At 64.4% G+C, this 86,603-nt stretch carries 86 protein-coding genes and 8 tRNA genes (1 of these 94 only partly in view); 50 read left to right on the forward strand and 44 right to left on the reverse strand.

What is annotated here, in order from left to right:
• The 3 genes in view from ACT6Q8_RS14750 to ACT6Q8_RS14760 are tightly spaced (at most 40 nt apart) and all read right to left on the reverse strand, a layout consistent with a single transcriptional unit that may run on beyond the window.
• Positions 1 to 198, reverse strand: partial view of a hypothetical protein gene (locus tag ACT6Q8_RS14750; protein WP_054170254.1) — the 5' portion only. The gene continues 264 nt to the left of window position 1, outside the view; the window shows 198 of its 462 coding nt (coding positions 1-198); it begins with the start codon at positions 196 to 198; its stop codon lies beyond the left edge, outside the window.
• Positions 199 to 238: 40 nt separating this feature from the next.
• On the reverse strand, positions 239 to 889 hold the full coding sequence (locus ACT6Q8_RS14755; protein ID WP_444733413.1) for an RNA polymerase sigma factor: 651 nt from the start codon (positions 887 to 889) through the stop codon (positions 239 to 241).
• A 14-nt stretch (positions 890 to 903) separates the two neighbouring features.
• Positions 904 to 1,314: an EF-hand domain-containing protein gene (locus tag ACT6Q8_RS14760; RefSeq protein ID WP_444739396.1), complete on the reverse strand. Its 411-nt coding sequence runs from the start codon at positions 1,312 to 1,314 to the stop codon at positions 904 to 906.
• A 273-nt stretch (positions 1,315 to 1,587) separates the two neighbouring features.
• Here ACT6Q8_RS14760 and ACT6Q8_RS14765 point away from each other — a divergent pair, with 273 nt between their 5' ends.
• From ACT6Q8_RS14765 to ACT6Q8_RS14775, 3 genes are all read left to right on the forward strand, one after another.
• Entirely contained in the window at positions 1,588 to 2,409 is an 822-nt protein-coding gene (locus ACT6Q8_RS14765) for a hypothetical protein (protein ID WP_156344871.1), read from the forward strand.
• Positions 2,410 to 2,505: 96 nt separating this feature from the next.
• A complete protein-coding gene (locus ACT6Q8_RS14770) occupies positions 2,506 to 3,246 on the forward strand; it encodes a metallophosphoesterase family protein (RefSeq protein WP_054170251.1) in 741 nt (246 codons plus the stop codon).
• A 68-nt stretch (positions 3,247 to 3,314) separates the two neighbouring features.
• The gene (locus ACT6Q8_RS14775) at positions 3,315 to 4,166 is read left to right on the forward strand and encodes a class I SAM-dependent methyltransferase (protein ID WP_444733415.1); all 852 of its coding nucleotides are present in this window, start codon (positions 3,315 to 3,317) and stop codon (positions 4,164 to 4,166) included.
• 1 nt (position 4,167) lies between these two features.
• On the opposite strand, the gene ACT6Q8_RS14780 is transcribed toward ACT6Q8_RS14775, so the two are convergent.
• Positions 4,168 to 6,684 (reverse strand): cation:proton antiporter, encoded by a 2,517-nt coding sequence (locus ACT6Q8_RS14780; protein ID WP_444733416.1) that lies wholly within the window; start codon positions 6,682 to 6,684, stop codon positions 4,168 to 4,170.
• A 254-nt stretch (positions 6,685 to 6,938) separates the two neighbouring features.
• Between ACT6Q8_RS14780 and ACT6Q8_RS14785 the strand changes: the two genes are divergently transcribed.
• Positions 6,939 to 9,185 carry a GGDEF/EAL domain-containing response regulator gene (locus ACT6Q8_RS14785; protein WP_444733417.1) on the forward strand — a complete coding sequence of 749 codons (2,247 nt, stop codon included), beginning with the start codon at positions 6,939 to 6,941 and terminating at the stop codon, positions 9,183 to 9,185.
• A 1-nt stretch (position 9,186) separates the two neighbouring features.
• Here the strand turns inward: ACT6Q8_RS14785 and ACT6Q8_RS14790 are convergent, their stop codons facing one another.
• The 7 genes from ACT6Q8_RS14790 to ACT6Q8_RS14820 form a co-directional block, all read right to left on the reverse strand.
• On the reverse strand, positions 9,187 to 10,815 hold the full coding sequence (locus ACT6Q8_RS14790) for a GGDEF domain-containing protein (protein ID WP_054170247.1): 1,629 nt from the start codon (positions 10,813 to 10,815) through the stop codon (positions 9,187 to 9,189).
• A 60-nt stretch (positions 10,816 to 10,875) separates the two neighbouring features.
• Complete coding sequence (locus ACT6Q8_RS14795; RefSeq protein ID WP_054170246.1) at positions 10,876 to 11,388, reverse strand: hypothetical protein; 513 nt, start codon at positions 11,386 to 11,388, stop codon at positions 10,876 to 10,878.
• A complete protein-coding gene (locus ACT6Q8_RS14800) occupies positions 11,385 to 13,457 on the reverse strand; it encodes a serine/threonine protein kinase (RefSeq protein ID WP_444733418.1) in 2,073 nt (690 codons plus the stop codon). Before ACT6Q8_RS14800 ends, ACT6Q8_RS14795 begins: the two co-directional genes overlap by 4 nt.
• Before the next feature lie 166 nt (positions 13,458 to 13,623).
• Positions 13,624 to 14,955: a putative bifunctional diguanylate cyclase/phosphodiesterase gene (locus ACT6Q8_RS14805; RefSeq protein WP_444733419.1), complete on the reverse strand. Its 1,332-nt coding sequence runs from the start codon at positions 14,953 to 14,955 to the stop codon at positions 13,624 to 13,626.
• Between the two features lie 111 nt (positions 14,956 to 15,066).
• Positions 15,067 to 16,416, reverse strand: a complete 1,350-nt coding sequence (locus ACT6Q8_RS14810) for a putative bifunctional diguanylate cyclase/phosphodiesterase (protein ID WP_444733420.1) — start codon at positions 16,414 to 16,416, stop codon at positions 15,067 to 15,069.
• A 262-nt stretch (positions 16,417 to 16,678) separates the two neighbouring features.
• Positions 16,679 to 17,119 (reverse strand): NfeD family protein, encoded by a 441-nt coding sequence (locus ACT6Q8_RS14815; RefSeq protein ID WP_054170243.1) that lies wholly within the window; start codon positions 17,117 to 17,119, stop codon positions 16,679 to 16,681.
• Positions 17,120 to 17,149: 30 nt separating this feature from the next.
• On the reverse strand, positions 17,150 to 18,220 hold the full coding sequence (locus ACT6Q8_RS14820; RefSeq protein WP_444733421.1) for an SPFH domain-containing protein: 1,071 nt from the start codon (positions 18,218 to 18,220) through the stop codon (positions 17,150 to 17,152).
• Positions 18,221 to 18,414: 194 nt separating this feature from the next.
• Between ACT6Q8_RS14820 and ACT6Q8_RS14825 the strand changes: the two genes are divergently transcribed.
• Together ACT6Q8_RS14825 and ACT6Q8_RS14830 are read left to right on the forward strand one after the other, a co-directional pair.
• On the forward strand, positions 18,415 to 18,900 hold the full coding sequence (locus ACT6Q8_RS14825) for a CreA family protein (protein ID WP_054170242.1): 486 nt from the start codon (positions 18,415 to 18,417) through the stop codon (positions 18,898 to 18,900).
• A 158-nt stretch (positions 18,901 to 19,058) separates the two neighbouring features.
• Positions 19,059 to 20,801: a hypothetical protein gene (locus ACT6Q8_RS14830; RefSeq protein WP_444733422.1), complete on the forward strand. Its 1,743-nt coding sequence runs from the start codon at positions 19,059 to 19,061 to the stop codon at positions 20,799 to 20,801.
• Between the two features lie 8 nt (positions 20,802 to 20,809).
• Here the strand turns inward: ACT6Q8_RS14830 and ACT6Q8_RS14835 are convergent, their stop codons facing one another.
• Entirely contained in the window at positions 20,810 to 21,937 is a 1,128-nt protein-coding gene (locus ACT6Q8_RS14835) for an AbrB family transcriptional regulator (protein ID WP_082372687.1), read from the reverse strand.
• Positions 21,934 to 22,893 (reverse strand): succinylglutamate desuccinylase, encoded by a 960-nt coding sequence (locus tag ACT6Q8_RS14840; protein WP_444733423.1) that lies wholly within the window; start codon positions 22,891 to 22,893, stop codon positions 21,934 to 21,936. The genes ACT6Q8_RS14835 and ACT6Q8_RS14840 overlap by 4 nt, the downstream gene beginning before the upstream one ends.
• A 195-nt stretch (positions 22,894 to 23,088) precedes the next feature.
• Between ACT6Q8_RS14840 and ACT6Q8_RS14845 the strand changes: the two genes are divergently transcribed.
• A complete protein-coding gene (locus ACT6Q8_RS14845; RefSeq protein ID WP_054170240.1) occupies positions 23,089 to 23,949 on the forward strand; it encodes an N-formylglutamate amidohydrolase in 861 nt (286 codons plus the stop codon).
• A gap of 5 nt (positions 23,950 to 23,954) precedes the next feature.
• Here ACT6Q8_RS14845 and ACT6Q8_RS14850 read toward each other — a convergent pair whose 3' ends face one another.
• Together ACT6Q8_RS14850 and moaA are read right to left on the reverse strand one after the other, a co-directional pair.
• Positions 23,955 to 24,728 (reverse strand): NAD kinase, encoded by a 774-nt coding sequence (locus ACT6Q8_RS14850; protein WP_444733424.1) that lies wholly within the window; start codon positions 24,726 to 24,728, stop codon positions 23,955 to 23,957.
• A 57-nt stretch (positions 24,729 to 24,785) separates the two neighbouring features.
• Complete coding sequence (moaA, locus tag ACT6Q8_RS14855; protein WP_444733425.1) at positions 24,786 to 25,808, reverse strand: GTP 3',8-cyclase MoaA; 1,023 nt, start codon at positions 25,806 to 25,808, stop codon at positions 24,786 to 24,788.
• A 144-nt stretch (positions 25,809 to 25,952) separates the two neighbouring features.
• Between moaA and ACT6Q8_RS14860 the strand changes: the two genes are divergently transcribed.
• Positions 25,953 to 27,869 (forward strand): AsmA family protein, encoded by a 1,917-nt coding sequence (locus ACT6Q8_RS14860; protein ID WP_444733426.1) that lies wholly within the window; start codon positions 25,953 to 25,955, stop codon positions 27,867 to 27,869.
• A 47-nt stretch (positions 27,870 to 27,916) separates the two neighbouring features.
• On the opposite strand, the gene ACT6Q8_RS14865 is transcribed toward ACT6Q8_RS14860, so the two are convergent.
• Positions 27,917 to 28,969, reverse strand: a complete 1,053-nt coding sequence (locus ACT6Q8_RS14865; protein ID WP_444733427.1) for an aspartate-semialdehyde dehydrogenase — start codon at positions 28,967 to 28,969, stop codon at positions 27,917 to 27,919.
• Positions 28,970 to 29,320: 351 nt separating this feature from the next.
• Between ACT6Q8_RS14865 and ACT6Q8_RS14870 the strand changes: the two genes are divergently transcribed.
• Both ACT6Q8_RS14870 and ACT6Q8_RS14875 read left to right on the forward strand, forming a co-directional pair.
• Complete coding sequence (locus ACT6Q8_RS14870; RefSeq protein WP_054170236.1) at positions 29,321 to 29,680, forward strand: hypothetical protein; 360 nt, start codon at positions 29,321 to 29,323, stop codon at positions 29,678 to 29,680.
• 117 nt (positions 29,681 to 29,797) lie between these two features.
• Entirely contained in the window at positions 29,798 to 30,304 is a 507-nt protein-coding gene (locus tag ACT6Q8_RS14875) for a cupin domain-containing protein (protein ID WP_054170235.1), read from the forward strand.
• Positions 30,305 to 30,307: 3 nt separating this feature from the next.
• On the opposite strand, the gene ACT6Q8_RS14880 is transcribed toward ACT6Q8_RS14875, so the two are convergent.
• The gene (locus ACT6Q8_RS14880) at positions 30,308 to 30,490 is read right to left on the reverse strand and encodes a DUF3553 domain-containing protein (RefSeq protein ID WP_054170234.1); all 183 of its coding nucleotides are present in this window, start codon (positions 30,488 to 30,490) and stop codon (positions 30,308 to 30,310) included.
• Between the two features lie 104 nt (positions 30,491 to 30,594).
• Between ACT6Q8_RS14880 and ACT6Q8_RS14885 the strand changes: the two genes are divergently transcribed.
• The 8 genes from ACT6Q8_RS14885 (at position 30,595) to ACT6Q8_RS14920 (ending at position 38,381) form a co-directional block, all read left to right on the forward strand.
• The gene (locus tag ACT6Q8_RS14885; protein ID WP_444733428.1) at positions 30,595 to 31,224 is read left to right on the forward strand and encodes a histidine phosphotransferase family protein; all 630 of its coding nucleotides are present in this window, start codon (positions 30,595 to 30,597) and stop codon (positions 31,222 to 31,224) included.
• 309 nt (positions 31,225 to 31,533) lie between these two features.
• Positions 31,534 to 34,245: a hybrid sensor histidine kinase/response regulator gene (locus ACT6Q8_RS14890; protein WP_444733429.1), complete on the forward strand. Its 2,712-nt coding sequence runs from the start codon at positions 31,534 to 31,536 to the stop codon at positions 34,243 to 34,245.
• Positions 34,242 to 34,739, forward strand: coding sequence for a chemotaxis protein CheW (locus ACT6Q8_RS14895; protein ID WP_054170231.1), 498 nt, complete (start codon positions 34,242 to 34,244; stop codon positions 34,737 to 34,739). The genes ACT6Q8_RS14890 and ACT6Q8_RS14895 overlap by 4 nt, the downstream gene beginning before the upstream one ends.
• Positions 34,740 to 34,766: 27 nt before the next feature.
• A complete protein-coding gene (locus ACT6Q8_RS14900; protein WP_054170230.1) occupies positions 34,767 to 35,132 on the forward strand; it encodes a response regulator in 366 nt (121 codons plus the stop codon).
• A 21-nt stretch (positions 35,133 to 35,153) separates the two neighbouring features.
• A complete protein-coding gene (locus ACT6Q8_RS14905) occupies positions 35,154 to 36,368 on the forward strand; it encodes a protein-glutamate methylesterase/protein-glutamine glutaminase (RefSeq protein ID WP_444733430.1) in 1,215 nt (404 codons plus the stop codon).
• Complete coding sequence (locus ACT6Q8_RS14910) at positions 36,365 to 37,177, forward strand: CheR family methyltransferase (protein ID WP_054170228.1); 813 nt, start codon at positions 36,365 to 36,367, stop codon at positions 37,175 to 37,177. The genes ACT6Q8_RS14905 and ACT6Q8_RS14910 overlap by 4 nt, the downstream gene beginning before the upstream one ends.
• 1 nt (position 37,178) lies before the next feature.
• Positions 37,179 to 37,529, forward strand: coding sequence for a DUF3703 domain-containing protein (locus ACT6Q8_RS14915; protein WP_444733431.1), 351 nt, complete (start codon positions 37,179 to 37,181; stop codon positions 37,527 to 37,529).
• 96 nt (positions 37,530 to 37,625) lie between these two features.
• The gene (locus ACT6Q8_RS14920) at positions 37,626 to 38,381 is read left to right on the forward strand and encodes a transporter substrate-binding domain-containing protein (protein WP_082372683.1); all 756 of its coding nucleotides are present in this window, start codon (positions 37,626 to 37,628) and stop codon (positions 38,379 to 38,381) included.
• Here ACT6Q8_RS14920 and ACT6Q8_RS14925 read toward each other — a convergent pair.
• Both ACT6Q8_RS14925 and ACT6Q8_RS14930 read right to left on the reverse strand, forming a co-directional pair.
• Positions 38,363 to 39,160 carry a hypothetical protein gene (locus ACT6Q8_RS14925; protein WP_054170225.1) on the reverse strand — a complete coding sequence of 266 codons (798 nt, stop codon included), beginning with the start codon at positions 39,158 to 39,160 and terminating at the stop codon, positions 38,363 to 38,365. The two genes, ACT6Q8_RS14920 and ACT6Q8_RS14925, sit on opposite strands and share 19 nt — an antisense overlap.
• 87 nt (positions 39,161 to 39,247) lie before the next feature.
• A complete protein-coding gene (locus tag ACT6Q8_RS14930) occupies positions 39,248 to 39,907 on the reverse strand; it encodes an MlaC/ttg2D family ABC transporter substrate-binding protein (protein ID WP_054170224.1) in 660 nt (219 codons plus the stop codon).
• 287 nt (positions 39,908 to 40,194) lie between these two features.
• Between ACT6Q8_RS14930 and ACT6Q8_RS14935 the strand changes: the two genes are divergently transcribed.
• On the forward strand, positions 40,195 to 41,160 hold the full coding sequence (locus tag ACT6Q8_RS14935; RefSeq protein ID WP_444733432.1) for an ArsR/SmtB family transcription factor: 966 nt from the start codon (positions 40,195 to 40,197) through the stop codon (positions 41,158 to 41,160).
• Positions 41,161 to 41,171: 11 nt separating this feature from the next.
• Positions 41,172 to 42,107: a methylenetetrahydrofolate reductase gene (metF, locus tag ACT6Q8_RS14940; protein WP_082372682.1), complete on the forward strand. Its 936-nt coding sequence runs from the start codon at positions 41,172 to 41,174 to the stop codon at positions 42,105 to 42,107.
• 12 nt (positions 42,108 to 42,119) lie between these two features.
• Here the strand turns inward: metF and ACT6Q8_RS14945 are convergent, their stop codons facing one another.
• The 5 genes from ACT6Q8_RS14945 to ACT6Q8_RS14965 form a co-directional block, all read right to left on the reverse strand.
• Positions 42,120 to 42,725: a hypothetical protein gene (locus ACT6Q8_RS14945; protein ID WP_054170222.1), complete on the reverse strand. Its 606-nt coding sequence runs from the start codon at positions 42,723 to 42,725 to the stop codon at positions 42,120 to 42,122.
• A 12-nt stretch (positions 42,726 to 42,737) separates the two neighbouring features.
• Positions 42,738 to 43,481 carry a HupE/UreJ family protein gene (locus ACT6Q8_RS14950; protein WP_082372681.1) on the reverse strand — a complete coding sequence of 248 codons (744 nt, stop codon included), beginning with the start codon at positions 43,479 to 43,481 and terminating at the stop codon, positions 42,738 to 42,740.
• Positions 43,482 to 43,492: 11 nt separating this feature from the next.
• Positions 43,493 to 43,873 (reverse strand): hypothetical protein, encoded by a 381-nt coding sequence (locus ACT6Q8_RS14955; protein ID WP_156344870.1) that lies wholly within the window; start codon positions 43,871 to 43,873, stop codon positions 43,493 to 43,495.
• Positions 43,874 to 43,883: 10 nt separating this feature from the next.
• A complete protein-coding gene (locus ACT6Q8_RS14960; protein WP_054170299.1) occupies positions 43,884 to 44,627 on the reverse strand; it encodes a DUF4198 domain-containing protein in 744 nt (247 codons plus the stop codon).
• Between the two features lie 208 nt (positions 44,628 to 44,835).
• A complete protein-coding gene (locus ACT6Q8_RS14965; protein WP_444733433.1) occupies positions 44,836 to 45,348 on the reverse strand; it encodes a PRC-barrel domain-containing protein in 513 nt (170 codons plus the stop codon).
• Between the two features lie 166 nt (positions 45,349 to 45,514).
• Here ACT6Q8_RS14965 and ACT6Q8_RS14970 point away from each other — a divergent pair, with 166 nt between their 5' ends.
• Positions 45,515 to 46,591 carry a hypothetical protein gene (locus ACT6Q8_RS14970; RefSeq protein ID WP_444733434.1) on the forward strand — a complete coding sequence of 359 codons (1,077 nt, stop codon included), beginning with the start codon at positions 45,515 to 45,517 and terminating at the stop codon, positions 46,589 to 46,591.
• Between the two features lie 83 nt (positions 46,592 to 46,674).
• On the opposite strand, the gene ACT6Q8_RS14975 is transcribed toward ACT6Q8_RS14970, so the two are convergent.
• Together ACT6Q8_RS14975 and ygfZ are read right to left on the reverse strand one after the other, a co-directional pair.
• Positions 46,675 to 49,359, reverse strand: coding sequence for a HAMP domain-containing protein (locus tag ACT6Q8_RS14975; protein WP_444733435.1), 2,685 nt, complete (start codon positions 49,357 to 49,359; stop codon positions 46,675 to 46,677).
• Positions 49,360 to 49,424: 65 nt separating this feature from the next.
• On the reverse strand, positions 49,425 to 50,294 hold the full coding sequence (gene ygfZ / locus ACT6Q8_RS14980) for a CAF17-like 4Fe-4S cluster assembly/insertion protein YgfZ (protein WP_444733436.1): 870 nt from the start codon (positions 50,292 to 50,294) through the stop codon (positions 49,425 to 49,427).
• Positions 50,295 to 50,400: 106 nt separating this feature from the next.
• On the opposite strand from ygfZ, the gene ACT6Q8_RS14985 reads away from it, so the two are divergent.
• A complete protein-coding gene (locus tag ACT6Q8_RS14985) occupies positions 50,401 to 51,657 on the forward strand; it encodes an O-antigen ligase family protein (protein WP_444733437.1) in 1,257 nt (418 codons plus the stop codon).
• Here ACT6Q8_RS14985 and ACT6Q8_RS14990 read toward each other — a convergent pair.
• Entirely contained in the window at positions 51,641 to 52,855 is a 1,215-nt protein-coding gene (locus ACT6Q8_RS14990) for an SPOR domain-containing protein (RefSeq protein ID WP_444733438.1), read from the reverse strand. The two genes, ACT6Q8_RS14985 and ACT6Q8_RS14990, sit on opposite strands and share 17 nt — an antisense overlap.
• Positions 52,856 to 52,974: 119 nt before the next feature.
• Here ACT6Q8_RS14990 and ACT6Q8_RS14995 point away from each other — a divergent pair, with 119 nt between their 5' ends.
• Positions 52,975 to 53,319, forward strand: a complete 345-nt coding sequence (locus ACT6Q8_RS14995; RefSeq protein WP_054170298.1) for a hypothetical protein — start codon at positions 52,975 to 52,977, stop codon at positions 53,317 to 53,319.
• Positions 53,320 to 53,492: 173 nt separating this feature from the next.
• Here ACT6Q8_RS14995 and ACT6Q8_RS15000 read toward each other — a convergent pair.
• Positions 53,493 to 53,568: transfer RNA gene (locus ACT6Q8_RS15000), tRNA-Thr, on the reverse strand.
• Positions 53,569 to 53,743: 175 nt separating this feature from the next.
• Between ACT6Q8_RS15000 and ACT6Q8_RS15005 the strand changes: the two genes are divergently transcribed.
• The 3 genes from ACT6Q8_RS15005 (at position 53,744) to murA (ending at position 55,927) form a co-directional block, all read left to right on the forward strand.
• Positions 53,744 to 53,917, forward strand: coding sequence for a hypothetical protein (locus ACT6Q8_RS15005; protein WP_188595103.1), 174 nt, complete (start codon positions 53,744 to 53,746; stop codon positions 53,915 to 53,917).
• An 84-nt stretch (positions 53,918 to 54,001) separates the two neighbouring features.
• Positions 54,002 to 54,556, forward strand: a complete 555-nt coding sequence (dcd, locus tag ACT6Q8_RS15010) for a dCTP deaminase (RefSeq protein ID WP_054170214.1) — start codon at positions 54,002 to 54,004, stop codon at positions 54,554 to 54,556.
• An 81-nt stretch (positions 54,557 to 54,637) separates the two neighbouring features.
• Positions 54,638 to 55,927 (forward strand): UDP-N-acetylglucosamine 1-carboxyvinyltransferase, encoded by a 1,290-nt coding sequence (gene murA, locus ACT6Q8_RS15015; protein WP_054170213.1) that lies wholly within the window; start codon positions 54,638 to 54,640, stop codon positions 55,925 to 55,927.
• A gap of 80 nt (positions 55,928 to 56,007) precedes the next feature.
• On the opposite strand, the gene ACT6Q8_RS15020 is transcribed toward murA, so the two are convergent.
• Together ACT6Q8_RS15020 and ACT6Q8_RS15025 are read right to left on the reverse strand one after the other, a co-directional pair.
• Positions 56,008 to 57,036, reverse strand: a complete 1,029-nt coding sequence (locus ACT6Q8_RS15020; protein ID WP_054170212.1) for a glycosyltransferase family 4 protein — start codon at positions 57,034 to 57,036, stop codon at positions 56,008 to 56,010.
• The gene (locus ACT6Q8_RS15025; protein WP_444733439.1) at positions 57,033 to 57,818 is read right to left on the reverse strand and encodes a UDP-2,3-diacylglucosamine diphosphatase; all 786 of its coding nucleotides are present in this window, start codon (positions 57,816 to 57,818) and stop codon (positions 57,033 to 57,035) included. The genes ACT6Q8_RS15020 and ACT6Q8_RS15025 overlap by 4 nt, the downstream gene beginning before the upstream one ends.
• 209 nt (positions 57,819 to 58,027) lie before the next feature.
• On the opposite strand from ACT6Q8_RS15025, the gene ACT6Q8_RS15030 reads away from it, so the two are divergent.
• Positions 58,028 to 58,945 carry a diacylglycerol/lipid kinase family protein gene (locus ACT6Q8_RS15030; RefSeq protein WP_444733440.1) on the forward strand — a complete coding sequence of 306 codons (918 nt, stop codon included), beginning with the start codon at positions 58,028 to 58,030 and terminating at the stop codon, positions 58,943 to 58,945.
• On the opposite strand, the gene ACT6Q8_RS15035 is transcribed toward ACT6Q8_RS15030, so the two are convergent.
• The gene (locus tag ACT6Q8_RS15035; RefSeq protein WP_054170209.1) at positions 58,942 to 59,271 is read right to left on the reverse strand and encodes a hypothetical protein; all 330 of its coding nucleotides are present in this window, start codon (positions 59,269 to 59,271) and stop codon (positions 58,942 to 58,944) included. The genes ACT6Q8_RS15030 and ACT6Q8_RS15035 overlap by 4 nt on opposite strands.
• A gap of 386 nt (positions 59,272 to 59,657) precedes the next feature.
• On the opposite strand from ACT6Q8_RS15035, the gene ACT6Q8_RS15040 reads away from it, so the two are divergent.
• The 6 genes from ACT6Q8_RS15040 (at position 59,658) to ACT6Q8_RS15065 (ending at position 65,672) form a co-directional block, all read left to right on the forward strand.
• The gene (locus ACT6Q8_RS15040) at positions 59,658 to 60,218 is read left to right on the forward strand and encodes a F0F1 ATP synthase subunit delta (RefSeq protein WP_444733441.1); all 561 of its coding nucleotides are present in this window, start codon (positions 59,658 to 59,660) and stop codon (positions 60,216 to 60,218) included.
• Positions 60,218 to 61,747, forward strand: a complete 1,530-nt coding sequence (atpA, locus tag ACT6Q8_RS15045; RefSeq protein ID WP_054170207.1) for a F0F1 ATP synthase subunit alpha — start codon at positions 60,218 to 60,220, stop codon at positions 61,745 to 61,747. Before ACT6Q8_RS15040 ends, atpA begins: the two co-directional genes overlap by 1 nt.
• A gap of 37 nt (positions 61,748 to 61,784) precedes the next feature.
• Positions 61,785 to 62,669 carry a F0F1 ATP synthase subunit gamma gene (locus ACT6Q8_RS15050; RefSeq protein ID WP_444733442.1) on the forward strand — a complete coding sequence of 295 codons (885 nt, stop codon included), beginning with the start codon at positions 61,785 to 61,787 and terminating at the stop codon, positions 62,667 to 62,669.
• Positions 62,670 to 62,717: 48 nt separating this feature from the next.
• The gene (gene atpD, locus ACT6Q8_RS15055; RefSeq protein WP_054170205.1) at positions 62,718 to 64,145 is read left to right on the forward strand and encodes a F0F1 ATP synthase subunit beta; all 1,428 of its coding nucleotides are present in this window, start codon (positions 62,718 to 62,720) and stop codon (positions 64,143 to 64,145) included.
• Positions 64,146 to 64,244: 99 nt separating this feature from the next.
• Positions 64,245 to 64,673, forward strand: a complete 429-nt coding sequence (gene atpC, locus ACT6Q8_RS15060) for an ATP synthase F1 subunit epsilon (protein WP_054170204.1) — start codon at positions 64,245 to 64,247, stop codon at positions 64,671 to 64,673.
• A gap of 180 nt (positions 64,674 to 64,853) precedes the next feature.
• A complete protein-coding gene (locus ACT6Q8_RS15065; RefSeq protein WP_054170297.1) occupies positions 64,854 to 65,672 on the forward strand; it encodes an acyl-ACP desaturase in 819 nt (272 codons plus the stop codon).
• Between the two features lie 31 nt (positions 65,673 to 65,703).
• Here ACT6Q8_RS15065 and ACT6Q8_RS15070 read toward each other — a convergent pair whose 3' ends face one another.
• A complete protein-coding gene (locus ACT6Q8_RS15070) occupies positions 65,704 to 66,246 on the reverse strand; it encodes a hypothetical protein (RefSeq protein WP_444733443.1) in 543 nt (180 codons plus the stop codon).
• A 179-nt stretch (positions 66,247 to 66,425) separates the two neighbouring features.
• Between ACT6Q8_RS15070 and ACT6Q8_RS15075 the strand changes: the two genes are divergently transcribed.
• Complete coding sequence (locus tag ACT6Q8_RS15075) at positions 66,426 to 67,433, forward strand: patatin-like phospholipase family protein (RefSeq protein WP_444733444.1); 1,008 nt, start codon at positions 66,426 to 66,428, stop codon at positions 67,431 to 67,433.
• On the opposite strand, the gene ACT6Q8_RS15080 is transcribed toward ACT6Q8_RS15075, so the two are convergent.
• The 4 genes from ACT6Q8_RS15080 to ACT6Q8_RS15095 form a co-directional block, all read right to left on the reverse strand.
• Positions 67,405 to 67,914 carry a hypothetical protein gene (locus ACT6Q8_RS15080; protein ID WP_054170201.1) on the reverse strand — a complete coding sequence of 170 codons (510 nt, stop codon included), beginning with the start codon at positions 67,912 to 67,914 and terminating at the stop codon, positions 67,405 to 67,407. The two genes, ACT6Q8_RS15075 and ACT6Q8_RS15080, sit on opposite strands and share 29 nt — an antisense overlap.
• Positions 67,911 to 69,329, reverse strand: coding sequence for an FAD-binding oxidoreductase (locus ACT6Q8_RS15085; protein ID WP_054170200.1), 1,419 nt, complete (start codon positions 69,327 to 69,329; stop codon positions 67,911 to 67,913). Before ACT6Q8_RS15085 ends, ACT6Q8_RS15080 begins: the two co-directional genes overlap by 4 nt.
• A gap of 1 nt (position 69,330) precedes the next feature.
• Positions 69,331 to 70,290, reverse strand: coding sequence for an L-threonylcarbamoyladenylate synthase (locus ACT6Q8_RS15090; RefSeq protein WP_054170199.1), 960 nt, complete (start codon positions 70,288 to 70,290; stop codon positions 69,331 to 69,333).
• A 178-nt stretch (positions 70,291 to 70,468) separates the two neighbouring features.
• A complete protein-coding gene (locus ACT6Q8_RS15095) occupies positions 70,469 to 70,897 on the reverse strand; it encodes a VOC family protein (protein ID WP_054170198.1) in 429 nt (142 codons plus the stop codon).
• A 91-nt stretch (positions 70,898 to 70,988) separates the two neighbouring features.
• Here ACT6Q8_RS15095 and parA point away from each other — a divergent pair, with 91 nt between their 5' ends.
• Positions 70,989 to 71,627 carry a ParA family partition ATPase gene (gene parA / locus ACT6Q8_RS15100; RefSeq protein ID WP_054170296.1) on the forward strand — a complete coding sequence of 213 codons (639 nt, stop codon included), beginning with the start codon at positions 70,989 to 70,991 and terminating at the stop codon, positions 71,625 to 71,627.
• A 42-nt stretch (positions 71,628 to 71,669) separates the two neighbouring features.
• Here parA and ACT6Q8_RS15105 read toward each other — a convergent pair whose 3' ends face one another.
• A complete protein-coding gene (locus ACT6Q8_RS15105) occupies positions 71,670 to 72,890 on the reverse strand; it encodes a GAF domain-containing sensor histidine kinase (RefSeq protein WP_444733445.1) in 1,221 nt (406 codons plus the stop codon).
• Positions 72,891 to 72,969: 79 nt separating this feature from the next.
• Positions 72,970 to 73,434: a peroxiredoxin gene (locus tag ACT6Q8_RS15110; RefSeq protein WP_444733446.1), complete on the reverse strand. Its 465-nt coding sequence runs from the start codon at positions 73,432 to 73,434 to the stop codon at positions 72,970 to 72,972.
• A 93-nt stretch (positions 73,435 to 73,527) separates the two neighbouring features.
• Here ACT6Q8_RS15110 and ACT6Q8_RS15115 point away from each other — a divergent pair, with 93 nt between their 5' ends.
• Positions 73,528 to 74,067, forward strand: coding sequence for a DinB family protein (locus ACT6Q8_RS15115; RefSeq protein ID WP_054170195.1), 540 nt, complete (start codon positions 73,528 to 73,530; stop codon positions 74,065 to 74,067).
• A 62-nt stretch (positions 74,068 to 74,129) separates the two neighbouring features.
• Here ACT6Q8_RS15115 and ACT6Q8_RS15120 read toward each other — a convergent pair whose 3' ends face one another.
• The 4 genes from ACT6Q8_RS15120 to ACT6Q8_RS15135 all read right to left on the reverse strand — a co-directional run bounded on the left by ACT6Q8_RS15120 (position 74,130) and on the right by ACT6Q8_RS15135 (position 77,928).
• On the reverse strand, positions 74,130 to 74,855 hold the full coding sequence (locus tag ACT6Q8_RS15120; protein WP_082372678.1) for an HdaA/DnaA family protein: 726 nt from the start codon (positions 74,853 to 74,855) through the stop codon (positions 74,130 to 74,132).
• 46 nt (positions 74,856 to 74,901) lie between these two features.
• Entirely contained in the window at positions 74,902 to 76,071 is a 1,170-nt protein-coding gene (locus tag ACT6Q8_RS15125) for an AI-2E family transporter (protein WP_444733447.1), read from the reverse strand.
• On the reverse strand, positions 76,068 to 76,685 hold the full coding sequence (locus ACT6Q8_RS15130) for a CDP-alcohol phosphatidyltransferase family protein (RefSeq protein WP_054170193.1): 618 nt from the start codon (positions 76,683 to 76,685) through the stop codon (positions 76,068 to 76,070). Before ACT6Q8_RS15130 ends, ACT6Q8_RS15125 begins: the two co-directional genes overlap by 4 nt.
• 136 nt (positions 76,686 to 76,821) lie before the next feature.
• Positions 76,822 to 77,928, reverse strand: coding sequence for a DUF2066 domain-containing protein (locus ACT6Q8_RS15135; RefSeq protein ID WP_054170192.1), 1,107 nt, complete (start codon positions 77,926 to 77,928; stop codon positions 76,822 to 76,824).
• A gap of 111 nt (positions 77,929 to 78,039) precedes the next feature.
• On the opposite strand from ACT6Q8_RS15135, the gene purM reads away from it, so the two are divergent.
• Together purM and purN are read left to right on the forward strand one after the other, a co-directional pair.
• Positions 78,040 to 79,098, forward strand: a complete 1,059-nt coding sequence (gene purM / locus ACT6Q8_RS15140; RefSeq protein WP_444733448.1) for a phosphoribosylformylglycinamidine cyclo-ligase — start codon at positions 78,040 to 78,042, stop codon at positions 79,096 to 79,098.
• Positions 79,095 to 79,727, forward strand: coding sequence for a phosphoribosylglycinamide formyltransferase (gene purN / locus ACT6Q8_RS15145; RefSeq protein ID WP_444733449.1), 633 nt, complete (start codon positions 79,095 to 79,097; stop codon positions 79,725 to 79,727). The genes purM and purN overlap by 4 nt, the downstream gene beginning before the upstream one ends.
• Positions 79,728 to 79,786: 59 nt before the next feature.
• On the opposite strand, the gene ACT6Q8_RS15150 is transcribed toward purN, so the two are convergent.
• Positions 79,787 to 80,797 (reverse strand): hypothetical protein, encoded by a 1,011-nt coding sequence (locus ACT6Q8_RS15150; protein ID WP_156344865.1) that lies wholly within the window; start codon positions 80,795 to 80,797, stop codon positions 79,787 to 79,789.
• A 41-nt stretch (positions 80,798 to 80,838) separates the two neighbouring features.
• Entirely contained in the window at positions 80,839 to 81,204 is a 366-nt protein-coding gene (locus ACT6Q8_RS15155) for a PadR family transcriptional regulator (RefSeq protein WP_054170294.1), read from the reverse strand.
• Between the two features lie 125 nt (positions 81,205 to 81,329).
• Between ACT6Q8_RS15155 and ACT6Q8_RS15160 the strand changes: the two genes are divergently transcribed.
• The 12 genes from ACT6Q8_RS15160 to ACT6Q8_RS15215 all read left to right on the forward strand — a co-directional run bounded on the left by ACT6Q8_RS15160 (position 81,330) and on the right by ACT6Q8_RS15215 (position 86,601).
• A complete protein-coding gene (locus tag ACT6Q8_RS15160; protein WP_156344864.1) occupies positions 81,330 to 81,800 on the forward strand; it encodes a GNAT family N-acetyltransferase in 471 nt (156 codons plus the stop codon).
• Positions 81,801 to 81,892: 92 nt separating this feature from the next.
• Positions 81,893 to 82,117 carry a hypothetical protein gene (locus ACT6Q8_RS15165; RefSeq protein ID WP_054170187.1) on the forward strand — a complete coding sequence of 75 codons (225 nt, stop codon included), beginning with the start codon at positions 81,893 to 81,895 and terminating at the stop codon, positions 82,115 to 82,117.
• A gap of 245 nt (positions 82,118 to 82,362) precedes the next feature.
• A complete protein-coding gene (gene lon / locus ACT6Q8_RS15170; RefSeq protein ID WP_054170186.1) occupies positions 82,363 to 84,771 on the forward strand; it encodes an endopeptidase La in 2,409 nt (802 codons plus the stop codon).
• 143 nt (positions 84,772 to 84,914) lie between these two features.
• Entirely contained in the window at positions 84,915 to 85,187 is a 273-nt protein-coding gene (locus ACT6Q8_RS15175; RefSeq protein ID WP_054170185.1) for an HU family DNA-binding protein, read from the forward strand.
• 175 nt (positions 85,188 to 85,362) lie between these two features.
• Positions 85,363 to 85,437, forward strand: a tRNA-Val gene (locus ACT6Q8_RS15180).
• Positions 85,438 to 85,556: 119 nt separating this feature from the next.
• Complete coding sequence (locus ACT6Q8_RS15185) at positions 85,557 to 85,781, forward strand: hypothetical protein (protein ID WP_156344863.1); 225 nt, start codon at positions 85,557 to 85,559, stop codon at positions 85,779 to 85,781.
• 113 nt (positions 85,782 to 85,894) lie between these two features.
• Positions 85,895 to 85,971 (forward strand) — tRNA-Asp (locus tag ACT6Q8_RS15190).
• A 49-nt stretch (positions 85,972 to 86,020) separates the two neighbouring features.
• A tRNA-Asp gene (locus tag ACT6Q8_RS15195) sits at positions 86,021 to 86,097 on the forward strand.
• A gap of 49 nt (positions 86,098 to 86,146) precedes the next feature.
• A tRNA-Asp gene (locus tag ACT6Q8_RS15200) sits at positions 86,147 to 86,223 on the forward strand.
• 49 nt (positions 86,224 to 86,272) lie between these two features.
• A tRNA-Asp gene (locus ACT6Q8_RS15205) sits at positions 86,273 to 86,349 on the forward strand.
• Between the two features lie 49 nt (positions 86,350 to 86,398).
• Positions 86,399 to 86,475 (forward strand) — tRNA-Asp (locus tag ACT6Q8_RS15210).
• A gap of 49 nt (positions 86,476 to 86,524) precedes the next feature.
• Positions 86,525 to 86,601: transfer RNA gene (locus ACT6Q8_RS15215), tRNA-Asp, on the forward strand.
• Positions 86,602 to 86,603 lie beyond the last annotated feature (2 nt).

An 86,603-nucleotide genomic window follows, 5' to 3' on the forward strand; every position in this document is an offset into this window, starting at 1 on the left:
CCGGCGCAGGTCGGGGCTGGCGCCTGTGGCCGGCAGATCGGCCAGCGCCGCCTCCAGAACCTGTTCTGCGGCCAGCAGGTCGCGCAGGTCCGCATCCGCCGCCAGCGCCCGGTCGGCGGCAAGGCGTAGGGGGGCGGGCCAGCGTGACGGGTCGGCCCCGTACCGATCCAGAAGATCAAGGAATTCGCGTTTCGTCATGGCAGCCACCTTTGGCCGGTCCGTTCATAACAGATATTCATCATGTGCCCCATCCTGCCAGCTTTTCCCGCAACGCGCGGCGCGCGCGGACCAGCAGGCTTTCCAGGGCCTTGACGCTGACATCCAGCGCCTTGGCGGCTTCCGCATTCGACAGACCGCCATCATAGGTCAGCGTCACGGCGGCCCGCAGCCGGTCGGGCAGATCGGCGACGGCGGCGGCCACAGCCTGCCTTGTGCGCTGGTCCGACAGGGACCGTTCCTGGTCCATGCCGGGATCGACGGGATCGCCCGCCACCTCCAGCGGTGCCATGGGCGTCCGGCGCGTCCGGTCCAGGCAGAGGTTGGTGGTGATCCGGTAGAACCAAGTGCCGAACCGCGCCGCCGCCGGATCGAACCGGTCGGCATGGCGCCAAAGCCGCAGGAAAGCCTCCTGCGCCACATCTTCGGCATCGGCCTGATTGTTCAGGATACGGCGGGCGATGGTGACGGTGCGGTCCAGATGGCGGTCGACCAGCAGACCATAGGCCCGCCGGTCGCCTGCCGCGACCTTCGTCACCAACGCCTCGTCCGTTTCACCCGCATCGTCCAAAATAACGTCCTGCCTGCCGCGCGCCCATGCGCCGGTCCCATCGGGGGGCGGCGCATCCGTCCCCACCACTCTACGTCCCGACAGGCTGGCCGTCATCGTCATCGCGGGACTTGCCGTTACTTGCCGTCGCGCTTGTGGCCGCGATGATCACCATCACGGGCCGGCTTGAAGGCCGCGAATTCGGCAGAGGTCACGGTGCCGTCCTTGTCGGTGTCCATCTTATCGAACATCGCCAGTTCATGGTCCTGGCGGGCCTTTTCCCGGGCGGCTTCGACTGCGGCGGGGAAGTCAGCCCGCTTCACCTTGCCGTCGCCATCCTTGTCCAGCGCCTTGAAACGGTCAGCCTTGATGGCGGCGCGTTCGGTATCGTCCAGCTTGCCATCCTTGTTGGTGTCATACTTGGCCAGCATCTCTGCCCGGCCCGGTCCACGAGGGCCGTCGGCGGGGCCCATCGGCTGGGCAAAGGCGGCCAGCGGGGTGGCCAGCAGGGCCGAAACAGCCAGGGCAGCAAGGGTGCGGTGGGTCATGGTCATATCCTGAAACTCCGTTTGGGAATGGGGCCGCCGCGATTTCCTGCGGCGGGGAACAGGGGCGTTTCAGGCGCCATGTCGCCCTTGTTCAATCCTGATACGGACGGTGGCGGGGAACCCTGCATTCTGACTTTTAGGAAAAAGATGTATTGCTAACGGATTAGTGATAATAACCGTATGTTAATGTTGTCGGTGACGCGGGTCAGGGCAAGGACCCGCTCACCTTCGATCGGGGCAACCAAGGCGATGGCGCCGGCACAGGAGAGCAAGTTGAGGGGGGTCGTCTACGGGCGCAGCCTTGATTTCAGGCCGCAGCCGCCCGACCCGGATGTGCTGGGTTCGCCGCTTAAACTGACGGATGTCGAGATTGTCAGGTTGCCGCAGAAGGGCTGGCGCGATCATCTGCGCCTGTTTCTGCAATCATCCGGCCTGACCTCTGTTCCCACCGTCGTCCGCTTGCGCTGGCAGGCGCATGAGGTGATCGACTGGCTGCAATCCTCGCTTCTGTCCAAGGGCCGGGGCAAGCGGGCCTCCGTCTCCCATCCGTTGCAGATGATGTCCGCCATCGAGTTCCTGATGGCGATGCCCGGCGAGTTGGAGGCGGAGCGGCGGATCATGCATACGCTGATCGGTCGCGCCCTGCTGGAATATCGCAAGCGGGTCAGCGCCAACCGCGAACGGCCCATGAGCTTCACCAAGGAAGCGACCACGCATTTCTTCGCGGGCTTCAAGGAACAGCAGATGCTGGCCAAAACCAGCACGCCGGGGGAGCAGTTCGCGACCGTCCAGCGCATCTACAACAGCTACTATTTTTTCCGCGCCTACTACATCTTCGCGATCATGGCGCGCGAGCCGGGGGATAGTGGCAGCAAGCTGTTTTCCAAATTCATGCGTGCCTGCTTCTTCATGTCCACCATCCAGGACGATGGGACCGTCGCGCCGAAACCCTCCTATCGACAGTTGCCGCCCAAGGAACATGTGGTGTTCCTGGCCAAGCGTGATGTCGCCCTGCAATCGCGCCTGCGCGAGGATGAGGCGCTGCGCAGCGAGTTGCAGAACATGTTGCGTTTCTTCCGGCCCTTGCGCGGCTGAAGCGGCTCTCTTGTCCTCCTGACAAAGCCTTGCTTTGCGGCGTCTGACGTCGCTGTCACCATGCCGCCTGACTACCCGGGGGGGAGGAAGAACAGCATGCGTATCGCCGTCATTTCCGATGTTCACGGCAACCTGGGTGCCCTGACCGCCGTTCTGGCCGATATCGACCGGCGGGGCGTGGATCAGGTGGTGGATCTGGGCGACAAGCTGTCAGGCCCCCTGTACCCCGCCGAAACCGCCGATCTGATGAGGGGCCGCGACATCCTGCATATCGCCGGCAACCATGAACGCCAGTTGCTGGAACTGCCTGTTGCGAAGATGGGCATGTCGGACCGGCTGGCGCATGAGGCGCTGACGCCGGCGCACCTTGACTGGCTGTCCACCTTGCCTGCACAGGCGGAGATGGCGGGGGGAGAGGTCTGGCTTTGTCATGGCACGCCCAATTCCGACCTGATCTATTTCCTGGAAGAGCTGGGCGACTGGGGAAGCCGTCCGGCGTCGGTCGCCCTGGTTGCGGAGCGGGCCGGGGATATCCAGGCGCCGGTAATCCTTTGCGGCCATTCCCATGTGCAGCGGGTGGTGCGCCTGCCCGACGGGCGGATGGTGGTCAATCCCGGCTCGGTGGGCTTGCAGGCCTATCGCGATGATTTCCGGTTCCCCCACCGCAACGAAATGGGCAGCCCGCATGCCCGCTACTGCCTGCTGGACCGGGCGCGCGGCAGCTGGGCGGTGACCATGGTGGAGGTCGCTTATGACTGGTATGCCGCCGCCGATCTGGCGGCTGCCCGTGGTGCCGATGGCTGGGCCTTTTCCCTGCGTACCGGTCGGGCGGGGTGATCTCTTCCGGTGCGGCGGGTGATCGGATAGGCTGTGACGCCCATTCGACAGCAAGGACACGCCGCCGCATGAACCCGCACGTGCCAGAGAGCGACGGCAGCTATCTCTATTACGACAGCGACTATCCCTGGCCGGAGGATCTGGCGACCGACCCGTCGCTGCATGCCTCAGCCCTGCGGCAGGGTATTTTGCATGACGTGCCGCATTATGTTGGTCTGGCCAATGAACTGGCCGCTCTGCTGGGCCGGGCGCCGAAGCTGCTGGAACTGGCCTGCGGTACCGGGCGGCTGTTGATACCGCTGGCGCGGGAAGGTTTCGCGGTCACAGGTCTGGACGCGTCGGCCACTATGCTGGCGGGTCTTGTCCGCCGGCTGGAACGGGAAGGACCGGAGGTTGGGGCACGGGTGACGGCGGCGCAGGGTGACCTGCTGCAACTGGATGTACCGGTGAAGGACCATGATCTGGTGATCATGGGCTTCAATATCCTGATGTTGCTGGCCGATTTCGAGGCCCAGATCATCGCCCTGGAGAAGGTGCGTGATCATCTGGCGCCCGGCGGCATCCTGGCACTGGATGTCGTGAACCCCCTGGTCATGCCGCTGGGTGCGACGCAGGCAGCGGAAGTCGCCTATAGCCGCGTCAACCGCCGCACTGGCAATCTCTACACGAAATTCGCCCTAGTCGGGACGCTGAATGACCAGCAGCAGCAGCGCAATTACGGCTGGTATGATGAGGTGGTGCCCGGCGGCGCCGTCCGCCGCACCCATTACCATTTCGACTGGCGCCCCATCTTCCGGTTCGAACTGGAACTGATGCTGCGACAGACGGGCTTTAGCCTTGTCCGGGTGGATGGGGATTTCCAGGGATCGCCATTCGACGCGGGATCGCCCAAGATCGTGGTGGTGGCGCGGCGGGTGTGATTTACGCCGACAGCCGCTTTTCAATCGCCTGATCGATATGGGTCTTCATGTCCGGGTCGCTGCTGTACAGGCGGTTGAATTCCCGCTTGTCCAGTAGCAGCAGCTGGCAATAGGCGATGGCGGTGACATCGGCATTGCGCGGCTGGTCCAGGACCAGGGCGATCTCCCCGAAGAAATCGCCGCTGCCCAGACGGATGGGCGCATCCAGCCCCGGCACATGCACCGCCACGGCCCCCGACGACACGAAATAGACCGTGTCGCCGCGTTCGCCCTTGCGAACAATGGTTTCCCCCGGAAAATACAGGCGCGGGCGCAGCAGCCGTTCGATCCGCAGCAGCCGGTCCGGCGGCAGGCCGGTAAACAGCGGCACACGGCTGATCAGCTCATGCGTGGCCAGCCCCAGGTCAAGCTTGGGCGGGCTGCTGACCTCCTGCCAGCGTTCCCGCAGGTCACGTTCCAGATCGTTCAGGATTTCCCGGCTGATCAGCGCTTCCTCGAAAAGCGACTGGGTCGACCGCTCCTCCATGCGCAGGCCGGCGCGGATCAGGTACTGCGACTGCACCGCGTCCAGATAGGCCGGGTATTGCAGACGGATGCTGTCCAGCGCTTCTTCCACCACCTTCAACCGGGTGGTCAGGCGGGTGCGCACGGCTTCTGCCGCCTGTTTGCCCAGCATGGGAACAAGGCGGTCGCCCGTGAACTGGTTCAGTTCGCGCAGGCAGAAGCGCAGCGCCGTCAGCATGGCATAGCGTTCGGCCAGCCGCGCCGATACCGGTCGTTCCCAGCCGAAGCGGCGATGCAGCCACAGGGCGGTGCGCAGGGCGCGGCCCGGCTTCAGCTGCTTGGCCGCCGCCTTTTCATAGGCGGGTGCGCCACCGGTCTTCAGCGCATCCTGCAACCGCCCCGCGACGGCGGTCAGCGTCTGTACCGACAGGCGGGAGATCACACCGTCACGGAAATAGGCGAGATAGCGCTGTTCCTCATACCGGGCCAAGGTGGACAGGCCGATAAACACCCGGTCATCCAGCGACAGCGGGCCATAGCGGCTTTCCAGGTCCAATTGTTCCTGCGCCAGTTCGGCGCCCCGTTCCAGCAGGGGATCGACGGCATGGGCGATGTCCAACCCGAACCGCCCGGCCACGTCCTCCAGATCACGGCGCACATTGGACAGGGACAGGCCCACTGCCCGGTTGCGCAACGCCAGCTCCACAGGCGTCAGCCGGTCCAGGCGCAGCACCCGGATCAGGGGGCGCAGGGTGGTGCCCTGCACGAATAGGGTGAACAGCACGAAACCCGTCACCACGACGGCCACATGTTCCTGGATATAGTCGGGCAGCGACTGATGCTCCGTCACGGCCAGGGCCAGGGCCAGCGATACCGCCCCTCGCAATCCGCCCCAGGTCATGACCAGACGGAAGCGGTTGCTGATATGGTCGGACGCGCCGACCCAGGACAGGACCGGCAGGATGCCGAAGATCACCAGGGCGCGTGCCACCAGGGCGGCCACGATCAGGGCGGCCAGCAGGGCGATATGGCTCCATTTCGCCTCCATCATGGTGGGCGGCACCAGCATGGAGGCGAACAGGAAGATCAGGGAATTGGCCCAGAAGCCCAGCTGGCTCCATACCTGTTCCAGGCCGGACCAGCTTTCGGGGCTGATGCGGGTGCGCCCGGCGGACGCCATGACCAGCCCCGCCACAACCACGGCCACCACGCCCGATACATGCAGATAATGTTCGCCCAGGATGAAGGAGAGATAGGCCAAAGCCACCGTCAGCGTGATCTCCGACAGGGTCTGGTTGCGCAGTGGCGTGACGACCAGCGCCGTCAGCCAGCCCAGCAGCCAGCCCACGGCCACCCCGCCCACGAACTTGAACACGAAGTCCGACGCGGCAGCCACCAGATCGGGTTCACCGCCCTGGGTCAGGATGCCGAGCAGCAGGGTGAACAAAACGATGGCGGCGGCATCATTGAACAGGCTTTCACCCTCAACCAGGATGGTCAGGCGGCGCGGCGCACCCAGATCGCGAAAGATGCTGACGACGGCGGCGGGATCGGTGGTGGCGATGATGCTGGCCAGCAGCAGACAGACGATCAGCGCCTTTTGCGTCGGCATGCCGTGCCAGACGCCCCAGACCCACCACATGGCAAGCCCGGCCACCAATGTACAGACCAGCACCGCCACGATGGCCAGCAGCAGGATCGGCCCCAGATCGTCCAGCATGCGCCGGACATCCACGCCCAAGGCCGTTTCGAACAGGAGTACTGGCAGGAAGATATAAAGGAACGCGGCGGAGGTCAGCTCCACCTCGCCCACGGCATTGATGAAGGCCGTGATGGGGCCGGTCACCCCCTGTTCCATCCCGCCGCCCAGATGTAGCAGCAGCCCGATCCCCACACCCAGGGCGGCCAGCACGACCGTGTAGGGCAGGCCCAGGCGCTTGGCCAGCGGCGGCAGCAGGCTGACCAGCCCCAGCAGGCCGGCAACAGCCAAAAGCGTGTTGATCAAGGTTTCCATGGATGCGGCACACGCGGCAGGGCGGGCAGGAATTGGGGTGCAGAATGGCACGGATGGAACGCCTTCCGCCAGCCTTGGCACCCGGCGTTGGCGGAAGGTCGCCCCTGCGCCATGCTTGCCGCTGCATGATGGTTAGCGTAAGTTAATTGCATTGATTCAATGATCTTGATGAAAAGAAGGCAGCCACTCCGGGGCGGAATCAGGCGGCCGAAGAGGACAGGGACGGTCGTCAGGCCGATCGGGGGGCGAGCGTAATGGCGGATGACCTGCTGGACTTTGCGGCGGAACCGGCACCGGTGCCGGTAACCCCGTCGCTGCCGCCATGGCTGGTCCTGATTGTGGATGACGATCCGTCGGTCCATTCTGTCACGCGCCTTGCCCTGCGTGACATGGCCCATGCGGGCCGCAAGCTGCTGTTCCTGTCGGCCTATTCGGCGGCGGATGCGCGCCAGATGCTGGCGGTCTATCCCGACATCGCCCTGATCCTGCTGGATGTGGTGATGGAGGCGGAGGATTCGGGCCTGCGCCTGGTCCGCACCGTGAGGGAGGAGATGGGAAACCACGATGTCCGCATCATTCTGCGCACCGGCCAGCCGGGACAGGCGCCGGAGCGCGACGTGGTGGAGCGGTATGACATCAATGATTACCGCGCCAAGGATGAACTGACGGCACGGCGCCTCTGGACCTCCGTCTATACGGCCTTGCGCGCCTATGAACAGATCCGCGAACTGGATGACCACCGGGCCAGCCTGACCCATGTGCTGGATGCCACGGCCCGGCTGTTTGGCGAACATGACCCGGAACGGCTGGCCCATGCCGCCGTGGAGGCGCTGGCCGGGGTCGCGGGACCGGGGGCGGGCGTGCTTCTGGTCCGCTGCAACCGGCTGCCCGACGGTACGGCGGGTGAGCCGCGTCTGCTGGCCGGGATCGGGGAGGGCGGGCTGGCCATGACGCCCGGCTCCCTTTCGCATCTGGTGCCAGCGGAGATCGGGCAGCAGGTGGCGGCGGCGCTTGCCTCCGGCGCGCCAGAGCGGGGGAGCGGCTGGTTCGCGCTGTCCAGCACCCTGTCTGGGGAGGCCGCTATTGTCCTGCACCTGTCGCGTCTGTCGCCGGGCCGGCACCCTGATGTGGGGACCCTGTCGCTGTTCGCACGCACCGTCGCCGTCAGTCTGGAAAATGCCCGGCTGGTGGCGCAACTGTCCCAGGACCGCACCCATGACCGCGCCACGGGCCTTCTGAACCGCCTTGGCTTCATCCAGGCCATTGAAGGGCGGTTGGGGCAGATACAGGCGGGCAAGGCCGACACCGTGGCCGTCGGCATCATCGACCTGCGCCATTTCCGCGATATCAACCAGGAACTGGGTGTGGCGGCGGGTGACCGGTTGCTGGTCAAGACCGCCAATCGTATTACCGCTGCCGCTGGCCCTGGCGCCATCTGCGGGCGCACGGGCGCGGATCAGTTTGCCCTGCTGCTGCCCGGCGCGCCCGCTCTCTCCGCCGCCCGTGACATGGTGCAGGCCGTGGTGACGGCGGTCAGCGAGCCGGCGATACTGGCGGGCCGGGAGGTGCATCCCATGTCCTCCCCCGGCCTTGCCTGGTGCAATTGCGGCGGGCGGCATGGGGAAGAGCTGCTGGCCCGTGCGGAGGAGAGCATGCAGGCCTCCAAACGCGCCTATGGCCGCCTGCAGGAGGTGGTGATCGGCGCCGACCGGGCCGAAGGCGGGCGTCTGGGCCTGACCATGGAACTGGGCACCGCCCTGAAGCAGGGGCAGTTCGAGCTTTATTACCAGCCCATCGTCGATGCCGCGACGCGGGAGGTGGTGGCCTTTGAAGCGCTGGTGCGCTGGAACCACCCATCGCGCGGGATCGTCATCCCCGCCGCCTTCATCCCGACGGCGGAAGAGACGGGCCTGATCGTGCCCATCGGTACCTGGGTGATGCGGGAGGCGGCGGTGCAGACGGCGGAATGGACCCGGCGCGCGGGCCGCCCCGTCTGGGTCTCCGTCAATATCTCCGCCGCTCAATTGTCGGAGCCGGGGTTCCTGGACAATGTGCGCAAGGTGATCGCTGACAGTGGCGTCGATCCGACCCTGCTAAAACTGGAGGTCACGGAAAGCACCATCATCGGCGATCCGGCGCATGCGGCGGAAATCCTGACGGGCCTGCGTGACCTGGGCATCCGGCTCTGCATGGATGATTTTGGCACCGGCTATTCCAACCTGTCCTATTTGCAGACCTTGCCGTTCGATTTCCTGAAGGTGGACCGGGCCTTCGTGTCCAGCATGATCGACCGCTTCGAAAGCCGGACCATCCTGCGCACCATGCTCGCCCTGGCGCAGCAATTGGCGCTGGAGGTGGTGGCCGAAGGGGTGGAGACGGATGAACAGGCGGACGAACTGTCACGCCTGGGCTGCGGTTTCCTGCAGGGCTATCTCTATGGCCGGCCTATGCCGGCACTGGATGCGGGCAGGTATATCGGGGTGGCGCCGGTGGGGGTGTGAGTTACCCCATAACCACGCGGTTGCGGCCTTCCATCTTGGCGGTGTAGAGGGCGCGGTCGGCACGGTTGAGCAACTGATCCAGTTCTTCGCCCTCGGCCAGCATGGCGACGCCGACGCTGACGGTCAGCAGGCAGGGGTCCACCACGTCCGTTCCCATCCCCTCAACCGAGGCGCGCAGCCGTTCTGCGGCGGCCAGGGCGCCCGCGATTCCCGTATCGCCCAGCAGGACAGCAAACTCCTCCCCGCCGATACGGCCCATCACATCCTGATCGCGCAATGCCTGCCGGCAGGCGCTGCGGAAGGCGATCAGGCTGGCATCGCCGGCGGCGTGGCCGTACCGGTCATTGATCGATTTGAAATGGTCGATATCCAGCATCAGCAGCGACAAGGGCGTGCCGGTCAGCCGGGAGCGGGCCAGTTCGGCCTGTGCCTTGTCCAGAAAGGCGCGGCGGTTGGGCAGGCCGGTCAGGGCATCCACGGTGGCCAGTTCGCGGAAATGTGCCTCCAGCCGCGCCCGTTCCGCCACCTCCGCCTGCAGGCGCTGGTTCAGGTTCCGGAAACGCGCGGTGACCAGACTGACGGCCAGGGTGATACAGGCCAGCGCGGCAAAGGCCGCATAGAACCATGTCAGGTCGGGCTGATGATCGGGGATATAGAGAAAACCGCGTAGATCGACATCGCCGGGCACCAGTCCCGCCGCCGCGAAACCCTGCGCGATATGCCGCCAGCGCCCCTCATGCATGTAGCCGACCTCCACCATGTCGGCCATCATCAGGCGCGCCATCTCATCCGCTTCGAACAGCAGGCGTGGCCGTTCCAGGCCGGGCGCATAGGTGCGCAGGATCAGGTCGATGGCGGCCTCCGGGTTTGACAGAGCGTCCCGCCAGCCGCGCAGGCTGGCCCGGCGGAAGGCCTCCACCACGGCGGGGTTCTCCCGCACCATGCGTTCGGAGGTGAAGATGGTATCGCCATAGAAATCGATGCCCGCCGCGCGCGGGGAAAATACCTGATAGGGGATGCCCGCCACACGCAGGTCATAGGGTTCGCTGGTCGTGTAGGCCGTAATGGCATCGACCTCCCCCTTGATCAGCGCCTCCACCGACCCGCTATGCGGCAGTACCGTCAGCTTGTCCTCTGGCACGCGTTCGACCGCCAGATAGGCCAGCAGCTCCTCCGCATGGGTTTCCAGCATCAGCCGGTGGCCGGGCAGGGCATGGACATGCGGCGGGCCGGTGTCCGTGCGGGTCAGCAGGACGAAGGGCGAATGCTGTAACAGGACTGCCATGGCCACTACGGGCCGGCCCTTCACCCTTTCCACTAGCAGGCCGGCGCTGCCCACGCCGAAATCCGCCTCGCCATCGGTGACGCGCTGGGCCGCGTCCATCGTGGGCCCACCCTCCAGGATGCGGACATCCAGGCCGGCCTCTCGGTAATATCCCTTCTCCAGCGCGATATAGAATCCCGCCCCCTGGAACTGGTGCGTCCATTTCAGCTGTAGCCGCACCGGGGTCAGCAGGCCTTCGCCTGCCGCTTGGGCCAGAACCGGCGATACCCAGAAATGGGTGCAGACCAGCAGGGCCAGAATCCAGCCCGTGACCGTCAGAAGGAAGGCATGCTTTGGTATGGGCATTGCCGCGATCTTATGGGGATTACTTGGGCCAGATTACACCAAATCAGGTGCCCGGCATGGTCAATCTTGCGGGTCGTCGATCAGGCCTGCCGGTTCCGGCTTGTCATCGCCCTTGCCCATGATTTCCGTTCCCCAATCGGCAATCAGCAGGCTGCGCCGTTCCTCCAGCTCCTTGATCTTGGCCTGGCTGCGCAGGCTCATGATCGCGGCGACGATCTGGGGGATGAAGAAATACATCAGCCAGCCGATGGCCGCCGCGCCGAACATGATCAGCCAGGTGCCCGGATCGGCCAGCATGCGCAGCGTGATGGACATTTCATGCCCGCGCTGCCACAGCCGGACGATAAAGGGCGCCACCCCGCACAGGTTCATGGCTCCGACCGTCATGGCCGCCGATTTCTCCGGATCACGGTCGATCAGGTAGGCGACGAAGGTGGGCGCCAGACCGGCCAGGAGCAGCACGCTGGTCGGCATCATCATCAGGCCCGCCGGGGCCAGCAGCAGCAACAGCAGCAGCGCACTGCCGCCGCCGCTGCGCCGCTTGGGCGGGCGTTTACCAAGCGACGCGCTCATGCCAGCCTCAGCATGTAAAGGACGGTGCCGATCATGGTCATGCCGGCGATGATGGCGGTGACCACGGCGGCGATCTGTCGCCCGGTGCCATCGGCCAGGGCCGTCCTATCATTGGCCGTGGATTTCAGTTTCTCGATCTGCCGTGTCAGGCCTTCATATTGGCGCATCGCGGCCAGGAAGCCCTTGTCGTCGGCGCGGATGACATCGACATTGTCGACGATGCGGACGATGGCATCCAGAACCCCATCGCGCGCCACATTGCTCACTTCCGCCTTCATGCGGTCGCGCGTCTCCCGGTTCTTGAAGCGCTTGAAGACCGGGTCCATCAGCGCGACCAGCCAGCCGCACAGGTTGGGCAGGCGGGCGGGACCGAACCGGTTCTGCACATCGGCCAGGACCGTGATCATGGCGATCATTCGCCGCGCCGGATCATGCGGATTCGACAAAGGCACCAGCAGCCGGTCATTCAGCTTCTTGTGATGCGTGGTGATATAGCCCAGCACATGCCGGTCCACCGGGTCGCGCCCCCGGTTCGGCTTCAAGGCGATCTGGTCCAGTGCGGACAAAAGCTCTGCTGGACTCAACACATAATGGTCGCGCAGCTGCGGTGACAGGCAGGGACAGGAGGGGCACAGTTCATAGACGATGCGTTCGATCCCGAACCCCATGCCGACATGTTCCAGCAGAGCGCGGTAGCCGTCATAGGCCTGCACCATGGGCACATATTCGGGCCGGAAATCGGTCTGGCAGTTGACCCAGAAATGCGGGAACTGCGCCAGGACGAATTCCGCAAAGGGCTGCACGCCGCTATTCTGCCAGATGGCCTCTGCCAGCGCCGTGCCCAGACCGTCGGGCAGCACCGAGATGCCGCGATAGCGGATGGGTGACGGCGGGTCCAGCGCGATGGAGACGCGGGTAACCAGCTTGTCCTCTTGGCTGGCACCGCGTCCGCCGGCCCCGGCAGAGGCGATGGCGGTCTGCATGGCCTCTGCCCGTGCCTCATCCCCCACCGACCGGCGCACCCATTTCTCCACATCGCCCCGTTCGATCAGGGCAGCGGCGGCGGCACTGTGCCGGGTCAGCGACCGGGCCAGCGCCCGGCAATGCATCAAATCCTCGCCCTGGAACTCAAACGGGCGGGCACCACGGCGCGGCACCTGCGGCTGCTTGGGCGACATCCGCCGGCCCTGCAGCCACAGATCCAGGTCGGAGACGGACCAGCGCTGCTTGGGATCATCGATCATCAGGCCGCGCAGCGGCTCCACCAGGCTTTGTGGCAGGCGCACCTGGCTGGTCAGGGCCGGATAGGTGCCCTTGTCCATCTTCAGCTTCAGGATGCTTTCATCATCCAGATCGGCCAGCGGATTGCGGCCCAGATAGAGCACCAGCAGCGTGACGCCCAGCGCGTAAAGGTCATCGGCAACGGTGCCGGGGCCGCGCCCCGCCGGCTGCGCCATCCCGCGCTCTATGGTCTCCACAAGCAAGGGCTGACCATAGCCGACCGGTGTCGACAGGCAGTCGCCGATGGTGACGGTGGGGGAGGCGGGGTCCTTCTGGAACAGGTTGGTGGGCCGGATAGCGCCACAGGTCATGCCCCGCGCATTCATTTCCCGCAGTGCGAACAGCAGCGTCGGCATCAGTGAACGGCTGATCGTATCGTCCGACATGGGCTCGCGCGTCTCGCCCATGTCCTGCATGACCCGGCGCCCGCCGGGCCGTTCATAGATCAGGACGAAACGCTTCTTGCCCTCCGGCGTCCAATCCACCGTGCCCCAGTCCATCAGGCGCAATACCGCCGGATTCTCGATGGCGCGGTAGGTGGCCATCATGTCGATGCGGGCCGGGACCGACCGGTCGGTGACGATGGCGAAGACTTCCGTCTTGCGGTCCCGGCTCATCCGCGCCGCAAAGGCGGGGCCGCCTGCCGAATCCAGGGCAGGCAGGGCCGTGCCGGGCATGATCTCGCACCGCCCGCCCAGATCGACGGGCGAGGAGGGGGCCATCATCTCCGCCCCACGGCGGGGCGGCGGCGGGGCGGGCTTCTCGTCAAGGTCGGCGCTGCTGGCCATGATCGAAAGTGACGCTCCGGTCGGATGATCGTGATGGCGGGGCAATGGTTCCGCGCGATCATCGCAAACCATGTGCGAATGCACAATGGCACGCGGTTGCATGCAGCCGAAAGAAACAGACACCTGAACTTTGGCCTAATACGTCTATCCCCTGCCGATCCATCCATCAATGCTTGTGTCGGAGGTCCAGGACCTGCTGGGCTGTCAGGGGGCGGTAGTAGAAATATCCCTGGCCGTAATCGCATCCGGCATCGGCCAGCGCCACCAGCTGCGTCAGGTGTTCCACCCCCTCCACCACGGTCTGCATGCCCAGACGGCGGGCCAGGGTGACGATGAACTGGATCACGGCCAGCTGGCGTTCATTCTCCACGACATTATCGACGAAACTCTTGTCGATCTTCAGGGTCGTGGCCGGACAATTAACCAGCAATGAGAGGGCCGAATGGTCGCGGCCGAAATCGTCGACGGCGATGCCGAACCCCTCCTTGGCGATGGCTTTCACCTGGGTCATCACCTCTTCATTGCTCAACAGTCCCTCTGTGATCTCCAACTCCAGCTTGTCCCGGTCAAGGCCCAGGCGCCGGCATTCCTCCGTCAGAATTTCCAGCACGGAGGGCGCGCAATTGTCCGGTTGAAGCTGCATGGGGGAGACGTTGATGGACAGATGGATGCTGCGGCCCTGCTGCCGCCAGATTTGCTTCTGGCGTAACGCTTCCCGCATCAGCCATTCGCCGATTGGAACGATGGTCTGGTTACGTTCGGCCAGCGGGATAAATTCCGCAGGCGACACGGAGCCGAACTCGGGGTGGCGCCAGCGCAGCAGCGCCTCCACCCCGAACACCTGCCCGGCCCGGATATCGATCTTCGGTTGATACAGAAGCGACATGCCGGCCCCGCTACGGGCAAACCAGAGGCCGTCCTCCAAGGCCCGCTGCCGGGCCAGTTTGCGCCGGAGATCGTCGGCAAACCAGCCGATCTGTCGGCTGCTGCGCCGTGCCTCCTGCCGGGCGGACCGGGCGGCCATGACCAGCATGTCCATATTGTCGGCGGCGTCGATGAAGCTGGCCACGCCACAGGACAGGGACAGGTGGCAGGTGGTGTTGTCCACCCGCAGCGGCGCCTCCAGCAGACGGATGATACCCTCCACGTCCGCATTGGCATCGGGCAGCAGAGCAGCGAAACGTTCGCTGTCGAAGCGGGCCAGCAGTGCATTCTCACCAAAGGCCAGCACCATTCGTTCCCGGATCGTGACCAGCAGGACCAGGGCGGCGTCATAGCCCAGGCGTGAGATCAGCCCGTCGTAATCGTTCAGTTCCATATAGATCAGGATGGCATTGCCGCCGCTGGCCGATAGGGCCGTCAGCAGGTGGTTGCCCTCCATCACGAACCCGTGCTTGTTCAGCATTCCGGTCAAGGGGTCGTGCAGCAGCGCCGACGCCTGATAGGCGCAGGGGCATTCCGAGGGCATCGCCTGCAAAATCTTGTGCGCTTCCATCATTCCTGAACCCTTCCGGTTCTACAGAATACAACCTACTATGTCTTCCGGGTTAGGCCATTTGTTCAGACGGTCAGGTTTCCAAGGTTCCTGGCAGGCGATGGTCAGCCGGTTTCAGGCGGCGTGGCGCAGATCCAGGATGCGGCCTGCGCACATGGGGCGGTAATAGAAATAGCCCTGGCCATAGTCACAGCCGGCACCGGCGACGGCCACCAGCTGGCGGATATGCTCGATCCCTTCCACCACTGTCCGCATGCCCAGATCATGGGCCAGTTCGGTGATGAAGCGGATGATTGTGGCCTGGCGCGGGTTGCGCAGGACATTGTCCACGAAGCTCTTGTCGATCTTCAAGGTATTGGCCGGGCTCTCCACCAGCAAGGACAGGGCCGAATGGTCCCGCCCGAAATCGTCAATGCCAATGGAAAAGCCCGCATCGGCCAGCCGGCGGACCTGCACCATGGCACGCTCGTCAGTCAGCATGCCTTCGGTGATCTCCAGTTCCACCTTCCGGCGATCCAGGTCCAGACGCGCACATTCATCGACCAGAATTTCCAGGACAGAGGCGTGGCTGGGTTCTATCAGCAACTGCACGGGGGAGATGTTGATGGCCATGGACAGGTCCATGCCGTCCCGCCGCCAATCCGCCTGCTGGCGCAGCGATTCCCGGATCAGCCATTCGCCCAGCGGGTTGATGGTGCGGGTCCGTTCGGCCACCGGTATGAATTCGGCCGGTGAGATGGGGCCCAGCTCCGGATGGGACCAGCGCATCAGCGCTTCCACCCCCATCACGCGGCCCGAATGGATTTCGACCTTGGGCTGATACAGCAAGGAGATGCCGGCGCCGGCCCGGCTTGCCCACAGCCCGTCTTCAATGGCACGGCTGCGGGCCAGACGCTTGCGCAGGTCGCTGGCGAAGAAGCCCACGGAGCGGCCCTCATTGACCGCATCGCGCCGAGCGATGCGGGCGGCCACAACCAGCATATGCATATCGTCGGCAGCCTCGGGGTAGGAGGCCACGCCGCAGGTGATGGAAAGATGATAGCCATGGCCGCCGATGACCACAGGGGCCTCCAGCGCCCGGTTCAGGGCCTCCAGACTGTCACCCGCGTCGGGCAGCAGGGCCACGAAACGTTCACTGTCCAGGCGTGCCAGCAGGACATCGTCGCCAAAGGCCAGCTCCAGGCGCCGCCGCATGGCGTGCAGCAGTTCCAGCGCCTCCTCATACTCCATGCGGGAGACGATGCCTTCGTAATTGTTCAACTCGATGAAGACCACATGCGGATGTTCCCCCGCCAGAACCATCATGGGCAGCAGGCGGCTTCCCTCGCGGATGAAGCCGTGCTTGTTCAGCAATCCCGTCAACGGATCGCGCAGGGCGACAGGGGCCCGCGGCGCCATGGCCGAGACGGTGTCGTCGCCTGCACGAAGGTAATGTACCCGTTGCATCTGAACCCTGCCCATCATCTTGCAATCCATTGCAATATCATGGGCCGTAATGATTACTTTGTCAGATGTGCAGAGGGATAGTTGATTATATCAATCAATGAATTATTGGTTAATCATTAATCATAAAGTATTCAATGGATATCCAATCGCTAACGCTATGAATACATACTTTTGGTGAGGGTGATGGAAACCGGAGAAATATTCCGCTGCAATATCTTACGGGCATTCGGGTGTCATCCTGCTCCCAATGGAAACAGAATGACACCGCTGCTGTGTTTCCTTACGCACCTTCCACGCGCAGGATGGCGCCATCGACGCCCGTGACCCGCACACGGCTGCCCTGTGGCAGATCGGCGGCGCCGGCCACCCGCCAGATGCCGTCGGCGACACGGGCCCGGCCATAGCCGTTCACGATCGCTTCCTCTAAGGTCAGCACCTGTCCCAGGTACTGTTCCCCGCGGCGGTTCAAGGTGCCTGACTGCGCGTCATCGGGGTCCCGCCGCGCCAGCAGACGCGACAGGAACCAGGCCAGCACCGCCAGCACGCCAAACAGCACCAGCTCTGTCACCAGCCCGATATCGAAGACCAGCGCCATCACGCCGACAATGCCCGCCGCCCCGCCAATCCACAGCAGAGCGGCCCCTGGAATGAACATTTCCAGTGCCGCCAGGACCAGCGCCAGGCACCACCAGTACCAGTAGAGAACGCGAAACCCTTCCATCGCTTCCTCCCATATGCCGGTTCAGTTGTTTCAGGCGCCGCTATTTTCGCCCCACGGCGATGGCTGCTGCTGCGCGGACTTGATTGCAGCCACTTGCTCGGCGTTGGTTCCGCCGGTGGCGGGCAGGGCCGACGCCGAGGGCTTGCGGGGCGGTTTGGGTGCCGGCGGCACGGTGGGGCCGCTGCCGCCATCGCCCTTGAACGCGTCCTTGGCCAGTTCAGCCAGACCGCCCAGCGAGCTGATGATGCCGGTCGCCTCCATCGGCATGAAGAATACCTTCTGGTTCGGGCTGTGCGCGAATTCCTTGAAGGTGGTCAGATATTGCTGGGCCACGAAGTAATTGATGGCCTGCACATTGCCGGCGGATATGGCGTCGGACACCATCCGGGTCGCGGCGGCTTCCGCCTCGGCCTCACGCTCGCGCGCCTCTGCGTCGCGGAAGGCGGCCTCGCGGCGGCCCTCGGCCTCCAGGATCGCGGCCTGCTTCTGGCCCTCGGCCTTCAGGATTGCCGCCTGCCGGGCACCTTCGGCCTCCAGGATCAGGGCGCGGCGCTCGCGCTCTGCCTTCATCTGCCGGGCCATGCTGTCCACCAGATCGCGCGGCGGCTGGATGTCGCGGATTTCGATGCGGGTGACCTTGATGCCCCAGGGCTGCGTTGCCTCGTCCACCACATGTAGAAGCTGGGCATTGATGCGGTCGCGCTGCGACAGCAGTTCGTCCAGATCCATGGAGCCCATGACGGTGCGGATATTGGTCATGGTCAGGTTCAGAATGGCGACCTGCAGCTGGCTGACCTCATAGGCGGCCTTGGCAGCGTCCAACACCTGATAGAAGACGACGCCGTCGACCTTCACCATGGCATTATCCTTGGTGATGACCTCCTGGCTGGGCACATCCAGCACGATTTCCATCATGTTCATCTTGGCGCGGACAACGTCGATGAACGGCACGATGAAATGCAGGCCGGGCCGCAGCGTGTGGGTATAGCGGCCGAACCGCTCCACCGTATACTCCATGCCCTGCGGCACGGTCTTGATGCCGGCAAAGGCCAGCAGAACGCCGAACAGGGCCACGACGCCCGCGAAGATCCCGAGTTCCATCGTTTGCATTCCCCCCCTTGAACCAATGTCCCCAGCATCGCATGTGGTATGGTGGAAAGGCGAGCGCAAGTGATCGGCCACAACCATTAACCGATTTTCAGACGGGACCGTTTCCACCCCGCCCTTGCCCCAACCGTTCAGCCGGCATAGCCTGCCGGCCATCGGTCCCTTTTTGGATTTTCAGGAGCCTTGCCATGCGCCGCTTCCTTGTCGCCCTGCTGTTTCCCCTGGTGCTGGCCCTGCCGGTCGCGGCGCAGGAGGTGGTGGGGGAGTTCAGCAATGACTGGACCGGGAACGAGCTGGACATCACGGCCTTTCCCGACCCGGAGGTGAAGGGCATCACCTGTCACATCGTGGATTTCGACCGTTCCGTCTGGGACCGGCTGTCCAAGGGCAACTGGTTCGAGGACCCGTCTAATGCCTCACTGGCCTGCCGCCAGACAGGCGCCATCAGCATCGGCGATATCGACCTGTCCAAGCGCGGAGAGGCGGTGTTCTCCGAGCGCAAGAGCCTGGTGTTCAAGTCGATCGCGGTCCGCCGCATCTATGACAAGGCCAATGACACCTTGATCTATGTCGTTTACAGCCGGCAGGTGAAGGACGCGTCGGCCAAGATGTCGATCAGCACGGTCCCCCTGTTTGCCGCCAATCCCACCTGGGAAAAAGGCAAGCCCAAGTGATCATGTGACCCGTGTCTCCCGGTGCTTCATGGCTTTCCTTTGGCAAAACCCTACAAATGGGTTAATACAAGGTTTATCTGAAGCACCGTTCGGTGGTATGTATCGCTTGTCCCAAAGGGACGATGCATACTCCAAAATGGGGACCGAGGGTCATGTGGATGACGAGCCTTGTCGGGGGCGGCAAGGGTTCTGCCATTGGGCGCCGTTTGAATTTCGAGGTGCAGACCTTCAAGGCCGATCACTGGGTCATTGAAGAGAGTCTGGCGACCGAGGAAGAAGCACGGGCGCTGGCTACCAAGCTGTTGCCGAACCGCGACGGCGTGCGCATCATCCGCGACTTCGCGGGTGTCCCGGGGAAACCCGCAACGGAAACCATCATCTTCTCCGAAATGCGGGAAGCCAAGGGCAAGACCATTGCGGTCCAGCCCGTGGATGACAGTCCCGTCTGTGCTGAGAGCAAGGATTATCTGGAGGCGGAAAGCCGCCAGACCATTTCCAAGCTGCTGCGGCAATATCTGGAAGACAAGGCGCTGACCGCGTCCGAGCTGCTGTACAACGCGGCGGAGATGAAGCGCGCCATCAATTTCGAAAATCTGGTGCCCACCGCCGTGGGCCGTGTCGCCACCATTCAGGGCAAGGTGACGGGCCAGGATGTGCGCGAACGCCGCGATGTCATCTATTCCAGCCTGACCGATCTGCGCGGCAAGGCCGAAGAAGCGCAGAAGCGCGCCAGTTTCAGTGTGAAGCAGGACGGATTCCGGGGTGCCTTGGATAAGGTCGAGGCGCTGTGCAACGGCGACGTTGCCGAAGCCGATTATCTGTCCAAGGTCATCCTTTGCCGCGATCTGGTGCAGATCCGTAATCTGCTGGGAAAGGTGGAATGGCTGCTGGAAAGCGCCGGTGACGCCGCCCAGAACAAGGCCGCCCATATCCATATCATCGACACGTTGGTGGCCGATGCCAGCAGCTTCCAGTCGGTCATTCAGGACCTGCTGGGCCGGCAGCCGGACCTGGGCACGGCCCTTGGCCGCATGCTGGACATGGTGGAAGGCAAGTTCGAGCCGACCGAACGCGAAATGGCACCGCCCATCGCCAAGGTGTTGAGCCAGTGGCTGGGCATGGGCCACGCCCCGCAGACCTATCAGGTGGTGCTGGAAGCGTTTCTGCGCAGCCTGCGCGGCACGGCCCCCCTGTCGCGCGATCCGGAACGCAACCGCACCAGCTTCACCAATCTGGTAGCCCGGGTGATGACGCCGACGGGTCTTTTCGGCGGCTCGCGGATGGCGGATGCCCTGACCAATGGCTATCTGCGTTTCATCGAACAGGGCGGCGGCGAGGGCCGGCGGATGTCGATCGAAGGCGTGATGGGCCTGATGCCGGCCTGGCGCGACCGTACCCTGTATCTGGCCGAACTGGCCGGCGGCGATGTCGGTCAGCGGGAGATGGATACGGTGGTGGCGCGCCTGCGCAACTGCCTGTCGATGGAGCGCGACGTTAATAGCATGGTCGGCCTGCAGGTGCCGCTGAAGCCGAAGATGCAGGCCATGGCGTCGCTCTATACCGCTATCAACAATGCCCAACTGCCCGACGATGTGCGCCCCGGCATGGCCGACCGCATCGACGAGATGGTGGCCAGTTATATTCTTCAGGCCAAGGTGATCGAACGGCTGGACGACCCATCCGCCTCGCTGCGCATCCGCGCCACCCGCCTGATGCAGTTCGCGGCAAACGATGTTTTGTCCAGCCCGAAGGCCCGTCGCATGGTGCGGGACCAGATTGTCGGCCTTTTGCGTCAGCCCAATTTCGACGGCAAGTTCGTGGAGGGGTTGAGCACCCCGCAGGAACAGGCCAACGCCCTGCGGCAGTTCTACGGCCTGCTGCGTCAGGCGCAGTTCATGTAACTGCTCCCTCAGGTGCCGGTCGGTCCCCGCTGACCGTCCTGCCATCGTCGCCAAAGGTGATAGGCGGCGGGGGCGAACAGGATGATAAGGACGATGCGGATGATGTGGTGCGTGGCGACAAAGGCTGCGTCCACATGCAGGGCCAGGGCCACCAAACTCATCTCCGCCAGCCCGCCCGGCGCATAAGCCAGGATTAGGGCCGCCAGATTCAGCCCCGTCAGCAGATGCACCAGCAGTGACAAGGCAAGCGTCACCAGCAGCAGCACCAGCGTCAGCCCCGCCGCGATGCCGGCGGTGCGCGCGATGCGCATAAGGGGCACCCGCTGGAACCGCCCGCCGATGGACGCCCCGATCACCACTTGGGCAGCGGCGACCAGCAGGCCTGGCGGCTTCACGGCGGTCAGGCCGGCCAGATGCAAGCCCGCGGACAGCAGCATGGGCCCCACCAGGATACCGGCGGGGATGCCGAGCTTCTGTGCCACCGGCGCGCCGATGAAGCAGACAGCGATGATGGCGTAATCGGTCAGGCTCAGTTCCCAGGGCCAGGGACCCAACCCATGCAGGCTCCAGTCCCGGCCCGCCGGGTCATAGCCGGGCAGGGCCTGGAAGGCGAAGGGCACCGTCATCACCACCAGCATGATCCGCAGGCTGTGGCCCAGTGCGATGGACCTGTCATCTCCGCCGGACGCACCGCCCATCAGCACCATTTCCGTGAACCCGCCCGGCATGGCCGTGAAGTAGGCGGTGGGCGGGTCATAGCGGGCGAAGCGTCGCAGATAGAAGGTACCCGCGGCGGCACCGATGATGATGTACACGGCCATGAAGATCAGGCTGACCGACCATTCGCCCAGATGGCCCAGCAGGCTGGGGGTGAAGGACGCGCCCAGCATGATGCCCAGCACGATCACCAGCCCATCGCGCAGCCGTGGCGGCACCATGGTGCGCACACCGCCCAATGCCGCGATGGTGGTGGCCAGCATGGCCCCGATCATGAAGGCCAGGGGCACATGCAGCTTGAAACAGATCGCCCCGCCGGCGGTGCCCAGCACCATGGCGGTGACAAAGGCCGGCCAGTCGAAGCGGCGTCCGCGCCGGGTCGGCGCCGGCGAAGGTCCTGTGTCTGGCGGCTCACTCATTCCACGAACCGGCCCAGCCTGACGGCGGTCTGCCCGCGTTCGGGGTGGCGTGACGGCATGATCATCACGCATTCATCATAGGGGGTGAGCAACGCCATCTCGCCATCCATGGCGAAGGGGGTGCCGGCAGCGGGAATGACATCCATACCCTGATATTCCTTACGGAACCGGAAACGATCGCTGCCTACCGTAATGGTTTCCGTCACCTCCACAAGCCGGGCGGGCGCCGGTTCGGCGGATGGCAGCCATGGGGACAGCGCAGATGCCGGCACGATCCCGGAAAGGTGCAGGAAACGCGCCGCAATCTGTGTTGCCACCTCGGCACTGTCGGGGTCCCAATGCTGCCCGCATTCGGCCAGCAGGGCGATGGGCCCCTGATCGCCCGCCGTAAAGCGCGGATGATCAATCAGGCGGCTGCCACCGGCATGGCCCCGGTCGGCAACCACGATGCCGGGCATGCCCAGCCGTATGGCCAGTTCCCGCCCGCGCGCCGATGGGCCGCACAGCATCAGGGGAATGCGGTCGGCCTGCATCGAATGCAGGTCCAGCAGCAGGTCTGCCTGGGCGAAGAACGGCCACAATTCCCGCGCCCGTCGCCGCTCCAGGCTGGGCCGCCCCTCGGCCAGGGACGTGGGGGACCAGACGCGGTTCATATCCTCATCCACGTAACGCGACATGATCGGGAATTGCGGATCAAACTGCGCAAACGCTTCCACATTGGCAAAGGTGATGCAAAGCGATCCGTGTGTCGGGCGTATGCCGGCTTCCAGCAGCCTTATGGCGGCAATGGCGCCTGAATATTCATTGCCATGCATTAATGCATTGATCAGGACATGCGGCCCTGGCCGTCCGCTGTCGAAATGATGGGCAAAGGGAATGTCTGTATTGCCTGCCTGCCAGGGTGTGATGTCGGGCGGCTGAAGATCATCGGGTGACAAGGGATCGATACGCGCCATGGTCCCTCCCCAGTGGGTAGCCTGTTACGCCATCTCCTGTAGTTGGCGTTTCGCCCCCAAAGGCAGGCATGTCTTCTGTGCTATCGACGCCGGCCCCGACCCCAAGGTATAGGTTCCAAGTCAATTCGATGAAAGGGCGGTTTCATTTCCGCAGGCCCTTCATCGCTGATTTTCCGCAGCCGGAGACGGGGTTGAATGAGTTTGGTGATCGATGATGTGGTCGTCCGGCATGATCCGGTCGGGCCCGCGGTCCCGCTGCTGTTCGACAGCCCGCATAGCGGTACGCGCTATCCGGCGGATTTCGATTTCACCTGCCCGTTCCCCCTGCTGCGTCAGGCGGAGGATACGCATGTGGATGAGCTGTTCTCCATGGTCCCCGACATGGGGGCGACCTTCATCTGCGCCCTGTTCCCCCGCTCCTACATCGATGTGAACCGGGCGCCGGACGATATCGATCCGTCTATGCTGGATGGCGAATGGCCGGAGCCGGTGAACCCGTCACCCAAAAGCGTGGCGGGCATGGGGCTGGTCCGTCATCTCTGCCGGCCCGGCGTGCCCATGTATGATGGGCGACTGCCGGTCGGTGCCGTTCAGGACCGGATCGAGAACTACTGGCGCCCCTATCACGAGCTTCTGTCGGAAAGCCTGGATGCGATGCATGGGCGGTTCGGGGCCGTCTATCACATCAATTGCCATTCCATGCCGTCCTTCGTGATCGGCCCGGACCGGCAATCGCCCGATTTCGTGATCGGCGACCGCGATGGCACCACGTCGGAGTCGGGTTTCACCCGGCTGATCGTGGGCACATTGCGGGGCATGGGCTACAATGTCCGCCTGAACGATCCCTACAAGGGCGTGGAACTGGTCCGCCGCTATTCCTGCCCGCCGCGTGGCCGCAACTCGTTGCAGCTGGAAATCGACCGCCGGCTTTACATGGATGAAGAGACGCTGGAACCCCATGCCGGCTTCCAGGAACTGCGCGCCAATCTGGCGACGCTGGTCCGTGTCATGCGCGATTACGCGCTGGACCGCACGGGGCGCATGGCGGCGGAATAGGGGTACTACGGCGTGAACTGCTCCTTCAGGATGCGTTCCTCCAGCGCCATTTCCGGGTCGAACAACAGGGTACAGGCGACCTTGCGGTCTTCGCTGATCTCGACCCGCGCCACATCGCGCACTTCGGTAAAGTCGGCCACCGCGCTGACCGGTCGCTTGGACGGTTCCAGCACGTCGAACTGAATGCGGGCTGTATGCGGCAGCAGCGCCCCGCGCCAGCGGCGGGGGCGAAAGGCGCTGATCGGCGTCAGGGCCAGGATATCGGCACCCAGCGGCAGAATCGGGCCATGGGCCGACAGGTTGTAGGCGGTACTGCCGGCAGGGGTGGAGACCAGCGCCCCGTCGCAGGTCAGTTCCGGCATCCGTTCCCGCCCGTCCACCGTGACGCGCAGCTTGGCCGCCTGCCGCGTCTCACGCAGCAGGGAGACCTCGTTGAAGGCCAGGCCCTCGATCTCCACGCCCTCCCGCGTCATCGCCTTCATCCGCAGCGGATGCAGCACCACGCGCTGCGCCCGCATCAGGCGGCGGGTCAGCCCATCCTCGCTATAATCATTCAGCAGGAAACCGACGGAGCCGCGGTTCATGCCATAGACGGGCACGCCCCGGAACAGATAGCGGTGCAGGGTTTCCAGCAGGAAGCCATCCCCCCCCAGCGCCACGATGATCCCCGCCTCTTCCGGCGGGACACCGGCGTAGCGGACGGCAAGCCTGTCCCTGGCGGCGCGCGCATCCGGCGTATCGGCGGCGACGAAGGCAAGCGGCACGGGGGTCTGTGACAAGGCGTTGTTCCCGGTATCACGGCAGAGAGGGACAGTACCCTATGCGTGGGCTGCTTCTCAACCGCCGGTGACGCTCATATGCCGGCCCACGGCGGGGCCACGGTCGCGGCCAATGATGAAATCATGGCCCTTGGGCTTACGGGTGATGGCGTCACGGATGGATGCGTGCAGCAGGCTGTCGTCTGTGCTGGCGCGCAGCGGTGCCCGCAGGTCGACCGCATCCTCCTGGCCTAAGCACATATACATCGTGCCGGTGCAGGTGACGCGGACGCGGTTGCAGGACTCGCAGAAATTATGGGTCATGGGCGTGATGAAGCCCAGGCGGCGGCCCGTTTCCCGCACGGTGACATAGCGGGCGGGACCGCCGGTGCGGTGGGTGCTGTCCATCAGGGTCCAGCGCTTTTCCAGATCGGCGCGCACATCGCGCAGCGACAGGAACTGTTCCTCGCGCACGGCCCCGCCGCCATTGCCATCCATGTCGCCCAGCGGCATGACCTCGATCAGGGTCAGGTCAAAGCCCTTTTCCCCGCACCAGGCCAGCATAGGGTCGAGTTCCTGATCGTTGACGCCTTTCAGCGCCACGGCATTGATCTTGACCTCCAGCCCGGCAGCCCGCGCCGCCTCCAGCCCGTCCAGCACCTGGGCCAGCCGGCCCCAGCGGGTGATGGCGGCGAAACGGTCGGGGTCCAGCGTATCGACCGACACATTGATGCGGCGAACCCCGGCGGCGCGCAGGTCGTCGGCATATTTGGCCAGCTGGCTGCCATTGGTGGTCAGCGTCAGCTCTTCCAGCGCGCCCGACGCCACATGACGGCCCAGGCTGCGGATCAGTTCCATGATGTTGCGGCGGACCAGCGGTTCCCCGCCCGTCAGGCGTAGCTTACGCGTGCCCAGCGCCACGAAGGACGAACAGAGCCGGTCCAGTTCCTCCAACGACAGGATGTCGGCCTTAGGCAGGAAGGCCATATCCTCCGACATGCAATAGACGCAGCGGAAGTCGCAGCGGTCCGTCACCGATACGCGCACATAGGTGATGGCGCGGCCAAACGGATCGATCAAAGGGGCGGGGGATATGGTCATCGTCCGCTGGATATAGCGCCTATGGCGCGCCGCTCCAAGACCGACCCGAACGAAAGATGCTGTATTCGGCCTTGTTTTGGGCAAGTTGGGCTGCTTGACTGGCAATCAACAAGACCAACCCGCTCCGGAAGAGACGGACCAGACATGCGTAAGTTTGCTTTCATCCTGTCCCTTTTGCTGCTGGTGCCCATCGGGGCGGCGGTGGCGCTGCCGTTTCTGGTGCCCGTGGGCGCCATCGTGGCGGAGGTGGAAAGGCAGGTGGAGGCGGCGACAGGCCGGGCGCTGACCATCAAGGGCCGGGTCGATCTCTCCTATTTCCCGTCCATCGCCGTGACCGCCGATCAGGTGCATTTCGCCGGCATCCGCCAGGGTGAAGACCTGCTGGCGGTGCAGCAGCTGGCGGTGCGCCTGCGCCTGATGCCACTGCTGCGCGGCAAGGCGGAGGTGGAGAAATTCGTGCTGACGGCCCCCGTCATCGATCTGACGGTGGATAAGCAGGGCAAGCCCAACTGGGATGTCTCCCTCGCCGCCGCGCCGGCCCCTGCCGATCATGCCAGCCCCGGCTTCATGTCCGACCTGTCGCTGGCGGAGGTGGAGATCGTCGATGGCCGCCTGCGCTATACCGACGCCCGCACCGGCATGGTGCGGGAGGCGACGGATGTGGATGTCACCTTGTCCCTGCCGGACCTGGACGGTCCGCTGACCCTGGAGGCGGCACTGCTGCTGAACGGCACGCCCGTTACCTTGGACTTGGGGATCGAGCCGGTGCGTCCGCTTCTGTCGGGCGGCAAGGCCGGGATGGCACTGCGCGTGGCGGGAGCTGGTACCGGGCTGGATGTGAAGGGGCAGTTGGAACGGCAGGGGGAGGCGCCCTTGTCGCTGTCCGGTGATCTGTCGCTGACCGTCACGTCCCTGGCCGACCTGATGAAGGTGGCGACGGGGGGCGTGCCGTCTGACCTGCCGGTTGATGACCTGACCATGACCGGCAAATTGTCGGGCACGCCGTCGCGTCTGGCGCTGGCCGGCCTGTCGGCCAAAGCGGGCGACCTAACGGCCAATGGCAATCTGTCGTTGAAGCTGGACGGAGCGCGCCCGGCGCTGGGCGGCAGCCTGTCGCTACCGAAGCTGGAACTGGACCGCTACCTTCCCGCCCCCGCTGCGCCCGATCCGGCGGCACCGGCGCCGGAGGTGGGGCCGGCAGGGTGGAGCAAGGAACGCATCGACCTGTCGGCCTTGAAAAACGCTGATCTGGACATGACCCTGCAATTGGCCGGGCTGCTGGTGAAGGGTGTGGAGGTCGGGGCCACGACCCTGACCTTGAAGCTGACCGACGGGCGGCTGAATGCCGGGCTGGCCGACACCGCCCTGTTCGGCGGCACCATCGGTGGCAAGCTGACGCTGGATGCCGGGCGGCAGACGAACGCCCTGACCGTGGCGGCGCATGCCAAGGGCGTGCAGGCCGAGCCGTTGCTGACCCGTTTCGCCGGGTTTGACAAGCTGTCGGGCGCCACCGACGCCAATATCGATATCCGGGCCAGCGGCACCAATCAGCAGGAACTGGTGGGCAGCCTGAATGGCGGCGGCAATGTCCTGTTCCTGAATGGGGCTGTGAAGGGCGTCAATCTGGCGCAGATCGTGCGCAGCGCCATCGGCCACGCCAGTGCGGAGCCGCCGCAGACCGACTTTGCCGAAATGGGCGGCACCTTCACCCTGACCGATGGGGTCGCCGCGACCGAGGATTTCCACCTTCTGGCCCCGCTGCTGCGTGTCGCTGGCAAGGGCAATATCAACCTGGCTTCCAAGCGCGTGGACATGCGCCTGTCGCCCAAGCTGGTGGGCAGCCTGGAAGGGCAGGGGACCACGCGCATCGATGTCGATGGCATCACGGTACCGGTGCGCGTGCGCGGGCCCTTCGACAATCTCTCCTGGACCCCCGACCTGTCCTCCTCCGTCAAGGCCGCCCTGAAGGACCCCAAGAAGGCGCAGGATGCGCTGGAAAAGCTGAAGACCAAGGACGGTGCAAAGGGTCTGCTGAAGGGGTTGTTGGGTAAGAAGCAGTAGGGGTTGATCGGGTGTGGTGAGGGGCATCCCTCACCACACCCGATCCCTTACCCGACCAGCCGCTGCAGGATCTGCACGGCGTTCAGGGCCGCACCCTTCAGCAACTGATCGCCCGCCAGGAACAGAGCGATGGAGCGGCCCGACGGGTCGCCCAGGTCGCGGCGGATGCGGCCGACCAGCACATCGCCCTGGCCCGAGGCTTCATTGGGCATGGGGAAGTGGTTGGCCCCGATATCATCGACAATCCGCACGCCGGGTGCATCGCGCAGGATGGCGCGCACCTCTTCCGGGCTCACCACCTCATCAAACTCCACCGTTACCGCCATGGAATGGGCGCGCAGAACGGGCACGCGGACGCAGGTGATGGAGATATGCAGGTCGGGACGGCGCATGATCTTGCGCGTCTCCTCGATCACCTTCTCCTCCTCGCCATTGTAGCCCGTCTGCGGATTGACGTCGGCATTGTGGGAGAAGACGTTGAAGGCGTAGGGATGCTTCAGGACCTTCGGTTCGTAATGTTCGCCGGCCAGATAGGCGGCGGTGGAGAGGCGCAGCTCCTCCATAGCCGCCGCACCCGCACCGCTGGCCGCCTGATAGGTGGCGATATTCACGCGGCGGATGGTGTGGCGGGCGTTCAGCGGGGCCAGCGGGACGGTGGCGATGATGGCAACGCAGTTGGGATTGGCGATGATGCCGGGCTGCGTCGGGATCACGTCCAGGTTCACCTCCGGCACGACCAGCGGAATGGCCTCATCCATGCGGAAGGCGGATGAATTGTCGATGACGACGGCGCCGGCGGCCACGGCCTTGGGTCCGAACGCCTTCGAAATGCCGCTGCCGGCGGAGAACAGGGCGTAATCAATGCCCTGGAAGCTGTCATCGGTCAGTTCCTCGATCACCAGTTCGCCACCGGCGAAGGGCACGCGCTGACCGGCGGAGCGCTTTGACGCCAGCAGCCGCACGGTGGACAGGTTCAGGCCCGACTTTTCCAGGCATTCACGGATTTCGACGCCCACGGCACCGGTGGCACCAACAACGGCCACGGAAATGGCCTGCTTAGCGGCTTCGTTCAGGTTTTCGGGGGCAACGCGGATATTCATGGACCCTGTTCCTTGGCATCGTCTGTGCCGGAGACGGGGTCTGGTCCACCATTGGCCGCCCCGTCCGTTCCCGGCGGGGCATCTGGCTTTTGTCGTTCGCGTCAGGCCGCGCGCATGACAAAAAGCCCGCCCCGCAGGGTGGTCTTTTTAGTCATGGTGGTAGTGGTCTGGGTGCGCTTCGACATGGGCTTGACGATGCCGTTCGGGCAGCCTTGTGTAAACCCGCTGCCGGCGCGCGGGGTCCTTGCGTCAGCCGCATGGCACACTGTTTCCAGACTATTTGTTGCGGTTTTCTGCGGACGGTGGGACTATATAGCCGAGAGTGATTGTACCTGAAGGGTGCGTGTTTAGATGTCCGTGGAATTGACCGACCCCAAAACCTTGGAAGCGATTGGGATTCTCGCTGGTGCTCTTGACGATGTCACAGGGCCGGAGCGTCTGGAATGCCTGATGGCTGCCAACGCGTTGCGTCAGGTTGTGGAAACCCGGTCGGAAAATGCACTGGTTTTCGCGCAGCAGGCCTTTGAGTCCCTGGATGAGGATGTGCGTCGCCGGGTGGAGAATGAAGCCACGACCCACGCCATCAAGGTGGTCGAGCAGGCCAAGAAGAAGCCCAACCCCCGCATGGTGCGTGCGCAGCGCCCGAAGGCCAGCGGCAGCTTCCTGGACGCCCTGAATGGCGGCCAGTTGAAGACCGAGCGGAAGTGGTAAGCGGCGGCTTTGCCCCCGCTTATCTGGCTATGATGAAGGCGCCCTGGACCGGGCGCTTTTTTTGTGTTTTGATTGCGAACAAATCAAGTACAAAATCAAAAAAGACGGGGGTTCGCCATGGCTGATGCCGGTATTGTGCCCATCATTAATCTGGACAGCCTCAATCCCGATGGCTTCCCGGCTGAGCATGGGCCCAAGGGGGAGACGGCGGAACGGTTCGCGCCATTGATCGCCCGGATCGGTCCCTTGATCGGCGCGCGCCATCTGGGCTGCATGCTGACGGTGCTGCCCCCTGGCAAACGCGCCTTTCCCTTTCATAACCATCGGGTGAACGAGGAACTGTTCATCATTCTGGAAGGGACGGGGACCTTGCGCCTGGGCGATGGCCAGCATCCGCTGCGGGCGGGCGACATCGTCTCCTGCCCGCCGGGCGATGCCTCGACCGCGCATCAGATCATCAATGATGGGGATGTGGATCTGCGCTATCTGGGCATCAGCACCATGATGTCGCCCGACATCGTGGATTATCCCGACAGCGGCAAGATCGGCATCTCCCATGTCGGCAGCGGCATGCGCATGATCACGCGGCCCGGTGCCGCCGTGAATTATTGGGAGGATGAGTGAGGGTCACCCCTCCTCGTCCGGGTCCACAATGTCCAGCGATATGGCGGCGGCATTGATCAGCAGCTTGCCGGCATGTTCGAAATTCACCGTCACCCGCTGGCCCACCACGGACTGCACCTGACCCAGTCCCCAGTCAGGCTGCGACGGGTGGCGGACAAAAATGCCGGGGGCCAGGATGTCGGACATTTGAATGGTTTCCAGTTGGGTGGCACCAGCCTATCCTACCCGCCGGTGACATGGCACGCCATCCCCGGCGGGGGAGGGGCTGTGCCCCAGCGCTGAGGATGCGGATGAGCTTGGGAATTCGGGCCGTGGAGCTGCTCTGCTCCCGCCTGTGCCATGATCTGGTGGGACCGGTCGGGGCCATCAATAATGGCGTCGAACTGCTGGACGAAGGCGGTGACAGCGGCGGCGAAGCGCTGGATCTGATCGCCGACAGTGCAGAGACTGCTGCCGCCCGGCTGCGGCTGTATCGCGTGGCGCTGGGTGCGGCGGGCGGGCAGTCGCTGTCGGCTGGTGATGCCCGTACAGCCTTGGAAGGCTGGTTCCGGGGCGGCAAGGTCCGGCTGGAATGGACCGCCACGCCGTTCGATCCGGCGCCCGGCCTGTTGAAAACCGCGCTGCTGGCCGCTCTGCTGGCGGAAGAGGCGTTGCCGCGTGGCGGTTCCGTGCGTGTGACGGGCGACGATGGCGGCATCCGGGTTGTGGCGGCCGGCACCGGCTGCGCACTGCGTCCGGAAATGGTGCCGGCCCTTGCCGGACAGGTCGCGGAGACGGAGCTTGGACCCCGCTCCGTCCTCTCTCACGCTACTCCCCTTTTGGCCAGGGCTTATGGATTGTCATTCGGCGTGGAAAATCCCGCCGGAGGAGGGCCAGGGGGAGGAGAGGTGCAGTTCCGAATCCGGGCTGGCCAGGAGTGATTTTCCCTTCGGATCAGGGGCGATGATGCGCTTTGCCAACTGTTCAACCACACCGGGAGCGGGGTCGGGGTGGCTTGTTCCAGGGCGTGTCATATCCTAATGGCCGAACCTAACCGAAAAGAGGTAATGTTCCCCTTGCCAAAGCCATGTCCGACAGGCCATCAATTCCCACACGAGACACCAATTTTAACCGAATTCCGACACTCTTCATTGGCCGACGGTCGGCCGGGCGCGTACAAGGGTTCTTCATCGGACTGAAGACCGGCGTATGACGCGGAAACTGGGATTTCCCGAAACGGGGCGTGGACCATGGATGATCTGCTGAGTGAATTCCTCACTGAGACCAATGAGAACCTCGCCGTCCTCGACGTCGAGCTGGTGAAGCTGGAGCAGAACCCCAACGATCCGGGGCTGTTGTCGAACATCTTCCGTCTGGTTCACACGATCAAGGGCACCTGCGGCTTCCTGGGGCTGCCCCGGCTGGAATCGGTGGCGCATGCCGGCGAGAACGTGCTGGGCAAGTTCCGCGATGGCGAGCTGCATGTCTCCCCTTATGCCGTGTCGCTGATCCTCGAATCGCTGGACACGATCAAGGGTATCCTTTCCGTTCTGGAAGCGACCGAGGCGGAACCGCCGGGTGGCGATCAGGACCTGATCGACCGGCTGAACGCCATGGCCGAGGGCAAGGAAGTGCCGAAGGCCGGTGCCGCCGCTGCGCCGGCCCCGGTGGCTGCCGCGCCGGAAAACGACCCCGAAGAGCTGTTTACGCCTGTCCCGGCGCATCTGACGCATACGCTGGCCCCTGCTGCACCGCCGCCCCCGCCGCCGCCGACCCCGGCCCCTGTGGCCAAGGTGGAAGCGCCGGCCCCCGTGGTCGAGGCTGCTGCCCCGCCGCCGGCACCGCCGCCTCCCCCGCCGCCCCGTGCCGAGCCGCAGGACGATGTGCGTGGCGAGTCCAAGGAAAGCGCCCTGGCCCAGCAGACCATCCGCGTGCATGTGGACCTGCTGGAAAACCTGATGACCATGGTTTCCGAGCTGGTGCTGACCCGTAACCAGCTGTTGCAGATCCTGCGCTCGCAGAAGGACAGCGAGTTTGCGGCCCCCTTGCAGCGCCTGAACCATGTGACGTCGGAGCTGCAGGAAGGCGTCATGAAGACGCGCATGCAGCCCATCGGCAATGCCTGGGCCAAGCTGCCGCGTCTGGTCCGCGATCTCAGCCACGAACTTCACAAGAAGATCGAGCTGCAGATGCTGGGGGCCGAGACGGAACTGGACCGTCAGGTCCTGGAACTGATTAAGGACCCGCTGACCCACATGGTCCGCAATTCCGGCGACCATGGCCTGGAAATCCCCGCCGACCGCGTTGCTGCCGGCAAGTCGGAAACGGGCCGCATCACCCTGAACGCCTATCACGAGGGCGGTCACATCATCATCGAGATCGCGGACGATGGCCGCGGCCTCGCGCTGTCCAAGATCAAGGCCAAGATTATCCAGAACGGTCTGGCGACCGAGTCGGAATTGGCCCAGATGTCGGATCAGCAGATCCAGCAGTTCATCTTCAAGCCCGGCTTCTCCACCGCCGCCAAGGTCACGTCCGTGTCGGGCCGTGGCGTGGGCATGGACGTGGTTAAGACCAATATCGAGAAGATCGGCGGCACCATCGAGATGCGGTCGGTCGAAGGCCGTGGCACGACCTTCACCATCAAGATCCCGCTGACGCTCGCCATCGTCTCGGCCCTGATTGTCGAGTGCGCGTCCGAACGCTTCGCCGTCCCGCAGATCAGCGTGATCGAGCTGGTGCGTGCCGCCAGCGACAGCGAGCACAAGATCGAGCGCATCAACGGCGCCCCGGTCCTGCGCCTGCGCAACCGCCTGCTGCCGCTGGTCAGCCTGCAGAATCTGTTGAAGCTGGGCGTGGCCGATGATGACGACAAGCGCGAGACGTTCATCGTTGTCAGCCAGGTCGGTAATTACACGTTTGGCATCATCGTCGACCGCGTCTTCGACACCGAAGAAATCGTGGTGAAGCCGGTGGCGCCGATCCTGCGCCATATCGAGCTGTTCTCCGGCAACACGATCCTGGGCGATGGCTCGGTGATCATGATCCTGGACCCCAACGGCATCGCCACCGCGTCCGGTTCCATGGGCGGCACTGCCGACAATGCCCAGACCGCCGCGCAGGAAGTGGCGAAGGCCGCCCGCCGCGAGGACGACAAGATGGCACTGCTCCTGTTCAGCGCCGGGGAGGGCGGCCCGAAGGCCGTGCCGTTGTCGCTGGTCGCTCGCCTGGAGGATGTCGATCTCAATCTGGTCGAACTGTCCAATGGCGAGCCGGTGGTGCAGTACCGTGGCAAGCTCATGCCGCTGGTGCCCATCGACCCGAACTGGAAGATCACCCGCGACAAGCGCCAGCCCGTGGTGGTGTTCGCCGATGGCGACCGGTCCATGGGTCTGGTCGTGGACGAGATCGTCGACATCGTCGAGGATCGGCTTCAGGTTGAGCTGGGGACGGAACGTCAGGGTTTCCTGGGCTCCGCCATCATCGCCAACAAGGCGACCGACGTCATCGATGCCGGATTCTACCTGACCCGTGCCTTCAAGGACTGGTTCGGCAACGCCCATGAAAGCTTCGAGGATGAGCGCCAGCACCGCGTGCTGCTGGTCGATGACAGCCCGTTCTTCCGCAACCTTCTGACGCCGCTGCTGACCGTTTCCGGTTACGACGTCACAGCTGTCGAAAGTGCCGACGAGGCGCTGGCGCTCAGCGAGTCGGGTGAGGATTTCGATGTCATCGTCTCCGACATCGAAATGCCGGGCATGAGCGGTCTGGATTTTGCCCAGGCGGTCCGTGCCTCGGCCCGCTGGTCAGGGACGCCGATGGTGGCCCTGTCCAGCCATGCCGCACCGCGCGATCTGGAGCGTGGCCGTCAGGCCGGCTTCAATGATTACGTTGCCAAGTTCGACCGTGAGGCTCTTCTCCTCACCCTGCAGCAGACCATTGCCGAGAAAGGTGCCGCATGAGTGCCCGTCTCCCCGCCGTTAAAAAGGCCGGTTCCCAGGAAATCGCCACCGTGAAGAACGAGGATTTCGTCACGGCGACCATCGCGAACCAGCTGTTCGGCATCCCGGTGCTGCAGGTCCAGGACGTCCTGGGTCCGCAGAAGATCACCCGCATTCCGCTGGCGCCGCCAGAGGTTGCCGGTTCGCTGAACCTGCGCGGCCGCATCGTCACCGCCATTGATGTCCGTCTGCGTCTGGGCCTTCCGCCCCGTCCAGCCGATGGCAAGCCGGTGATGAGCATCGTGGTGGACCATAAGGGGGAGCTGTATTCCCTGATGGTCGACAATGTCGGTGAGGTGCTTTCGCTGTCCTCGGATGACTTCGAACGTCATCCGGCGACCCTTGATCCGCGCTGGCGGGAGATCTCAACGGGTATTTATCGCCTGAAAGAGACCCTGCTTGTCGTTCTCGATGTCTCAAAGCTGCTGAACTTTGCTAACATCGAAGCGGCCTAACCCGCTCCCGGCAATCGAGGTCCGTTGATGAAGTCCTGTCTGGTCGTCGATGACAGCCGCGTTGTCCGCAAGGTGGCGCGCAAGATTCTGGAAGAACTCAGCTTCTCCTGCGATGAGGCTGAGGATGGCAAGCAGGCCATGGAATATTGCGCCAAGCGGATGCCTGACGCGATTCTGCTGGACTGGAACATGCCGGTCATGACCGGTATCGAGTTCCTGCGCCGGCTGCGCAAGATGACGGGCGGGGATACCCCCAGGGTCGTTTTCTGCACCACGGAAAACGATCTCGCCCATATCCAGGAAGCCCTGTCGGCCGGTGCGAATGAGTACATCATGAAGCCGTTCGACAGCGACATCATCCAAACCAAGTTCCAGCAGGTCGGCCTCCTCTGAGGCTGTCCGGGATTGCAGGCAATGAACGAGCTTCCCGGAAAGACGGTGCCGGCCACGGCACCGACCGGAATAGAGCCCTACCGGGTTATGGTGGTGGATGACAGTGCCGTCATCCGCGGCCTGCTGACCCGTTCGCTGGAGGGTGACCCGGAGGTGAAGGTGGTCGCCTCCGTCGCCAATGGGCAGATGGCGATCAACACGCTTCAGCGGCAGACCATCGACGTCATCGTGCTGGATATCGAGATGCCGGTGCTGGACGGGCTGTCCGCCCTGCCGCACCTGCTGAACGTTGATCCGCACGTCAAGATCGTCATGGCATCGACCCTGACGGCCAAGAATGCGGATATCAGCCTGCGCGCGCTGAAGGCTGGTGCGGCGGATTACATCCCCAAGCCGTCCTCTACGCGCGAACTGACCAGCGCCGATGATTTCAAACGGGAACTGACGGAAAAGGTGAAGGCCCTGGGCATGGCGGCCCGCAAGGCCGACCCGCGCAAGGGTCAGGCTGCTGCGACCCCGGCCACGCCGGGCGCATCGCCCATGCCGCGCCCCACGCCCGTTGGCAATGTCGCGCCGACCACCAGCTTCACGCTGGCCACGCCCATCCGGCCCAAGCCGGAGCCGGGCCCGGTCACGCTGCGTCCGCTGCCGGATTTCCGGCCCGACATCCTGGCCATCGGCAGTTCGACGGGAGGGCCGCAAGCCCTGTTCGAGGTGCTGAGCCATCTGAAGGATGTGAAGCAGCCGATCCTGATTACCCAGCACATGCCCGCCACCTTCACCACCATCCTGGCCGAGCACATCACCCGCCAATGCGGCGTGCAGTGCGCAGAGGCCAAGGAAGGCGAAGTGATCGTGGGTGGCCGCGCCTATGTGGCACCGGGTGATTTCCATATGCTGGTGGTTCAGAAGAACGGGCAGAATTGTCTGACCCTGACCAAGGATCCGCCGGAGAATTTCTGCCGTCCGGCCGTGGACCCGATGCTGCGCAGCATCGTCCGGGCCTATGGCAAGCGGGTGTTGGTGACCATTCTGACCGGCATGGGGCATGACGGGCAGCGTGGTTCTGAAGTGGTTGTCCAGGCCGGCGGTGCCGTTCTGGGCCAGGATGAACCTTCCTCGGTGGTGTGGGGCATGCCGGGGGCGGTGGCGAACGCGGGGCTGTGCAGTGCCGTCTTGCCATTGAAGGAAATCGGGCCTTACATTCGTAAGATCGCATTGAGGCAGGCAGCATGAAGGTCGAAGATTTCGATATGTTCTGCACCCTGCTGAGGCAGCGGTCGGGTCTGGTCCTGACCCCCGACAAGGCCTATCTGCTGGAAAGCCGGTTGATGCCGGTTGCCCGCAAATGGAGTCTGAAAGGGCTGGATGAACTGGCCGCCGCTGTGCGCAGCAAGCGGGATGAGGCGTTGCTCCGCGACATCACGGAAGCAATGACCACGAACGAAAGTTCGTTCTTCCGCGACCAGAAGCCATTTGACCAGTTCAAGGCGGTGGTGCTGCCGGCGTTGCTGGCCAGCCGTGCCGCCAAGCGGACCATCCGCATCTGGTCCGCCGCCTGCTCGTCCGGCCAGGAAGCCTATTCGCTTTCCATGCTGCTGAACGAGGAAGGGGCGAAGCTGGCCGGTTGGCGGATCGAGATCATCGGCACCGACCTGTCGGGCGAAATGGTGAACAAGGCCAAGGCCGGCCTCTACACCCAGTTTGAGGTGCAGCGCGGCCTGCCCATCACCCATCTGGTGAAGTATTTCAAGCAGGTGGGCGACAAGTGGCAGCTGAATGACGAGATCCGTAACAAGGTCCAGTTCCGCGAATACAACCTGCTGACCGACCTGACCCCGCTGGGCCAGTTCGATGTCATCTTCTGCCGCAACGTCCTGATCTATTTTGATCAGCCGACCAAGGGCAAGGTGCTGGAAGCCATGGCCAAGCTGCTGCCGCCGGATGGCGTGCTTTACCTTGGTGGCGCCGAAACAGTTCTGGGTATCACGGAAAAGTTCAAGCCGATGGAAGGCCAGCGCGGTCTTTACATCCTGGCCAAGTAACATGCCGGACCTCCGCGCCCTGGTGGAAGATGAACTTGTCTCCTACCGCCAGGCGCGGGCCGGTGGGGATGTGGCCGCCGCCTGGGCGGCACTGGAACGCGCCCATATCCTGGGCCAGATGGATTGGTGGCAGCATGCCCGCGTGCATCTGCTGATGCTGAACCTGGGGCTGGCCACGGGTGACTGGCGGGAAATCAGGGGGCAACTGTTCCGGCTTGTCCTTGCCGTGCCTGGCTCCGTCACGGGAAGGGCACCGCTTGGCAACAGCGGTCGCTCCAATATCTCGGCGTTCCTACCACAGCCGATTGCGCCCGATCTGGCCGCCAAGCTGAATGGCCGCCCATCCCCGTAAGGCCGATCCTATCCCCCTGCGCGCATTCCTTCGCCGCCGCAATTTGTTAGGCTGTTAAAGGTTAATCCTTTCAAGCCTTCCGCAACGGTTCATCCCATGCGCCGGCATTTTATGCTGCCCCTACTCTGCATGCTGTTTCTGTCCTGTGCCCTCACGGCGCGGGCGGAAAAGGTGCGGTTCGGCCTGCGGGAGGCAGCACCCCTGGTGGAAACGACGCCGGACGGGAAACTGCGGGGGGTGGAGTATGAGTTGCTGGCCGCCATCTTCGCCGCTGCCGGGATGGAGATGGAGCCCTATATCGGTTCCAATGCCCGTCTGGCCCTGGCTGCGGGGGAGGGGACCATCGATGGTTTCGCACCCGTGGTGGGTCCGCCGCCGGACGGTCTGATCCTGACCGACAGCTACATCACCTATCGCAACGTGGCGATCACTCTGATATCGCGCAATATCCAGCTTGAAACCCCCGGTGACCTGACGGGGCTGCGGGTGCTGGCCTTTCAGCGGGCGTCCAAGGTGCTGGGCGCTGAATTTGCCGCAGCCGTGGCAAACTCGGAGGATTACCGGGAGGAGCCTGTGCAGGCCCTGCAGGCCAAGGGGCTGCTTTTCGGTCGCTATGATGTGCTGATCGGCGAGTCGCGGGTGCTGCAATATCATATCGGACAGGTACTGGCGGCGGGCGGTGATCCTGTCCGCAGCCTGCCGATCGTGGAACACCGGCTGTTTCCGCCCAACCTCTACTGTGCGGCCTTCCGCGATCCGGCCCTGGTGGCCCGGTTCAACGACGCGCTGCGCCGGGTAAAGGCCGACGGAACCTACGACGCCATCATGGCGCGTTACGACGCCACGCAATAGGCGCGGTCGATCCGTACGGCGCGGACGCGGTTGATAATGGACCAGCCGTTGGACAGTTCACCGACCGGCGCCACCGTCCAGTCCCACTCCATTTCGCCTGCCGGCAGGTCGGCCCCGAACAGCGGGTCCTCCATCTCCGTCACCCGCCCATCGGGATCAATGACCCGCCGCTGAACGTCGCCGATCAGCAGGGTCGGGCAGTCAAATCCGCGCAGATGGTCGATATGGGCCCTGATAATGGAGCGGGCATAGGAAGGCAGGTCGGTGCTGGGCCAGCGCTTGTCCACCTGGCGAAGCGGCACCAGCGGCAATTGCGAGATCAGATTGGCCGATACGACCAGCCCGACATCGCCATCATCCTGACAGACGGTACAGGATGGGGTGGGCGGGGCCTGCGTGCTGCCATTAGCAAGGGCGATTGCTACCCCCGTCAGGTCGTAATCCAGCAGTTCGATGGCCGCATGACGGCGGGCCAGTTCGCGTGCGGCGGGGGGGTGGGCGATATCGACCAGCAGCACCCGCCGGAACCGTGACAGCAGTTCCGCCATGGGCAGGTCCAGACAAGGGCCAGCGCCCAGGATCACCGCCGTGTTGCAACCCGCCGGGGCCTCTGCCATGGCGGTCAGGATGCGGCGTCGCGTGCTTTCCTGATGCGGGGCCCAGGCGGCGGCGCAACGGGCCGCACGCCCGACACAAGCAACGGCGGCATAGCGGTATCCCAGCCGCACGAACGCGGGTGCGCAGCGCGTGCGCAGGCTGATCAGGAACTCGCGAAGCATCGCCACCCGGCGCCAATGAAAAAGATCCGTCCCGGACAACCGGAACGGACCCGTCACATAGCACAAACAAACGTCCAGGCTGTACCGTTACTTCACGGCCGCCGTCTGAATACGCTGGCGCAGCGCATCCAGCAGGGCTTCGAACTTGCCGCCATTGCTTTCGATCAGGCTGGCGAATTCCGACCGCTGCGTCACGCTCATCGACACGTTTTCCACGATCACGTCGATGATCTTGAAGCTGCCATCCTTGGAGCGCACGCGCCAGGACACGTTCACGGGCGGCTGGCCGTTGGGGCGCAGCACCTGCGAGGTGACGATAGCGTCATTCTCGCCCGAGGCCTGGGCGCCGCCCACCTTGAACTTCTCGCCCGCATACTGGCTGAAACGTTCGGCATAGACCTCAACGATCATCTGCTCGAAAAGGGTCTGGTATTCCTTCTTCTGGGCGTCGTTGGCGAGGTTCCAGTAACGGCCCAGCACGAAGCGGCTGATCGTGTTGATGTCGAAATTCTGGTTCAGCAGGTCGCGGAACACGGCCTTCGCCTGATCCTTGCTGACCTTCGGGTCGGCCAGGGTGGCAATGGCCTTGTCGCCCAGCCCCTGCACGAAGTCGGCGGAGGCCTGGCCCTTGGCGGCCTGGGCCTGCACGGCAGTGGGGGCCAGAACCGGCACCGCGACGGCGGCCACACCGGCCAGCATCCAGAATGCGGCAGCGGCCAGCGGCGAACGGCGGTTTTGGGTCTGCATGGTCACGTCATCAATCCTTTTTGCACTTGGCGTCATCATTTCCGGTGGCCGGGCCATCGGCAGTGACGCGCATCACGTCCGGTTATCCATGGCATTAACCATTTGTCATGCTCATGGATAGCCGGCAATTGCGTCCGATCTGCGGCGCAAAAGCCATATCGCGATGGCATTGTCGTTGTGAACCGCGTTCGGCGCGGGGCCGATACGTTCGCTGCGCCGGATCGGGTCTTGCGCAGACATAAAGATATCTTTATATCTTGATCCGAACAAGGAACGGGTCGGGTCGCATGGAATTCCTGTTGAATGCGCTAAAGGCAGCGGCGGAGCCGACGCGGTTGCGGCTGCTGTCGCTCTGCGCCCATGGCGAACTGACGGTGACGGAGCTTACCCAGATCCTGGGGCAAAGCCAGCCGCGCGTCTCCCGTCACCTGAAGCTTCTGTGCGAGGCGGGGCTGCTGGAGCGGTTCCGTGAGGGTATCTGGGCCTATTACCGGCTGGCCGAACGTGGCCCGGTTGCCGAACTGGCCCGTACCCTGGTCGATGCCATTCCCGGCGATGATGAGGGGCTGGGCCTGGACCTGGAACGTCTGGACCTGATCAAGCAGGGGCGGCGACAGGCGGCGGACAAGTATTTCAGCGAGAACGCCGCCCGCTGGCACGAGATGCGCGGCCTGCATGTGCCGGAGCGTGATGTGGAGGCGGCCTTGCTGTCGCTGCTGCCGGCCACGGGTGTGGAGGATTTGCTGGATGTCGGCACCGGTACGGGCCGCATCCTGGAACTGTTCGGGGAGCGGATTTCGCGCGGCCTGGGCGTTGACGCCTCGCGCGAGATGCTGGCGGTTGCCCGCGTCAACCTGGAACAGGCGGGCCTGCGTCATTGTCAGGTGCGGTTGGGCGATATGTATCAGCTGTCCCTGGCCGGGCAGAGCCAGGATGCCGTGATCTTCCATCAGGTGCTGCATTATGCCGAGGAACCGGCCGATGCGCTGGCCGAGGCGGCACGGGTCCTGCGCCCCGGCGGCACCATGCTGGTGGTCGATTTCGCCCGCCATAATCTTGAATATCTGCGTGAACAGCACGCGCATCGCCGCCTGGGCTTCACCGATGATGAAGTCTCCGGCTGGCTGCGCCGGGCCGGCATGCGCCCCGATCCCGTCGTCACCCTGCCGGGTGATCCCCTTACTGTCTGCATCTGGCGGGCTACCCGCACCGATGCCCCTGCCACGCGGTCCCGTCCGCTGGCTGTCGCCTGAAGGATAGTCCCATGAGCCTGAGCGCCCTGATGGATGCCGCCGCCAACCCGGCCCCGCTGATCACCGCCCCCGGCGACCTGACCGTCAGTTTCGAGTTCTTCCCGCCCAAGACGGAGAAGATGCATGAGAATCTGTGGACGGCCATCCGCCGGTTGGCGCCGCTGAACCCGGCCTTCATGTCGGTCACCTATGGCGCCGGTGGATCGACGCGCGAACGCACCCACGCCACCGTGACGGGCATCCAGGCCGAAACCGGCATTCCCGCCGCCGCCCACCTGACCTGTGTGGCGGCGACCAAGGAAGAGATCGACGAGATTGCGCGCAATTACTGGGACGCCGGCATCCGCCATATCGTGGCCCTGCGCGGTGATCCGCCGCCGCGTGCCGATGGTACCGGCGGCCTGGGCGGGCGTGGGTATGAACCGCATCCTGGCGGTTATGCCTATGCCGCCGATCTGGTGGCGGGTCTGAAGCGCATCGGCGATTTCGACATCTCCGTCGCCTGTTTCCCGGAAGTGCATCCCGAAGCGCCCAGCGCCCAGGTCGATCTGGACAATCTGAAGCGCAAGGTCGATGCAGGGGCCAACCGCGCCATCAGCCAGTTCTTCTTTGATGTGGACGCCTTCCTGCGCTTCCGCGACAAGGCCGCAGCATCCGGCATTGATGTACCGATGGTCCCCGGCATCCTGCCGATTCTGAACTTCACCAAGGCGGCGGAAATGGGGGAGAAGTGCAATACCGCCATCCCCGCCTGGATGCGCGACCTGTTCGACGGGCTGGACGAGGCACCGGAGACCCGGCATCTGGTTGCCGCCACGGTCGCCATTGAACAGTGCCGCTATCTGGAAAAGCATGGTGTGAAGCAGTTCCACTTCTACACCATGAACCGCGCCGACCTGACGGTTGCCATCTGCCACATGCTGGGCGTTCGTGCGGCGAAAGGGTGAGCGCAGTCGCGCTCACTCCGCCGGTGGCAGATACAGGTCCTGGTAGAAGCCAGCTGTCTCCACCACCACAGTTACCGGCGTGTCGCCGCGATTGCGGAAATACCAGCCATGGGTACCGGTGAAGGGGGCCGTGAAGGCACCCTGGGCGCTGTCCAGGTCCTTGGCCTTCCAGTAGCTGGAGAATTCGCCCTCCTTCGCATTGGGTGGTTCGCCATGCATGTCGAACCGCACCTGCCCGCCCGTCGCTTGCCAGCGGAAGATGAAATGATCGCCCTGCGCCATATGGGCCTTAACTTCCGCCCCTGAATGGGGCGGCAGGATCAGTTCCTGGCGGTCGCTGCGCATGGCGGTGGATTTGGCGATATCCGCCGGTGTCGGGGTGCCGGGGGCCACCGGTGTGGCAACGGGCGCGGTGGGTGCCGGTTCCGCTGCCTCACCCCCGCCGCCGGCCAGCCTGGTCAGGCCCAGGGCGTTACCGGCCCCCGTCGGGTCGATCCCATATTCAGCCGGCAGCACGAACAGGGTCAGCACCAGGGCAGAGGCCGCCACGGCCCCCAGCCCGGCCCGAATCAGGGCGCGGGGCGAGGCCTGATAAGGTGTCACGCTTATATCGGTCATCGTTGATCCCCCTCAGGCGGATTGGGTGGCATAGCCGGCCAATTGATATCCCACCAGCGTCAGGCCGGCGGCCATCAGCGCGCCATTGGCCAGCAGGACGGAACGGTTGAAGCTGCGCGTTGTGCGCCAGGCATTCATGGCGATCAGGATCAGGCACAGGGCCATGAACTGCCCAATCTCCACCCCGACATTGAAGCTGACCAGATTGGCCAGCAGCCCGTCAGGCGACAGCGACAGTTCCTGCAGCTTGGTCGCCAGACCGAAACCGTGGAAGAAGCCGAAGATCAGGACGGCAGCCTTGGTATTGGGCTGAAAACCCATCCAGGTCTTGAAGGCCCCCAGATTGTCCAGCGCCTTGTAGACCACCGACAGGCCGATGATGGCGTCGATGATATAGGCATCGGCCCGGATGTCGGCCAGAACGCCCAGCAGCAGGGTGGTGGAATGACCGACCGCGAACAGGGTGACGTAAGCAGCGACGTCACGCAGCCGGTAAAGGAAGAAGATCACGCCCACCAGGAACAGCAGATGGTCGTAGCCGGTGACCATGTGCTTGGCCCCCAGATAGATATAAGGGATGACATGCACACCCTGCGCATCCTCGATGAAGGATCGGTCTTCCTCTGACACGCCATGCGCCATGGCATGGGGTGCCCAGATCAGCTGGGCCAGGATCACCAGCCAGGGCAGGGCCGCGACAAGTAGGGGGACGGCGCGGCCGCCCCCGTTGGTCAATGACAAGGGGAGCAGCCGCATCGCCCGCCCCGTCACTTGACGGTGAAGGACAGAATGGAGCGGGCTTGGCTGGCCTTGTTGACCACCATCACCGCCACCTTGGCCCCACTGGTCAGCTTTACGCCCGGCGCGTCGAAGCGGTTGCCGGCGGCGGGCGTCAGGTTCACCTGACGCTTCCCGCCCGCATCCATGATGGTCATGGTAGCGGTCAGGTCGGCGCTGGGGACGGGCTCGTCCTCCTCGCTGACATAGATACTGGCCGCGTCGGCGCCGGCCACTAGTTCGATCAATGTTTCGCCCGTCATCTGGACGATGCCGCCATGCTTGGGCGTGGTGTCGCCATGGGCCAGGGCGGCTAGCGGCGACAGGGTCAGGGTGGCGGCCAGCGCCAGCCGGATCATCGGGTGCTTCATCCTGATCTCCTTATTCCGGCGCGTGGGCCAGCACGAAGGACAGGGTGGCCAGATATTCGACATGGTCCACCTGTTTGGGATTGTCGGCGGGGCCGACATAGGTGGCAGCCAGCACGTTCAGGCCCTGATTGCGAACCTTGATGGTGGCGACGCCATCCTTGTCGGTCTTTACCGGCGCTTGGTCGGGATCATTGACATAGTCATGCTTGACCTCAGCGTCTTTGACCGGCTTTCCCTTGTACAGAACACGGATCGTCAGCGGCTTGCCCATCTCTGCCGGGATTGTCTTATCGACAGGAACGATCTGCAAAAGCTGCTCGGGCAGAACGGGAATGGGGGCGTTGGGTGTGCCGGTCAGGTGGACCGCGAACTTCATGGTGCGTTCCGCCCGTACGGCATCCGGGACTGTATCACGTCCGCCCTTCACCCACTTCCCATCAGCCAGGCGCGACCAAAGGCCGTTATCCATGGCAGCGGCGACGGCAACCGTCGGCGCCTCGCTATCCACCACGACAATGGGGCCGGCGGCGCGCAAGGTAGCGCCCACCGGGGCCCAGTCCGCGTCATAGCCATAGGTGCCGGTGATCAGGCCCAGGCGCTTCACCATGTCCAGATCGTCGGCGCCGACGCCATAGATCAGGGCCGTCTGCTTGGCCCGCTGCGCGAACCAGATGCCATGGGCCTGCGCCGCCATGCCACCACCCAGCGCCGCGATGGCCAGGATCGCGGCGAGAAGATGCTTCATCCGTTTCATGTTCCCGTATCCCTGTTCTATGGGTTTATGGGAACAGCGTGCCAGCAGGTGCGCGGATTCCGTCATTGTTGGACGGCCCCTTCACGAAAGCATCCCCCGTATTCCTGGCACGCACAGCATAATAGACCGCACAAAAAAGCCCCCGGCCCAGGAGGGGGTGGGCCGGGGGCAGGCTGGGACGCTGGCGTTTCGTGGCCCTGGCAGCCGCTTATTTATTGGGTCGGATCAGGGAACGGGTGTTCTTGCCATATTCGAACGCTGCCATCTGATCCAACTGCGCTGTGGTCAGGTTTCGGACCTGGATATGGTTGTTCCCGGCCAGCATGTCGGCGTCGCTGATATCGACGGCGACGTTCTTCTCGCCCAGACCCATGAAACCGCCGGACGCGATGACCAGCTTCTCGGCGTCGCCGCTGCTGGCATTCAGGATCACATCCTCGACCTCACCCAGTTCCTTGCCATCGGCACCGATCACGGTTCGGCCAAGCAGGCGCTCGGCAGAGGTGCGGTCGATGCCGGGGCGCGGTTCGGCCAGAATGCTGGGCGGCGTATCGCGTTCGGGCATTATGGCGGCGGGCGGTTCGCCCACCTGACCTGGTTCTGTGGTCCCTGGAACCGGGGGCACGGGCTCAGTGGTGCCGGGCGGTACCGTCTGGGCCATGGCAGCGGTCCCCAGCAGCAGGGCCGTCAGGGTGGCGGCACCAATCAGTTGCGAGCGCATGGTGCGTCTCCTTCTGCTTTCCTTGCACACGGGTCCGGTGGACTTCTGGACCCGTGTGAAATCAACAGCTGGATGTCGGAATTGTTCCTGCGCCCTCGAACGGGCATGTGGTACTTTTGGGTTTTACTGTCATCAGCATTGATTTTATCACATGGGCGCAGGGTTAATGACGACTGAAAAACGCTCTCGCCCAAGCCATCAGCCGCCTGTCTTTCACCTGCACGTGCCCAAGAATGCGGGTACTTCCCTTCTATGGTACTTGCAACGCCTGGACGGACCGGGCCGATTGACCACTTTTTACGAGAAACGACAGACCCTCGCGCATCTGGACGCCGCCTTCTCGGCACCTGGGGCTTTCGATAGCCATTATTCCACGCATCTGCCGGCGTCCGATATCTGGGCCCGCCTGCCGGGGGCGAGGGCAGGTCCGTTCATGTGGGTGACGACCATACGTCCCCCTGTTCAACGGGTGCTGTCCTGGTACCGCTATGTTGTCGCGCGGGGGTATTGGCCCCCCGCCGATGGTCCGCTGCGCGGAGATAACTCATTGCGAACTTTTGTAAGCTCGGTGCTTAGCGAAAATCCGCAATGCCGTTACTTTCACCCTGCCGGCACGGCGGAAGCCGCATTAGCGGCGATGGATGCGCATGGCGTCGTCGCCGCGCCATCGGATCATGTAACCATGTTGATGGATGGTGTTTATGCAGGCCGTGGGCTTCAGCCGCTTGCCCCCATCCATCGCAATCGCACTGATCCGGTTCTCACACGCGACGCCTTGACCCCGGAAATTGAGGAAATGTTGGCGCAACGGTTGGGAGAGGATGCCAAACTGTCCGATGCCATCCTTGCCCGTACCCAGATGGCTGGTCGCGCGGTCGGCGATCCCATTCCCACCTTGAGGGTGCAGGACGATCTCGCCACCCTGGTGCCGGCGGGGCAGTCCGTCATCCTTTTCGGGGCAGGTATGACCACGCCCCGCTTGATCGCGTGGCTGCGGCTGAAGGGGGTCGCGGTGGTGGCCGTGTTGACGACGTCTGGTGGCGGTCGGGTTTCAGAGGTTCCCGTACTCGCCATTGACGAAGCGCGTGGCCGCTTTCCCGAGACGGTTGGGCTCATCGCAGCTCAGGCTTATGCACCGGCTGTCCGCGCGCTGACAGCCGCCGGCTGCGAATCGATCGTGGACGCGCTGGATTTCACCGAAGCCCTTCCGGACCCCGCGTGGACGAATATGGCGCCTGAATGACCCCCGGTATTGATAGTTGTTTCTCCTTGACTGCAAATAGTGTCGGAAGTCGAGGAAAGCGAAGATTACTCACTCATGCCGGGTTACACGCCCCCGGCGGCCCCGCGCAGCTGATCGGCGATCTGGGCCAAGCGGGTGCCCAGGTCGCGGGCGGCGTTGGCGCTGGCATTCTCGCTCTGGCGGGACGACGAACGCAGCATGTCGATGGCCCGCGACAGGTCCACCGACAGACCATCCAGACGCAGCACCCGCTCGCGCAGGTTCTGCGTCAGTTCCGACACGATGGACAGATCGGTGCGCTCGCGCCCACGGGTTTCTTCCAGAACGGCGCGCACGCTATCCGTTGTGCTGTCCAGCCGGTCGCCCAGCCGGTCGATCCCGTCCAGACGGGCTTTCAGCGCGTTGGCGATGGCCAGAAGGTCGGCATTCTCCCGCTCCCGCCCGGCATTGTCGGAGGCGGCCAGGGCGTGCAGCGCCTCGGTCGCGGCGGCAAGGCCACCGGCCATGCCCTCGATATTCAGGATGCGCTGCTGCAACTTGTCGACCAGCCCCATGGCCTGATCCACGGCCACCTTCTCGCGGTTGTCGGCACTGGCCACCAGGGCATGCACCGCCTCGATGGCGGCGCGCAGGCCGCCCGTCAGGTCGATCAGAGCCTGCGGGGTATTGTCCCGGTCTCGCTGGGCGTCCAGTTCGGCGGCGACATCCTTCATGTCGGCCAGCAGCCGTTCCTGCTGCCCCACGGTGCGCGACAGGGTGGTGGTGGCGATATGGGCCTCCGACGACAGGGCCTTGGTTTCCTGCCGCAGGTCGGAGGTGAGATCGCGCAGGCGGGCGGTGGCGTCATCAACGCCGCCCGTCAGGCTCTGCGCCAGACGTCCCGCCGTCTCCCCAATCTCCTTCACCCGGTCGCCGATCTGCGTGGCGCTGCCGCGCATGCGGGTCAGAAGGTCGGCAATGGCTTCATGCTGGCCCGGCTCCACCCGGCGGCGCTCAAACTCCTGCCGCAGCCCGTCGCTGGTCAGGCGCAGGGCATCGACGGCGTCGGCCATGCTGTCCGCCCGGTCGGAGACATCGGCCATCAGGCTGGAGAATCGGAACTGGATATCCTGGAACTGGTCGGCCAGCGGTTCCAGCTTGCCGCGCGTCATGTCCTCGGCGATCTCTGCCGATTGCTGCAGGGTGGTGCGGGCATGGTTCATGCTGTCCAGCGCCGTTTCCAGCTTGTAGCTGATCTCTGATGAGCGATCGTCCAGAAGGTCGGCGGCGCGCGACACCTGCATGCCGGCATCCTCCAGACGGGCGGCGGCCTTTTCCGTCGCCTCGTCAAAGCGGCTGGTGACGCCGCCCAGGGTGGCGTAGAGCGCCTTTTCGCCCTCTTCCATGCTGTCGGCGGCCCGCGTGATGCGCGACCCGGTCTGATCCACGGTGCTGGCCAGCAGGTCGCCCGAGGCGCGCAGCAGCTTGACCGCCGACAGCAGGCCCTGCTGCGCTTCTTCCATGGAGTGCGACAGGGCCTTGGCGGCGTCGCGCGCCTCCACGGTGGCCAGACGGATGTCGCTGTCGCTTTCCGACAGGCTGCCCAGGGTTTCGATGACCTTGGTTTCGGTCTTGGCGGCGGTATCGGCCAGATGGTCGGCATTGGCGCGCAGGGCGTCGATAATATCGTCCAGGCCGACCTGACCATCACCGCTGTCAAACGCGCGGACCTGCGCCACGGCATGGCCCAGCATCTCCGTGGCCTGCCGGATTTCGCGGTTGCTTTCCGTCACGGTGCGCACGGCGGCTGAACAGAGCTGGTTCACCTGCCCCAGCGTGTCATTCAACTGCTGCTTGGTGTCGCCCACGATACGGCTGACATCATTGCCCAGCATGGCCAGCGACCCGCCGGCCCCGCGCAGCCGGGCGGTCAGCGCTTCGAACAGGTCGGCGTAATCACCTTCGAACTTCAGGCGCAGGCGGCCATCCTCGGTCGCGACGGAGATGTCGGGAATTTCGGCGGCCTGTTTGCGGAAGCCGTCGATGGCGCGGGCCAGATCCCCGAACTCATCCTCCCGCTCTGCCCCCCAGACGGGGGCGCGCCAGTCGCCGCGCGCCACACCATTCACAGCCCCTGTCAGTTCGCGCAAGGGCCGTAGCACGCGCGCGCCCATCAGCGAGAGGAAGGCGAACAGCGTGCCCACCAGCACCAGAACGGCGGCCCCGCCCAGCCACAGGCCGCGAGTCGCAACCTCCTCCAGCCGGGCCAGTTCCACCGCGTGCAGCCCGCGTGAGCGCTGATCAATGCGGTCGGCCAGGGCGGCATAGCGGGTCAGCAGGATGATGGGCGTGGTCTGGCCCAGGGCGGCAGGGCCGCTATTCGCCGATTCCAGGGCGCGGCGCGCGCCATCCAGCAACCGCTTCAGATCGGCGGCCAGTTCCAGCTCCTGCGGCGTCAGGCGCTTGCCCTGCAATCCGCGTAGGGCCTGATCGGCGGCCTCCAGGCTGGTGCGCATTTCAGCCCGCGCCTCGGCATTGCCGGTTTCCGCGAACTGCGCCAGCGCCGACAGGAAGCCGCCATGGCCCATGCGGTCCTGAAAATCGATCAGCAATCTGGTCTTGGCCAGCTGGTCGCCCGGCACTTCCATGCTGCCGGACTGCACCTGGAACTGCGCCATCTGAAAGGTGGCGCCGGCCGCCAGCCCGCCGACAATCAGCGTCGCGCCAAGGGCAACGGCGGTGCTGAGATTGCGCAGCGACGACAGCCGCGATCCCGTGCCCCGCTCCATATTGCCTCCCCGCCGCTTCATATTGGGTCAATCGCGGCAGAGACTAACCAATTCTTGTGCCAACTTCATCCATTCGTTGGCATATCGCCTTCCGTTCGGGGCAGATTGATCCAGGAAGGCGGCATCGGTGCCAATGTTGCCCCACCGCACAGCAGCGGAACCTCCCCCGACAAGGCGTCCAGGCGGATCAGGGCCAGGGCCAGATCATCATGTCCCGACCGGATTTCACCGACATCCGCGCCATCGCGGTTGACGATGGTCCCCGCAACAGGCAGGGGGCCGGTCACCTGCACCGGCAGCAGCCGCTTTTTCACCAGCCCGCGATATTTCGTGCGTGCCGTCAGTTCCTGGCCCACATAGCAGCCCTTGTTCCAGGCCACGCCCGACAGCTCGTCAAAGCCATTATCCAGCAGGATGGACTTCTCCGGTATCAGGTCACGGCTGCCGTCCGGGATGCCCAGGGTCATCCGCGTGCGATCCCAGTCGGCGAAATCGCCGGTGGCCACCGTGTTGACTGGCAGGATGAGGCGGTGGCCCAGGCCGGCCTGACGCGGATCGACAATCTGCCAGCCGCCCTCGACCCTTGTCACCGTTCCACGCTCCGCCTGTGCCGCATCCAGCCGGGCGAAGATGGCGAACTGTCCCGTCAGGTCGGTGAGGTCCACCTTGGCCCGCAGGCGGAACATGCGCAGGCGGCGGATCAGATCGTCCCGCCGCCCCGCCTCCACATCCAGCAGCAGGCGGTCCCCGTCGGCCAGGATGATGAAATCATGCAGATATTTGCCCTGCGCCGTCAGCAGCGCGGACCAGACAGCCTTGCCCTCAAGATTGGTGACGTCGTTGGTCACCAGCCCCTGCAGGAAGCTGATACGGTCATCGCCGCCGACGGCGATGATGGTGCGGTTGGACAGCGGGATCAGCGGCAGATCGGCCATGATGGTGGTTCGTTCCGGGAACGGTTAACGGTCAGGCCCACCATATAGGCATGGGTGCGGCAATTCGTAGAGCGGATTGCGCTTCGCTTCTGCCGGACGCCGGTTTATGCAGTTGTGTAAGGGGCGCTGCGGACTTTGGGCAGGGACGGCGCATCATGGCGATGGCACAGGACGGGCAAGACCCGGCCTTCACTTCGATTTTCATCTTTTTCGGCGTTCTGATCATGGCGGTCTTCGTGCCGCTGATCCCGCTGGCGCTGGCGCCGGCGGTGACGGCGCTGGCCATCCTGTTCACCGGCCTGTCGGTCTGGCGGCGCCATTACCCAAGGCCCGACCGGTTTGTCGCGGCGGCCCTGGCTCTGTTTCTGGTCTGGTCCGGGGCCAGCCTGTTCTGGACCGGGGGGGCAGCAAGGGGATCACGGCCTGGGCCGGGTTCCTTTACATCTGGATCCCCGGCCTTTGCCTTCTGTCGCTGCTGCCCTCCCTGTCCGACGCGGCGGCACGGCGGATTGCGCGCTGGCTGCTGCCGGCGGTGGCGGTGGGTGCGGCGTTGCTCGCCATCGAACTGCTGTTTGATCAGCCGATCCAGCACCTATTCGCCGGGTCCGGCAAGGAAGCGCTGGATTTCGAACGCGATCTCAACCGGGCATCCCTGCTGCTGGCATTGATGGCGGGGCCGGTGGCTTTGCTGCTCTGGCGGCTGGGGCGTCGCCGGCTGGCGGCGGCGGCGTTGGCTCTCCCGCTGCTGCTGGTGACTGACAGCACCAGCCAATCCTCGGTAGCGGCCCTTTTGGGGCTGTTGATCCTGCTGGGCATGGCGTGCCTGTCCTGGCGGGCGACGGCGGGCCTGCTGGCGGTGGGGATCGTGGCCGGCCTGACCCTGTGCGGTCCTATTGCCATCTGGATGAAGCAGGCGGGACTGGCCGACGCGGACTGGATGCCATTGAGTTTCCGCCACCGCATCCTGACCTGGGATTTCGTGGCCGGGCGTCTGGGTGACCAACCCTGGATCGGGTATGGGCTGGAAGGGTCGCGCGCCGTGCCGGGCACGGGCGGGGCCTTTATCCTACCGGGCGTGGGGCCGGTGCCCATCCTGCCCGTGCATCCCCATAACCTGTTTCAGCAGGTGCGCCTTGAACTGGGCTGGATTGGGGCGGCCCTGGTGGGTCTGCTGCTGCTGGCCATCCTGCGCCGGCTGACGCGGCTGGACCACACGATCCGGCCCATGGCGCTGGCCCTTTTTGGGGCCGCCATCTTCACCCAATGTTTCGCCTATGGCGCGTGGCAGGCCTGGTTGATCTGCGGCATGCTGTTCGCGGGCGCCCTGCTAGCGTTGGCGGGCCGGATCAGGGACCCTTCTTGACCAGACAATCCGTGCCGGCGGCCTTAAGCTTCGCGCACAGCCCCGCCGCTGATGCCTGATCGGCAAAGCCGGTCAGGAAGACGCGGGTATAGATGCCCTTGGCCCCCAGATCGGCCTGGACCATGCTGGGCTGACGCCCACCCAGCAGGCCTGACTGTTTGGCGGCGATGACCTTCCAATGTTTCTCTGCTTCCTCCCGCGACGGCAGGGACCCGACCTGTATGACCCAGCCGCCCGCCACCGGGGCGGCGACAGGTACGGGGGCCGGTGGTGGTGGTGTCGGCGCGGGCGCGGGTGCTGCCGGCTTCGGGGCCGGACGGGAGATGGGGACGGTGTTGGGGGCCACGGGAGCGGCATCGGCAATGTTGGCGGGTGCCGGCGCGGCAGGTGTTGGTGCCGCTGCTGGGACAGCCGTGGCGAGCGGGGGAGGGGGCGGTGGTGGCGAGACGGGCGCCGGTGCCGGTTCAGGCTTTGCCGGGGCCGTACGGGCCGGCGTCGCCGCTGCCGTCGCAGGCTTCGCTTCCGGCTTGCTGGGCGGCGCTGCTGCGGGTTTAGGGGCGGTGGCGGCGGCAATCTGTGCCGTTGGCGTGGGGCCAGGCACGGGTGCTGGTGGCGACAGGGGCTGCGTCATCCGCTCAACCGCCGACTTGATCTGCTCCGGCGTCGCTTGCGATTCGATCTCCTGCTCCAGCTTGATGGCCGCGACCAGCCGCTTGGATGAGGCGCGCTTAGCCCAATGCAGGGCCTCCACGATGTCGCGCGGTGTTCCCAGCCCGAAATAGGTCAGCGCGGCCAGATTATTCTGGGCATGTACATCGCCGGCCTGTGCGGCGGGCCGCAAAAAGCTGAGCGCTTTGGCATAATCGGCGGGCATGTCCTGCCCGAAGGCATAGAGCGCGCCCACCATGCTCTGCGCCCCGACATGGCCGTTGCGGGCCGATGCCTCCAGCAAGGTCACGCCGCGCCGCACATCCTTTGTCACCCCGCGCCCCTGGATCAGCATCTCGCCGGCCAGGTACTGGCCGGAACTGTCGCCGGTTTCCGCGACGGCGTTGAATTCCTTGAAGGCCGTGGCGAAGTCGCCGGCGGAAAAGGCGATGCGGCCCGCCTGAAGATCGGCCAGGGCCGGCAGCGTGGTGAACAGGGTCAGCGACAAGGCCAGGGCAGCGGGCGTGGTGCGGCGGGAAAGGTGCGGCATACAGGCGACATCCGTCGAAAGGGGTGCCACTTCTTCATAGCTGACACGGGCGCGCTTGACGATGCCTCACAAACGGGCTTCAACCTGCGCAAACTGATCTTAGACCGGAGTTGCGCCTGATGGCCGCCAAGAAGAACCCGTTGAACCTGAACCCGTTGCAGTTGAAGACCCTGACCCTGTTCCAGGCCCTGGCGGAGTTTGAGGACATCACCCGTCCTGTTGGCGATGGGGCCGTGGAGGTGATGGAACTGCCCTTCACCAGCCATGGCAACCATTTCCATCTAGGTCCCTGGCTGGTCTATGCCCAGGACGCCACCGGCCTGCGCAACATCGCGCCCTGGACGGTGCTGGAACGCAAGGGCCTGATCATCGGCAATTTCCCGATGTCGGTGACCCTGACGCGCGAAGGCCTGGAATATGAGACGGGCATGCGCCGCCAGATCCTGCAGGGGTCGGATCACTGACGCTATCGTTGGTCGGGTGGCTGTAACGGCGGCGACTGCCGCCGCGCGGCACGTGCGCTGTCAAGCCAAGGGCGCGGGTGCGCCCGCCCGGCGCCTGAGGGAATAAACGAAAGCCAAAAAACAAAACCCGCCGTACCAGTGAAGGCGGGCGGGTTTTTGTTTTGAGCGGGGGATGGTGCTGCCAACTGGAATCGAACCAGCGACCTCGTCCTTACCAAGGACGCGCTCTACCGACTGAGCTATGGCAGCGCCTTCATCCGCATCACCGCTGCGTCGTCGCCGCTGCGGTGGGCGGCTATGTGCCACTCCAACCCCCGGACCGCAAGCAAAAAAATCCCGGACCTATCGATTTTTTCCGCATACTTGACGTGCAAGTGCGAAAAGGCCAGCAATCCAGCCATTTCCGCCCCAGGGATACAGGACCATGACCAGCACACCGCCCAAGAAGGATGAGCGCAAGGACCGTCTGGCCCAGGCGCTGCGCGATAATCTGCGCCGCCGCAAGGATCAGGACCGGGCGCGTGAGGCGCAGGAGGCCATGGAACGCGCCCTTGGCCCCGACCCAGCCGAAGGACAGATGCCCGACACCACGGCTTGAGTGAGCGATAGCGCTGGGCTACAAGGTCTTGCGCGCCGGCCCCATGGATGGGCGGTGCGGCTCATTGGGGACGTGGGGACCGACATGCCGATTATGCCCGACAGCTGGATACGCGAACAGGCCACCAAACACGGCATGATCGAGCCGTTCGTGGAGGCGCAGAAGCGCGAGGGCGTGATCTCCTACGGCCTCTCCTCCTATGGCTATGACGCGCGCGTCGCCCCGGAGTTCAAGATCTTCACCAATATCGACAATGCCGTGGTCGATCCCAAGAAGTTCGATGCCACCAGCTTTGTCGACCGCGAGACCGATGTCTGCGTCATCCCGCCCAACAGTTTCGTGCTGGCACGGACCGTGGAATACTTTCGCATTCCGCGCGATGTGCTGGTCGTCTGTCTGGGTAAGTCCACCTATGCCCGCTGCGGCCTGATCGTGAATGTCACGCCGCTGGAACCGGAATGGGAAGGGCATGTGACGCTGGAAATTTCCAACACCACGCCGTTGCCGGCCAAGGTCTACGCGAACGAGGGCCTGTGCCAGTTCCTGTTCTTCCAGGGCGCTTCCCCGTGTGAGGTGTCCTATGCCGACCGGGCCGGCAAATATATGAAGCAGCGCGGCGTCACCCTGGCGCGGCTGTGATCGTCCGCCCCTGATCCGCCATCATCGCGGCCCATGGTCAGGGCCGCGCTCCAATACCTCTTCTGACGAAACGAACATTCCATGGACAAGCTTCGCATCCGCGGCGGCAACCCGCTGAAGGGTCAGATCACCATTTCCGGCGCCAAGAATGCAGCCCTGCCTTTGCAGGCGGCCTGCCTTCTGACGGATGAGAAGCTGACGCTGACCAATCTGCCGCTGCTGGCCGATATCACCACCATGAACCGCCTGCTGGCCCAGCATGGGGTGGAGGTGCATATCAATGGCCGCGATGCGTTTGGCTCATCCGGTCGGTCGGTGGAACTGGATGCGGCCGACATCTTCAACCTGACCGCCCCTTATGATCTGGTGCGCAAGATGCGCGCCAGTGTGCTGGTGCTGGGCCCGCTGCTGGCCCGGTTCGGTCAGGCCAAGGTGTCGCTGCCCGGCGGCTGCGCCATCGGCACCCGCCCCGTCGATCTGCATATCAAGGGCCTCCAGGCCATGGGTGCGCAGATCGATATCGAAGGCGGCTATATCCTGGCCAAGGCGCCGGAAGGCGGGTTGGTCGGTGCGGAATTCGTGTTCCCGCAGGTGTCGGTGGGGGCCACCGAAAACCTGATGATGGCCGCCACGCTGGCCAAGGGTGAAACCATCCTGATGAATGCGGCGAGGGAGCCGGAGATCGGTGATCTGGCCCGCTGCCTGATCGCCATGGGTGCGGAGATCGAAGGGATCGGATCCGACCGTCTGGTGATCAAGGGCAAGGACCGGCTGCATGGCGCCACCTATGCCGTTCTGCCCGACCGGATCGAGGCCGGCACCTTCGCCATGGCTGCCGCCATCACGGGCGGGGAACTGGAGCTGGTCGGCGCCCGCATGGACGACCTTAAGGCGGTGGTGAAGACCCTGGCCGGCGCCAATGTGAAGGTGACGGAGACCGCCAACGGCCTGCTGGTTGCCGCCAATGGTGATCTGGTCGGCGTTGATGTGATGACGGAGCCGTTCCCAGGATTCCCCACCGACCTGCAGGCCCAGATGATGGCCCTCATGTGCGTGGCCAAGGGCGCCTCGATGATCACGGAGACGATCTTCGAGAATCGCTTCATGCATGTGCCGGAACTGACCCGCATGGGCGCCAACATCACTGTCCATGGCTCGTCCGCCCTGGTGCGTGGCGTGCCGAAGCTCACGGGGGCGCCGGTTATGGCGACCGACCTGCGTGCCTCGGTGTCGCTGGTGCTGGCCGGTTTGGCGGCGCAGGGGGAAACCACCGTCAACCGCATCTACCACCTGGATCGCGGGTATGAGCGGGTGGAAGCCAAGCTGGCCGCCTGTGGTGCCGATATGGAGCGGGTGAAGGAAGAGGATTGAGGGGGCGTTTGGCGCTGTTGCTCCCTCACCCTCCCGTCGGCGCCAACCGACGGGAGGGTGAGGGCACAACGCCCCGCCCCTCAAGCCGCCTGATCCGCCAGCCCCTCTGCCGTGAAGGGCCGCAGGTTCGCCAGAAACTGCTGAGCGCAGGATTGCCAGGAAAAGCCCAGCGCATGGTCGCGGCAGACCGTGGGGTCGATGCCCACCGCCTGTAAACACGCCCCGCGCAAATCCTCGCTCAACACCCCCGCCGGGCTGTCGCTGATGACATCCAGCGGCCCCGGCACGGGGAAGGCCGCAACCGGCAGGCCCGACGCCAGCGCCTCCAGCAACACCAGCCCGAACGTGTCGGTGCGGGATGGGAAGACGAAGACATCGGCGGCGGCGTAATGCCGGGCCAGATCCTCGCCATGCTTGGCGCCCACGAAGGTGACGTCCGGATATCTGGCCTTCAACTCGGCCAATTGTGGCCCATCGCCCACCACGACCTTCGATCCCGGCAGGTCCAGGCTCAGGAACGCCTCAATATTCTTCTCCACCGCTACCCGGCCCACGGAGATGAAGACGGGGCGTGGCAGATGGGCGAACAGGTCCTTGGGGCCAGGGTGGAACAGGTCGGTGTCCACCCCGCGCGACCAGCGGCGGATATTGGTGAAGCCGCGCCTTTCCAGATCGGCCTCGATACTGGCTGTCGCCACCATCACCGAATGGGCCGGCGCATGGAACCGCCGCACGAAGGCGTAGGACAGGGACAGCGGTACCGGCGCGCGGTCGCGCACATATTCCGGGAACCGCGTGTGATAGGCCGTGGTGAAGGGCAGCTTGTGTTTCAGGCAGTACCGCCGGGCCGCGAATCCCAGTGGGCCTTCGGTGGCGATATGGATGGCGTCGGGCTGCGCCTCCTCGATCATCTGCCGCACGCGCCGGCCGGGCGCCAGGGCTAGGCGGATTTCCGGGTATGTCGGCATGGGGATGGTACGGAACCGGTCGGGGGCGATCACCTCCACCTTATGTCCCAGCCGTTCCAGTTCGGCCCGCGTCGTCGTCAGGGTGCGCACGACGCCATTGACCTGCGGATGCCAGGCATCCGTGACGATCAGCAGCTTCACGCCGCTACCTTCACCGCCTGCCGGGCGGCGACAATATCCGCCCAGCGCAGGATCTCCAGCCGTCCATCGGGATGTTCCACCAGTGCGGTGCATGATTCGACCCAATCCCCATCGTTCACGTAAAGCACGCCATCCATGTCCCGCATCTCGGCATGGTGGATATGGCCACAGATGACCCCGTCCACCTGCCGCCGGCGTGCCTCGTCGGTCAGGGCGGTCTCATAATCGCCGATGAATTCAACGGCCTTCTTGGTCTTGTGCTTCAAGTAGGCGGATAGCGACCAATAGGGAAAACCCAGCCTGCGCCGCGCCTTGTTCAACAGGGTGTTGAGCCAGAGCAGGAACGTGTAGGCCGTGTCGCCCACGAAGGCCAACCACTTGGCGTAGCGGACCACGGCATCGAACTGGTCGCCATGGATGACCAGATAGCGTTTGCCGTCCACCGCCGTGTGGATCGTGTCCTCCAGGATGGTCACGCCACCGAATTGCAGGCCGATATAGTCGCGGAACGCCTCGTCATGATTGCCGGGAATCATGAAGACCTGGGCGCCCTTGCGTGCGCGGCGCAGGATTTTCTGCACCACATCATTATGCGACTGTGGCCAGTACCAGCTTTTCTTCAGCCGCCAGCCATCGACGATATCGCCGACCAGATACAGCACATCGGATTCGGTATTTTTCAGGAAATCCAACAGCATGTCGGCCTGACATCCACGTGTCCCCAAATGGATGTCCGACAGCCAGATGGCGCGATAGCGCAGCACGTCCCCGTCGCCCAGCATATGTTCCCCCACCGCCGGTCAACCCAACCACCAATCGTCCGCCATGAATTAAAGACTAGCCATAGCGGATCGCGCCGTTCTATACCGCTTCATCTGGTGTACTGTCAGTGTCTCTAATGAGTATTAGTGCCACATCCGCGAAAACTTCTCCAGACTGTCATCAATATTACATTGCCACTTCATCGTCCCTTCATGGAGATGTACTGGAAATGTCACATGGGCTGGATCGCCGGGTGGCGATCATCTTCAATCCCGTTGCGGGCCGCCGCCGGCCAGGGCTGGTGGAGCAGGTGATGGCCGCCGCCACCGATGCCGGGGCGGTGGTGTCGCTGCACACAACCGATGCGGCGGGCCACGCCACCGCCATCGCCCGCGATCTGGCCCGGTCAGATACGGCTGATGTCATTGTGGCTGCCGGTGGGGACGGCACCATTAATGAAGTGGTGAACGGCATGGCCGCCTCTGGCCTGTCCGACCTGCCGCCGCTGGGTGTGGTGCCGTTGGGCACGGCCAATGTCCTGGCCCACGAACTGGGCCTGACGGGATCGGCGGTGCGAATCGGGCGGCAACTGGCCCTGGGGCCTGCCCGGATGGTTCATGCCGGCATGGCCAATGGCCGGCTGTTCACCATGATGGCCGGGGTGGGGATGGATGCCCGCGTGGTGGCGGGGATTGACCCGGCCTTGAAGCGGCGGATCGGCAAGGGCGCCTATGCGCTGGGCGGTCTGCGGGAAATCCTGGCGGGGCCGGCGCTGGATTATGAGGTGACGCTAACGGCGCCTGATGGCGGGATCAGCCGGCACAGGGCGGTCAGCTGTATCCTGTGCAAGGGTCATTTTTATGCCGGAACCTTCGTGCTGGCCCCGGAAGTGCGGCTGGAGCAGCCGGTGCTGCATGCGGTGCTGTTCACAAGGCCGGGGCGGCTTGCGGCGCTGATCTATGCCGGCGCGATGACCCTGGGTCTGCTGCCCGGACGGTCGGGCGTCCTGATCCTGCCGGCCATCGCCGCCCGGATTGAGGGGCCGGTGGCCGAACCGGTGCAGGGCGATGGCGACACCATCGCCCGCCTGCCCGTCGACATAACTATATGGAGTGGTCGTCTGCGCGTGGTGGGCGGGGGTGTTTAATCCGCCCTGCGCGCAGCCGGGTGCAGGCGGTCCGTCGGCTCCACATGGGCCAGACAGTCGATAATTTCCGGCCCCTGACGGAACTGGAACCAGCCCTGGCCATCATGGAAGGACAGGCGGTAGGTGCCCTGGACATCGCGCTCCAGCCGCAGGCTGGGGTCCTTCAGGCCCGGCAGCCAGACGAGAATCCAGTCGCGCTCACGGGTGCTGGACCTTTCCATGCGCTGCCACAGGCCACGGCGGCGCCGGTCGGCCAGGATGGATTTCCAGGCGACCATGTCCATGGGGGTGAAACGCTGGCGGGCAAAGGGCAGAATGACGCACATGGCATAGCCTCGGACTTTGGTGGCACGGGTATCTCCGCACCTGGGGCCAGCCTGCTCCCGCACCCTTAATGCGGCCTTAATCCCTGGCAGTCCAAAAGCATAGGGCATGCGGAAGGTCAGGTTGGCTGCCTGCTGGGAAAAAGCCATTTCGCAACTGCACAGCGTAATGATGCGACGAAGGTCGTAAAGCGGCGCGGTTGCTGGCCAAATCCAAGGGAAGCGGTGCAAAACCGCATACCCCCAATCCACAGGCGCGCTGTTGCGTAGGGGCTATGGCTGTGTTACATGCTCGCTCGCTCGACACCGGTGGGTTCTCCTCCGGGATGGCCGATCATTGCTAACGTCCTGAAATTATTCAGGTCCACGGACTTTAACCGAGGTTACCAGTGGCAACCGAAGGGACTGGCGTCTCCGAACTCGCCTCGCGCTATGCGAGCGCTCTGTTCGATCTCGCGGATGGGCAGCAGGCCCTGGACCAGACGGCCCAGGATCTGACGTCCATCAAGGCTCTGCTCGCTGAAAGCGCGGACCTCCGCCGCTTGATCGGCAGCCCGCTGCTCGCCCGCAACGAACAGGAACGCGCTATGGAAGCCGTCCTGGCTGCGGCTGGCATCGGGGAACTCGTGCGGAAGTTCGTGGGGCTGGTGGCGCGCAATCGCCGCCTCTTCGCCCTTCCGGGCATGATCGACGGGTATCTGGCCGAACTGGCCCGCCGCCGTGGCGAAAGCACGGCGCGCGTCACCGTTGCTCGTCCGCTGACGGATGCGCAGTGGAGCGACCTCGCCGCCGCTCTGAACAAGAGCGAAGGCTCCAACGTGAAGTTGGATGTGAAGGTCGATCCCTCGCTGATCGGCGGCATGATCGTTAAAATCGGTTCCCGCATGGTGGATAGCTCCGTGCGCACCAAGCTCAATAAGCTGAAACTCGCCATGAAAGGGGTTGGATAATGGAAATCCGCGCCGCTGAGATTTCCGCGATCCTGAAGCAGCAGATCGCGAACTTCGGCAACGAAGCCGATGTCGCCGAAGTGGGCCAGGTTCTGTCCATCGGTGACGGCGTGGCCCGTATCCATGGTCTGGACAAGGTCCAGGCCGGCGAGATGGTTGAATTCCCCGGCGGGGTTAAGGGCATGGCCCTGAACCTCGAAACCGACAATGTCGGCGTGGTGATTTTCGGTTCCGACCGTACCATCAAGGAAGGCGACGTCGTCAAGCGTACCGGCGCCATCGTTGAGGTGCCGGTGGGCCGTGGCCTGCTGGGTCGCGTTGTGGACGGTCTGGGCAACCCGATCGATGGCAAGGGCCCGCTGACCGACGTGACCCGTCAGCGCGTGGAAGTGAAGGCCCCGGGCATCATTCCGCGTAAGTCGGTGCACGAGCCGATGCAGACCGGCCTGAAGGCGATTGACGCCCTGGTGCCCGTCGGCCGTGGCCAGCGCGAGCTGATCATCGGTGACCGTCAGACCGGCAAGACCGCCATTGCTCTGGATACCTTCATCAACCAGAAGGGTATCAACAAGGGCGACGACGAGTCCAAGAAGCTCTATTGCATCTACGTCGCCGTGGGCCAGAAGCGCTCCACCGTGGCCCAGATTGTGAAGACGCTCGAAGAGAACGGCGCGATGGAATATTCCATCGTCGTGGCCGCCACCGCTTCCGAGCCGGCGCCGCTGCAGTTCCTGGCCCCCTACACGGGTGCGGCCATGGGCGAGTTCTTCCGTGACAATGGCATGCATGCCCTGATCGTTTATGACGATCTGTCCAAGCAGGCCGTTGCTTACCGTCAGATGTCGCTGCTGCTGCGCCGTCCGCCGGGCCGCGAAGCTTATCCCGGCGACGTGTTCTATCTGCACAGCCGCCTGCTGGAACGCGCCGCCAAGCTGAACGACGCCAATGGCAATGGTTCGCTGACGGCCCTGCCGGTCATCGAGACCCAGGCCGGTGACGTGTCCGCCTACATCCCCACGAACGTGATCTCGATCACCGACGGACAGATCTTCCTGGAAACGGGCCTGTTCTATCGCGGCATCCGTCCTGCCATTAACGTCGGTCTGTCGGTGTCCCGCGTGGGTTCCGCTGCACAGATCAAGGCGATGAAGCAGGTTGCCGGCACCATCAAGCTGGAACTGGCCCAGTATCGTGAAATGGCTGCCTTCGCGCAGTTCGCTTCCGATCTGGACGCCACGACCCAGCGTCTGCTGAGCCGCGGTGCGCGCCTGACGGAGCTGCTGAAGCAGCCCCAGTTCAAGCCGATGCCCGTGGAAGAGCAGGTCGTGTCGATCTTCGCCGGTGTGAAGGGCTACCTGGACAAGGTCGCAACCAACGACGTGAACCGGTTCGAAGCCCGCTTCCTGGACGAAATCCGGGCCAAGGGCGCCGACATCCTGGCCGCGATCCGTACCGAGAAGGCGATCTCCAAGGAAACCGAAGAGAAGCTGAAGGCTTTCCTCGAAGGCTTCACCAAGGTTTTCGCCTGATCCAAGCTCCCGCAAGGGGCCTCATTGAGAGCGTGTCATGCCGAGCTTGAAGGACATCCGAAACCGGATCGCCAGCGTCAAGTCGACGCAGAAGATCACGTCGGCCATGAAGATGGTCGCGGCCAGCAAGCTGCGCCGCGCCCAGGAGCAGGCCGAGGCCGGCCGGCCATATGCTGAACGCATGGGCCGGATGCTGGCTTCGCTTGCGGCCAACGTGGCTGGTGGTCCGGGTGGCCCCCGCCTGATGACCGGGACGGGCAGCGATCAGACCCACCTGCTGGTGGTGATGACCGGTGACCGTGGTCTGTGCGGTGGTTTCAACAGCTCCGTTGTTCGCGAGACGCGTCGCGCCATCCTGCGCCTGCAGGCCGAAGGCAAGACCGTTAAGCTGCTGACCGTGGGCCGCAAGGGCCGCGACCTGCTGCGTCGCGAGTTCCCCTCGCTGATCGTCGCCTCTTTCGAAGAGGTGGGCAAGAAGCGGCTCTCCTTCGCCGACGCCGACCGCGTCACCGCGAAGATCCTGGAGCTGTTCGATGCCGGCCAGTTCGACGTGGCGACCATCGTCTATAACAAGTTCAAGTCGGCGATGACCCAGATCGTGACGCTGCAGCAGGTGGTGCCCTTTGCGGCACCCGAGGCTGCAAGCGACACGGCCACCGAGGCCAGCGCCGTCTATGAGTTCGAGCCGAGCGAAGAGGCCATCCTGGCCGACCTGCTGCCGCGCAACCTGGCCATCCAGGTCTATTCTGCATTGCTGGAGAGCGCCGCGTCGTTCTTCGGTGCGCAGATGACCGCGATGGACAATGCCACGCGCAACGCCGGCGAGATGATCAAGAAGTATACCCTGATTTACAACCGCACCCGCCAGGCTTCGATCACCAAGGAACTGATCGAAATCATCTCCGGCGCGGAAGCGTTGTAAGTCGATCCGCATTCACGACGAAGTCAAGGTTCCGAGGGAGCTTACCCCATGGCTAACAACAGCAACGCGGTCGGCCGCATCACGCAGGTTCTTGGTGCCGTCGTGGACGTGCAGTTCAGCGGCGACCTGCCGCCGATCCTGAATGCGCTGACCACCCAGAACGAGGGCAAGACCCTGGTTCTGGAGGTGGCCCAGCATCTGGGCGAGAACACCGTCCGCACCATCGCCATGGACACGACCGATGGTCTGGTTCGCGGCAACGAGGTGGTCGATACCGGCAACTCGATCATGATGCCTGTCGGTCCGGCCACCCTGGGCCGCATCCTGAACGTCATCGGCGAGCCGATCGATGAGCGCGGCCCCGTCGGCAACGACAAGGTCCTGCCGATCCATCGTGACGCGCCGGAGTTCGTCGATCAGGCGACCGACGCCGCCCTGCTGATCACCGGCATCAAGGTCATCGACCTGCTGGCCCCGTACCTGAAGGGCGGCAAGATCGGCCTGTTCGGCGGCGCCGGCGTGGGCAAGACGGTGACCATTCAGGAACTGATCAACAACGTCGCCAAGGCGCACGGTGGTATGTCGGTGTTTGCCGGCGTGGGTGAGCGTACCCGCGAAGGTAACGACCTGTACCATGAAATGATCGACGCCGGTGTTATCAAGACCGATGGCCCGGGCTCCAAGGTGGCCCTGGTTTATGGTCAGATGAACGAGCCGCCGGGTGCCCGCGCCCGCGTCGCCCTGTCCGGTCTGACCATCGCTGAATATTTCCGCGATGAAGAAGGCCAGGACGTGCTGTTCTTCGTGGACAACATCTTCCGCTTCACCCAGGCGGGCGCCGAGATGTCGGCTCTGCTGGGCCGTATCCCGTCGGCCGTGGGTTACCAGCCCACCTTGTCCACCGACATGGGCGGTCTGCAGGAGCGCATCACCTCGACCAAGAAGGGTTCGATCACGTCCGTGCAGGCCATTTACGTGCCCGCCGACGACTTGACCGACCCGGCCCCGGCCACCTCCTTTGCCCACCTGGACGCCACGACCGTGCTGTCGCGTTCCATCGCTGAAATGGCCATCTTCCCGGCCGTGGATCCGCTGGACTCGACCTCGCGCGCCCTGGACCCCCGCATCGTCGGTGAAGAGCACTACAACACCGCCCGCAAGGTTCAGCAGGTGTTGCAGCAGTACAAGGCTCTGCAGGACATCATCGCCATCCTGGGCATGGATGAACTGTCGGAAGAGGACAAGCTGGTCGTGGCTCGCGCCCGCAAGATCCAGCGCTTCCTGTCCCAGCCGTTCCATGTGGCCGAAGTGTTCACTGGTACGCCCGGCGTTCTGGTTGCTCTGGAAGACACCATCAAGGGCTTCAAGGGCATCGTGAACGGCGACTACGACCACCTGCCGGAAGCTGCCTTCTACATGGTCGGCACCATCGAGCAGGCCGTGGAAAAGGCCCGCAAGATGGCCGAGGCCGCCTAAGTTCCGCTCCCACCCCCTGCCGTCGGTTTGCCGGTGGCAGGGGGCAGGTGCACGGGAGGGGGTGACCCCTCCTTGACGCGTTTTACTAGGGTTCAAGCCATGGCCGACAAGGTTGAATTCGAGCTGGTGTCGCCGGAGAAGCTGCTGGTGTCGCAGCCGGTGCATATGGTGGTGGTGCCGGGGGCCGAGGGCTTCCTGGGCGTCCTGCCGGGCCATGCCCCGATGATCGTCACGGTCAAGCCGGGCATCATCGACATCTATGCCAATGACATGGGCACCATCACCCAGCGCATTTTCGTCGCAGGTGGTTTCTGCGAGATCACTGGTGCCCGCGTCACCATCCTGGCCGAGGAAGCCTCCGATCTGGAAGCCGTCCGTGGCCTGGACCGCGCCGCCCTGGAGAAGCAGCTGGCCGACCTGTCCGAAGACCTGGCTGATGCCAAGTCCGAGGGCGAGCGCCACACGCTGGAAGGCAAGGTCGCCATCGTGCAGGCCAAGCTGGACGCACAGGTCGGTACAATGCACTAAGCTGCTTGATCGGCACCGGGAACCGCGTCACATATGTGTCACGTTTCCGGGGTCATGCGAGCGATTGTCACGGGGGCGCCTTGCGCCCCCGTTGCTTTTCCGGGCTATCGGGGCCATCTCTCACCCGCCGTACTGATCAGTCGATCCGCGCGGCCATCGCAGCAAGTGGAAGTGATCGTCATGGCGAATGCGCATTGGACCATCGAGGGCCTGCCCTGGGACAAGCTGGACCAAGCCAAGGCGTCACCCGATATGCTGAAGCTGGCCAAGGCGGCCGCCCTGGTCGAGTATAACGGCCATATCTACGCCGACTATCTGTGCAATGTCTTCCGCGAGGACCCCGTCTTCTGCGACGTGGTCCGCCAATGGGCCATCGAGGAAGTGCAGCATGGCGAGGCGCTGGGCACCTGGGCGTCGCGCATCGACCCTTCCTGGGATTTCCAAGCAGCGGTGAAGCGCTTCCGCGACGGCTATCAGATCGACGTGGCCGCAATGGACAGCAAGCGCGGCAGCCGCGCCGGCGAACTGGTCGCGCGCTGCATCGTGGAGACGGGCACGTCCAGCTATTACACCGCCCTGGCAGAGGCGACGGAAGAGCCGGTCTTCAAGCAGATCTGCAAGCATATCGCCGCCGACGAGCTACGGCATTACAAGCTGTTCTACGATCATCTGAAGCGCTATCTGGAATCAGAGAAGTTGAACCGGGTGCAGCGCCTGATGGTCTGCCTGTCGCGCATCAATGAGACGGAGGACGATGAACTGTCCTACGCCTTCTATGCCGCGAATTACTGGACCCGCCCCTATGAGCGGGTCGAGAATAATGCCGAATATACCAGCCTCGCCTATTCCTTCTATCGCCCGCACCATGTTGATCGCATGGTCGGCATGGTGTTCAAGGCATCCGGCTTGAAGCCGCACACCTGGCTGCACAATTGGGCGGCCAAGTTTGCCTATAAGCGCATGCATCAGAAGGCAGAGACGGCGCGACTGGCGGCGTGATCAAGGGGGGCGACAAGCCCCCCTTTTGCTGTCAATGCAGCCGCTGCGACACCGGCCCCTCAATGGCCAGACGCGGTTCATCCTCGTCCATGCCGTCGCGCAGGATATCCAGCAGCCGGCCCGCATCCGGCGTGCCGCCCAAGGTCTCGCACAAGCACCCCATCAGTTCGGGCACCATCTGCATCAGGGCGGTATTGCCCGGCAGGAAGCGATGCAGGATCAGGCCGTTCTCGACCGCATCCAGCATCAAGCTGGCCGCCGGTCCGGCCATGGCCAGGATGGGGGGCAGGGGCATCGCTTCCGGCGCCACGCCGGTGCGGCCAAGCGCGCGCATATTGCGCTCCATGATGAAACCGCTGGCGGGGCCGTCCACCACCGTCAGGGCGGCATTGGTGCCTGCCTGTTCCAGAAGCACGCGGCGCAGCTTGCGCAGGGCGGCGATGGCGGCGGCGGTCCGGTCGGCCTGACCGCTGGCGCGCTGGCTGGCGGCGTTGAAGGCGGCTCGCACCAGGGCCGGGATGGGATTGGGTGCCGGCTGGGGGTGGGTCTGGGTCTGGGTTTGTTGGGTCGTCATGGCGCGATCCTCCTTCACGAAGCGATGCCCCTCGGTCATCGGCGCACCCTCGCGGACCCCAGCATGGGCATCCGTGGCGTCGCCTGTCTTGTGACGTGGGGTGTCGTGGGGATCGCTTCAAGGGTCGGCGGCGGAACCATTCCGGGGTATCCTGTGGCACCGCAACATGAGGGGCCGACATGGTACTGAAGCAGATCATGCGCCGGCTGGGCCGTGCCCAGTCACCGATGGTGGTCCCCAAGCCATCAAATCAGCCTCCGGGCATGGCGCTGGCGTTGCAGGGCGGCGGCTCCCTGGGGGCCTTTACCTGGGGTGTGCTGGACCGCCTACTGGACGAGCCGGGATTTGCGCCTGTGCGCCTGTCCGGTGCCTCTGCGGGTGCGGTCAATGCCGTCGCCTTTGCCAGCGGATGGGCAAAGGGTGGACCCGCCGGTGCGCGCGATGCGCTGGACCGTGTCTGGCGGCGGGTGGGGGAATGCGGCGTCGGTGCTCTGGGCTTCTGCCCCACCTGGGCGAATAACGGTATTACCCAGGCTGTGAACAGTGCGGCCTTTGCTATGGCGACCCGGCTGTTTTCGCCCTATTCCCTGAACCCGTTGGGGTTCAATCCCCTGCGGTCGATCCTGGTGGAAGAGGTGGATTTTGCGGCCCTGACCCTGCCCACGGCCCCAGCCTTGCTGATCTCCGCCACCCGCGTGCGTGATGGGCAGCCGCACCTGTTCGGCAATGCGGCGATCAGCGTCGATTCGCTGCTGGCCTCCACCACTCTGCCTACCCTGCATCAGGCCGTGGAGATTGATGGGGAGGCCTATTGGGATGGCGGCTACACCCTTAACCCGCCCATCCGTGCCCTGCTGGACGGGTCGGCTGTCGGTACGTTGCTGGTGGTGCAGGCCATGGCCAACTGCACCCACGACACACCGCGCACGGCAGCGGCGATTCGCGAACGCCTGAACCAGATCACCTTCTCCCGCCCCCTGGAGGCGGAGATGGAACTGGTGCGCGAGGTCCTGAAGCGCGGGGAAGGACCGGAACAGCTCGAACTTCTGTCCATCGACCCGCAGGACCCGACCTTGGGCGACCTGAACGGCCTGCGTATTGATATGGAGTACCTGCTGACCCTGAAGGCCCATGGGCGGGCGCAGGCCGCGGATTGGATCAACGGCGCTGCGCGTCCAACCGCTTAAGCTCTGGCCCAAGTCTGTCCGATGCGACGGTGATCACTGGCAGGCCATCCACCATAAAGGTGATGGTGCGGCTGTCCTCCAACCGCTTCAGCAATTCTGGCCCCCCGGCTTCCGGTGACAGGGCTTTGGTCCAGCGCAATTGATGTGAGGGTGTGGGGTGCCCGCTACCCGTTATCTCCAGCCAGGCGGGGTCGGTTGTGGAGATCAGCTCTCCATCCACCATCAGAGCGAAGTGGCTGAATGTCACTATCATCGGGTAACCCACTAGGACGTCGACCTGAATATTCAGCACGCCATGGTTTCCCACCCGCTCATCCTCACCAAAGGAAAAGCAGAGACGCTTGCCTTTGCCGTCGAACCCGCAAGCGGCAACGTCGCCGTTACGCAACTCCAGCCGCCACTCGCCCAGCTTGGGCGCGCAGCCTACGAGTATCAGGCTAAGTAATGGGGCACAGAACCAACGCAGTCTGGTTGATGTCATCGAACAGTCCTCAATACCTTCCCCGGATTCATGATCCCGTCCGGGTCCAGCATGGCCTTCACCTTCCGCATCAGGTCCAGTTCCACCGGGTCCTTGATCCGTGCCAGTTCTTCGGCCTTGTGGTTGCCGATGCCATGTTCGGCGCTGATGCTGCCGCCATGGGCCAGGACCTGTTCATGGACAAGGTCGCTGATAGCATGGGCATGGGCCAGATAGGCAGCCCCGTCCATGCCCGTCGGGCGACCGATATTGAAGTGGATATTGCCGTCACCGGCATGGCCGAACGGGTAGGGCCGGATGCCGGGCATATAGTCGGTGACGGCGGCAATGGTGGCGGACAGGAAGTCGGGGATGCGGCTGACGGGCACGGACACGTCGGTATGGACCGCCCCGCCGATCTTGCGCCCGATCTCCGGCAGGCTTTCACGGATCAGCCAGAGCTTGCGTTGCTGTTCCATGCTGTCGGCGAAGATGGCGTCGGTGACCAGCCCCTGTTCCAGCGCCGTCTCCAGCACCGCCTCCACCTGTTGCCGCAGCAAGGGGCCTGCCATGCCGCTGCTGGCCTCCATCAGCACATACCAGGGCGAGGGGGCCGACAGCGGGTCCTGGTCACGCCCCAATATCTCCCGCGATCCGTCAAAGGCAAAACGCGGCATCAGTTCGAACGCCGACAGGCTGTCGCCCGTGCCGGTGCGCGCCAGACCCAGCAGGGTGACGGCAGCGGCGGGGCTGGGTACCGCGATCAGCGCGGTTTCGATCTGGCGGGGGCGGGGGAAGAGCTTTACCGAGGCGGCGGTGATAATGCCCAGGGTCCCTTCCGCGCCCAGGAACAGGTGTTTCAGATCGTAGCCGCTATTATCCTTGCGCAGGGTGCGCAACCCGTTCCACACCCGCCCGTCGGGCAGCACCACCTCCAGCCCCAGCACCAGATCGCGGGCATTGCCGTAGCGCAGCGTCAGGATGCCGCCGGCATTGCTGGACAGGTTGCCGCCCAGCATGCAGGTGCCCTCCGCCCCCAGCGACAGGGGGAAATAGCGGTCCACCGCCTGTGCCGCCGCCTGGATATCGGCCAGGACGCAGCCGGCTTCCGCCGTCATCGTGTAATCGGTAGCGTCCAGGGTGCGGATGCGGTTCAGGCGGCCCAGGTTCAGCAGGACGGCGCCTGTTCCCTTCTCGGCGATGGTTCCGCCGACCAGCCCGGTATTGCCCCCCTGCGGCACGATGGGCACTTGGGCCTCGGCGCAGAGCTGCACGATGGCGGCCACCTCCGCCGTCGAACCGGGGCGCAGGACGGCCACGGGGTGGCTTTCCTCCCGCTGGCGCCAGTCGAAGGCGTAGGGCGCCATGTCGGTGCCGGTCAGGACGTGGGCGGGGCCCATCAGATCGGTCAGGGCGGAAAGCAGGTCGGTGCTCATCTCAGGTCCTGGGTGCGGCCGCACGGCGCAGACGGTCATTGATGGCCATGCCAAGGCCCTTGTCGGGGACCGGCATGACGGCGATGCCCGACAGGCCGGGCCGATCCAGGGCGCGCAGCATGGCGAACAGGTTGGAAGCCGCCTCTGTCAGGTCGCCATTGTTGGACAGGTTCATGCGCACGGCCCCGCCGCGCAGGAACTGATCCGGGCCGAAGGCCAGCAGCGCCTCGTCATCGCGCACAGCCGTCGCGTCCAGCCGCACGGGCAGGCCCGGCGCATAATGGCTGGTCATCATGCCCGGCGCTTTCACCCCGTCCGCCGCCGTGGCCAGATCGACGGTACCCAGCACGCTTTCCAACTCCTCACGCGTCACCGAACCGGGGCGCAGCAGCAGGGGGCGTTCACCCGTCAGGTCCAGGACGGTCGATTCGACACCGATGGCGCAGCGCCCGCCGGCCAGGATCAGCTTCAGCCGGGCACCACCGCCGTCGGGAAACTCTTCCACCACATGCATGGGGGTTGTCGGGCTGACATGGCCCGAGACATTGGCCGACGGGGCCGCAAGGGGGCGGCCCGATGCCTGGATCAGGGCGCGGGCGACCGGGTGGGCGGGGCTGCGCACCGCCACCGTGTCCAGCCCGGCAGAAACTAGCAGTGACAAGGGCGCATCGGCCCGGCGCGGCAGGACCAGGGTAAGGGGGCCGGGCCACCACATCTCCATGGCACGGGCGGCGCGGTCATCAATATGGACTAAAGCCGCCGCCGCCGTTTCATCGGCGACATGCACGATCAGCGGGTTGAAGCTGGGCCGGCCCTTGGCGGCAAAGATGGCGGCGACCGCCGCGTCGTTCCCGGCATCTCCGGCAAGCCCATAGACGGTTTCCGTGGGCATGGCGACCAAACCGCCCGCCGCCAGCACATCGGACGCCTGTGCATAGGCATCCGCACCCGGCGGCAGCACGCGTGGCCGGTCGGGATGTGGCGGCGGTGCCGGCGCGTCATGGTGATGGTGATTGGGATCGTCGCAGCAAGGGTCGTGGGGCACGGGGACAGGTCCTGGAATTCTCTGCTGCTACGATAACGGTGCTGGGCGGCCTGATCACGGGCTTTCCGCGCATTCCGGCTTCGCCTAATCCGCGCTACGCCACACCCGGCTTCAGCGAGAAGACAATACCCCAGCCATCCGGGTCTTCAAAACAGACGGCCCGGTTCAGCCAGTAGGGATTTTCCGGTTCCACCGGCACGCCGCCCCGCGCCTGGATAGCGGCGGACACCGACAGCAATTCCGCGCGGCTGTCGACATAGAGCACCAGCAGATTGTCGCGCGTGGGCGCGGGGCAGGGGCTGCCATCCTTGTGCTGGGTGAATTCCAGATGCGTGTCCCAGCCGGGCAAGCCGATCATCACCCCGTCATATCCGGCATGGCTCCCATCATCGACCCAGCCGCCAATCACGGACAGACCGATCACATCGCGGTAGAAGGCCGTAACCTCCGAAAGTCGGTCCGTGGGACGCGCGATGCGCACGCGGGTGATGGGAAGATGGCTGGGCCATTGCGCGCTGGTCATCGATCTGCCTCATGCTGCGGTGCGGCGCTTGCCGCCCGTCCTTCATGTGGGCACACTGTCACCCGTAACAAAGGGCAGCAAGGGGCCGGATATGGCGGGGCGTGTCATCACCATCGCGCAGCAGAAGGGCGGGGCGGGCAAGACGACGCTGGCCATTCATCTGGCCGTCACCTGGGCGCGGGCCGGCAAATCCACCGCCCTGGTCGATATCGACCCGCAGGGAAGCCTGTCCGCCTGGTACGCCGCCCGTGAGGGGACGCTTGGGGCCGGTGCCACCGGCATCACGCATCTGCAAATCTCCGGCTGGCGGACGCAGCGGGAGGTGGAGCGGCTGGCCAAGACCCATGATGTCGTGGTGATCGACAGCCCGCCGCATGCCGAAACCGACGCCCGTATCGCCGTGCGCACTGCCGCCTTGGTGGTGGTGCCGGTACAGCCCAGCCCCATGGACCTCTGGGCCACGCGCCCCACGTTGGATCTGGCGCGGGTGGAAAAGCGGCCCGTGATGCTGGTCATGAACCGCGTGCCCGCACGCGGCAAGCTGGTCGATGCGGTCGCGGAAAAAGCTGCCGAACTGGGTGTACCCGTCGCCACCGAAAGCCTGGGCAACCGTATCGGGTTCGCGGGATCGCTGATGGAAGGCTTGACCCTCGCGGAAACGGACCCGAAATCGAAGGGTGTGGAGGAATTGGAGGCGTTGGCCGCCGAAATCTGGACGGCACTGGATTGATATAACGGGTCGCAGGCGGACCACTGTTTCCCGCTGCCCTGATCAGGCGGCGGCCAGGGGCAGGCGCAGCCAGAATCGGCTGCCGCCGTCCGGCACCGGCTCATACCCGATCTGTCCGCCCATGGCATGGACCAGCTGGCGGCAAATCGCCAGCCCCAGGCCGGACCCGTCGAACCGACGGGCATGGGAACTGTCGGCCTGGAAGAAGGGTGTGAAAAGATTGTCGCGATGTTCCGGGGCCACGCCGATACCGGTATCCACCACATCCGCACGCAGCCACAGCCGGTTCCCCTCCTGCCTATCCTGGCGCAGGCACAGGGTGATGCCGCCTGTTTCGGTGAATTTGGTGGCATTGAACAGCAGGTTGTTCAACACCTGCTGCAACCGGATACCATCCCCGCGCCAGCGGTCGGGCAGGGCGGGGTCCAGATCGACCGACAGGGTCAGTCCCTTATCCTGACAGGTCTTCTGCACCATCCGCTGTCCGCGTGCGACCAGATCGGACAGGGAGAAGGGCCGTTCCTCCAGTTCCACCTTGCCCGACTCCAGCCGCGCATAGTCCAGCGTGTGATTGAGCACCTGCATCAGGCTGCGGCCCGTGTCATGCACGGTGCGGGCATAATCGCCATAGGGTTCGGGCAGACCGGCATAGGCCAGCATCTCCCCGAAACCCAGGATCGCGTTCAATGGCGTCCTTATCTCGTGGCTCATCATGGCCAGAAAGCTGGCGCGGGCCTGCGCCATCTGCTCGGCCGCCTTCTGCGCCGTTGCCGCATCGCGCTGCAACTTGTCCAGGGACAGCTGATCCATGGCGATGCCGGCAAACTGTTCCAGCATGGAGGTTTGTTCGGCCTGGAAATCGGGCCGCGGACGCCGGTCCAGAACGCAGAACACGCCCAGCACCTGTCCGCCCGGCGTGACAATCGGGACGCCGGCGTAAAAGCGCAGGCCCGCCTGGGTGATGCCGGGCAGGCCGGCAAAGCGGGGATCGGCTGCCAGATCGGGCACCAGCAGCGTGCCGCCATCGACGACCAGATTGCACAAGGTGGTTTCGCGCGGCTGCCGTCCAACGAAGATGCCTTCCTCGGCCTTGGGCCACATGTCGGCGGCATCGATCAGATTGACCATGGCAATGGGCAGATCGAACAGCCGCCGGGCCATGCCTGTCAGACGCAGAAAACGCGGGTCAGGTCCCAGGTTGGACCCGACATAGGCGGAAAAATCCTGGAGCCGCAATCGCTCGCGCAGGTCGCTGACGATCATGATGCGTGGTTCCGCCTTAATGGATCGTCAGGGTGTGCGCGATAGGGGGTGGTGTCAATCACCCCTATCCGGATGGACCTTACAGCGCCTGGGCCGCCTTCAGCACGGCATCGACATGACCCGGCACCTTCACCTTGCGCCATTCGGCGCGCAGGATGCCGTCCTTGTCGATCAGGAAGGTGGAGCGTTCGATGCCCATATACTTCTTGCCGTACATGTTTTTTTCCGCCCAGGCGCCATAACGTTCGGTCACGTCACTCTCGGCGTCAGATGCCAGGATGAAGGGCAGCTTATACTTGGCCTTGAACTTGTCATGGCTGGCCACGCTGTCCTTGGAGATGCCGATGATGGTGGCGTCCAGCTTTTCGAAATGCGGCAGCTGTTCACCGAAACCGCAGGCCTGGGTGGTGCAGCCAGACGTGTCATCCTTGGGATAGAAATAGACCACCACATTCTTGCCCTTCAGGGCCGACAGCGTGACACTGCCATTGCCGTCGGTGGGCAGGGTGAAATCGGGGGCCGGTTGGCCGATCGCGATGGTCATCTTAGGGTTCCTTTGGGGAATAATGGTCTGCACACAATGATTTAGGTGCGGCACGGCAGAGTCAACCCGCCGCATGACAAAGAGGATGTAGGCATGATCAGCGTCGATTACGTGCGTACCATGACCGCCTATGGTCATTGGATGAACAGCCGCATGATGGAGGCCTGCGCCGCCATTCCGGCGGATGACCGGTCCCGCGATATGGGCGCCTTCTTCAAATCGCTGCACGGCACGCTGGACCATATCCTGTGGGCCGACCTGATCTGGCTCAGCCGGTTTGAGGGCACGGCACCGCCCCTGGCCAAGGGGACGGACCTGTTCCGTCCCGATTGGGATGAACTGGTGGCCGACCGTGAGGCGGCTGACGCCCGTATCACCGCATGGGCGGCGGGCGTGACGCCGGAATGGCTGTCGGCGCCGCTCACCTATGTCACCAAGTTCAATCCCCACCGCTGGACCCTGCCGGCCTGGGTCCCGGTGACGCATTTCTTCAACCATGGCACCCACCATCGTGGGCAAGCGACCACCTTGATGATGCAGCTGGGCGTCGATCCTGGCGTCACGGACCTGCCGGTCCTGCCGGGTATTTTCGATGGCTCGCTAGGTGTGGAGGCGAGCAAGGTGCCGGTTTAACAGAATACGGGTGTTGAAAATCCACCCACATTGCCCTCCCGGCGAAGGTGGGTTCCGTGGTCTTAAACCTGGTCGCCCAAAACCTGCCGGCAGAATCGCACTGTGATCGGTTTCTTCGCGGCCAAGGCGGCATGGTCCAGGGTCGCGACCACGCGGCGGGCGTTGGCGAAGCTGCGTTCGGTGCGGGTCATCAGCCAGTCGATGACATCCTCCCCCACCCGGATCTGCCGGTCGGCGAACAGCTTCACCAGCACGGCCATCAGCAGGGCATCGTCGGGGGCCGCCATGCCCACGGCGGGGGCTGCCAGCAGGCGGGAACGCAGGTCGGGCAGGCGGATGACCCAGTTCACGGGCGCATTCTCGGCCAGCAGCAGCAGATGGCCGCCCATTTCCTTGGCCAGATTGTAGAGATGGAACAGGGACCGTTCCAGCGCCGGGTCGCCCGCCACCCCCTGCGCCCCGTCCAGGACAGCGGTTCGCATTGGGCGCAGCAGGTCGGGTAGTTCCGCCTCGTCCCGCAGATCATCAACCGACAGAAGATTGCCGCGTGCGCGGGCACGCCAAATCTGGGCCAGATGGCTTTTCCCGCACCCTGTCGGGCCGAACAGGACCAGGGCCGGTGCCGGCCATTCCGGCCAGGCATCCAGCCAGGCCACCGCATCCTGATTGCCCGGTGCCACCAGGAAATCATCTTCCCCCATGGCCGACCGATGGCCGAGGTCGAGCGGGATCTGCCGCGTGGACAACAGGGAGGGTGGATTGGAGGACGGTTGGGGGGGCGTGGTCATGGCAAGAGCCCCTCCTTCTGCACGGGCTGGAACTATCGGGTCGGGTTCAGGGCTTGGGCGGCAGGTCGGCGACGCCGTTCCCCCGTTCCGCCCCCTCGGCTGCCGGATGGGATAGCAGCGGGTCGGGGGCCAAGTCGAGGGCTGTCGCCGTGCCCGCGTCGAACCCGCGGTAGAGGCTGCTCTGCATATATTGCCGCAGACCGAACCGGGTTAGCACACCGATGACGGCGGCCACGGGTACGGCCAGCAGCACGCCGACAAAGCCGAACAAGGCCCCGCCGGCCAGCAGCGCGAACATCACCCAGACAGGATGCAGCCCCACCTTGTCACCCACCAGCTTGGGCGTCAGGATGTTGCCTTCCACGGCCTGACCGAAGAAGAAGATGCCGGCGATCAGCCCGACGCGCCAGAATTCATCAAACTGGAAAAGGGCCAGGCCGACACTGGCCACGAATCCGACCAGCGATCCCACAAAGGGGATGAAGGACAGAAGGCCCGTGACCAGCCCGATCACCAGCCCGAAATCCAGCCCCGCCGCCGTCAGCGCCACGGCATAGAACACGCCCAGGCACAGGCAGACGGTAGCCTGACCGCGTACGAATCCGGCCAGTGTCGTATCGACCTCGCGTGCCTGCTCTCGGATGGTGGTGGCATAGGGGCGGGGCAGCCAGCCATCCACTGTCGCTACCATCCGGTCCCAGTCGCGCAACAGATAGAAGGCGACGATGGGCGTGATGAAGATGACGGACAGGATGTCGATAATGGCGACACCACTGGTCAGGATGTTGCGCAGGACTTCGGCGGTCCAGCCCACGGCGGTTCCGGCATAATTGCCGGCGGCTTCACGCAGCTGTTTCACCTCCGCCGCCGGCAGCCGGCGCAGCCAGCGCTGGATTTCGGGCACCAGTTCCTTCTTGGCCCAAGCGATCCATTCGGGCGCCACCTCCACCAACTGTACCACCTGCGCCTGCAATAGCGGCGCCAGCAGCAGCAGGGCCAGGATGGCGGCCAGCAGGAAGCCCAGTAGCACGACCGTCGTCGCAGCCCAGCGCGGCATGCCACGCGCCTCCAGCTTGTCGGCGACGGGGTCCAGAAGATAGGCCACGGCCATGCCCGCCACGAACGGGGCCAGCATGGAGCGCAGCAGCCAGACCACGGCAATGAAGCCGACAAAGCCCCACAGCCAGAATTTCCACTGTCGATTGGCCCGCATCATGCGCCCTTGCCCGGATCGTCGTTCAGGAATTCATCCTCCGGCTTGGGCCGGCTGACAAAGGCCAGCACCAGCGAGGCCAGCGTAAGACCGACCACCAGCAGTTCCGCCGGCAGGATGAACAGATCGACGCCGAATCCAGGCCCCTGGATCAGCAGGAACAGGATGGCCAGCGCATCCATGGCCACGATGTTGATATGGAACAGCCAGCGCGGCTCGCGAATCCAGGGTTCGTTCCCCGCCGTCTCGGGCAGCTTCTGCCCCAGCGCCAGCACCAGTTCCCGCAGTAGCACGGGGATCAGCACCCAGAGCGGCAACAGGCCATTATAGGTCAGCGCGGTCAATGCCAGAAGCGGCAGCAGCCGGTCGGCAAACCCGTCCAGAACCCCGCCCAGCCTTGTGCGCGTCTTGAACAGCAGAGCCGCCGACCCTTCCAGCAGGGCGCCAAGGGCGGCCAGCACGAACAGCCAGAAGGCCCAGGCATAATGACCGCTATAGATCAGCCAGCAGATCAGCAGGGCCGACAGCAGCCGCCCGGCGGTGATGCCCATCGTGATGCGGCGCAACCGTTCCAGGGTGGGATCGGTGGCCATGGTTTCGGGCGCAAGATCGCTCATCGGGCCTCAACTCCGCCGTTGGTTATGTTCAGACGTTACCATCATGAACACGTGGCAAGCCAAAAGGGTCACATGCCCGGCAGTATGAGGGTTTTCGAAAGGATAACAATGGTCTGGTGGGGGCTGGTGGAACCGATCACCGCGCGCTGCGCAGGACCGGCCCGTCGGCCCCGTCTTCCAGCACCAGATCGCGCTGGGCCAGTGCGGTGCGCAGTTGGCCGATATCGCCGGCATGGCGCAGGTCCAGGACGGCGCCATTGCGCGACAGGCTGGTGATATTGGTCTGGGTGATCGTGCTGATGCCGGCCAGACGTTTGCGGATGGACAGCCAGGCGGCCTGATCGGCAAAGCGGGCAGTCAACTTCAGGTCCGACATGGCACCGGCGGCGATTTGCGTCGCGGCGGTCCAGCGTTCCTCGAACCGGTGGGTCACGCTTTCCACGGCGGCGCGCAGGGTGGGGTTGACCGATTCCGTACTGTCGGCGGGCAGGGGGGATTGTGTCAGGCTGAACGTTTCCCCGCTGCCCGTGGCGGGATGCAGGGCGACCGTCACCGTCAGGCCCGCCTCCGGCGTGCCGCTGACCACCACTACGGCCACATCGCCGGCACCATAGCGGTCGGCAATGCGGCGCAGCGCTGCGGCGTCACCGGACAGGGCCTGCTCCACACCGATATCGCTGACATCGGCGGCCTCCCCGAACGGTACAGTCACGGGCACCAGACCGCCCTGACGCGGGGCCAGATCGGCCCAGGCCTGCCGCCAGGTCGTGCCAGCCTGCCACAGGACCGGCGTACCACCCGTCTGATCGATGGGCAGGACCAGGGTCGGCTTTGACCGCACCTCGGCATAGGCGACATTATTGGCGCGCAGATAGGTGCGCAGGGCAGCGGGGTTGAAGCGGATGGCCAGCTTGCCGACATAGCGGGTGGCCGATGTCCGCTCCTCCTGGATCTCAAAGCTTTGCACCATGCGTTCGATCACGTCGGACGGAACGGGGGGCAGGGCGGTGCGGGCGCCGTCCACGGTCAGCCGGTCGAACATCAGGTCGAAGGCCTTGCGCTGCGCCTCGCGCACGCCCTGGTCACGGGCGACATTGGCGTTGCCGGACGAAATATCGACGCCCACATCGCGCACTGTGAACAGGTCGTCCACCGCCTGACCGGAGGCCGGCAGGGCCAGACCCAGGGCCATCAGGGCGACAGACAGGCTTTTGCGCAGGGCGGGGGTGCGGATGACCGGCATTGCCTTGAATTCCGATGTTGCTATGTTCGGCGCCAAATCCGGGGTGCGGCAGGCCACCATGGGCTTTCTACCCCACCCCGGCACCGTTACGCCAGCAGTGAGGGCCAGGGCATGAGCAGCTATTCCTACCGGGATGCGGGTGTCGATATCGACGCGGGCAACGCACTGGTCGATGCGATCAAGCCGCTGGCCAAGTCCACGGCCCGTTCCGGCTCCGATGCGGGCCTGGGCGGCTTTGGCGCGCTGTTCGATCTGCGTGCCGCCGGCTTCCATGATCCGCTGCTGGTCTCCACCACCGACGGCGTGGGCACCAAGCTGAAGGTCGCCATCGACGCCAACAAGCATGACACGGTCGGTATCGATCTGGTCGCCATGTGCGTGAATGATCTGGTGGTGCAGGGCGCCGAACCGCTGCTATTCTTGGATTACTACGCCACGGGCAAGCTGGACGTGGCCGCCGGTCGCGCCATCGTTGCCGGCATCGCCGAAGGTTGCCGTCAGGCCGGTTGCGCCCTGGTGGGTGGTGAGACGGCTGAAATGCCGGGCATGTATGCCCATGGCGATTATGATCTGGCCGGTTTCTCGGTCGGTGCCGTCGAACGTTCCCAGGTGCTGATCGGTGACAAGGTGGCCGCCGGCAACGTGGTGCTGGGCCTGGCCTCCAGCGGCGTGCATTCCAACGGCTATTCGCTGGTGCGCAAGCTGGTGGGCGTGTCAGGCCTGACCTATGACAGCGCCTGCCCGTGGGATGGTTCGCGCAGCCTGGGCGACGCGCTGCTGACGCCCACTCGCATCTATGTGAAGTCGGTCCTGGCCGCCGTCCGCGCCGGCACCGTCAACGCGCTTGCCCATATCACGGGCGGCGGCCTGATCGAGAATATTCCGCGCGTCCTGCCCGACGGGCTGGGCGTTGATCTGGATGCAGCATCCTGGGACCTGCCGCCGGTGTTCACCTGGCTGATGAAGACGGGCAATGTCGAAGCATCGGAAATGGCCCGCACTTTCAATTGCGGCATCGGCATGGTCGTGGTCGTGCCCGCTGAGAAGGCGGACGAGGCGGCCCGCATCCTGACCGAGGGTGGCGAGACCGTGAAGCGCATCGGCACCGTGGTGCCGCGTAGTAATGACGGCCACCGCGTCGTGATTTCGGGGCTGGAGCGCTGGTCGTGAGATTGCGTCTGGGCGTCCTGATCTCGGGCCGGGGCAGCAACCTGCAGGCCCTGATCGACGCCGCCAGCGATCCCACCTATCCGGCGGAGGTGGCGCTTGTCATCTCCAACAAGCCGGACGCCGCCGGCCTGGACCGGGCACGCGCCGCCGGCATCGCCACCCTGGTGCTGCGGCCTAAGGATTTCGCCGACAAGGCCGCGCATGAGACGGCGATGATTGCGGCGTTGGAGACGGCGGGCGTCGGTCTGGTCTGCCTTGCCGGCTATATGCGGCTGCTGTCGCCGGTGTTTGTGCAGGCGTGGCATAACCGCCTGATCAATATCCACCCCTCCCTGCTGCCATCCTTCCCCGGCCTGGACACCCATGCCCGTGCCATCGAGGCCGGCGTGTGGTTCCATGGCTGCACGGTTCATTATGTGCGGGTGGAGATGGATACCGGTCCGATCATCGTACAGGCTGCGGTCGCCGTTGCCGATGATGATACGCCTGACAGTCTGTCCGCCCGCGTGCTGGAGCAGGAGCACAAGGCCTATCCGTTGGCCGTGCGGCTTATCGCCGAGGGGCGGGTGAGGCTGGAGGGGGACCGGGCCGTGGTAAAGCGGGTGGCAATGATCGTTCCCATTGCCTGAAAACAAGATCGCATGCGCCGGGGGGTGGCGCATGCGACAAGGCAGTCCGATGGTGCTTATCAGGCCGGAACGGCGGCCAGGTTGTTTAGCTTCAAATGGATGGCCAGGCGCCGGTCGCGGTGCAGCCGCTCGATCAGATAGCCCAGCAGGAAGATGGCAGCGATGCCGCCCACGATGCGCAGGGGCTGTTCCTTCGACACGCCATACATCACCAGATTGGTCATCAATCCGGCGAACAGCGGCACGAACCAGAACCACCACATCAGGCGGCGCTGCCGGCTCTGCCGGTTCAGTTCCGTCTCATAAAGCGCCCGCACGGTGGCGCTGTCGGCGTCCAGCGGGGCCGGGCGGGCGGCACCGCGCAGCGCCAGATAGACCAGGATGCAGGCGTAACCGGTCAGAAAGCTCCAGCCCAGCGGAGCGACCGGCGGCTGAAACCGCGCCAGGAAATAGCCCGACACACCGATGATCATGGCGAGCGCCGCCATTTCGGCCCGGTTACGCACGCGGGTGCGCTGGACGAACTGATTGTAATCGCTGAACAGCGGCTGCGCGGGCTTGCGCCGCACCGCGTCGGGATTCTCCATGGCGCCCAAGGTCCAGAGGATGGGGAAGGACAGGCAGGCCAGCACGATCAGCGACCGCGACAGGGCCCAGGCTGGATCGACATGGCCGGCAGCGATCAGCACATGCATCATGGTCTGCTGCGCCACCACGCACAGGGCCGCCGTCAAAGCGTCGAAAAAGCCCTGCCGTACCGGGTTATCCTCACTGCGATAGATATTGCGCAGCAGCAACCCGACCATGGCCAGCCCCATGGGCAGGGCGGCGCAGGCGGCATTGGTCACCACCTTGCCGGCGCGGTCCAGTTCGAACCCGCCCAGGCAGGCGAACAGGATGAACAGCTGCAACCCGATCACCGGCAGCCGCGACGCCCGGCGTGCCTGTTCGGCTACCAGCGGCGGCACGCTGCGCAGTCCTTCGGCAGCCAACTGGCCCGGCGAACGGCAGCTTTCGGCCAGATCGCCCATCACGGCCTCGCGCGAGGCGGGCGGCAATATCATCTGCACAAGGCGCCCCACCAATCCGGGTGCTGCTGGTGCTGGATGGTCTACGCGATTGCGCTGTCGTTCCATATCCCCACTCCCCATTGCTGTTCGATTGCATCGCAGATGCGTTTGGCGGTCGTCGCCGCGTCCCGCAGGGCCAGTTCCCCCGACTGCTCAAGCCGGAAGCAGCGTTTGGCCCGCCCGCCCCTTTCCGGTGTGGGGTCGGTCATCCAGGACGTGACCAGCCCCTTATCCTCCATCCGGTCCAAGGTGGCGTAGACGGCGCCCAGCACCACCTTTCGCGGCCTCGACAGTTCCTCCACCTTGGCGTGGATGGTGACGCCGTAGGCCCCGTCACCCAGGGCAAGGATGGCCGTCAGCACAACCTGCTCAAACTGTCCAAGCGTGGCGTTCGCGACCGTTGTCATAATCCATACCCTGTATGAGTTATGTTGCATACGGTGTAGGACAAATGATCAGCCGTCAAGGGTGATTGTGCGACTGTCGTGACCCGTGTCATTGCCCTGTGATCAACGCTCTGCCGGAACCGCCCATGTCCATGCTGTCGATACGCCCCGCCACCGCAGAAGACCTGCCCTTCATCCACGGCCTCGCCCCGCGGCTGGCCGGTGCGGCTGATCTGTCCTGGCGCAGTGCGGAGGAGGTGATGCGGTTCCAGCGCAGTTTCATGCATGAGACGCTGGAGGCGCCCAAGCCGGGGGCCGTGACCTTCATCGCCGAGGATGAGGCCGGCGAGCGGCTGGGATTCGTGCATGCTGAGCCGATGCTGGACATCTTCACCGACCAGATTGCTGCCTATATCCCCCTGCTGGCCGTAACAGAGGCCGCGCAGGGGCAGGGGACGGCAAAGGCCTTAATGACGGCGGTGGAGGAATGGGCCAGGCGTCAGGGTTATTCGTCCTTGTCGCTGGACGTGTTTGCCAGCAATGCGCGTGGTCGTGCCTTCTATGCGCGCCTGGGCTATGGCGAGGAGACGTTGCGACTGGTGAAGGACATTCGGTAGCACCCAGAACCGTTCGAGAGGCCTTGTCAACAGCCCCACCAACCCTTACACAATCGCGCAGAATTCCATCGTCTCGTACCGGGGAGAAGAAAATGGCCGGCGCACATGGGCCCGTGGTGGTCGACAACAAGATCGTGAAGGAACATGCCGAGGGCTGGCATGCCTTTACCCGTTTCACCACCATCGGCATCATCGCCGTGGTGCTGTTCCTGCTGATGCTGATGCTGCACTTCTTCATCGGCTGGGGCTATGCCGTGCTGTTCATGGTGCTGGGCTATGTCGTGCTGACCTTCGCCGCACTGCTGGGCAAGGTTTAACAGCGCCTTCATACGTTTCTTAAGTGCTGAAAAGGGCCGCGCGGCACTGCCGCGCGGCCCTTTTTGCGCTCGTGACAAACCGCTAGTACGCCTTTGGCGTGGTTCAAGCCCTTGAAGGGGGGGTATTGGTGTGCCACGTTAACGCCTGACGCCGTCACGACCGTTTCATCCCGTGCCCATCTGGGGCGGGCGGTCGGCCCAGGCCCAGCGGGGCTGGCGGCATGAATATAGAAGGCTGACTTAAGATGCTGGACATCCCCCGCGGTGTTCTCTACCCGGTCCTCCCGCTGAGAGACATCGTCGTCTTCCCGCACATGATCGTCCCGTTGTTCGTGGGCCGCGAGAAATCCGTCCGCGCGCTGGAAGACGTGATGAAGGATGACAAGCAGATCCTGCTGGTCACCCAGAAGAACGCCTCCCAGGATGATCCCACGCCCGCCGACATCTTCTCCGTCGGGACCATCGGAACGGTGTTGCAGCTTCTGAAGCTGCCCGATGGCACCGTGAAGGTGCTGGTGGAGGGCGGCAAGCGTGCCGCCATCACGAAGTTCGGCGACAATGAGGACTTCTTCCAGGCCTATGCCGAACTGATCGACGAGAAGGTGGGCGAGCCGCAGGAGCTTGAGGCCCTGTCGCGCGCGGCCGTGTCGCAGTTCGAGCAATATATCAAGCTGAACAAGAAGATCCCGCCCGAGGTGCTGGTCTCCATCAACCAGATCGAGGAGCCGGGCAAGCTGGCCGACACCATCGCCAGCCATCTCCAGCTGAAGATCCCTGAGAAGCAGCAGTTGCTGGAGACCCCGACGGTCGCCGAGCGGCTGGAGCGGGTCTATGCCTTCATGGAAGGCGAGATCGGCGTGCTGCAGGTGGAAAAGCGCATCCGCAACCGCGTGAAGCGCCAGATGGAGAAGACCCAGCGCGAGTACTATCTGAATGAGCAGATGAAGGCCATTCAGAAGGAATTGGGCGAGGGCGAGGACGGCAAGGACGAGGTTGCGGAGATCGAGGAAAAGATCGCCAAGACCAAGTTCAGCAAGGAAGCCCGTGAAAAGGCCCTGGCCGAGGTCAAGAAGCTGCGCACCATGAGCCCGATGAGCGCCGAGGCGACGGTGGTGCGCAACTATCTGGACTGGATGCTGTCGATTCCCTGGAAGAAGCGCAGCAAGGTCAAGAAGGACATCAAGGGTGCCGAGACCATCCTGAACGCCGACCATCACGGTCTGGAGAAGGTCAAGGAACGCATCCTTGAATATCTGGCGGTTCAGCAGCGCATGGATAAGGTGAAGGGGCCGATCCTGTGTCTGGTCGGGCCGCCGGGCGTGGGCAAGACCTCGCTGGGCAAGTCCATCGCCAAGGCCACTGGCCGCAATTTCGTGCGCATGTCCCTGGGCGGCGTGCGGGATGAGGCCGAGGTGCGCGGTCACCGCCGCACCTATATCGGCTCCATGCCCGGCAAGGTCATCCAGGGCATGAAGAAGGCAAAGACCTCCAACCCGTTGTTCCTGCTGGACGAGATCGACAAGCTGGGTGCCGACTGGCGCGGCGACCCGTCGTCGGCCCTGCTGGAGGTTCTGGACCCCGAGCAGAACAGCACCTTCAGCGACCATTATCTGGAGGTCGATTACGATCTGTCGGACGTGATGTTTGTCTGCACGGCCAACTCACTGCGCATGCCGCAGCCGTTGCTCGACCGTATGGAGATCATCCGCCTGGCCGGTTACACCGAGGATGAGAAGGTGGAGATCGCCAAGCGCCACCTGATCGACAAGCAGGTGAGCGACCATGGTCTGAAGGCTGGCGAGTTCACCATCACCGACGAGGCGCTGCGCGATGTGATCCGCTACTACACGCGGGAAGCGGGCGTGCGTTCGCTGGAGCGTGAGATCGCCAATCTAGCACGCAAGGCCATCAAGGAGATCCTGATGAAGGGTCTCGAAAAGGTGAAGGTCACGCCCAAGAACCTGGAAAAGTTCGCAGGCGTGAAGCGCTTCCGATTCGGTGAGGCCGAGTTGGAGGATCAGGTCGGTGCCACCACCGGTCTGGCCTGGACCGAGGTGGGCGGGGAAATCCTGACCATCGAGGCCGTGATGCTGCGCGGCAAGGGCCGTATCCAGACCACGGGCAAGCTGGGCGACGTCATGAAGGAGTCGGTGCAGGCCGCCGAATCCTATGTGAAGGCCAACGCCCTGAAGTTCGGGATCAAGCCGACCCTGTTCGAAAAGCGTGACATCCATGTCCATGTGCCGGAAGGGGCAACCCCGAAGGACGGCCCGTCGGCCGGCGTGGCCATGATCACCACCATCGTCTCCGTCCTGACTGGCATCGCGGTCGCCAAGGACATTGCCATGACGGGTGAGATCACCCTGCGCGGCAAGGTTCTGGCCATCGGTGGCCTGAAGGAAAAGCTGCTGGCGGCGCTCAGGGCGGGAATCAAGCGGGTGCTGATTCCCAAGGATAATGAGAAGGATCTGGCCGAAATCCCCGATAACGTGAAAAAGGGCCTGACCATTATCCCGGTTTCAACCGTAGATGAGGTTCTGGCGCAGGCTTTGGTGACGGCACCGGTCGGTATTGAGTGGTCGGAGCCCGAAGAAGTGGCTCAGGTCCCCGGAAAAGCTGGGGATGAAGAGCGGGATGGCGTGATTCGCCATTGAAGTGCGATTGGAAATCGTGTGAATTGGGTTCCGCCGCCACCCGCACAAACCCTTGTGTTGGCGGCGGAACCCAATCCCTTGATGCCTGGGAAGACATCTCGGGCATGTTGCAACCGATACTCTCTTGATGAGGGGGGCCTTAAGTGAACAAGAACGATCTCGTTGCCGCGGTCGCCGAAGCGGCTGGTCTGTCCAAGGCGGACGCGAACAAGGCCGTCGATGCGGTTTTTGATGGGATCACCGGCGCGCTGAAGAAGGGCGACGAAGTGCGTCTGGTTGGCTTCGGCACCTTCGCGGTCGCTGAACGCGCCGCTTCCGAGGGCCGCAATCCCCGCACCGGTGAGAAGATCTCCATCGCCGCTTCCAAGCAGCCGAAGTTCAAGCCCGGCAAGGGCCTGAAGGACGCGCTGAACTGAGCGACGCCTATCTAGGGATGCCCGGCGATAGCCGGGCGGCCTGATGGTGAGATAACGGGCGGCCCTTCGGGCGCGCCCGTTTTTCATTTTTGGCCCCTGTCATGTTGGGGGAAAACCAACTTCTTTGTTGATTCTCCCGTTCCGGCCGCTATTGTCCCGGCCAACGATAAGGTACGGGCGGTTAGCTCAGAGGTAGAGCATCGGTTTTACACACCGCAGGTCGGGGGTTCGATCCCCTCACCGCCCACCATTCCCTCCCCCTATCCTTGTATTGATCTGCCATTCCACCTGTCGCAGCGCCGGTGGAACGGGTATGATGCGCCATCGGTCGTTCTCCACGGCTGCGCACGGGAAAGAGGAAGGCGTTTCGTGATCGATTCCGCTGATCGTCGTTTGGGCGACCGTATCCTGGCTGCGCTGGAACTGGCCATCGACCAACAGGAACTGGAAATCGCCGAACAGCTCTGGCGGGCCCTGGAGCTGGCTCTGAGCCGCTATGGCGGCCCGGACGCGTTCGAGAAGCGGGACCCGCCGGCCAATCTGGACGATGTGCTGGACCGGTTGTTCGCCCTGCGCCATGCCAAGGGCTGCTGATCCGCATTTTCCTGGCGATTTCATGTTTGACAAGGTGGGCGGGGTCGAATATACACCCGCCCACCTCAGCGGCGGCGGGGCTGGAAACGGTCGCGGCGCTGTTTGAAAAGTTTGCGGGTGTAGCTCAGTTGGTTAGAGCGCCGGCCTGTCACGCCGGAGGCCGCGGGTTCAAGTCCCGTCACTCGCGCCACTTTTCTTCGAGGTTCAGGTGCACCCTGACAAGTGTGCCGTTGTCTTGTGCGGGTGTAGCTCAGTTGGTTAGAGCGCCGGCCTGTCACGCCGGAGGCCGCGGGTTCAAGTCCCGTCACTCGCGCCACTTTTCTTCGAGGTTCAGGTGCACCCTGACAAGTGTGCCGTTGTCTTGTGCGGGTGTAGCTCAGTTGGTTAGAGCGCCGGCCTGTCACGCCGGAGGCCGCGGGTTCAAGTCCCGTCACTCGCGCCACCCTTTGCGGTGGTCGTCCCGGAGAGGACGCTAACTTCTTCCGCCCTGCGCGGGTGTAGCTCAGTTGGTTAGAGCGCCGGCCTGTCACGCCGGAGGCCGCGGGTTCAAGTCCCGTCACTCGCGCCACCCTTTGCGGTGGTCGTCCCGGAGAGGACGCTAACTTCTTCCGCCCTGCGCGGGTGTAGCTCAGTTGGTTAGAGCGCCGGCCTGTCACGCCGGAGGCCGCGGGTTCAAGTCCCGTCACTCGCGCCACCCTTTGCGGTGGTCGTCCCGGAGAGGACGCTAACTTCTTCCGCCCTGCGCGGGTGTAGCTCAGTTGGTTAGAGCGCCGGCCTGTCACGCCGGAGGCCGCGGGTTCAAGTCCCGTCACTCGCGCCACC

The organism is Niveispirillum sp. (assembly GCF_052437035.1).
Taxonomy (GTDB): Bacteria; Pseudomonadota; Alphaproteobacteria; order Azospirillales; family Azospirillaceae; genus Niveispirillum.

Excerpts from the sequence above, each read along its gene's own strand:
- ACT6Q8_RS14790 (WP_054170247.1), bottom strand. The coding sequence starts at position 10,815 with ATGCCCATACCAAAGCATGCCTTCCTTCTGACGGTCACGGGCTGGATT.
- ACT6Q8_RS14845 (WP_054170240.1), top strand. The coding sequence starts at position 23,089 with ATGAGTTTGGTGATCGATGATGTGGTCGTCCGGCATGATCCGGTCGGG.
- dcd (WP_054170214.1), top strand. The coding sequence starts at position 54,002 with ATGCCGATTATGCCCGACAGCTGGATACGCGAACAGGCCACCAAACAC.
- ACT6Q8_RS15160 (WP_156344864.1), top strand. The coding sequence starts at position 81,330 with ATGTCCATGCTGTCGATACGCCCCGCCACCGCAGAAGACCTGCCCTTC.
- ACT6Q8_RS14965 (WP_444733433.1), bottom strand. The coding sequence starts at position 45,348 with ATGCGCTCGCAACTGATTGGTGCCGCCACCCTGACGGCCCTGCTGCTG.
- ACT6Q8_RS14920 (WP_082372683.1), top strand. The coding sequence starts at position 37,626 with ATGCGCCGGCATTTTATGCTGCCCCTACTCTGCATGCTGTTTCTGTCC.
- ACT6Q8_RS14875 (WP_054170235.1), top strand. The coding sequence starts at position 29,798 with ATGGCTGATGCCGGTATTGTGCCCATCATTAATCTGGACAGCCTCAAT.
- ACT6Q8_RS15035 (WP_054170209.1), bottom strand. The coding sequence starts at position 59,271 with ATGTGCGTCATTCTGCCCTTTGCCCGCCAGCGTTTCACCCCCATGGAC.
- atpA (WP_054170207.1), top strand. The coding sequence starts at position 60,218 with ATGGAAATCCGCGCCGCTGAGATTTCCGCGATCCTGAAGCAGCAGATC.
- ACT6Q8_RS15120 (WP_082372678.1), bottom strand. The coding sequence starts at position 74,855 with ATGACCACGCCCCCCCAACCGTCCTCCAATCCACCCTCCCTGTTGTCC.
- ACT6Q8_RS14760 (WP_444739396.1), bottom strand. The coding sequence starts at position 1,314 with ATGACCCACCGCACCCTTGCTGCCCTGGCTGTTTCGGCCCTGCTGGCC.
- moaA (WP_444733425.1), bottom strand. The coding sequence starts at position 25,808 with ATGACCATATCCCCCGCCCCTTTGATCGATCCGTTTGGCCGCGCCATC.
- ACT6Q8_RS15025 (WP_444733439.1), bottom strand. The coding sequence starts at position 57,818 with ATGCTGGGCGACGGGGACGTGCTGCGCTATCGCGCCATCTGGCTGTCG.
- ACT6Q8_RS15130 (WP_054170193.1), bottom strand. The coding sequence starts at position 76,685 with ATGAGCGATCTTGCGCCCGAAACCATGGCCACCGATCCCACCCTGGAA.
- ACT6Q8_RS14820 (WP_444733421.1), bottom strand. The coding sequence starts at position 18,220 with ATGGAACTCGGGATCTTCGCGGGCGTCGTGGCCCTGTTCGGCGTTCTG.
- lon (WP_054170186.1), top strand. The coding sequence starts at position 82,363 with ATGCTGGACATCCCCCGCGGTGTTCTCTACCCGGTCCTCCCGCTGAGA.
- ACT6Q8_RS14910 (WP_054170228.1), top strand. The coding sequence starts at position 36,365 with ATGAAGGTCGAAGATTTCGATATGTTCTGCACCCTGCTGAGGCAGCGG.
- ACT6Q8_RS14900 (WP_054170230.1), top strand. The coding sequence starts at position 34,767 with ATGAAGTCCTGTCTGGTCGTCGATGACAGCCGCGTTGTCCGCAAGGTG.
- murA (WP_054170213.1), top strand. The coding sequence starts at position 54,638 with ATGGACAAGCTTCGCATCCGCGGCGGCAACCCGCTGAAGGGTCAGATC.
- ACT6Q8_RS14985 (WP_444733437.1), top strand. The coding sequence starts at position 50,401 with ATGCAGTTGTGTAAGGGGCGCTGCGGACTTTGGGCAGGGACGGCGCAT.
- ACT6Q8_RS14895 (WP_054170231.1), top strand. The coding sequence starts at position 34,242 with ATGAGTGCCCGTCTCCCCGCCGTTAAAAAGGCCGGTTCCCAGGAAATC.
- ACT6Q8_RS14835 (WP_082372687.1), bottom strand. The coding sequence starts at position 21,937 with ATGAGTGAGCCGCCAGACACAGGACCTTCGCCGGCGCCGACCCGGCGC.
- ACT6Q8_RS15005 (WP_188595103.1), top strand. The coding sequence starts at position 53,744 with ATGACCAGCACACCGCCCAAGAAGGATGAGCGCAAGGACCGTCTGGCC.
- ACT6Q8_RS15075 (WP_444733444.1), top strand. The coding sequence starts at position 66,426 with ATGGTACTGAAGCAGATCATGCGCCGGCTGGGCCGTGCCCAGTCACCG.
- purM (WP_444733448.1), top strand. The coding sequence starts at position 78,040 with ATGAGCAGCTATTCCTACCGGGATGCGGGTGTCGATATCGACGCGGGC.
- ACT6Q8_RS14905 (WP_444733430.1), top strand. The coding sequence starts at position 35,154 with ATGAACGAGCTTCCCGGAAAGACGGTGCCGGCCACGGCACCGACCGGA.
- ACT6Q8_RS14815 (WP_054170243.1), bottom strand. The coding sequence starts at position 17,119 with ATGGAAGGGTTTCGCGTTCTCTACTGGTACTGGTGGTGCCTGGCGCTG.
- ACT6Q8_RS14840 (WP_444733423.1), bottom strand. The coding sequence starts at position 22,893 with ATGGCGCGTATCGATCCCTTGTCACCCGATGATCTTCAGCCGCCCGAC.
- ACT6Q8_RS15095 (WP_054170198.1), bottom strand. The coding sequence starts at position 70,897 with ATGACCAGCGCGCAATGGCCCAGCCATCTTCCCATCACCCGCGTGCGC.
- ygfZ (WP_444733436.1), bottom strand. The coding sequence starts at position 50,294 with ATGGCCGATCTGCCGCTGATCCCGCTGTCCAACCGCACCATCATCGCC.
- ACT6Q8_RS15135 (WP_054170192.1), bottom strand. The coding sequence starts at position 77,928 with ATGCCGGTCATCCGCACCCCCGCCCTGCGCAAAAGCCTGTCTGTCGCC.
- ACT6Q8_RS15050 (WP_444733442.1), top strand. The coding sequence starts at position 61,785 with ATGCCGAGCTTGAAGGACATCCGAAACCGGATCGCCAGCGTCAAGTCG.
- ACT6Q8_RS14810 (WP_444733420.1), bottom strand. The coding sequence starts at position 16,416 with ATGATGGGCAGGGTTCAGATGCAACGGGTACATTACCTTCGTGCAGGC.
- ACT6Q8_RS14770 (WP_054170251.1), top strand. The coding sequence starts at position 2,506 with ATGCGTATCGCCGTCATTTCCGATGTTCACGGCAACCTGGGTGCCCTG.
- ACT6Q8_RS15165 (WP_054170187.1), top strand. The coding sequence starts at position 81,893 with ATGGCCGGCGCACATGGGCCCGTGGTGGTCGACAACAAGATCGTGAAG.
- ACT6Q8_RS15155 (WP_054170294.1), bottom strand. The coding sequence starts at position 81,204 with ATGACAACGGTCGCGAACGCCACGCTTGGACAGTTTGAGCAGGTTGTG.
- ACT6Q8_RS14995 (WP_054170298.1), top strand. The coding sequence starts at position 52,975 with ATGGCCGCCAAGAAGAACCCGTTGAACCTGAACCCGTTGCAGTTGAAG.
- ACT6Q8_RS15105 (WP_444733445.1), bottom strand. The coding sequence starts at position 72,890 with ATGATCGTCAGCGACCTGCGCGAGCGATTGCGGCTCCAGGATTTTTCC.
- ACT6Q8_RS14935 (WP_444733432.1), top strand. The coding sequence starts at position 40,195 with ATGGAATTCCTGTTGAATGCGCTAAAGGCAGCGGCGGAGCCGACGCGG.
- ACT6Q8_RS14925 (WP_054170225.1), bottom strand. The coding sequence starts at position 39,160 with ATGCTTCGCGAGTTCCTGATCAGCCTGCGCACGCGCTGCGCACCCGCG.
- ACT6Q8_RS14915 (WP_444733431.1), top strand. The coding sequence starts at position 37,179 with ATGCCGGACCTCCGCGCCCTGGTGGAAGATGAACTTGTCTCCTACCGC.
- ACT6Q8_RS15030 (WP_444733440.1), top strand. The coding sequence starts at position 58,028 with ATGTCACATGGGCTGGATCGCCGGGTGGCGATCATCTTCAATCCCGTT.
- ACT6Q8_RS14825 (WP_054170242.1), top strand. The coding sequence starts at position 18,415 with ATGCGCCGCTTCCTTGTCGCCCTGCTGTTTCCCCTGGTGCTGGCCCTG.
- ACT6Q8_RS14865 (WP_444733427.1), bottom strand. The coding sequence starts at position 28,969 with ATGAATATCCGCGTTGCCCCCGAAAACCTGAACGAAGCCGCTAAGCAG.
- atpC (WP_054170204.1), top strand. The coding sequence starts at position 64,245 with ATGGCCGACAAGGTTGAATTCGAGCTGGTGTCGCCGGAGAAGCTGCTG.
- ACT6Q8_RS14800 (WP_444733418.1), bottom strand. The coding sequence starts at position 13,457 with ATGGCCAGCAGCGCCGACCTTGACGAGAAGCCCGCCCCGCCGCCGCCC.
- ACT6Q8_RS14870 (WP_054170236.1), top strand. The coding sequence starts at position 29,321 with ATGTCCGTGGAATTGACCGACCCCAAAACCTTGGAAGCGATTGGGATT.
- ACT6Q8_RS14830 (WP_444733422.1), top strand. The coding sequence starts at position 19,059 with ATGACGAGCCTTGTCGGGGGCGGCAAGGGTTCTGCCATTGGGCGCCGT.
- atpD (WP_054170205.1), top strand. The coding sequence starts at position 62,718 with ATGGCTAACAACAGCAACGCGGTCGGCCGCATCACGCAGGTTCTTGGT.
- ACT6Q8_RS15110 (WP_444733446.1), bottom strand. The coding sequence starts at position 73,434 with ATGACCATCGCGATCGGCCAACCGGCCCCCGATTTCACCCTGCCCACC.
- ACT6Q8_RS14945 (WP_054170222.1), bottom strand. The coding sequence starts at position 42,725 with ATGACCGATATAAGCGTGACACCTTATCAGGCCTCGCCCCGCGCCCTG.
- ACT6Q8_RS15065 (WP_054170297.1), top strand. The coding sequence starts at position 64,854 with ATGGCGAATGCGCATTGGACCATCGAGGGCCTGCCCTGGGACAAGCTG.
- ACT6Q8_RS14860 (WP_444733426.1), top strand. The coding sequence starts at position 25,953 with ATGCGTAAGTTTGCTTTCATCCTGTCCCTTTTGCTGCTGGTGCCCATC.
- ACT6Q8_RS14990 (WP_444733438.1), bottom strand. The coding sequence starts at position 52,855 with ATGCCGCACCTTTCCCGCCGCACCACGCCCGCTGCCCTGGCCTTGTCG.
- ACT6Q8_RS14780 (WP_444733416.1), bottom strand. The coding sequence starts at position 6,684 with ATGGAAACCTTGATCAACACGCTTTTGGCTGTTGCCGGCCTGCTGGGG.
- ACT6Q8_RS14970 (WP_444733434.1), top strand. The coding sequence starts at position 45,515 with ATGACGACTGAAAAACGCTCTCGCCCAAGCCATCAGCCGCCTGTCTTT.
- parA (WP_054170296.1), top strand. The coding sequence starts at position 70,989 with ATGGCGGGGCGTGTCATCACCATCGCGCAGCAGAAGGGCGGGGCGGGC.
- ACT6Q8_RS15085 (WP_054170200.1), bottom strand. The coding sequence starts at position 69,329 with ATGAGCACCGACCTGCTTTCCGCCCTGACCGATCTGATGGGCCCCGCC.
- ACT6Q8_RS15070 (WP_444733443.1), bottom strand. The coding sequence starts at position 66,246 with ATGACGACCCAACAAACCCAGACCCAGACCCACCCCCAGCCGGCACCC.
- ACT6Q8_RS14880 (WP_054170234.1), bottom strand. The coding sequence starts at position 30,490 with ATGTCCGACATCCTGGCCCCCGGCATTTTTGTCCGCCACCCGTCGCAG.
- ACT6Q8_RS15080 (WP_054170201.1), bottom strand. The coding sequence starts at position 67,914 with ATGACATCAACCAGACTGCGTTGGTTCTGTGCCCCATTACTTAGCCTG.
- ACT6Q8_RS14885 (WP_444733428.1), top strand. The coding sequence starts at position 30,595 with ATGAGCTTGGGAATTCGGGCCGTGGAGCTGCTCTGCTCCCGCCTGTGC.
- ACT6Q8_RS15115 (WP_054170195.1), top strand. The coding sequence starts at position 73,528 with ATGATCAGCGTCGATTACGTGCGTACCATGACCGCCTATGGTCATTGG.
- ACT6Q8_RS14930 (WP_054170224.1), bottom strand. The coding sequence starts at position 39,907 with ATGCAGACCCAAAACCGCCGTTCGCCGCTGGCCGCTGCCGCATTCTGG.
- ACT6Q8_RS15125 (WP_444733447.1), bottom strand. The coding sequence starts at position 76,071 with ATGATGCGGGCCAATCGACAGTGGAAATTCTGGCTGTGGGGCTTTGTC.
- ACT6Q8_RS14960 (WP_054170299.1), bottom strand. The coding sequence starts at position 44,627 with ATGAAACGGATGAAGCATCTTCTCGCCGCGATCCTGGCCATCGCGGCG.
- ACT6Q8_RS14805 (WP_444733419.1), bottom strand. The coding sequence starts at position 14,955 with ATGATGGAAGCGCACAAGATTTTGCAGGCGATGCCCTCGGAATGCCCC.
- ACT6Q8_RS14955 (WP_156344870.1), bottom strand. The coding sequence starts at position 43,873 with ATGAAGCACCCGATGATCCGGCTGGCGCTGGCCGCCACCCTGACCCTG.
- ACT6Q8_RS14795 (WP_054170246.1), bottom strand. The coding sequence starts at position 11,388 with ATGAGCGCGTCGCTTGGTAAACGCCCGCCCAAGCGGCGCAGCGGCGGC.
- ACT6Q8_RS14755 (WP_444733413.1), bottom strand. The coding sequence starts at position 889 with ATGACGATGACGGCCAGCCTGTCGGGACGTAGAGTGGTGGGGACGGAT.
- ACT6Q8_RS14890 (WP_444733429.1), top strand. The coding sequence starts at position 31,534 with ATGGATGATCTGCTGAGTGAATTCCTCACTGAGACCAATGAGAACCTC.
- metF (WP_082372682.1), top strand. The coding sequence starts at position 41,172 with ATGAGCCTGAGCGCCCTGATGGATGCCGCCGCCAACCCGGCCCCGCTG.
- ACT6Q8_RS14975 (WP_444733435.1), bottom strand. The coding sequence starts at position 49,359 with ATGGAGCGGGGCACGGGATCGCGGCTGTCGTCGCTGCGCAATCTCAGC.
- ACT6Q8_RS14950 (WP_082372681.1), bottom strand. The coding sequence starts at position 43,481 with ATGCGGCTGCTCCCCTTGTCATTGACCAACGGGGGCGGCCGCGCCGTC.
- ACT6Q8_RS14785 (WP_444733417.1), top strand. The coding sequence starts at position 6,939 with ATGGCGGATGACCTGCTGGACTTTGCGGCGGAACCGGCACCGGTGCCG.
- ACT6Q8_RS14775 (WP_444733415.1), top strand. The coding sequence starts at position 3,315 with ATGAACCCGCACGTGCCAGAGAGCGACGGCAGCTATCTCTATTACGAC.